A 115,343-nucleotide genomic window follows, 5' to 3' on the forward strand; every position below is an offset into this window, starting at 1 on the left:
GAGACCTGCCCGATGCCAATGCGTCGTGTGGGGGTTAAAGAACGTTACGGTCAGGTGGGTACGCAGGAGTATCTGCAAAAAGAGTACGGTCTGACGGCAGACGACATTATATCGGCGGCGCGGGAGCTGCTGTGAATAAAAAGGCGACCCACGGGTCGCCTTTTTAGTGCAGCGAAGAACGATTACTGCTGAGACGCCTGAATCGCGGTCAACGCGATGGTGTAGACGATATCGTCAACCAGTGCGCCACGGGACAGGTCGTTAACCGGTTTGCGCATACCCTGCAGCATCGGCCCGATGGAGATCAGGTCGGCAGAACGCTGTACCGCTTTGTAAGTGGTGTTACCGGTGTTCAGGTCCGGGAAGATGAACACGGTAGCACGACCCGCAACCGGCGAGTTCGGCGCTTTGGATTTTGCCACATCAGCCATAACAGCGGCGTCGTACTGCAGCGGACCGTCGATCACCAGATCAGGACGTTTTTCCTGCGCCAGGCGGGTCGCTTCACGGACTTTCTCGACATCACTACCCGCACCGGAGTTACCGGTAGAGTAGGAGAGCATGGCCACGCGCGGTTCGATGCCAAAAGCGATAGCAGAATCGGCAGACTGAATGGCGATTTCTGCCAGCTGCTCAGCGGTCGGATCCGGGTTAATTGCACAGTCACCGTAAACATAAACCTGTTCCGGCAGCAGCATAAAGAACACAGAAGAAACCAGTGAGCTGCCTGGTGCAGTTTTGATCAACTGCAGCGGCGGACGAATGGTATTCGCGGTGGTATGAACCGCACCGGAAACCAGACCATCGACTTCATCCTGCTCCAGCATCAGCGTACCGAGCACCACGTTATCTTCCAACTGTTCGCGGGCAACGGCTTCGGTCATCCCTTTGCTCTTACGCAGCTCAACCAGGCGAGCAACATAGCTTTCACGTACCACATCCGGATCGACGATTTCGATACCCGTGCCCAGTTCAACGCCCTGCGCAGCGGCAACGCGGTTGATCTCATCCGGGTTACCCAGCAGGATACAGGTCGCGATACCGCGTTCAGCACAGATAGCGGCGGCTTTCACGGTACGCGGTTCGTCGCCTTCCGGCAGCACTACGCGTTTGCCCGCTTTACGCGCCAGCTCAGTCAGCTGGTAACGGAAGGCTGGCGGAGAGAGGCGGCGGCTCAGTTCGGAGGTCGCAGTCAGAGAGTCGATCCACTGTGCATTGATGTAGCTGGCAACGTATTCCTGAACGTTTTCGATACGCTCGTTGTCATCTACCGGCACTTCCAGATTGAAGCTCTGCAGGCTCAGAGAGGTCTGCCAGGTGTTGGTGTTGACCATAAATACCGGCAGGCCGGTAGCGAAAGCACGTTCACACAGTTTGCGAACGCTGGCGTCCATTTCATAGCCACCGGTCAGCAACAGCGCGCCGATTTCAACGCCGTTCATGGCTGCCAGGCAGGCAGCAACCAGCACGTCCGGACGGTCTGCTGAAGTGACCAGCAGAGAACCCGGGCGGAAGTGTTCCAGCATGTGTGGAATGCTGCGAGCGCAGAAAGTGACGGATTTCACACGGCGGGTTTTGATATCGCCTTCGTTGACGATGGTCGCGTTCAGGTGACGTGCCATGTCGATTGCGCGGGTCGCAATCAGATCGAAGCTCCACGGCACTGCACCCAGCAGCGGCAGCGGGCTGGTTTCCTGCAGTTTTGCCGGATCGATATGAACCACTTTCGCCTTAGATGAATCATCGAAAATCTCTGACAGATCCGGACGGGTGCGGCCCTGCTCATCAACCGGGGCGTTCAGTTTGTTAACAATTACACCGGTGATGTTGGTGTTTTTCGCGCCGCCGAAGCTGTTGCGCGTCAGTTCAATACGCTCTCTCAACTGCTCTTGCGTGTCGGTGCCCTGAGACATAACGAACACGATTTCGGCGTTCAGCGTTTTAGCGATTTCAAAGTTCAGCGACTGCGCGAACTGATGTTTGCGGGTCGGCACCAGGCCTTCTACCAGCACCACTTCAGCGTCTTTGCTGCTTTCGTGGTAGCGCGCGATGATCTCTTCCATCAGCACGTCTTTCTGGTTGCTGGACAGCAGCGACTCAACGTGGCTCATTTTCAGCGGTTCAGCCGTCGGCAGGCCGGAATTTGCACGCACGATAGTGGTGGTCTGATCCGGCGCATCGCCGCCAGCGCGAGGTTGAGCGATAGGTTTAAAGACGCTCAGACGAACGCCTTTGCGTTCCATAGCGCGGATCACGCCGAGGCTGACGCTGGTCAGGCCGACGCTGGTTCCGGTAGGGATCAGCATAATAATACGGGACACGGTTAATCCTCTTTCGTTACCATCATTGCAGACGGGTTACAAAACAGCACCGCCAGCGTTGGCTGGCGGTGTGTGTTATCAGGCAGTCAGGCGGCTCGCGTCTTGGGCGATAACCAGCTCTTCGTTTGTCGGAATGACAACAGCAGGGCGGGTGCCTTCTTTGTTGATAAAGCCAGACTTACCGAAACGGGCAGCCAGGTTACGTTCATGGTCTACTTCAAAGCCCAGAACGCCCAGTTTACCCAGAGACAGTTCACGTACCATTGCGGCGTTTTCACCGATACCGCCGGTGAAGACTACAGCGTCCAGACGGCCTTCCATCAGCGCGGTGTAGGAGCCGATGTATTTCGCCAGACGGTGGCAATAAACATCCATTGCGCGTTTTGCGTCTTCTTTAGTCTGGTAATTATCTTCTACATAACGGCAGTCGCTGGTGACTTCGGTCAGGCCCAGCAGACCGGACTCTTTGGTCAGCATTTTGTTGATTGCTTCAACGCTCATGCCCAGGGTGTCATGCAGATGGAAAATAATTGCCGGGTCGATGTCACCAGAACGGGTGCCCATAACCAGGCCTTCCAGCGGGGTCAGACCCATGGACGTATCAACACATTTACCGTTACGGATAGCGGAAACGGAACCACCGTTGCCCAGGTGGCAAGTGATGATGTTCAGTTCATCAACCGGTTTGTTCAGCACTTTTGCCGCTTCCTGTGTGACATAGAAGTGGCTGGTGCCGTGTGCGCCATAGCGACGAACACCGTGCTCTTTGTACAGTTTGTACGGCAGAGCATACAGGTAAGATTCTTCCGGCATGGTGGTATGGAACGCGGTGTCGAACACGGCCACGTTCTTATCTTTCAGGTTCGGGAAGGATTTCAGCGCTTCCGCGATGCCAATCAGGTGAGCCGGGTTGTGCAGCGGCGCAAAAGAGGCTGCATCTTTGATGCCCTGGATAACGGATTCGTCAATTACCACAGAGCGGGTGTATTTTTCGCCACCGTGCACAATACGGTGACCAATTGCGGTCAGCTGTGCAGACAGTTCTGGTTTTTGTGCCAGAATAGTGTTAACGATAAAGTTCAGCGCTTCGCTGTGAGCGGCACCTGCACCTAAAGCCGCTTCTTGTTTGCCACCGTCAATTTTCCACTTGATGCGTGCTTCAGGAAGATGGAAACATTCGGCTAAACCAGAAAGGTACTCGTCACCATTTACAGCATCGATAATTGCGAATTTCAGTGAGGAGCTACCGCAGTTCAGAACCAGTACTAACTTACTCGACATGGAAGTACCTATTTATGATACGTGGCTAAAAAACGTCAGTGAGTCGCACAGCGTAGCGCAGGTTGACGCTGACATTTATGATTAACATCATGCCTCTTTTACTTTCCGGCATGATGGAAGAATACATAAGATTTTAAGCTATTTTGCGCAATTTTCAGACAGTGGCATAATGAGCTTAAATTTGACGAATTACGGATTTTCGTCTAATGCCTGGTCAAGGCTGCCACAGGATACCTGATACCAGGTTGGATTGACAAAAAATTTTAACGTTGTCATTCACAGTTGTTGTTTTGCACAAATTTTTTAATTTTTATATGTGAAGTTGAGGTAACGCCATGTCCACTTCAGAAAATCGCCCCGCCAGTTTCTTTAGTTTATTTCGCCGGGGGCAGCATTATGCGAAGACCTGGCCCATGGAAAAGCGCCTCGCTCCGGTATTTGTTGAAAATCGCGTGATTCGCGCCACGCGTTATGCCATCCGTTTTATGCCGCCGCTGGCGGTCTTTACCCTTAGCTGGCAACTTGCCCTCGGCGGTCAGCTTGGCCCTGCGGTGGCGACTGCGCTGTTTGCGCTGAGCCTGCCGATGCAGGGGCTGTGGTGGCTCGGGAAACGCTCGGTGACACCGTTGCCGCCTTCGATTCTGCACTGGTTTTATGAAGTGCGCGGCAAGCTTGAGCAAGCCGGCCAGGCACTGGCGCCGGTAGAAGGTAAACCGGACTATCAGGCGCTGGCTGACACGCTTAAGCGCGCCTTTAAGCAACTCGATAAAACATTCCTTGATGATCTGTAATGTCATCGTCGGCATTACTATAGAAGAAGGCATCATCGACATGTCTTCTTTTTATTTTTCTTTCTGATCTATGCAACACCCCCGGCAAATCAAGAAAGCTATCGTTTTCAACCTGTAAACTGACTTCATCTTTTTTAATGCGCCGATGTGCCACAGGAGTCGTAAGATGGAAATGACCAATGCCCAACGTCTGATCTTATCTAATCAGTATAAAATGATGACCATGATGGATCCGGCGAATGCGGAACGCTATCGCCGTTTGCAGACCATCATTGAGCGCGGATACGGCCTGCAAATGCGCGAGCTTGATCGTGAGTTCGGTGAGCTGAAAGAAGAAACCTGTCGCATCGTTATCGACATCATGGAGATGTACCACGCGTTGCATGTCTCCTGGACCAACCTGAAAGATACCGCTGCTATTGACGAACGCCGCGTGACCTTCCTCGGTTTTGATGCCGCCACGGAAGCACGTTACCTGGGCTATGTGCGTTTTATGGTGAATGTGGAAGGCCGCTATACCCATTTCGACGCCGGCACCCACGGCTTCAATGCGCAGACCCCAATGTGGGAAAAATATCAGCGCATGCTGAGCGTTTGGCACTCTTGCCCGCGCCAGTACCACCTGAGCAGTAACGAAATTAATCAAATCATTAACGCCTGAGGAGGTGAGTGTGCAGTGCAAAGGATTTTTGTTTGATTTGGATGGCACACTGGTGAATTCACTGCCCGCCGTAGAGCGGGCATGGTGTAGTTGGGCTGACCGATTTGGCATCGCACATGATGAAGTGCTGAATTTTATCCATGGCAAGCAGGCCATTACTTCTCTGCGCCATTTTATGGCGGGAAAATCGGAGGCGGAGATTGCCGCCGAGTTCACCCGCCTTGAAGAGATTGAAGCCTCAGATACCGACGGTATTACTGCCTTACCTGGCGCTATCGCCTTACTGAATCATTTAGACGCTGAAGGCATTCCCTGGGCTATTGTGACTTCCGGATCGGTGCCGGTTGCCCATGCCCGCCATCGCGCAACCGGGCTGCCGATGCCGAAGGTTTTCGTCACCGCCGAACAGGTCAGGCACGGCAAACCCGAACCCGATGCTTATCTGCTGGGAGCGCAATTGTTAGGGTTGCCGCCAGAAGAATGCGTGGTGGTGGAAGATGCCGCGGCGGGGATCCTCTCCGGCCTGGCGGCAGATTGCCACGTTATAGCGGTAAATGTCCCTGCGGATTCACCCCGTCTGGATGAGGTGGATTTTGTGCTCACTACGCTTGAAGCGCTGGCTATCATCAAGCAGCCAGACGGAACGGTGAATGTAACGCTGAAGGCCTGATCTCATGATTTAACCCCGCATTTGTGGGGTTTTTTTATGGCACTATTTTCTGACTATCAACTGACAAGGATATGTTGTGAACGGTGAACTGATCTGGGTGTTGAGTCTGCTGGGTATCGCAGTTGTGCTGTTTGCCACTGGCAGGGTACGGATGGATGCCGTCGCGCTGTTTGTGATTGTAGCGTTTGTTCTTAGCGGCACCCTGACGCTGTCGGAGGCGTTTTCCGGTTTTAGCGATCCTAACGTTATCCTTATCGCCGCGCTGTTTATTATTGGCGATGGCCTTGTACGTACTGGCGTCGCAACGAATATGGGCGCATGGTTGATCACCGTCGCGGGCAACAGCGAAAGTAAGATGTTGGTGTTGCTGATGATCACCGTTGCCGGGCTTGGCGCATTTATGAGTTCAACCGGCGTGGTAGCGATCTTTATCCCGGTGGTGTTGAGTGTCTCAATGCGGATGCACATATCCCCATCCCGCCTGATGATGCCGCTCAGTTTCGCCGGGTTAATCAGCGGCATGATGACGCTGGTCGCCACACCGCCGAACCTGGTGGTCAACAGTGAGTTACTGCGCGAAGGGCTACAAGGTTTTAGCTTTTTCAGCGTTACTCCGCTGGGGCTGGTGATCCTGTTGCTGGGCATCCTTTATATGTTACTGATGCGCTTTATGCTGAAAGGCAGCGATGACGAAATGCTGCGTGATGGCTGGCGGCGGCGTACTTTCCGCGATCTGATCAAAGAGTATCGTCTTACTGGCCGGGCGCGCCGCCTGGCAATCCGCCCCGGATCGCCGATGATTGGCCAGCGTCTTGATGATTTAAAATTGCGTGAACGTTACGGCGCGAACATTATCGGCGTCGAACGCTGGCGGCGCTTCCGGCGGGTCATTGTCAACGTTAACGGGGTGTCTGAGTTTCGTGCCCGGGATGTGCTGCTAATTGATATGTCTGCCGCGGACGTGGATCTTCGCGAGTTCTGTGCCGAACAACTGCTGGAACCGATGATCCTGCGTGGCGAATATTTTTCCGATCAGGCGCTGGATGTGGGCATGGCAGAAGTGACCCTGATCCCGGATTCGGAACTGACGGGCAAAACAGTGCGGGAAATCGGCTTTCGTACCCGTTATGGGCTCAATGTGGTTGGCCTTAAACGCGACGGTGAGGCGCTGGAAGGCGCGGTTACCGATGAAGCACTGCAACTGGGCGACATTATTCTTGTGGTCGGTAACTGGAAACTGATTAGCCAGCTGGCATCCCATGCCCGCGATTTTGTGGTATTGAATTTACCCGTGGAAGAGAGTGCAGCTTCGCCAGCGCACAGCCAGGCGCCTCACGCCCTTTTCTGCCTGGTGCTGATGGTCGCGCTGATGCTGACCGATGAGATCCCCAATCCGGTGGCCGCGATCATAGCCTGTTTGCTGATGGGGAAATTCCGCTGTATAGATGCCGAAAGCGCTTATAAAGCCATTCACTGGCCGAGCATCATTCTCATCGTTGGTATGATGCCGTTTGCACTGGCGCTACAAAAGACGGGGGGAGTAGATCTGGTCGTGAAGGGATTGATGGATGTGGGTGGCGGTTATGGGCCGCATATCATGCTGATCTGTCTTTTTATATTATGCGCCACAATTGGGTTGTTTATCTCCAACACGGCTACAGCAGTGTTGATGGCGCCCATTGCGCTGGCGGCGGCAAAATCCATGGGCGTGTCGCCGTATCCGTTTGCCATGATGGTGGCGATGGCGGCCTCTGCTGCCTTTATGACTCCTGTCTCATCGCCAGTGAATACGCTGGTGCTTGGACCGGGCAATTACCAGTTCAGCGATTTCGTCAAAATCGGTGTGCCCTTTACGTTACTGGTGATGGTGGTATGCGCCGTGCTGATCCCGGAGCTGTTTCCCTTTTGATAAAACGCCGGGAGCATCCCGGCTTTCTGGCACTTACAGCGGTGAATCCTGGCTGATCTCATCCAGCGACAGGTGAAAGCTTGGCACAAAGATCTGCATAAAATAATCCATTTCGGGAGTGCGGCGGGCATCGAGCGTTTTCTCCAGCCGGCTTTTTGCCAGCAGGAACTCGTTATTGCCGGCGGACAACTCCTCCAGACATTTCAGATAAGCGCACAGGGCATCAGCCTGCTTGACGATCGATTTTTCTTCAGCGCTGTAATGCTGTTCATCAATCAGCGGGGCAAAAATGTCCTTTAGCTCTTCCGGTACCATCTCCACCAGTTTCTGCTGGGCAATCTTTTCGATGGCCTTATATTCCTGTGCAATCTGGGAGTTGAAGTATTTCACTGGCGTGGGCAGATCCCCGGTGAGCACTTCGGAGGCATCGTGATACATCGCTAACAGCGCAATGCGTTCGGCATTCACTTGCCCGTTGAATTTTCGATTTTTTATCGCTGCCAGGGCATGCGCGACCATTGCAACCTGCAGACTATGCTCAGATACATTCTCGGTGCGCACGTTGCGCATCAGCGGCCAGCGATTGATCAGTTTTAGACGGGAAAGGTGGGCGAAGAAATGACTCTGACTCATAGTTAACCTTGTCTGTGACGGCGACTGGAGTCATTGTGCGCAGAGAGTGGGGGAAGATGCAAATCCTCCCCCGAGGCAATTATTGATGGTAGCCTGAAAGGAAACGCCCGAAACGGGTGATGGCCATTTCCAGATCGTCCTCGCGCGGTAAAGTCACAATACGCACATGATCCGGCCACGGCCAGTTAAACGCGGAACCTTGCACCAGTAACACTTTTTCCTGCAGCAGGAAGTCGAGCACCATTTTCTGGTCATCGTGAATATTGAAACGTTTCGCGTCGATTTTGGGGAACATATAGAGCGCACCGTTCGGTTTCACGCAGGAAACCCCCGGAATTTCGTTAATCAGTTCCCATGCGCGATTGCGTTGTTCGTATAAACGGCCGCCTGGCACAATAAATTCGCTGATGCTCTGGTAACCGCCCAGCGCTGTCTGAATCGCATGCTGTGCAGGAACGTTGGCGCATAAACGCATCGAGGCCAGCATCTCCAGCCCTTCAATATAGCCTTTGGCATGCTTTTTCGGCCCGCTCAGCACCATCCAGCCCTGACGGAACCCGGCCACGCGATAGGTTTTCGACAGACCATTAAAGGTAATGGTAAAGAGATCTGGCGCCAGAGCCGCAATTGAGTGGTGCTCTGCGTCGTCGTAGAGGATTTTGTCGTAGATTTCGTCAGCGAAAATGATCAGGTTATGCTGGCGTGCTATTTCAACGATCTCCATCAGCAGTTCTTTCGAATAAACCGCGCCGGTGGGGTTGTTCGGGTTAATAATCACAATACCGCGGGTGCGTGGCGTGATTTTAGCGCGGATATCGTCAAGATCCGGGAACCAGTCAGAGGATTCATCGCACAGATAGTGCACGGCTTTGCCGCTGGAGAGCGAAACGGCTGCAGTCCACAAAGGGTAATCTGGCGCGGGAACAAGCATTTCGTCCCCGCTATTAAGCAGGGCTTGCATTGACTGCACAATCAGTTCAGAAACACCGTTGCCAATATAAATATCTTCGACAGTGACTTCGCGCATCCCGCGCGCCTGATAGTGCTGCATGATCGCTTTACGGGCGGAATAGAGCCCTTTCGAATCGCAGTAACCTTGCGCGCCAGGCAGATTACGAATCACATCGACCAGAATTTCATCCGGCGCTTCGAAGCCAAAGGGGGCCGGGTTGCCGATGTTAAGTTTGAGAACCTTATTGCCTTCTTCTTCCAGACGCTTTGCTTCTTTCAGAACCGGGCCGCGGATGTCGTAACAGACGTTATCTAACTTGCTGGATTTTTCGATGGAGGACATGAACCTTTGACCTTTTAGCTGTGTTCGTCACTGCCTGCCGTGGAAGTGAACACCGAACAATGTACTCCCCCACGGGCTGGTTTTGAAGGGTTCGCAGGAGAAGATTTTGCGCTAACTTTTTCTGTGGTAACGCTTTTTAACTATATCTTTAGTGGTTTGTTTTATAATTAAACCACTCGTATTCTATTTTTATGGTTGTTAATGTTGTTGAATTTGGTTTTGATATTATTTTATGCCAATGAGATCGGGTTGCCGGGTATCCTCGCGGTAAATCCGCAAGTGTGAATCCCATGATTCTTTCGAAAAATCTGAATGATGGATACGGTGTTCATCAATTTTGGTAGGGTGAAAAATGGGGGCCGCTGTAAACGCAGTGTTAAGTTTTATTAATCGTTGGACTGTTTCTTAATTAATAGCTATTTAATATTGAGAATAGGAACTATGACTATCATTAATATTAATAAGATTGTGCTGGGTGGCGCGCAATTTTTTGGCTTGAGATTATTCGTAATAATGCTTATAAAAATAAAGGTTTTAGGTTAAAATCGAAAAGTCTGTAATGGCATTCTTGTAAAAAACCCTGCTTCATGTGCGGGATATTTTTTGGTTTTAGATGTTTGTTATTACAGGTTTTTACTCCCAATCAGCCATAAGAACTGATTGTATATGATGCTTGTGCTAAGCATGGTCGCGAATGATGCCTGCGACTGTTTATCTCTTAAAAGGATAAGAATGCTTTAGCATGGTTTATATATCTAAAAGGAATGGGAGTATGCTAAATAAACTCATTGAGTTCAGCTTGCATCAGACGGCGAACTATAAACACCATAACTTACAGTCGGGTTGATACGGACCCTGGTTGGCAGGATGCACCTTATAAATGGAATTACTTAATCTTACGAGCACAGCATAAACCCGGGTAACTCCGCGCGAGCAACCCGTAAGTGAAAAATTATGATAAATGCAAATCGTCCGATACTGAATCTCGACCTCGATCTGCTGAGAACCTTTGTTGCGGTCGCTGATCTTAACACCTTTGCTGCAGCCGCCGCCGCGGTTTGCCGCACCCAGTCTGCTGTGAGTCAGCAAATGCAGCGGCTGGAACAGTTAGTGGGAAAAGAACTGTTTGCCCGTCATGGGCGTAATAAACTTTTGACTGAACATGGCATCCAGTTGCTGGGCTATGCGAGAAAGATCTTACGTTTCAATGACGAAGCATGTACATCGCTGATGTTCAGCAACCTTCAGGGTGTACTGACCATCGGTGCTTCTGATGAATCTGCCGACACCATTCTGCCTTTTCTGCTTAATCGTATTAGCTCGGTTTACCCGAAACTTGCGCTGGATGTTCGGGTGAAGCGCAATCCTCTGTCGGGCGATCGCCTGCAGGATCATGATGTCGATCTGGTGGTGACAACACACCGTTCCGGTCAGTTTGATAACCTGACGTTGCGCACTTCACCCACGCATTGGTATTGCTCTGCAGAGTACGTCTTGCAAAAAGGGGAGGCGGTTCCGCTGGTGTTACTGGATGAGCCAAGTGCATTTCGCGATATGGTAATCAATGCGCTAAATGAGGCCGGGATCCCCTGGCGCATGGCCTACGTTGCGTCGACGCTTTCGGCCGTGAAAGCAGCGGTAAAAGCCGGTTTAGGTGTGACCGCCCGTCCGGTTGAAATGATGAGCCCTGAACTGCGGGTGCTCGGGCGCACTGATGGTCTGCCGCTACTGCCCGATACGGAATACCTGCTTTGCTATAATCCTCACAGTCAGAATGAGCTGGCGCAGGTCATTTTCCAGGCAATGGAGCACTATCAAAATCCGTGGCACTACAGTAGCAGTACTCCCGAAGGGGGAGGCGATTCTCTTATCGCCCAAGGGGATTTTGGGTAACATTTGTTCCAAAAACTGGTAACAAAATGTAAGTGTAAAAATGAACCACTGACGAACAAATTTTTGTCTCTGGTTCATTTTTTGCACAAATTATAAGCATGTCAATTATTCATCATAGAAATCATTATTTTTTTCAAAGCGTTATTCCTGCCTGCAGCAAAATATCCTTTTATAAACTATAGTCTTTCATGCCTTCTGCTCATGTTAAAAATCACACTGGATTGTTGCTGTTTTTAGTGATGAATTAACAAAAGCGTGTCACAGATCAAGAAAATACTCCCGCAGAGGGGGAGGAATCCGAACAAAATCCTGTCAAAATAAGAGGGTAATATTTATGAAAACTCACAACGGACACGATTCAACACCCGTTTACTTTGCGGGTAATCTCGAGGCTGAACCTGAAAACGGCATTAAATGTTAATGGATTGCTGCCGATGTAAACTAATGTGAGGAAACTTTTGTTAAAGTTGACAAAAGGTTATAGAAAGGAGTAAAAACCCACATCGTTTAGCTGTATTTCGCTATTACGCAGTAAATGTGTGGTTTTTTATTCCTCCCCGTGAATCGATGTGGCGTCATCTGCCAGCAAGAGCAGAGGTTTTAACGCTACCTTTTGAGTTAAGCAATGCGTATGTCAACATCCACTGAAATCATCGCTCATCATTGGGCATTCGCTATCTTTCTTATTGTCGCCATTGGGCTGTGCTGCTTCATGCTTATTGGCGGACGGTTTTTAGGCGGTCGCGCACGCGCGAGGCACAAAAACGTTCCTTTCGAATCGGGTATCGATTCTGTCGGTACCGCGCGTTTGCGTCTGTCCGCCAAGTTCTACCTGGTGGCCATGTTCTTCGTGATCTTCGACGTAGAAGCGCTCTACTTATTCGCATGGTCAACCTCCATTCGCGAGAGTGGTTGGGTCGGTTTTGTCGAAGCCGCAATTTTCATTTTAGTGCTGCTGGCTGGTCTCGTTTATCTGGTGCGTATTGGCGCGCTGGACTGGACGCCCGCGCGTTCGCGCCGCGAGCAAATGAACCCAGAGACCAACAGCTACACTGATCGTCAACGCTAACCGCGAGGCAATAAGATGGATTATACGCTCACCCGCATAGATCCTAACGGTGAGAACGACCGTTACCCCCTGCAAAAACAGGAGATCGTAACCGACCCCCTGGAACAAGAAATCAACCGTAGCGTGTATATGGGCAAACTCGAGAATGCTCTGCACGATATGGTGAACTGGGGGCGTAAAAACTCAATTTGGCCTTATAACTTTGGCCTTTCGTGCTGCTATGTAGAGATGGTGACGTCGTTTACCGCTGTACACGACGTTGCGCGTTTCGGCGCAGAAGTACTGCGAGCTTCTCCGCGTCAGGCTGACCTGATGGTGGTTGCCGGCACCTGCTTTACCAAAATGGCACCGGTTATTCAGCGTCTATATGACCAGATGCTGGAGCCAAAATGGGTGATCTCCATGGGTGCCTGCGCAAACTCTGGCGGCATGTACGACATTTACTCTGTGGTGCAGGGCGTTGACAAATTTATCCCGGTGGATGTGTACATCCCTGGTTGTCCGCCGCGTCCTGAAGCGTATATGCAGGCACTGATGCTGTTACAGGAATCGATTGGCAAAGAACGTCGTCCGCTCTCATGGGTGGTTGGCGATCAGGGCGTTTACCGCGCCAATATGCAATCTGAACGCGACCGTAAGCGTGGCGAGCGCATTGCTGTGACCAACCTGCGTACGCCGGACGAGATTTAATTTGCGCCTGTGGGTAATGGAAAAATACTTCGCATTTCAATAATCCAATAACGCGAAGCCATACCCGACAGTCACCACGGACCCTTTGCAATGGTGAACAATATGACCGATTTAACTGCGCAAGAAGCCGCATGGCAGACCCGGGATCATCTGGATGATCCGGTCATTGGCGAATTGCGCAACCGTTTTGGGCCGGATGCCTTTACCGTTCAGGCGACCCGCACCGGGGTACCCGTAGTCTGGGTTAAGCGTGAGCAATTACTGGACGTTTTTGATTTTCTTAAAAAGTTGCCGAAGCCTTATGTCATGCTGTTCGACCTGCACGGCATGGACGAGCGTCTGCGTACTCACCGCGCCGGTTTACCTGCTGCCGATTTTTCCGTTTTCTATCATCTGATCTCGATTGACCGCAACCGCGACATCATGCTGAAGGTGGCGTTGTCGGAAAACGATCTGAATGTGCCGACCATCACCAAAATCTTCCCGAACGCCAACTGGTACGAGCGTGAAACCTGGGAGATGTTTGGCATTACTTTCAATGGCCACCCACATCTGACGCGCATCATGATGCCGCAGACCTGGACGGGGCACCCGCTGCGTAAAGATTATCCGGCGCGCGCCACCGAATTCGATCCGTTTGAGCTGACCAAAGCTAAGCAGGATCTGGAAATGGAGTCGCTGACATTTAAGCCGGAAGATTGGGGTATGACGCGCGGCACCGACAATGAGGACTTCATGTTCCTCAACCTCGGTCCGAACCACCCCTCCGCTCACGGGGCGTTCCGTATCATTCTGCAGCTGGATGGTGAAGAGATCGTCGACTGCGTGCCGGATATCGGTTACCACCATCGTGGCGCCGAGAAAATGGGCGAACGTCAGTCATGGCACAGCTACATTCCTTATACCGACCGTATTGAGTACCTCGGTGGCTGCGTCAACGAAATGCCATACGTGCTGGCGGTAGAAAAACTGGCAGGGATCACGGTACCGGATCGCGTTAACGTCATCCGCGTGATGCTTTCTGAGTTGTTCCGCATTAACAGCCACTTGCTTTACATCTCCACCTTCATTCAGGACGTGGGCGCAATGACGCCGGTGTTCTTTGCCTTTACCGATCGTCAGAAAATCTACGATCTGGTGGAAGCAATCACCGGGTTCCGTATGCACCCGGCCTGGTTCCGCATTGGCGGCGTGGCACACGATCTGCCGCGTGGTTGGGATCGTCTGCTGCGCGAGTTCCTCGACTGGATGCCGAAACGTCTGGCGTCCTACGAGAAAGCGGCGCTGCGTAACACCATTCTGAAAGGCCGCTCTCAGGGTGTAGCCGCTTACGGCGCGAAAGAAGCGCTGGAGTGGGGGACTACTGGTGCTGGCCTGCGTGCGACCGGTATTGATTTCGACGTGCGTAAAGCACGCCCGTATTCCGGTTACGAGAACTTTGACTTTGAAGTCCCGGTGGGCGGTGGCGTCAGCGACTGTTACACCCGCGTGATGCTGAAAGTTGAAGAGTTGCGCCAGAGCCTGCGCATCCTTGAGCAGTGCCTGAATAACATGCCGGAAGGCCCGTTCAAAGCGGATCACCCGCTGACGACGCCACCACCGAAAGAGCGCACGCTGCAACATATCGAAACCCTGATTACTCACTTCCTGCAGGTTTCGTGGGGCCCGGTCATGCCGGCTAACGAATCTTTCCAGATGATTGAGGCAACCAAGGGTATTAACAGTTACTACCTGACCAGTGATGGCAGCACCATGAGCTACCGTACCCGTGTTCGCACTCCGAGCTTTGCGCACTTGCAGCAAATTCCGTCGGCGATCCGCGGCAGCCTGGTCTCTGACCTGATTGTTTATCTGGGTAGTATCGATTTTGTTATGTCAGATGTGGACCGCTAATTATGCACGAGAATCAACAACCACAAACCGAGGCTTTTGAGCTGAGTGCGGCAGAGCGTGAGGCAATTGAGCACGAAAAGCACCACTACGAAGACCCGCGTGCGGCGTCCATTGAAGCGCTGAAGATCGTTCAGAAACAGCGTGGCTGGGTGCCGGATGGCGCAATCTATGCCATTGCGGATGTTCTGGGGATCCCGGCGAGCGACGTTGAAGGCGTGGCGACATTCTATAGCCAAATTTTCCGCCAGCCGGTTGGCCGACACGTTATTCGCTATTGCGACAGTGTGGTATGCCATATCACCGGTTATCAGGGTATTCAGTCGGCCATTGAAAGCCACCTGAAAATCAAGCCAGGCCAGACGACCTTCGACGGCCGTTTCACGCTGCTGCCGACCTGCTGCCTGGGTAACTGCGACAAAGGCCCGAACATGATGATTGACGAAGACACGCACAGTCATCTGACACCGGAAGGCATCCCTGAGCTACTGGAGCGGTATAAATGAAAACTGTTATCCGTACTCCCGAAACCCATCCGCTGACCTGGCGTCTGCGTGATGATAAGCAACCGGTCTGGCTGGATGAATACCAGAGCAAAAATGGCTATGCCGGTGCGCGTAAGGCCCTGACAGGCATGGCTCCGGACGATATCGTTAATGCGGTGAAAGATTCGGGTCTGAAAGGCCGCGGTGGTGCAGGCTTCTCCACGGGGCTGAAGTGGAGCCTGATGCCGAAAGACGAATCCATGAATATCCGTTATCTGCTGTGTAACGCCGATGAAATGGAGCCGGGTACCTACAAAGACCGCCTGTTAATGGAGCAATTGCCGCACCTGCTGGTGGAAGGCATGCTGATCTCCGCGTTCGCACTCAAAGCCTACCGCGGTTATATCTTCCTGCGTGGCGAGTATATCGAAGCTGCCGTCCACCTGCGCCGTGCTATCGCTGAGGCGACCGAAGCTGGCCTGCTGGGGAAAAATATCCTGGGTACCGGTTTTGACTTCGAGCTGTTTGTGCATACCGGTGCCGGGCGTTATATCTGCGGTGAAGAGACCGCCCTTATTAACTCCCTGGAAGGGCGTCGCGCTAACCCGCGTTCCAAGCCACCCTTCCCGGCCAGTTCTGGCGTATGGGGTAAACCGACTTGTGTGAACAACGTCGAAACCCTGTGTAACGTGCCGGCTATCCTTGCCAACGGCGTGGAGTGGTACCAGAACATTTCGACCAGTAAAGATGCTGGCACTAAACTGATGGGCTTCTCCGGCCGTGTGAAAAACCCAGGCCTGTGGGAACTGCCTTTCGGCACCACCGCGCGCGAGATTCTTGAAGACTATGCCGGCGGCATGCGTGATGGCCTGAAGTTTAAAGCCTGGCAGCCGGGCGGCGCAGGCACTGACTTTCTGACCGAAGCGCATCTCGACTTGCCAATGGAGTTCGAAAGCATTGGTAAAGCCGGGAGTCGTCTGGGCACATCACTGGCGATGGCTGTTGATCACGAAATCAATATGGTCTCGCTGGTGCGCAACCTGGAAGAGTTCTTCGCCCGCGAGTCGTGCGGTTGGTGTACGCCATGCCGTGACGGTCTGCCGTGGAGCGTAAAAATCCTGCGAGCGCTGGAGCGTGGTGAAGGCCAGCCTGGAGATATCGAGACACTTGAGCAACTGTGTCGACAACTCGGGCCGGGTAAAACCTTCTGCGCGCATGCGCCAGGTGCGGTTGAACCGTTACAGAGCGCGATTAAATATTTCCGCGAAGAGTTTGAAGCGGGCATTAAACAGCAATTCAGCAATACCCATGCAATTGGCGGTATCCAGCCAAACTTGCTGAAAGCGCGCTGGTAATGGTCCTTCCCTCATCAGCAATGGGTGAGGGGACGCGAACAGAATTTTGATTAACTCTCAGTCGCTGACTGAGACAACTGGAAGCATGCTAATGGCTACTATTCATGTAGACGGCAAAGAATACGAGGTAAATGGAGCAGACAACCTTCTTGAGGCTTGTCTCTCTTTAGGCCTTGATATTCCTTATTTTTGCTGGCATCCGGCGCTGGGGAGCGTGGGTGCGTGCCGCCAGTGTGCGGTGAAGCAATATCAGAACGCGGAAGACACGCGTGGCCGCCTGGTGATGTCCTGTATGACACCGGCGTCCGATGGTACTTTTATCTCTATCGATGACGATGAAGCGAAGCAGTTCCGTGAAAGCGTTGTTGAGTGGTTAATGACTAACCACCCGCACGATTGCCCGGTTTGCGAAGAGGGCGGCAACTGCCATCTGCAGGATATGACCGTCATGACCGGTCACAGCTTCCGTCGCTACCGCTTTACCAAACGTACTCACCGTAATCAGGATCTCGGGCCGTTCATCTCCCATGAAATGAACCGCTGTATCGCCTGTTACCGCTGTGTGCGTTACTACAAAGATTACGCAGACGGCACGGATCTTGGCGTTTACGGTGCCCATGACAATGTCTATTTTGGTCGCCCGGAAGATGGCGTGCTGGAAAGCGAGTTCTCAGGTAACCTGGTCGAAATCTGCCCGACAGGCGTATTTACCGATAAAACCCACTCTGAGCGCTACAACCGTAAGTGGGATATGCAGTTTGCACCAAGCATTTGCCAGCAATGCTCACTGGGTTGTAACACCAGCCCGGGTGAACGTTACGGTGAACTGCGTCGCATTGAAAACCGTTATAACGGTACCGTTAACCACTACTTCCTCTGTGACCGTGGTCGTTTCGGCTATGGTTACGTCAATCTGAAAGATCGCCCGCGTCAGCCGGTTCAACGTCGCGGCGACGATCTGATCACGCTTAACGCTGAGCAAGCGATGCAGGGTGCAGCGGATATTCTGCGCCAGTCGAAGAAAGTGATTGGCATTGGCTCCCCGCGCGCCAGTGTGGAAAGTAACTTCGCGCTGCGTGAACTGGTGGGTGCGGAAAACTTCTATACCGGCATTGCCAAAGGTGAGCAACAACGTCTTGAGCTGGCGCTGAAAGTGCTGCGTGAAGGCGGTATCCGTACCCCGGCGCTGCGTGAAATCGAATCTTATGATGCCGTGCTGATCCTTGGCGAAGATATTACCCAGACCGGCGCCCGCGTTTCGCTGGCGGTGCGTCAGGCCGTGAAAGGTAAAGCACGAGAAATGGCTGCGGCTCAGAAAGTCGCCGACTGGCAGATTGCTGCGATCATGAACATCGGTCAGCGTGCCAAACACCCGCTGTTTGTCACCAACGTCGACAGTACCCGTCTGGATGATATCGCTGCGTGGACATATCGCGCACCGGTAGAAGATCAGGCCCGTTTGGGTTTTGCTATTGCCCATGCGCTGGACGACGCCGCACCGGCGGTTGACGGCCTGAGCAATGACCTGAAGAACAAAGTAGATGTTATCGTTCAGGCGCTGGCCGGGGCGAAAAAACCACTGATTATCTCTGGCACGAACGCGGGCAGCGCGGATGTTATCCACGCGGCGGCAAACGTTGCTAAAGCGCTGAAAGGCCGCGGTTCTGATGTGGGCATCACCATGATTGCCCGTTCGGTCAACAGCATGGGGCTGGGAATGATTGGCGGCGGTAGCCTCGATGAGGCACTGGCTGAGCTGGAAAGCGGTGCGGCCGACGCGGTCGTGGTGCTGGAAAACGATCTGCACCGCCACGCATCCGCAACCCGTGTCGACGCCGCGCTGGCAAAAGCACCGCTGGTGCTGGTCATTGACCATCAGCGCACGGCGATCATGGACAAAGCGCACCTGGTGCTCTCTGCCGCAAGTTTTGCGGAAAGCGACGGCACAGTCATCAACAACGAAGGCCGTGCTCAGCGCTTCTTCCAGGTTTACGACCCAGGCTATTACGACAACAAAACCATTATGCTGGAGAGCTGGCGCTGGTTGCACTCCTTGCACAGCACCGTGCAAAACCGTGAAGTGGACTGGACGCAGCTTGACCACGTTATTGATGCTGCTGTTAACGCGTTGCCGCAACTGGCCGGTATTAAAGATGCCGCGCCGGATGCCAGCTTCCGTATTCGCGGGCAGAAACTGGCGCGTGAACCGCATCGCTACAGCGGGCGCACTGCTATGCGCGCCAATATCAGCGTGCACGAGCCGCGTCAGCCGCAGGATAAAGACACCATGTTCGCCTTCTCAATGGAAGGGAACAACCAGCCGTCCGCACCGCGTTCGCAAATTCCGTTCGCATGGGCGCCTGGCTGGAACTCACCGCAGGCATGGAACAAGTTCCAGGATGAAGTGGGCGGTCACCTGCGTCATGGCGATCCGGGCGTACGCCTGATTGAAGCCTCTGATAGAGGGCTGGACTACTTCGTTAGTGTGCCGGGGGCATTTGAAGCTCAGGACGGCAAATGGCGGATTGCCCCGTACTATCATCTGTTTGGCAGTGACGAAATGTCGCAGCGTTCGCCTGTGTTCCAGAGTCGCATGCCACAGCCGTACATCAAGCTTAACCCGGCCGATGCCGCGAAGCTTGGCGTCAATGCGGGTGCGCATATTTCCTTCACCTATGAAGGGCAGACCATCAGTTTGCCGTTGCAGGTATCGGAAGGGCTGGCAGCAGGGCAGGTAGGTCTGCCGATGGGCATGCCTGGCATTGCGCCGGTGCTGGCCGGAGCACGTCTTGAAAATCTGCAGGAGGCGCAAGCATGAGCTGGTTAACACCGGATGTTATCGACATTTTGTTAAGCATCCTGAAAGCGGTAGTGATCCTGCTGGTGGTGGTTACCTGTGGCGCATTTATGAGCTTTGGTGAACGTCGTCTGCTGGGTCTGTTCCAGAACCGCTACGGGCCGAACCGTGTAGGCTGGGGTGGTTCACTTCAGCTGGTTGCGGACATGATCAAGATGTTCTTTAAAGAGGACTGGGTCCCACAATTTTCTGACCGTGTGATCTTTACTCTGGCGCCCATGATTGCGTTTACCTCGTTGCTGTTGGCATTTGCTATCGTGCCGGTCAGCCCGACCTGGGTTGTCGCTGACCTGAACATTGGGATCCTGTTCTTCCTGATGATGGCAGGGCTTGCTGTTTATGCGGTGCTGTTTGCGGGCTGGTCAAGTAACAACAAATATTCTCTGCTCGGTGCAATGCGTGCCTCGGCGCAGACGCTGAGTTATGAAGTGTTCCTTGGGCTTTCCCTGATGGGCGTTGTGGCGCAGGCCGGTTCATTCAATATGACCGACATTGTTAACAACCAGGCGGGTTTGTGGAACGTAATCCCGCAGTTCTTTGGCTTTGTGACGTTTGCAATCGCGGGCGTGGCGGTATGTCACCGTCACCCGTTTGACCAGCCGGAAGCAGAGCAGGAACTGGCGGATGGTTATCACATCGAATATTCCGGGATGAAGTTTGGTCTGTTCTTCGTCGGTGAATATATCGGTATCGTCACCATTTCCGCACTGATGGTTACGCTGTTCTTCGGTGGCTGGCATGGACCGTTCTTACCGCCTTTCATCTGGTTCGCGCTGAAAACTGCGTTCTTTATGATGATGTTCATTTTGATCCGCGCAGCATTACCGCGTCCTCGTTATGACCAGGTGATGTCGTTCGGCTGGAAAGTCTGCCTGCCGCTGACGCTGATTAACTTGCTGGGAACGGCAGCTGTCATTCTCTGGCAAGCGCAATAAGGGGTGAAAAGACCATGACTTTAAAAGAATTACTCGTGGGCTTCGGCACCCAGGTCCGTAGTATCTGGATGATTGGCCTGCACGCGTTTGCAAAGCGCGAAACCCGGATGTATCCGGAAGAGCCGGTTTACCTGCCGCCGCGTTACCGTGGTCGAATTGTGCTGACGCGCGATCCGGACGGGTCTGAACGTTGTGTTGCCTGTAACCTGTGCGCGGTAGCTTGTCCGGTAGGCTGTATCTCGCTGCAAAAAGCCGAGATGCAGGATGGTCGCTGGTATCCGGAATTTTTCCGAATCAACTTCTCGCGCTGCATCTTCTGCGGTTTGTGTGAAGAAGCGTGCCCAACCACGGCGATTCAGCTCACCCCCGATTTCGAGATGGGCGAATTCAAGCGTCAGGATCTGGTGTACGAAAAAGAGGATCTGCTGATCTCCGGTCCGGGCAAATACCCGGAATATAACTTCTACCGGATGGCAGGTATGGCAATCGACGGCAAAGATAAAGGTGAAGCGGAAAACGAAGCCAAACCTATCGACGTCAAGAGCCTGTTACCGTAAGGAGAGGGGCAATGGAGTTCGCTTTTTATATCTGTGGCCTGGTCGCCATCCTGACGACGGTTCGCGTGATTACGCATACCAACCCGGTGCACGCCTTGCTGTATCTGATTGTCTCCCTGCTGGCTATTGCCGGGGTCTTCTTCTCGCTTGGCGCGTATTTTGCCGGGGCGCTGGAGATCATCGTCTATGCCGGGGCCATCATGGTGCTGTTCGTTTTCGTTGTGATGATGCTCAACCTGGGTAATAGCGTGGTTGAACAGGAGCGTAACTGGCTCTCGCCACAAATCTGGGTTGGCCCGGCGCTGCTCTCTGCAGTTCTGCTGGTGGTGATGATTTACGCCATTCTTGGCGTCAATGATCAGGGTATCGACGGTACGGCGATCAATGCTAAAGAGGTCGGTATCACCTTGTTTGGGCCGTATGTACTGGCGGTTGAACTGGCTTCTATGCTCCTGCTTGCGGGGCTGGTTGTTGCCTTCCACGTAGGGCGTGAAGACCGCATGGGCGAAGTGCTGAGCAACCGCTCCGACGACCGTGCGAAAAGAAAAACGGAGGAGCGCGCATGATCCCCTTACAACATGGACTGATCCTCGCGGCGATTTTGTTTGTTTTAGGTTTAACCGGGTTGGTTATCCGTCGTAATTTGCTGTTTATGCTGATTGGGCTGGAAATCATGATTAACGCCGCCGCGCTGGCCTTTGTGGTCGCAGGCAGCTATTGGGGCCAGACCGACGGTCAGGTGATGTATATCCTCGCGATTAGCCTTGCGGCTGCGGAAGCGAGCATTGGCCTGGCGTTGCTGCTGCAACTCCATCGTCGCCGCCAGAATCTGAATATCGATTCAGTAAGTGAGATGCGTGGATGAACATGCTCGCCTTAACCATTATTTTCCCTTTAATTGGCTATGTCTTACTGGCCTTCTCTCGTGGTCGCTGGTCAGAGAACCTCTCTGCCACAGTGGGCGTCGGTTCCATTGGCCTGGCGGCGCTGGTAACGGCAATCGCAGGCGTAGATTTCTTCAACCAGGGCCAGCAACCGTTTGTTAAGCCGCTGTGGACCTGGATGGCGGTCGGCGATTTCAATATTGGTTTCAATCTGGTGCTGGATGGTCTGTCGCTGACCATGCTGTCGGTGGTGACGGGTGTTGGCTTCCTGATCCACATGTTCGCCTCCTGGTATATGCGCGGCGAAGAGGGGTACTCCCGTTTCTTTGCGTATACCAACCTGTTTATCGCGAGCATGGTGGTGCTGGTGCTGGGCGATAACCTGTTGCTGATGTACCTCGGTTGGGAAGGCGTGGGTCTGTGCTCTTATCTGCTGATTGGTTTTTATTACACCGATCCGAAGAATGGCGCTGCAGCAATGAAAGCCTTTGTCGTAACCCGTGTGGGTGACGTCTTTTTGGCTTTCGCGCTGTTCATTCTTTATAGCGAGCTGGGTACGCTGAACTTCCGCGAAATGGTTGAACTCGCGCCGCAGCACTTTGCCAACGGCAACACGATGCTCACCTGGGCAACGCTGATGCTGCTGGGTGGTGCGGTTGGTAAGTCCGCGCAACTGCCGTTGCAAACATGGCTTGCAGATGCGATGGCCGGTCCGACGCCGGTTTCTGCACTGATTCACGCGGCAACCATGGTCACTGCGGGCGTTTATCTGATTGCCCGTACTCATGGCCTGTTCCTGATGACGCCGGAAGTCCTGCATCTGGTGGGAATTGTCGGTGCGGTGACGTTGTTGATGGCAGGTTTTGCCGCGCTGGTGCAGACCGATATCAAACGCGTGCTGGCCTACTCAACCATGAGCCAGATTGGTTACATGTTCCTTGCCCTTGGCGTACAGGCCTGGGACGCGGCGATTTTCCACCTGATGACGCATGCGTTCTTTAAAGCATTGCTGTTCCTGTCGTCGGGGTCGGTGATTCTTGCCTGCCACCATGAGCAGAATATTTTCAAAATGGGTGGCCTGCGTAAGTCGATTCCGCTGGTCTACGCTTGCTTCCTGGTGGGTGGCGCGGCGCTGTCCGCACTGCCGATGCTGACTGCAGGCTTCTTCAGTAAGGATGAGATCCTTGCAGGTGCGGTGGCGAACGGGCACATCAATCTGATGATTGCGGGTCTGGTCGGTGCGTTTATGACATCGCTCTATACCTTCCGTTTGATTTTCATTGTCTTCCACGGAAAAGAACAAATTCACGCTCACGCAGGGAAGGGGATCACCCACCATCTGCCGCTGATCGTGCTGCTGGTGCTCTCGACGTTTGTTGGCGCAATGATTGTGCCGCCGCTGAAAGGCGTTCTGCCGGATACCACCGAGCTGGCACACAGCAGTGTGGTAATGCTGGAAGTGGCGTCTGGCGCGGTAGCGATCATCGGTATCCTGCTGGCGGCCTGGCTGTGGCTGGGTAAACGCACGCTGGTCACCGCTGTTGCCAACAGCGCAGCAGGCCGTTTCTTCGGTACCTGGTGGTTCAATGCCTGGGGCTTCGACTGGCTGTACGATCGCGTATTCGTCAAGCCGTACCTCGGTATCGCCTGGCTGCTGAAGAGTGATCCGCTGAACGCATTGATGAACATCCCGGCGATTCTGTCCCGCTTTGCGGGCAAAGGTCTGCTGTTTAGCGAGAACGGATACCTGCGCTGGTATGTGGCCTCAATGAGCATCGGCGCCGTTGTGGTGCTGGCACTGTTGATGGTATTGCGTTGAGTTTGTGTGATTTGTGAGGCGGTGAACGCCGCCTCCGATGAAAACATATTTTAGGTAAGTATTCCTGATAATCAGGCTGGCGAGCACGATAGCCTGAACAGGAATTAATATAAGGGACATACACCGCCATGTTATTACCCTGGCTAATACTCATCCCCTTTATTGGCGGATTCTTGTGCTGGCAGACCGAACGCTTCGGCGTGAAGGTGCCGCGCTGGATCGCGCTGATCACCATGGGACTGACGCTGGCGCTTTCTCTGCAGCTGTGGCTGCAGGGCGGCTATTCTCTGACGCAACCCGCTAACTTCCCGCACTGGCAGGAAACGTACAAACATGAATGGATCCCGCGCTTCGGCATCAGTATCCACCTTGCGCTGGACGGTTTGTCGCTACTGATGGTAGTGCTGACCGGTTTCCTCGGGGTGCTGGCGGTGCTCTGCTCATGGCGAGAAATCGAAAAATACCAGGGGTTCTTCCACCTCAACCTGATGTGGATCCTGGGCGGCGTTATCGGCGTGTTCCTTGCCATCGACATGTTCCTGTTCTTCTTCTTCTGGGAAATGATGCTGGTGCCGATGTACTTCCTGATCGCACTGTGGGGCCATAAAGCCTCTGACGGGAAGACGCGTATTACCGCTGCGACCAAATTCTTCATTTATACCCAAGCCAGCGGTTTGGTGATGTTGATTGCTATCCTGGCGCTGGTGCTGGTGCACTACAACGCCACTGGCGTGTGGACTTTCAACTACGAAGATCTGCTGAAGACACCGATGTCCGACAACGTCGAATATCTGCTGATGCTCGGTTTCTTTATCGCATTTGCGGTGAAAATGCCGGTGGTGCCGCTACACGGTTGGTTGCCGGATGCCCACTCACAGGCACCGACAGCCGGTTCTGTTGACCTGGCGGGGATCTTGTTGAAAACCGCGGCCTACGGTCTGCTGCGCTTTTCGCTGCCGCTGTTCCCGAATGCTTCTGCGGAGTTCGCGCCTATTGCCATGTGGCTTGGTGTGATTGGTATCTTCTACGGCGCGTGGATGGCCTTTACTCAGACTGATATCAAACGTCTGATTGCCTATACCTCCGTTTCCCACATGGGCTTTGTGCTGATTGCCATCTACACAGGCAGCCAGCTGGCTTACCAGGGGGCAGTGATCCAGATGATCGCTCACGGTCTCTCTGCGGCCGGTCTGTTTATCCTCTGTGGTCAGCTGTATGAGCGCCTGCATACCCGCGATATGCGTATGATGGGCGGGTTGTGGAGCAAGATTAAATGGCTACCGGCTCTGTCAATGTTCTTCGCCGTCGCCACACTGGGTATGCCGGGTACCGGTAACTTCGTTGGCGAGTTCATGATCCTTTTCGGTAGCTATCAGGTTGTTCCGATGATCACGGTGATTTCGACCTTCGGCCTGGTCTTCGCTTCTGTCTATTCACTGGCAATGCTGCACCGCGCTTACTTCGGTAAAGCGAAGAGCGCGCTGGCCAGTGAAGAACTGCCGGGACTGTCGCTGCGCGAACTGTCTATGATCCTGATCCTGGTCGTGCTTCTGGTACTGCTCGGTTTCTATCCGCAGCCGATTCTGGATACATCGCACGCTGCGATGGGCAATATCCAGCAGTGGTTTGTTAATTCCGTTACTACTACAAGGCCGTAAATCGCCATGACAATAACTCCACAACACCTGATTGCGCTGCTGCCGCTGCTGATCGTCGGATTGACGGTGGTGGTTGTGATGCTCTCCATTGCGTGGCGACGCAACCATTTTTTGAATGCCACGCTGTCGGTCATCGGTCTCAACGTCGCGCTACTCTCTTTGTGGTTCGTCGGCCAGGCGGGAGCGATGGATGTCACCCCGCTGATGCGGGTTGATGGCTACGCCATGCTCTATACCGGGCTGGTGCTGCTGGCGAGTCTCGCCACCTGCACTTTTGCCTACCCATGGCTGGAAGGCTATAGCGACAACAAAGAAGAGTTCTATTTGCTGGTGCTGATTGCCGCCATGGGCGGTATTCTGCTGGCAAATGCGAACCACATGGCATCGCTGTTCCTTGGCATTGAGCTCATTTCCCTGCCGCTGTTCGGGCTGGTCGGTTATGCCTTCCGCCAGAAACGCTCGCTGGAAGCCAGTATCAAATACACCATTCTCTCTGCGGCAGCGTCTTCCTTCCTGCTGTTCGGTATTGCACTGGTGTATGCACAGACCGGCAACCTGGCCTTTGCTGCGATTGGTAAAAGCCTTGCCGAAAACATGCTGCATGAGCCGTTACTGCTTACCGGTCTGGGCCTGATGATTGTTGGTCTTGGCTTTAAATTGTCGCTGGTGCCGTTCCATTTGTGGACGCCGGACGTTTATCAGGGGGCACCTGCGCCGGTTTCGACCTTCCTGGCCACCGCCAGCAAGATTGCTATCTTTGGTGTGGTAATGCGCCTGTTCCTGTATGCGCCGGTTGGTAACAGTGAAGCTGTTCGCGTCGTATTGGGCCTTATCGCTTTTGCATCGATTATTTTCGGTAACCTGATGGCGTTGAGCCAGACCAATATCAAACGTCTGCTCGGTTACTCCTCGATCTCGCATCTTGGCTACTTGCTGGTGGCGTTGATTGCGCTGCAAAGCGGTCAGATGTCGATGGAAACCGTGGGTGTGTATCTGGCGGGTTATCTGTTCAGCAGCCTTGGCGCATTTGGCGTGGTCAGTCTGATGTCCAGCCCGTACCGCGGACCGGATGCCGAGTCGCTTTACTCCTATCGCGGCCTGTTCTGGCACCGTCCAATCCTGTCGGCTGTCATGACGGTCATGATGCTGTCGCTGGCGGGTATTCCGATGACGCTGGGCTTTATCGGTAAGTTTTACATTCTGGCGCTGGGCGTACAGGCTCACCTGTGGTGGCTGACTGGTGCGGTAGTATTGGGTTCAGCGATTGGTTTGTACTATTACCTGCGTGTAGCGGTGAGCCTTTACCTGTCTGCGCCGCAGCAACTGAACCGCGATGCACCGTCTGACTGGGCTTACAGCGCAGGCGGGATTGTGGTCCTCATCTCTGCTCTGCTGGTGCTGCTGCTGGGTATCTACCCGCAGCCGCTGATTAGCATTGTGCAAATGGCCATGCCGATGATGTAATCGCATTTCGCGCATTGCAAAACCGCCGGTGTTAACACCCGGCGGTTTTTTTTGCCTCAAAAACACCAGCAGGAGAGGGAGAATGATTTACCGTGGCTTGCTGTAAATAACGGCTCTCATCGCAGGAAAAGATGCCGTGACAGGCAAAGAAAAACCCGGCTGCAGAGCCGGGTTTTGGGCGTAACTCGGGTAACAATTACTTGGCCAGTAGCGGTGTGGCGCTTACCTGATGGTGGCTGATCAGCGGGCCGCGAATATTGTTAGCTGCACGATCAAGCACTTCCTGAATAACGGAAGAGAGCTCATTGATCTCGAATTTCGCCACGTAGCCGTCTGCCTGCACTTTACGCACATGATCTTCGTTCGCGCTACCGGAAAGCGACGAGTGGATCACAACCGGAATGTTTTTCAAACGCGGATCGGTTTTGATCAGGCGTGTTAAGGTAAAGCCATCCATTTCCGGCATCTCAAGGTCAGTCAACACCATTGAGATCTTATCGCTAACCGGAACGCCTTCGGCTTCAGCCTGCTGTGCGATAACCTGAATTTTTTCCCAGGCGTCTTTACCGGTAATGTGCATCGCATTCGGGATTTTCATCGCATTGAGGCCTTTTTCCAGCATGGCGCGCGCCACTTTGGAGTCCTCTGCAACGATAGCAACCGAACCTTCCTTAAGGTTGAATTTCTTATCCGGTACATGATCGCCATGTACGTCATGATCCGCAGGCACAATGTCATACAGGATCTGCTCAACATCCAGCACCATCGCGAGGTTGTTGGTATCCTTATCTTCATCCAGGCAGGCAATACTGGTGATATAGCGACCATTAATCGCTTTTTCGGCGGTGTGCACCTGTTTCCAGTCCAGGCGAATAATATTTTCCACCGACTCCACCGCAAATGCCTGCACGCTACGGGCATATTCGGTGATCAGCAAAATATTGAGGCCACTTGCCGGCTTACAACCCGCCACCGCAGCAAGGTCAATCACCGGGATCACCTGATCGCGGATGTTGACCATGCCCATCAATGGCGGCTTCATGCCAGCAGGACGTGTAAAGGTGGGCATTGGAACGATTTCGCGCAATTTAAATACGTTAATGCCAAACAGCTCAGATTTAGTGGCATCTAACGATGTGCCAAGGCGAAACAGTAACAGCTCAAACCGGTTCGACAGAGTAAGATTCGCCCTGTCATCGATGTCTTTCTGGAAATTATCCATCATGCCCTCAATAGGAAATGCCTGCGTGTAAACTGTTATCGGCACCTAAAGAGAAAAATGGAGTGCGCAATATCACATCATACGCGAACAGTCATAAAATCTTCTGCCAGGGTCGTTTGCGCAAATATTGTGCGGCATTCCGCCAGCAATCCCACACAGCTCTCCTCATCATAGCGTGAACTGATATGCGTAATGACCAGACGCTTTGCCCCGGCTTCGGCTGCGAGGCTTGCCGCCTGGCGTGTCGAGCTGTGACCCCGGCTGTTGGCTTTCTCTTCCATCGCTGCTTCAAGCGTGGCTTCATGCACCAGCAGGTCCACTCCCTGGGCCAGAGCCAGTGAGGCCGCACAGGGGGCGGTATCACCAAATATCGCCAGCTTTTTACCGGCTTCTGCTGGCGCAAGGTAATCCACACCGTTGATTGTTCGGCCGTCATCCAGCGTGACGGTTAACCCGGCTTTGAGCTGCTGGAACATCGGCCCAGGGGCAATACCTTGCGCTGCCAGCGCCGCCGCGTTTAACGCACCGGGTTTGTCGTGTTCTTCGATACGGTAACCGTAGCATTCCACCGGATGATTCAGCGGCAAGGCGGTCACTTTGCGCAGACCGTCATCAACGACCAGCCCGGCGGTAACCTCTTCGATGATGAGTGGATAATCAGTCCATGAACCACTCAGGCGTAAAGCAGTTTCCACATATTCGCGGATGCCCTTCGGGCCATAAATCCCCAACGGCTGCACATTGCCCGCCATGGAGCGGCTGCACAGCAGGCCTGGCAGGCCAAACAAATGGTCGCCATGTAAATGGGTAATAAAAATCTTATCCAGCTTGCCGGGGTGAAAGGGGCTGCGCAGCATTTGATGCTGTGTTCCTTCGCCACAGTCAAACATCCACAGACCGGCACGGGTGGGGTGCTGTAAATTAAGCAGCAGCGATGTGACATTACGTGCACGCGTCGGTACGCCAGCAGATGTTCCCAGAAAAATCAGTTCCACAATCGACCCGGTCCTTTGCCTGATTATCAAAAAATTTAGTATAACGAGGTCAGGATAAATCAGGAGAAGAAATATGATCCGCTGGCAGGACCTTCACCACAGTGAATTAACCGTTGCCGAACTGTACGCGCTATTGAAACTGCGCTGCGAAGTGTTTGTTGTTGAACAGACCTGCCCCTATCTGGATATTGACGGCGACGACCTGATTGGCGAAAACCGCCACATCCTTGGCTGGAAGGATGACCAACTGGTGGCGTATGCGAGGATTCTGAAAAGTGACGATGATTTGTCACCGGTGGTGATTGGGCGAGTGATTGTCAGTGCGCAGGTACGGGGCGAAAAACTGGGCCATCAGCTGATGGAACGTGCGGTACGCTCTTGTGAAGAAAACTGGCCGCAGCACGCGCTATATCTGGGTGCGCAGGCGCATCTGCAACTGTTTTACCGCCATTTTGGTTTCCTGCCCGTGACCGATGTCTACGACGAGGATGGCATTCCCCATATCGGCATGGCGCGCGAGGCGCATCAGGCGTAACCGGCAGCTATTGTCTATAGTTAGCGGGCAAACAGGTGCATAACATGGAGAAAAGAGATGTCATATCATTCTTATGATTCACACATTGATGACGACCTGACCCTGCTGAGCGAAACGCTGGAAGAAGTGCTCCGCTCCTCAGGCGACCCTGCTGATCAGAAGTATATTGAACTGAAAGCCCGTGCCGAACAGGCGCTACATGAGGTGAAAAACCGTGTAAGCAGTGCTTCCGACACTTACTATTATCGCGCCAAAAAAGCGGTCTACCGTGCCGATGATTATGTGCATGAAAAACCGTGGCAAGGTATTGGCGCGGGTGCTGCGGTAGGCCTGGTTCTTGGTCTGCTGTTAGCCCGCCGCTAACGCCTCACATCCCCTCCCTGGAAAGGGGTACTGTTATTGCGCTAAGTACCTTGTATACTATGTGTTTTTTAACAGGGAGGGGTTCGCATGAATTCCATTTCCTCCGCGCTGGACGCGTTGCGCAGCCAGCTGGCCGACGATCTTCCTGCTTCGCCCGGCTTGCGTTTTTTTGATGTCCCTTTCCCGTTAAATGATGCTTTCGACCCGCTGGCATGGCTTGCCAGTCAGCCGGTGTTCCCTCAATTTTACTGGCAACAGCGTAACGGCGATGATGAAGCCGCCGCTCTTGGCGCGCTATGCCCGTTCTCTTCATTGCCGCTTGCCCAGCAATTTCTTCAGCAACATCCTGGCGCTATCCGCATTTGGGGGCTGAACGCGTTTAACCCGCAGCAAGGCGCACTGTTCTTACCGCGTCTGGAGTGGCGACGCGAGGGCGGGCGTGCGACGCTGCGCCTCTATCTTTTCAGCGACAGTGCCTTATCGGACGATGCCGTCAACGCAAAGGCGTTTCTTGAGACGCTGGTGGCGGCAAAACCGCTGGCGGCAGTGGAGCAAACCTGCCTGCAACAGCAGCATTTTCCCGATCGGCAAGGGTGGCGCGAGCTTATCGCGCAGGCGCTACGCACGCTCAATAGCGCAGAGCTGGACAAAGTCGTGCTTGCCCGAGCCACCGATTATTACTTTGCCGCGCCGGTGCATCCTGCAGCACTGATGGCTGCCAGCCGCCGTCTGAATCACGACTGTTTTCATTTTATGTACGCCTTCAATGCGCAGAATGCGTTTCTCGGCTCCTCGCCGGAGCGGTTGTGGCGTCGCCGTGGCAACGCATTGCGCACTGAAGCGCTGGCGGGCACGGTAGCCAACCATGAAGATGACCAGCAGGCTCAGCGTCTCGCCGAGTGGCTGATGAATGATGATAAAAACCAGCGGGAAAATATGCTGGTCGTGGAGGATATCTGCCAGCGTTTGCAACGGCAAACCGGTGCGCTGGATGTGCTACCTCCGCAGGTTGTCCGGCTCCGTAAGGTGCAACATTTGCGTCGCTGCATCTGGACCGATTTACAGACCCCTGACGATGCGCTTTGCCTGACGCTGCTACAACCTACGGCAGCCGTTGCCGGCTTGCCACGACGCGACGCCTGGGCGTTTATTCAACAGTTCGAACCTTTCACCCGGGAGTGGTATGCCGGCTCAGCGGGATACCTGTCCCGTGAGCAAAGCGAGTTCTGCGTGGCGTTGCGCTCGGCGAGAATCAACGATGCAACGGTACGCCTTTACGCCGGAGCGGGAATTGTGCCGGGCTCTGATGCTGAACAGGAGTGGCAGGAAATCGAAAATAAAGCGGCAGGTTTGCGATCATTATTATTACTTACGCACACATAACCGACCCATATCAAAAACCCGCAGTTTTCGATTATTTATACTGAGTCGCAATATTGATACCGGACAAACTCATGTCGATAAGTTCATTTAACCGACGCTGGGCGACGGTGATCCTCGAAGCCCTCACTCGCCATGGCGTCAGGCATGTGTGCATTGCTCCAGGCTCCCGTTCCACTCCCTTAACCCTGGCTGCGGCGGATAACCGCGCGTTTATTCATCACACCCATTTTGATGAGCGCGGGTTAGGCCATCTGGCGCTGGGGCTGGCAAAAGTCAGCAAGCAGCCAGTGGCGATCATTGTCACTTCCGGTACGGCGGTGGCCAACCTTTATCCGGCTGTGATTGAGGCCGGACTTACCGGCGAAAAACTGATCCTGTTGACTGCCGATCGCCCGCCGGAACTGATCGACTGCGGGGCCAATCAGGCGATTCGCCAACCTGGTATGTTTGCCTCTCACCCTGGCGAATCGCTGTCGCTGCCGCGTCCCTCGCAGGATATTCCGGCACGCTGGCTGGTGTCTGCGATTGATAATGTGTTGGGGTCATTACACAGTGGCGCGGTGCATATCAATTGCCCGTTTGCAGAACCCTTATACGGCGAAATGGATGATACCGGTCTGCAATGGCAGCAGGCGCTGGGAGACTGGTGGCAGGATACGAAACCCTGGTTGTACGCACCACAAGCTCAGGGTTTCGAAACACAGCGCGACTGGTTTTTCTGGCGGCAAAAACGCGGTGTTGTCGTTGCCGGGCGCATGAGCGCGGCGGAAGGTCGGCAACTGGCGGAGTGGGCGAAAACCCTTGGCTGGCCGCTGATTGGCGACGCGCTTTCACAAACCGGGCAACCCTTGCCGTGCGCCGACCTGTGGCTGGGCAACGCCCAGGCCGTCACTGAACTGCAGCAGGCGCAAATTGTCGTGCAGTTTGGCAGCAGTCTCACCGGCAAGCGCCTGTTGCAGTGGCAGGCGACGTGCGAGCCGCAAGAATACTGGCTGATTGACAGCCTGCCGGGCCGGCTCGATCCCGCTCATCATCGTGGCCGCCGCCTGGTTGCCAATGTTTCTGCATGGCTGGAACAGCATCCGGCGGAGCCGCGCGCCCCCTGGTGTAGTGCAATCCCGCAACTTTCCGCTCAGGCATGGGCCCGCGTCAGCGAACTGCGCGATACATTCGGTGAGGCGCAACTGGCCCACCGCATTGCTGATTTTCTGCCGCAGCAGGGGCAGGTTTTCCTCGGTAACAGTCTGGTGGTTCGTCTGGTGGATGCGCTCGGGCAATTGCCTGTAGGCTACCCGGTGTACAGCAACCGTGGCGCGAGCGGCATTGATGGCCTGCTCTCGACGGCTGCTGGGGTGCAGCGTGCCAGTGCCCGCCCAACGCTGGCGATCGTTGGCGATCTCTCTGCGCTGTACGATTTGAACGCGTTATCGCTGCTGCGTCAGGTGTCCGCACCGTTTGTGTTGCTGGTGGTGAATAATAATGGCGGGCAGATTTTTTCGCTGTTGCCCACGCCGCCTGCTGAGCGCGAACACTTTTATCTGATGCCGCAGCATGTGCATTTTGAACACGCAGCGGCGATGTTCGGCCTGAGCTACCACTGCCCGGATAACTGGGAGCAGCTGAATGAGGCGCTGTCTGGTGCCTGGAGTAAGGCCGAAACCACGGTGATCGAACTGGTGGTGAATAGCACTGACGGCGCGCAGACCTTACAGAACCTTTTAGCGCAGGTAAGCAAGCTGTGATTTTAAAGGGTCAACGCTGTGCGGGCCGTCGTCTACAGCCGTGGCTGGTATTTTTGCACGGTTTTTCCGGCGATCTCTGCGAATGGCAAGAGGTGGGGCAGACGCTGGCGGAGTTTCCCCGGTTGTACCTTGATCTCCCCGGCCATGGCGGCTCGGCGGGCATTGCCATTTCTGCATTTGCGGACATGGATGCGTTGCTTCTGGCCACGCTGAAGCACTACGGCATTGCGGAGTACTGGCTGGTGGGTTACTCGCTTGGCGCTCGCGTAGCGATGTTTCACGCCTGCCAGCAGCCGACCGGTTTACAGGGACTGGTGGTGGAGGGGGGGCATCCAGGCCTGGCAGAGTCTGCTGCCCGCAATGCGCGAGAAGCTGCCGACAGAGAGTGGGCGACACGTTTTCGCCAGCAATCGCTGGCTGAGGTTTTTGATGCCTGGTATCGCCAGCCGGTTTTTGCTTCGCTCAGCGAAACACAACGCGCAGCCCTGGTGGCGTTGCGCAGTCAGAATAACGGCGCAACGCTCGCCGCTATGCTGGAAGCCACGTCGCTGGCGCGTCAACCGGATCTTCGTGCCGCACTGCGTGCGGTTTCATTTCCTGTTCATTATTTATACGGTGAATACGACAGTAAATTTGCTGCGCTGGCGACGCAAGTCTCGCGCCACTGTCACGCCATTCCTGCCGCCGGGCACAACGCGCACCGGGAAAACCCCGTCGACGTTGCCACTGCCCTGGCGCGAATTCTGCGTCTTGAGATAAAGGACACACTATGATCTATCCAGAAGAAAGCATGCTTTACGCGCCGGTTGAATGGCGTGACTGTTCCGAAGGCTACACCGATATTCGTTACCATAAATCCGCCGATGGGATCGCCAAAATCACCATTAACCGTCCGCAGGTGCGCAACGCCTTCCGCCCGTTGACCGTGAAAGAGATGATCGATGCGCTCTCTGATGCACGCTACGACGATAACGTCGGGGTGATCATTCTGACCGGCGAAGGGGAAAAAGCCTTCTGCGCGGGCGGCGACCAGAAAGTCCGCGGCGATTACGGCGGTTACCAGGATGATACCGGTGTACATCATCTTAATGTGCTGGATTTCCAGCGTCAGATCCGCACCTGTCCGAAACCGGTGGTCGCCATGGTGGCGGGTTACTCGATTGGCGGTGGTCACGTGCTGCATATGATGTGTGACCTGACCATTGCGGCAGAAAACGCGATTTTCGGCCAAACCGGGCCAAAAGTCGGTTCTTTCGATGGTGGCTGGGGTGCGTCTTATATGGCGCGCATCGTTGGCCAGAAAAAAGCACGGGAAATCTGGTTCCTGTGCCGCCAGTACGATGCGCAACAGGCGCTGGATATGGGGCTGGTCAATACCGTGGTGCCGGTTCAGGAACTGGAGAAAGAGACTGTCCGCTGGTGCCGCGAAATGCTGCAAAACAGCCCGATGGCGCTGCGCTGTCTGAAAGCGGCACTGAATGCCGACTGTGATGGTCAGGCTGGTCTGCAAGAACTGGCGGGCAATGCCACCATGCTGTTCTACATGACGGAAGAGGGTCAGGAAGGCCGTAACGCGTTCAACCAGAAACGCCAGCCTGACTTCAGCAAATTCAAACGGAATCCATAATGCGGCAGGCGCAGGTTTACCGCTGGCAAATCCCCCTCGACGCGGGCGTGGTATTGCGCGATCGGCGGCTGAAAACCCGCGACGGTCTGTTCGTCCATTTGCAGGACGGCGAGCGCCACGGCTGGGGGGAGGTTTCCCCGTTGCCGGGTTTTAGCCCGGAGACGCTGGACGATGTGCAGCCCCTCGTGGTCGCGTGGGCGCGGGCCTGGCGCGAAGGTCAGGAGCTGGCGCTGCCAGCGCCACCCTCGGCTGCGTTTGGCCTGAGTTGTGCGTTGGCTGAGCTGCAGAATGAACTGCCGCAGCAGGCCGACTACCGCGCAGCCATGTTGTGTGCAGGCGATCCGGATGAGCTGTTTGCCGCGCTTGCTGCGCTGCCGGGGGACAAGCTGGCAAAAGTGAAAGTCGGGTTATATGAAGCTGTGCGCGATGGCATGGTGGTTAATCTGCTGCTGGAGTCGATAACGGATTTACAGTTGCGTCTGGATGCCAACCGCGCCTGGACGCCGCTAAAAGCGCAGCAGTTTGCGAAGTACGTTCATCCTCAGCATCGATCGCGCATCGCGTTTATCGAAGAGCCTTGTAGGTCTCGCGAGGACTCGCTGGCCTTTGCCCGAGAAACGGGGATCACCATTGCCTGGGATGAAAGCCTGCGTGATGCGGATTTCCGCTTTGAAGCGCAGGAAGGCGTGGGCGCGGTGGTAATCAAACCGATGCTGACCGGCAGTTTGCAGCACGTGCAGCAGCAGGTCGCCGCAGCTAAAGCGCTGGGGCTGACAGTGGTAATCAGCTCTTCGATTGAGTCGAGCCTGGGGCTCACCCAACTGGCGCGCATCGCCGCCTGGTTAACGCCGGGCACCGTGCCAGGACTCGACACCCTGCATTTAATGAAAGCGCAACTGATTCGCCGCTGGCCGGACAGCGATCTTCCTTGTCTGCAAACCGATGTGCTGGAACCTTTACTATGATGTTTACTGACTGGCCCTGGCGACACTGGCGTACTCTGCGCGGTGACCAGGCAGCAATCCGTCTTGATGAACAAACCCTGAACTGGCGCGAGCTGTGTGAACGGGTGGATGCGCTGGCGGCAGGCTTTGCCCGACAGGGAGTCAGTGAGGGCGATGGCGTCATGCTGCGCGCCCGTAATCATCCGCAAACTTTACTGACGTGGCTGGCATTATTGCAATGTGGCGCGCGCATTTTACCCGTCAATCCGCAACTGCCTGCGGCGTTACTGAACGCACTTTTACCACAGTTGACGCTTCGCTTTGCGCTTGAGCCTGACGGGCAAAACACCGTCAGCACGCTAACGGCACTGCGACAGGAGGGTGTCGCCGGCACCTACGCCGTTACCTGGCAACCGCAGCGGCTGGTATCGATGACGCTCACATCCGGCTCCACCGGCTTACCGAAAGCGGCGGTCCACACTGGCGCTGCGCACCTCGCCAGCGCGCAAGGTGTACTGTCGCTGATCCCGTTTACCGGGGAGGATGACTGGTTGCTCTCGCTGCCGCTGTTTCATGTTTCCGGGCAGGGAATACTGTGGCGCTGGTTACTGGCTGGCGCGCGCATAACCGTGCGTGAGAAACAGCCGCTGGAGCAGGCGCTGGCGGGCTGCACACATGCCTCGCTGGTGCCAACGCAGTTGTGGCGTTTGCTGAACGGTGATGTGCCGATCGCGCTGAAAGCGGTGTTGCTTGGCGGCGCGGCGATTCCGGTAGCGCTGACGCAGCAGGCGCGCCAGCGCGGTATTCGTTGCTGGTGCGGTTATGGCCTGACGGAATTTGCCTCGACAGTGTGTGCCAAAGAAGCCGATGGTGCTGCAGATGTGGGGTATGCCTTGCCCGGTCGGGAGGTGAAAATTGTCAATGAAGAGGTATGGCTGCGTGGTGCCAGCATGGCCGCAGGTTACTGGCGCAATGGCGAACTCGTGCCGCTGGTAAACAGCGAAGGTTGGTTTGCCACACGCGATCGCGGATCGCTGGATGCAGGTCGGCTGGCCGTTCGCGGTCGGCTGGATAACCTCTTCTTTAGCGGTGGCGAAGGTATTCAGCCAGAAGAGGTGGAGCGGGTTATCGCCACGCATTCTCAGGTGCGCCAGGTGTTTGTGGTGCCGGTAGATGATGCCGAGTTCGGGCAGCGACCGGTGGCGGTACTGGAGTGCGAAGAGGGCGCCGATATTTCGCTATTCCCCAGCTGGATCGCCGATAAGCTGGCCCGTTTTCAGCATCCTTTGCACTGGCTCGTGTTACCAGCAGAACTGAAAAACGGCGGCATCAAGATTTCCCGCCGTGCGTTGCAGCAGTGGGTCAATGCCTGGCTGAAGGTGTGATTATTTATCACGGATGATATGACGGCATCGACCCGGTTCGGTGCTGGCGCTTACCAGGACTTCCCGGCAATGTTCAAACAGGCCAGCCGCTGAAACTGGCCTCTGATCCGAGGTTACAGTAAGCCTTTCATTTTCAGCGTCTGGCGGGTGGCTTCGTTCAAATCGTACCGATGCAGGTCGGCCGGCCTGACCCATGCGTACTCGTCAAACTCCTCATTAATCGCGATGTCACGGTTGACGCTGATGCAATCAAATATCAGGTAAATCATATAGATTTGCTCATGTGTACCATCGGCATAAGTCTTCACGCGAATATCGTCACGAAACGTCCACGGGGTAATAGCGCTCAACTGCAATTTATCGCCTAACTCTTCGCGGATTTCGCGTCGCAGTGCCTCTTCAATACGCTCGCCGGGTTCCACGCCGCCGCCGGACAAAGCCCATTGACCAGGAAAAACACCCCGATCGTTGGCCATCTTACAGAGCAGATAAGCCCCGTCGTTCTGAATTAGCGGGCAAACGATGGTCCGTTGTCGCATCTTCTTTTCCTTAAAATAGTGAATAGCCGAACGAATGTTATATCACTCGTGGCGCGTGGATTAATTGATGACAGGTATATTATTCGCGTCTTTTATTCATTCTTCTTGCATAAAAATAAGCGTACAATCAGGGGCTTTTGGGCATTGGCCCGTTATGTGCGGAAAATCAGAAATGAAAAAAATTGCTGTATTGAGTTTAGCCAGCCTGTTGCTGGCCTCAGCCGGAGCGCAGGCCGTCAGTCTGAGCGGTCAGGTGGGGAAAGATTACACCAACCTGGGCTTTGGTTTTGGTACCGAAACCAGTGGGATTGCCGTAAGTGGTAACTGGGCGCATAGCGAAGATGATGGTGATATTGCCGGTCTGGGGCTGGGTTACAACCTGCCGCTGGGGCCATTTCTCGCCACCGTTGGCGGTAAAGCGGTCTACCTGAATCCGGATGTCGGCAGCGAAGGTTATGCTCTCGCAGTCGGTGGCGGTCTGCAGTGGCACATTGCCAGCAGCTTCAGCATCTTTGGCGAATACTACTACTCGCCGGATTCGCTCTCCAGCGGCGTAAAAGATTATCAGGAAGCCAATGCAGGCGCGCGTTACACCATTATGCGCCCGCTGACTGTTGAAGCAGGCTATCGCTATATCGACATGACGGGTAAAGAAGGGCATCGCGATAACGTGGTTGCCGACGGCCCCTATGTTGGCGTGAGCGCAAGCTTCTAATTTCTCCCGGCGCGGCGTTCGACCGCGCCAGTTTCTTTCCTCTTTTCATCTGCGTATGCGTTATAGTGTCTCAACCTCTATTACAGGAGTTGATGATGTTAAACGTAGAGATGTTGTCTACCGGCGATGAAGTGTTGCATGGGCAGATTGTGGACACCAACGCAGCCTGGCTGGCAGATTTTTTCTTTAATCAGGGATTGCCATTAACGCGCCGGAACACGGTGGGTGATAACCTCGACGATTTAGTCCGTATTCTGCGTGAACGCAGCGAGCATGCGGATGTGCTGATTGTGAATGGTGGTCTGGGGCCGACCAGCGATGATCTGAGCGCACTGGCGGCAGCAACTGCGAAGGGCGAAAGTCTGGTGCTGCATGAAGCGTGGCTGGCACAGATGGAGCGCTTTTTCAGCGAGCGTGGCCGGGTGATGGCACCGAGCAATCGCAAACAGGCTGAGATCCCCGCCAGCGCCGAACTGGTTGATAATCCAGTCGGAACTGCCTGCGGTTTTGCGCTACAACTTAACCGCTGTCTGATGTTTTTCACCCCCGGTGTACCATCGGAATTCAAAGTGATGGTTGAGCAGGAGATCCTGCCACGTTTGCGGGCACGTTTTACGCTGCCGCAGCCGCCGGTATGCCTGCGCCTGACCACCTTTGGCCGCTCTGAAAGCGATCTGGCCCAGAGCCTGGCGCACCTGCAGTTGCCTCCGGGCGTGGTGATGGGTTATCGCTCCTCAATGCCAATCATTGAATTGAAGCTGACTGGCCCGGCAGAGCAGCGCGCGGCAATGGAAGCGCTATGGCCGGAAGTGCAGCGCGTCGCCGGTGAAAGCCTGATTTTTGAAGGGACTGTCGGTTTGCCAGCGGTGCTTGCCGCGCGTCTGCGCGAGCGCCAGTTGAGCCTCACGCTGAGCGAGCAATTCACCGGCGGTCTGGTGGCGTTACAGCTTTCGCGCGCCGGTGCGCCGCTGTTGGCGAGTGAAGTGCTGCCCTCACAGTCTGAAGCGCTGGCGCAAAGCGCGCGCTGGACCACCGAGTTGCGTAACCGGCACCTTGCCGGGCTGGCGCTGACGGTGACGGGCCTTGAGGACGATCACCTGAATTTTGCGCTGGCCACGCCGCAAGGTACCCGTGCGTTACGGGTAAAATTCAGCACCAATCGCCATGCGCTGGCGGTGCGCCAGGAAGTCTGCGCGATGATGGCGCTCAATATCCTGCGCCGCTGGCTTGAAGGGAAAGACATTACCAGCGATCACGGCTGGATCAATGTGGTGGAAACCCTGTCAGTTGAGTAGCCCTATTACGCCGGGCGTCCGCCCGGCGGATCTCAGTACGTCAAATTAATGCCTGCGCTAATAGCGTAATCGGGTGTTCGCAACGTTTGCTGGTGGACATCTCAATTTGCCATTTGCAGGTTTCACAATCCGTTACCACCAGATCTGCGCCGCTGGCTTCGATTTGCGCAAATAGCGGCGCGCCAATCGCCTGGGAAGTCGGGTAATTCTCGCTCTTAAAACCGTAAGTTCCGGCAATGCCGCAGCAGCGTGAATCCAGCACGGTCAGCTCCAGACCGGGGATACGGCGTAACAGCTCCAGCGTGTAGTGTGTCCAGCCCATTTTTTCCATATGGCAGGGGGTGTGATAGACCACTTTTAACGGTGTCTCTTTCAGGCTGAGCGTGCGCCCTTCATCCAGCATGCGCCAGATCCAGCGTGTCGCCAGGTCGATATGCGACCGCAGATGGCTGTTATCAACATCCAGCAAATGCGGATACTCATCGCGAAGGGTAAATGCACAGGTTGACGAGGTGGCAATCACTGGCAAACCTTCTGAGCCAATCGCCTGTTCCAGTGACTTGACGTTGAATTGTGCCTGCTTTTTGGCCTTACTAAAAAAGCCGTTGGCGATCAGCGGAACCCCGCAGCATTTTTCCCGCTCCAGCAGTTGTACTCCAATGCCCATATTATTCAGCACTCGTAGTAGATCTTTGCCCAGTTGCGGATGGTTGTAATTCACGTAGCAGCCGTGAAAAAACGCCACCTGCTGGGGAAATGCGCGCTGTTGCCCGGCAACGCTGCGATACCAGCGGCGGAAGGTGCCGTGAGAATATTTCGGCAGAGTGCGGTGGTGATCAATTTTCAGGGCTTTGTCGAGTAACTGCCGCACTGGTTTCAGCGCCGTCGCGGTATTCACCAGTGGCGCCAGCGGCGTAGAAAGTGAGCCCATCAGATCGGTATGGCTGAGGATCGCATTACGCACCGACAGCGGTTTCTCTGCATACTGTGCTCGTGCGCGCTGAATGATATCGCCAATTTTTACCCCGGACGGGCACGCCGTTTCGCAGCGTTTGCAGTTGGTACAATATTTAAGCGCCTCGTCATATAACGCTGCGTCTTTCAGGCGTAGCCGCTCGCCATCCGGACCGGCCTGTTTCGGGCCAGGATAAGCCGGATTCACCCGGCTGACCGGGCAGACGGTTGTGCAGACGGTACATTTGATGCAGCTTTCAAACTGAGTCGAGCTCATTGTTCGCCTCCCTGATCGGTAATCTGCTGTGCCGCATGCAGCGCGGTTACCGCGCAAACGCCGCCGCCACACCCCTGGGTGATGGGATCGAACCCACCTAATACCGATCCAATGACGTATAAATTGCTTAACGCACGGCCATGACGTAACCCATTAAGCCGGGCGTTGGTCTGAACACCAAACTGATGCCACGGCTGGCAGGCAAATACATCATCGCCATACCAGTCGCTGCGGTTGTCACTTTGCAAAACGTCCAGATCAAACACCGATTCGCGTACCCGGTCACGGCTGGCAATCAGGCCATTACTGAAGAAACTGCCGCTGGCGAGCACGATATGGCGTGCGCGCAGCGGGATATCTTCGTGCTTGCGCGTCCACAGTTGCGTTACCTGATCCCCGCTGATATCGGCACGGATCACCTCATCACCGGGCATCCAGCTGCCACCGCTCTGGACAAAACGTTGTTGTAACAGGTGCTGCATACGCAGGCCGGGTACCGACGGCGGCAGGGTGGGCAGTAGACGCAGGGGGCAAGCCAGTTGCTGATTCAGTCGATCAAATACGATGCTATCCATCAGGCCAAAACAGGCGGGCAGCCAGAGCGCCTGATACTGCTCGCTGAGCGGGCGTAACGCCTGGTATAGCGGGGTGTAGTGCTCTGCTGTGTCCAGTTGACGGGCAATGTTCGCGGCCCGAAACTCGCTGGGGTTATCACGCAGGGTGTCGAGCGCAGGCAGTTCAATCTCTTCAGCATGGGCATCAATACCCCGTTTGCGCAGCGTCGCGGCAGCCAGTTGCGGCTGGAAATCAAGAAAACCGCTAATGCCGACCACACCTGTGCGCAGTGTCGTTTCGGGTTTTAACGGCACCTCTTGTGGGCTGAGCCAGGCCCGGCGAAACGTCCCCAGCGGCGTCACGCGCTGATGGGGCGTCTCCGCATCGCCCTGCAGTCGCAGGCCACAGTCTGCCAGCAGTGTTTGCGCCTGGCGGGCATAATTCAGCACGCGATTTGCCCCCAGCAGCGCATAGGGGTGTGCGGTGAAGTGCTGCTCCAGCTGTGTGATGGCGGCAGCGACATCGCTCACCGGTTGACCGTCTGGCAGGTGCGAGAGCAGATCGAGAGAACCTGAGGAGAAGCCCAGCGCGCTTTGGCCGCGGCTGACAATCGCGCAGCGTTGCCCACTTTCGCTCAGACGGATCCCGCACAGTAGCCCGGCAAGCCCGCCGCCGATAATGACCGTATCAAATCTCATCTTCTGTTTCCTTCTCCAGACCGCACAATCCCTGATAAACCCAACGGGTAAATTCGCTTTCGCGCAGTGCATCGCCCCAGGCGACAGGTTTGACACCTTTCCAGCGCTCGTTAAGAAAATCGGCCAGTTGTGTCAGGGATTCGCGCTCCGTGGTCACATGCAGGCGGTTCAACAGCCCGGCGGCACGGCAGGCACACAGTTCCCCCTGACAGGTGCCCATGCCGACGCGGGTGCGGCGACGTAAGTCGAGCAGGGAATGTACATTGAGGTTTTCTACCGCGTATTGCACTTCGCCCGCAGTGACCGCCTCGCACTCGCAGACCAGGCTGCGGTTATGCCGGGTCGTACCGAGCCAGACCGGGGTGCGATCGCCGTGGCGGTACACGGCAGAACCGCGCAACGGCGTAGGCAGAGAGATAATTTTGCGCAGTGCCTGTTCGGCGGGGTCTTTGGAGCCAGGCAGCGGAGCACTGGCGGTGGTGCAGGCGCGAGTATGATTTAGTTTGCGGCAGACCGCGTCGGTTGCCCATTCTGCCATCAAGCGGTAGGTCATCAGTTTGCCGCCAGTGATAGTGATAAAGCCTTCCAGCCCGTCGCGGGCGGCATGATCCAGCAGCACAATTCCCCGGCTGACATTGCGTCCGCTCGGGTCGTCATCGCTGGCCACCAGCGGGCGTACCCCGGCATAGGCGCGCAAAATTCGCGTCTGTCCCATCACTGGTGCCAGTTTTTCGCCTTCGCGCAACAGAATGTCGACCTCTTCTGGCGTAACGCGAACGTTATCAATATCGTTGTAATCAATATGGGTCGATGTGGTACCAATCAGCGATATGGTATCGCCAGGCACCAGAATGTCAGCATCGGCGGGTTTGCGGCAGCGGTTGATTACATGTTGGTTAATGCGGTGATCGAGAATTAATAGCGCGCCTTTTGCCGGGAACATGCGAATACGCAAATCGGCGTATTCGGCAATGCGCTGGCCCCAGATCCCGGCGGCATTTACCACCACTGGCGCATGCAGTGTTTGTGTCTCGCCGCTGGCGGCATGACGAATGTGTACGCCGCTCACCGTGTCACCATGGCGTAGCAACCCGCAGACTTCGTGGCCGGTCAGGATAGTTGCGCCATGTTCGCGTGCATCCAGCATATTGCTTGCTGTCAGGCGGAACGGATCGACAGTGCCATCCGGAACGCGCACTGCGCCTGTCAGTGCCGGATTGACGCTCGGTTCTATGCGCCGGGCCTCCTGCGGTGAAATGGCCTGTGCCGGAATGCCGGCCAGCTGACAGGCATCAATAAACTGGCGCTGCCACGCTAAGTCATCTTCAGGCAGGGTAATAAACAAGCCGTCGGTCGGCTCGATACAATGGCGGGCGATGCGTTTGAGGATGTGGTTCTCGGCGATACATTCGCGCGCCGACTCGTTGTCGGTCACGGCGTAACGCGCGCCGCTGTGCAGCAGACCGTGGTTACGGCCCGTTGCGCCGGTCGCAATGTCATGGCGTTCAAGCAGCACGGCACGCAGGCCACGCAGGGCACAGTCACGAGCGATACCGGCCCCCGTCGCGCCGCCACCAATTATGATCACATCGTAGTCACTGGAATTGCGCATGGTCGCGTCCTTTTGTTCGACGTTCTTTAACGACCATTTAGCCACACTCTTGCTGTGGTTTGTTTGATATCGCGCATATTCGAACAAAAAACGAAAGTGAAACGCGCTTTCATGCGTGTTTTTAGACTTTTGTCATATTTCTGTAACATTATGTGCGACAACTCACCCTCTCTGAATAAAACTTTCAATACAATTCGCGACGACTAACTCCTGTTATGTTCGTTTTCACTCATTGATGACAGGCATCATGAGTTCATTGCGCCATGGAGGCCGCTATGTTGAGTATTTTTAAACCCGCCCCCCATCAGTCGCGTCTGCCGGCAGAGCAGATCGATACGACCTACCGTCGTTTACGCTGGCAGATATTTCTGGGGATTTTCTTCGGCTACGCAGCCTATTACCTGGTGCGTAAAAACTTTGCGCTGGCCATGCCGTATCTGGTTGAGCAGGGGTTTTCACGCGGGGATTTAGGCTTTGCCTTGTCCGGTATTTCCATTGCTTATGGTTTTTCCAAATTTATTATGGGTTCTGTTTCTGACCGCTCGAACCCACGCGTGTTTCTGCCTGCCGGGCTGATTCTGGCGGCCGCGGTGATGTTGTTTATGGGGTTTGTGCCCTGGGCGACATCGAGCATTATGGTGATGTTTGTGCTGCTTTTCTTGTGCGGCTGGTTCCAGGGGATGGGCTGGCCGCCGTGTGGGCGCACCATGGTGCACTGGTGGTCGCAGAAAGAGCGCGGTGGGATTGTGTCGGTATGGAACTGCGCGCATAACGTCGGCGGCGGTGTGCCGCCCCTGTTGTTCCTGCTGGGTATGGCATGGTTCAACGACTGGCATGCCGCGCTGTATATGCCTGCCTTTGCCGCGATTGTGGTTGCGATTTTTGCCTTCGCATTAATGCGCGATACGCCGCAGTCTTGCGGTTTGCCGGCGATTGAAGAATACAAGAATGACTACCCGGATGATTATACCGAAACGCACGAACAGGAACTGACAGCAAAGCAGATCTTCATGCAGTACATCCTGCCTAACAAGCTGCTGTGGTATATCGCGGTAGCCAATGTGTTTGTCTATCTGCTGCGTTACGGCATCCTCGACTGGTCGCCAACCTACCTGAAAGAAGTGAAGCATTTCGCGCTGGATAAATCCTCCTGGGCGTACTTCTTTTATGAATATGCGGGTATTCCCGGCACGCTGATCTGTGGCTGGATGTCAGATAAGGTCTTCCGGGGGAATCGAGGTGCCACCGGGGTGTTCTTTATGACCCTGGTGACCATTGCGACAATCGTTTACTGGCTTAACCCGCCGGGAAATCCGACCCTCGATATGATCTGTATGATTGTTATTGGTTTCCTGATTTATGGCCCGGTGATGCTGATCGGTTTGCATGCGCTGGAGCTGGCGCCGAAAAAAGCGGCGGGGACAGCAGCAGGCTTTACGGGTCTGTTTGGTTACCTTGGCGGTTCGGTCGCGGCCAGCGCCATTGTTGGCTATACCGTCGATTACTTCGGCTGGGATGGCGGCTTTATGGTGATGATTGGCGGTAGCATTCTGGCGGTATTGTTGCTGATTGTGGTGATGATCGGCGAGAAGCGCCATCATGCCGAGCTGCTTGCGCGTCGCTCATAACAGGAAGCTGAGATGAAAACGACATTTACCCGTCTTTCCACCGGCCTGCTGCTGGCCGGTCTGTTTGCCAGCCAGGCGCCGGCCGCAGAAAAAATTGTTATCGCGCACCGTGGAGCCAGCGGTTACTTACCGGAACATACGCTACCGGCAAAAGCGATGGCCTATGCGCAGGGTGCGGATTATCTCGAGCAGGATCTGGTGATGACCAAAGACGATCACCTGGTAGTGTTACATGATCACTACCTCGATCGCGTCACCGATGTAGCCACGCGTTTTCCGGTTCGTGCCCGTAAAGATGGCCGTTACTACGCCATTGATTTTACGCTGGACGAGATCCGCTCGCTGAAATTCACCGAGGGGTTTGAACTGGAAAACGGCAAAAAAGTGCAGGTTTTTCCGGGGCGCTTCCCGATGGGCAAATCCGATTTTCGTATTCATACTTTTGAAGAAGAGATCGAATTTGTACAGGGGTTGAATCACTCGACCGGTAAAAACATAGGTATCTATCCGGAAATTAAAGCGCCATGGTTCCATCATCAGGAAGGCAAAGACATTGCGAGGAAAACGCTGGAAGTGCTGAAGAAGTACGGCTACACCCGCAAGGATGACAAGGTCTATCTGCAATGCTTTGACGCAAATGAACTGAAGCGTATTAAGCACACGCTGGAGCCGGAGATGGGGATGGATCTCAATCTGGTGCAGTTAATTGCTTATACCGACTGGAATGAAACGCAGGAACAGCAGCCGGACGGTAAATGGGTAAACTACAGCTACGACTGGATGTTTAAACCCGGTGCGATGAAACAGATTGCGCAATATGCGGATGGCATCGGACCGGACTACCCTATGCTGGTGGCGGAGGGCTCCACGGTCGGGCACGTTAAGCTGACGGCAATGGTCAAAGAGGCGCATGCCAGCCATCTTCAGGTGCATCCGTTTACCGTGCGGGCGGATAAGCTCCCCGATTACACCCAAAATGTGGATCAGCTTTATCAGGTGTTGTACAACCAGGCGGGCGTCGATGGATTGTTTACCGATTTCCCGGATAAAGCCGTGCAGTTTCTTCACCGGCAACCATAAATAAAAAAGGCCTGAAAAGGCCTTTTTACGTTGTCTCTGTGCAGGCCTGCCGCGCAGCATTGACCGGCAGGTTTGTGCTGACCCGATTTACATCTCGATTTCGATGTCGCCTTTTGCCCGGCAGCAGCAGGGCAAAATTTCCCCTTCGTTGATAAAGGCCAGCGGTTCGGCGATCCAGTCTACCTGGCCTGTTACCAGACGGCAGCGACAGGAACCGCAGTAACCTTCGCGGCACTGATATTCAACTTCTACCTGCTGTGACTCCAGCGCCACCAGCAGGGAAGGGTGTTCATCCCGGCACAGCACCTCAGTGCCGGAAAGACGTAGCGTTATGCGGCTCATCAGAGCTGGAAGTTGCTCAGATCGTCGGTATCCACTTCAGAGTCAATCTGACCGACCAGGTAAGAACTGACTTCCACTTCCTGCGGCGCGACCTGCACGTTATCGGACACCAGCCAGGTGTTGATCCACGGGATTGGGTTTGAACGCGTCTGGAAGGGTAAATCCAGGCCGACGGCCTGCATGCGGATATTGGTGATGTACTCCACGTACTGGCAAAGAATATCTTTGTTCAGGCCGATCATCGAACCGCCCTGGAACAGGTATTCCGCCCACTCTTTTTCCTGCAGTGCCGCCTGCACAAACAGGTCATAACACTCCTGTTTACACTCTTCAGCAATCTCTGCCATTTCCGGATCGTCCACGCCAGAGCGCAGCAGGTTGAGCATATGCTGCGTCCCGGTGAGATGCAGGGCCTCATCACGCGCAATCAGGCGAATGATTTTGGCATTTCCCTCCATCAGTTCGCGCTCGGCGAAAGCGAAGGAGCAGGCAAAGCTGACATAGAAGCGAATCGCTTCCAGCGCATTGACACTCATCAGGCACAGGTAGAGTTTCTTCTTCAGCTCGCGCAGGCTTACGGCGATGGTTTTGCCGTTCACGCTGTGGGTGCCTTCGCCCAGCAGATGCCAGTAGCTGGTCATTTCGATCAGATCATCATAGAAGTGCGAAATACCTTCCGCGCGTTTGAGGATCTGCTCGTTGGTCACGATATCGTCAAACACCACCGCCGGATCGTTAACGATATTACGGATGATGTGGGTGTAGGAGCGGGAGTGGATCGTCTCAGAGAAGGCCCACGTCTCAACCCAGGTTTCCAGTTCCGGAATCGAAATCAGCGGCAGCAGCGCGACGTTCGGGCTGCGGCCCTGAATGGAGTCCAGCAGCGTCTGGTACTTCAGGTTGCTGATAAAAATGTGTTTTTCGTGTTCCGGCAGCGCCTGGAAGTCGATGCGATCGCGGGAAACGTCAACTTCTTCCGGACGCCAGAAGAAGGAGAGTTGCTTTTCAATCAGCTTTTCGAAGATGTCATATTTTTGCTGATCGTAGCGCGCCACGTTAACCGGCTGGCCAAAGAACATCGGTTCCAGCAGCTGATTGTTTTTCGTCTGTGAAAAAGTGGTGTATGCCATTGAATGTGAGTCCTGTCTTGCGAAAGAAAAGGGCGGGTTTCCCCGCCCCTTCGTTAGATCTTACATGCGCCGCTTTCGCAGCCATCGTCCTGGATAGAAGGCACCAGGTCATCCTGTGCGTCTTCTGCGCCATCGCGAGTGTTTTGATAATACAGCGTCTTCACACCAAATTTGTAGGCGGTGAGCAAGTCTTTCAGCAATTGTTGCATCGGCACTTTGCCCGACGGGAAACGCGACGGATCGTAGTTGGTGTTGGCCGAAATCGACTGGTCGATAAACTTCTGCATAATCCCAACCAGTTGCAGATAGCCGTCATTGTTCGGCATTTCCCACAGCAGTTCGTAGGCATTGCTCAGTTTTTCGTAATCCGGTACCACCTGACGCAGGATGCCATCTTTCGAGGCTTTAATACTCACGTGGCCGCGCGGCGGTTCGATACCGTTAGTGGCATTGGAGATCTGCGACGAGGTTTCCGACGGCATCAGCGCAGAGAGTGTGGAGTTGCGCAGACCGTGCGTTTTAATGGACTCACGCAGCGTTTCCCAGTCGTAATGCAGCGGTTCGTTGGTAATACCGTCGAGATCCTTTTTATACGTATCGATCGGCAGAATACCCTGCGAGTAAGTGGTTTCGTTGAACCACGGGCAAGCGCCTTGTTCTTTCGCCAGTTCGTTAGAGGCTTTCAGCAGCCAGTACTGAATGGCTTCGAACGTCTGGTGCGTCAGGTTATTCGCGCTACCGTCAGAGTAACGTTTACCGTTTTTCGCCAGCCAGTAAGCAAAGTTGATGACACCAATACCCAGTGTACGGCGGCCCATTGCCCCGCGTTTTGCAGCCAGGATCGGGTAATCCTGGTAATCAAGCAGGGCGTCCAGCGCGCGAACGGCCAACGTTGCCAGCTCTTCCAGTTCGTCGAGATTCTGAATCGCGCCGAGGTTAAAAGCAGACAGCGTACAGAGCGCAATCTCGCCGTTCTCGTCGTTCACATCGTCCAGCGGTTTGGTCGGCAGGGCGATTTCCAGACACAGGTTAGACTGACGCACAGGTGCAACCACCGGATCGAACGGGCTGTGCGTGTTGCAGTGATCCACGTTCTGGATGTAGATACGGCCGGTAGACGCACGTTCCTGCATCATCAGTGAAAACAGCTCAACGGCTTTAATGCGCTGTTTACGGATGCTGTCATCTTTTTCATATTGGGTGTACAGGCGCTCAAACTCATCCTGATCGGCAAAGAAGGCGTCGTACAAACCCGGGACGTCAGACGGGCTAAACAGGGTGATGTCTTCGCCTTTCAGCAAACGGGTGTACATCAGTTTGTTGATCTGCACGCCGTAGTCCATGTGACGCACGCGGTTGCCTTCAACGCCACGGTTGTTTTTCAGTACCAGCAGGCTTTCGACTTCCAGGTGCCACATCGGGTAGAACAGCGTCGCCGCACCGCCACGCACGCCACCCTGAGAGCAGGATTTCACGGCGGTCTGGAAGTGTTTGTAAAACGGAATGCAACCGGTGTGGAAGGCTTCGCCACCCCGGATCGGGCTCCCCAGCGCACGAATGCGACCCGCGTTGATGCCGATACCGGCGCGCTGAGAAACGTATTTCACGATCGCGCTGGAGGTCGCATTAATGGAGTCCAGGCTGTCGCCGCACTCGATCAACACGCAGGAGCTGAACTGACGGGTTGGGGTACGCACGCCGGACATGATCGGCGTCGGCAGTGAAATTTTGAACGTCGAAACCGCATCATAAAAGCGTTTTACATAGTCCAGACGGGTTTCGCGCGGATAGTTGGAGAACAGGCACGCCGCAACCAGAATATACAAGAACTGCGCGCTCTCGTAGATCTCGCCGGTAACGCGGTTCTGAACCAGATATTTACCTTCCAGTTGCTTCACTGCGGCGTAAGAAAAGTTCATGTCGCGCCAGTGGTCGATAAAACCGTCCATCTGCTTGAACTCTTCTTCCGTGTAGTCTTCCAGCAGATGATGATCGTATTTGCCCAGTTCAACCATTTTGGTGACGTGATCGAACAGTGCCGGTGGTTCGAACTGACCGTAGGCTTTTTTACGCAGGTGGAAAATCGCCAGGCGCGCCGCCAGGTACTGGTAATCCGGCGCCTCGCGGGAGATCAGATCTGCCGCTGCTTTGATAATCGTTTCGTGGATATCGGAGGTTTTGATCCCGTCATAGAACTGAATATGTGAACGCAATTCAACCTGCGAGATAGATACGTTATTCAGCCCCTCTGCCGCCCAATCCAGTACTCGATGAATTTTGTCGAGATTGATGCGCTCTGTGCCACCATCACGCTTTGTCACCAGCAGACTCTGATTCATGTGCTTACCTGTCCGTGAAATAAAAGTATCCCCCCATTTATCCACAGTCGGTCGCTGTGACTAACTCTGTGGATAAATACTATATGTAGGGGGTTTGCGATAAGAGAAACGCTATATGGTGAGTATTCTAGTAAGGATTCTTTTCAGTACAAGAGTTGATTTTGAGGTTAAATTGAGGTTGCGAAAGGGTAATAATCGCTAAGTCCACGTATTGTAAGGCCTGGCGGGGATGTCAATATTTCGCAAAAAAAAATGAATTTTTGATCGAGTGCTGATTTCTTCATCGGCGACGAGGATTGCGCAGTTTGATGCTGCGCAATCTTTATAACTTTAACTGATGACCTTAGTCGTTTTTTGCCTTTGTATGTAACATATAATTAACATCAACACCTGGCCCTAAGGTAAATTTATTCAGCAGCGGATTATAATGTAACCCGGTAATATGACGTTCCTGTAACACAGTACCGTCGACCCAGGTTAACAACTCGGCTGGCTTGATAAATTTTTTCACATCATGCGTGCCTTTTGGCACCATCCGTAGCACATATTCCGCACCGACAACCGCCATCAGCCAGGCTTTGCCGTTACGGTTAATGGTCGAAAAGAAGACATGGCCGCCAGGTTTCACGAGCTGCGCGCAGGCTTTGACCACGGATTGCGGATCGGGTACGTGCTCGAGCATTTCCATACAGGTCACCACATCATACTGCTGTGCATGCCTGGCGGCATGTTCTTCGACGGTTTCTTGCACATAGTCAACTTCAATGCCGGATTCCAGCGCATGCAGACGGGCGACCTGCAAAGGTTCAAAGCCCATATCCAGCCCGGTAACGTTGGCACCTTCGCGCGCCATGCTTTCCGCCAGAATGCCGCCGCCACAGCCAACATCCAGCACGGTTTTACCGAACAGACCGCCTGCGTGTTCTGCAATGTAGCCCAGGCGCAGCGGGTTAATGCGGTGCAACGGTTTAAACTCGCCTTCTTTATCCCACCAGCGTGAAGCGACGGCTTCAAATTTGGCGATTTCAGCATGATCGACGTTCTGGCCGGCCGGCGATTTTTCGGCATTCATGTGCGCAATGACTCCTCTCTTAATAAGACTGTGGAGTATATCAGGCCAACGGGATGAATAAACCTTTGACGGGGTGTTATAGGTTTACCTGTCTCAAAGCGGTTGTGTTATAATTTGCGACCTTTGAATCCGGGATACAGTAGAGGGATAGCGGTTAGATGAGCGACCTTGCGAGAGAAATTACACCGGTTAACATCGAGGAAGAGCTGAAAAGCTCCTATCTGGACTATGCGATGTCGGTCATTGTAGGCCGTGCGCTTCCGGACGTCCGAGATGGCTTAAAACCGGTTCACCGTCGCGTACTTTACGCCATGAACGTATTGGGCAATGACTGGAATAAAGCCTACAAAAAATCTGCCCGTGTCGTTGGTGACGTAATCGGTAAATACCATCCCCATGGTGATTCCGCGGTGTATGACACCATTGTGCGCATGGCGCAGCCGTTCTCGCTGCGTTATATGCTGGTTGATGGTCAGGGTAACTTCGGTTCCATTGATGGTGACTCCGCGGCAGCGATGCGTTATACGGAAATCCGCCTGGCGAAGATCGCCCATGAATTAATGGCCGATCTGGAAAAAGAAACGGTGGATTACGTCGATAACTACGACGGCACCGAAAAAATTCCTGATGTGATGCCAACCAAGATCCCGAACCTGCTGGTCAACGGCTCTTCGGGGATTGCGGTCGGTATGGCGACCAACATTCCGCCGCATAACCTGACGGAAGTGATTAACGGTTGCCTGGCCTATATCGACAACGAAGACATCAGCGTCGAAGGGCTGATGGAACACATTCCTGGGCCGGACTTCCCGACTGCCGCCATTATTAATGGCCGCCGTGGTATTGAAGAGGCCTATCGCACCGGTCGCGGCAAAATCTATATTCGCGCGCGCGCGGAAGTGGAAGCCGATGCGAAAACCGGGCGTGAGACAATCATTGTTCACGAGATCCCGTATCAGGTGAACAAAGCGCGTCTGATCGAAAAGATCGCCGAGCTGGTTAAAGACAAGCGTGTTGAAGGCATTAGCGCGCTGCGCGACGAGTCTGACAAAGACGGCATGCGCATTGTGATTGAAGTGAAACGCGACGCGGTGGGTGAAGTGGTTCTCAATAACCTCTATTCCCAGACGCAACTGCAGGTTTCTTTTGGTATCAACATGGTTGCTTTGCACCATGGTCAGCCGAAGATCATGACGCTGAAAGAGATCCTTGCCGCGTTTGTTCGTCACCGTCGTGAAGTGGTGACGCGCCGTACCATTTTTGAACTGCGTAAAGCACGTGATCGTGCGCATATCCTTGAAGCGCTGGCGGTTGCGCTGGCGAATATCGACCCGATCATTGAACTGATTCGTCGTGCACCTACGCCGGCAGAAGCAAAAGCAGGCCTGGTCGCACAGCCATGGGATCTGGGCAATGTGGCGTCAATGCTGGAACGTGCGGGCGATGACGCTGCGCGTCCGGAGTGGCTGGAGCCGGAGTTCGGTATCCGCGAGGGTAAATACTATCTGACCGAACAGCAGGCACAGGCGATCCTGGATCTGCGTTTGCAAAAACTGACCGGTCTTGAGCATGAAAAACTGCTCGAAGAGTACAAAGAGCTGCTGACCCAGATCGCTGAACTGCTGCACATCCTCGGCAGCGCTGAGCGTCTGATGGAAGTGATCCGCGAAGAGCTTGAGCTGGTTCGCGAACAGTTTGGCGATGAGCGTCGCACCGAAATCACCGCCAACAGCGCCGATATTAACATTGAAGACCTGATTAACCAGGAAGACGTAGTAGTAACGCTGTCTCATCAGGGCTATGTGAAATATCAGCCGCTGACCGATTACGAAGCCCAGCGCCGTGGCGGTAAGGGTAAATCGGCTGCGCGTATTAAAGAAGAAGACTTTATTGATCGCCTGCTGGTGGCCAATACCCATGACACCATCCTCTGCTTCTCCAGCCGTGGTCGTCTGTACTGGATGAAGGTGTATCAGCTGCCGGAAGCAAGCCGTGGCGCACGTGGTCGTCCGATTGTGAACCTGCTGCCGCTTGAGCCGAATGAACGTATTACGGCTATTCTGCCGGTTCGTGAATACGAAGAGGGCGTAAACGTCTTTATGGCGACCGCCAGCGGTACCGTGAAGAAAACCGCACTGACCGAATTCAGCCGTCCGCGTTCTGCTGGCATCATTGCCGTGAACCTGAACGAAGGCGATGAGCTGATTGGCGTGGATCTCACCTCGGGTAACGACGAAGTGATGCTGTTCTCTGCCGCCGGTAAAGTGGTGCGCTTTAAAGACAGTGCCGTTCGCGCAATGGGGCGTACTGCCACCGGCGTGCGTGGTATCAGGCTGGCAGAAAACGACAGCGTGGTATCGCTGATTGTTCCGCGTGGCGAAGGCGCAATCCTGACGGTGACGCAGAACGGTTACGGTAAACGTACGGCAGAAACCGAGTATCCGACCAAGTCTCGTGGTACGCAGGGCGTGATTTCCATCAAGGTCACCGAGCGTAACGGCTCTGTGGTCGGGGCGGTGCAGGTTGCCGATAGCGACCAGATCATGATGATCACCGATGCCGGTACGCTGGTGCGTACACGCGTGTCAGAAATCAGCGTAGTGGGGCGTAATACCCAGGGCGTGATTCTGATCCGTACCGCGGAAGACGAAAACGTGGTGGGGCTGCAGCGTGTGGCCGAGCCGGTGGACGACGAAGAGCTTGACTCTATCGACGGGAGTGTCGCAGAAGGGGACGATGATATCGCACCGGAAGCGGAAACCGACGATGACGTGGCCGACGACGCCGACGAATAATGCGTTACAAAGGGCCGGTTTTCGGCCCTTTTTCATTGCCGTTGCGGGCTTTGCGTTTTACCGCTACCTTAACTTCACTCTTTTTTATCTTCCACGTGGCGGAGTTTCCCCAGGTTGAAATACCTTGTCTCTTTTCGCAGTACCCTGAAAGTCTCCCGCTATCTGTTCAGGGCGCTGGCGCTATTGCTTTGGCTACTTATTGCCTTTTTCTCTGTCTTTTACATCGTTAATGCTCTGCATGACAAAGAGTCGGAAATTCGCCAGGAGTTTAATTTAAGCTCCGATCAGGCGCAGCGCTACATTCAGCGCACCTCAGACGTCATGAAAGAACTGAAGTACATTGCTGAAAACCGCCTGACGGCGGAAAACGGCATTCTGACTTCCCGTAACCGCGACGATAAAACGGCCGTGCCGACCTTCTCACCGCTATTCCCGGACTCCGACTGCTCGGCAATGGGCACTTCATGGCGTGGTTCACTGGAGTCGCTGGCGTGGTTTATGCGCTACTGGCGCGATAATTTCTCTGCTGCCTACGATCTCAACCGTGTTTTTCTCATTGGCAGCGATAATCTCTGCATGGCGGACTTCGGCCTGCGCGATCTGCCTGTGGAGCGGGATGATACGCTGAAAAGCCTGCATGAACGGATTGTGAAATACCGTAACGCGCCGCAGGATGAACGCAGCAATAACCTCTACTGGATGACTCAGGGGCCACGTCCGGGGATTGGTTATTTCTACGCCCTGACGCCGGTGTATCTTGGGAATCGTCTGCAGGCACTGTTGGGTACGGAACAATCCATTCGTATGGAAAACTTCTTTACCCCAGGCAGCCTGCCGATGGGCGTAACGATTCTGGATGAAAGCGGGCATTCGCTGATTTCTCTCACCGGTCAGGATAGCGGCATTACCGCCGATCCGCGCTGGCTTCAGGAGCGTACCTGGTTCGGTTATACCTCCGGCTTTCGTGAGCTGATCCTGAAAAAGAGCCTGCCGCCGTCATCGTTGAGTGTGGTCTACTCCGTGCCGGTTGATATGGTGCTGGAACGCATTCGGATGCTGATCCTTAATGCGGTGTTGCTCAATGTGCTGGTCGGGGTCGCGTTGTTTACCCTGGCGCGTATGTATGAACGGCGCATCTTTATTCCGGCGGAAAATGATGCCCAGCGGCTGGAAGAGCATGAGCAATTCAACCGCAAAATTGTCGCCTCTGCGCCGGTCGGTATCTGTATTTTGCGCACCCAGGATGGGACTAACATCCTCAGTAATGAGCTGGCGCATAACTACCTGAATATGTTGACGCACGAGGATCGGCAGCGGCTTACGCAAATCATCTGTGGCCAGCAGGTCAATTTTGTCGATGTTCTGACCAGCAATAATACCAACCTGCAAATCAGCTTTGTGCATTCACGCTATCGTAATGAAAACGTGGCGATTTGCGTGCTTGTGGATGTCTCCGCCCGCGTGAAAATGGAAGAGTCACTGCAGGAGATGGCGCAGGCGGCAGAACAGGCGAGCCAGTCGAAGTCAATGTTCCTCGCGACCGTCAGCCATGAACTCCGCACACCGCTATATGGCATTATCGGTAACCTTGATCTGCTGCAAACCAAAGAGCTGCCGAAAGGCGTTGATCGACTGGTTACGGCAATGAATAACTCGTCGAGCCTGCTGCTGAAAATCATCAGCGATATTCTCGACTTCTCGAAAATTGAATCGGAACAGCTGAAGATTGAACCGCGTGAGTTTTCGCCGCGGGAAGTGATGAGCCATATCACCGCCAACTATCTGCCGCTGGTGGTGCGCAAGCAACTGGGTCTTTACTGTTTTATCGAACCCAACGTCCCCGCGACGCTGAATGGCGATCCGATGCGTTTGCAGCAGGTGATCTCAAACCTGTTGAGTAACGCCATTAAGTTTACGGATATCGGCTGCATTATTTTGCATGTCCAGTGTGATGATAATTACCTGAGCATTCGTGTGCGTGATACCGGCGTCGGGATCCCGGGCAAAGAGGTGGTACGGCTGTTTGATCCGTTCTTTCAGGTGGGGACTGGGGTGCAGCGCAATTTCCAGGGAACCGGGCTGGGGCTGGCCATTTGCGAGAAATTGATCAGCATGATGGACGGGGATATTTCGGTGGACACAGAACCGGGAATGGGCAGCCAGTTTACCATCCGCATTCCACTGTATGGCCGCGTGCCAGCGACGCCAGTCGAGGCTGATGGGCTGGTGGACACCTGTTGCTGGCTGTCCGTGCGTAATGCCTCGTTGTCGGGTTACCTTGAAAGCCTGTTGAAGTGGCAGGGTATCACGGTTAAGCACTATGACGGACGGGCGCTCGGTAACCAGGATACGCTGATCACCGATGATGAACTTTTATCGTCGTGGACCGGGCGCGCCGCCATTATTTTCTGTCGCCGCCATATTGGTATTCCGGTGGAACGGGCGCCGGGAGAGTGGCTGCACAGCGTAGCGTCGCCGCACGATCTGTTGGCGTTGCTGGGGCGCATTTACCGCGTACAGGTGGTCGAGCAGCAAACGGACAGTGCGTTGCCAGAAGCGAGCAGTGAAACGTCGCGCAACGACGACATGATGATCCTGGTCGTAGACGATCATCCAATTAACCGGCGCTTGCTGGCAGATCAGTTGGGATCGCTGGGTTATCAATGTAAAACCGCCAACGATGGCGTGGATGCGCTGAATGTGTTGAGTAAAAACCATATCGACATTGTACTCAGCGATGTCAACATGCCGAATATGGATGGTTATCGCTTAACGCAGCGAATTCGCCAGCTCGGACTGACGCTACCGGTTATTGGTGTGACGGCGAATGCGCTGGCGGAAGAGAAGCAGCGTTGTCTGGAGTCAGGTATGGACAGTTGCCTGTCAAAACCGGTGACGCTGGATGTGCTTAAACAGACCCTCGCTGCCTATGCCGCACGGGTTAGAAACAGTCGGATTTAGCGAAAGCAGATAAAAAGAACCCCGGCGAGTGCCGGGGTTGCGCAGTGATTACTCTTTTTCCGTCTGGGTAAGCGTAACGGAAGAGAGATAGTTCAGCAGCGCGATATCGTTATCAACGCCCAGTTTCATCATTGCTGATTTCTTCTGGCTACTGATGGTTTTAATACTGCGGTTCAGCTTTTTCGCGATTTCCGTGACCAGGAAACCTTCTGCGAACAGACGCAGCACTTCGCTCTCTTTCGGTGACAGACGTTTGTCGCCGTAACCGCCAGCGCTGATTTTCTCCAGCAGACGTGAAACGCTTTCCGGGGTAAATTTCTTGCCCTTCTGCAATGCGGCCAGCGCTTTCGGCAGATCCGTCGGCGCACCCTGTTTCAGCACAATACCTTCAATATCCAGATCCAGTACCGCACTAAGGATTGCCGGGTTATTGTTCATGGTCAGCACAATAATCGACAGGGTCGGGAAATGGCGTTTAATGTATTTGATCAGCGTAATGCCATCGCCATATTTGTCGCCAGGCATGGACAGATCGGTGATCAAGACATTTGCGTCGAGTTTCGGCAGGTTATTAATGAGCGCTGTAGAGTCTTCAAATTCACCGACTACATTGACCCATTCGATTTGTTCGAGTGACTTACGAATACCGAACAGTACAATCGGATGGTCATCGGCAATAATTACGTTCATATTGTTCATGTATTGGGCTACCTTGCTACAGCAAGCTCTTGACGTAAGCGTCAATGTCGCTGATGTAATTTTCTATGCCTGGAGCATCGGATTCACGAATTAATTGCTCCAGCGTTTCGCACAACTGCTTACCAGGTACCAGATTAAGCATGGCAAACACGCCTTTCAAGCGGTGTGCCGTCTGCGCCAGCGCAGCGAAGTCGTTCAGCGCCGACTCAGTATACAACCTCTTAACATCGTCGGGTACTGTGTCAACAAACAGCGCATAATAGCCGCTGGCATGGAGTTCGGCATTTTCATCGCCCCCCAAAGGCGACTCCGGTACTTCTTCCTGCGCCAGTTGCTCCTCAATAAGCTGCAATATTGCTCCCTGCATTGCATTGCTCATATTAAAGTTGACGCGCAATTGACCAGGGCCAATTTTCCGCACGCCAGCCTCATCATCGCTTAAAAGCAATCCTGAGGCAGTAAGATTAGACGGATTATCTGTCAAAAAGAGATCATATTCTTGACTTGATAAGCGCTCATCCGGGGAAATGCAGCTTGCGCCCCAGTTTTCCAACTGGCGCACGACAATATTGCGGATTTCGCTGGAAGTAACATCAATCATCGCCACCACGTCATCCAGCAATTTCTCTTCGCTTTCCGCCTGCTGCGCGCGGGCCGCCATTCTGACATGCAAAGAGTAGCGAGTACCCAGATCATCACGCGCTTTGATATTTAAATGCCCACCCAATTTCCTGGCCAGCTGATCGCAGAGCCAGAAGGTGAGAGCGTTGGCTTTACCGTATTGATCGCCCTGTGTGGCATTGAGGAACGGGAAGTGCAGATTATCGATTTCACTGGAGTTCACCCCAACGCCGGTGTCCAGAATGCGGAACGTCAGACGATCTTCTGCCGACTCGTCCATATTCACTTCGAGGGTGATTTTGCCCATCTGCGTGGTGGTTACCGCATATTGAATTAACAGCAACAAAATACGGCGGAGCGCATCACGATCGCCGTGACGTTCTTCATTAGCTGGCAGATGGTTGTTAATAAGCAACTGAAGTCCTTTGCGCTTAATAACAGGCAACATATCCGGTACCACTTCATCAATCAGATCCTGAATAGAGAACAGCGTCGGCGAACCTTTCCAACTGTCGTTCTCCAGCATATGCGCCAGTTGGATCTCATCAACAAGCTGTACAAGCCTGTCGGCGTGATCGGTGAGCAGATTGCCTTCCTGGCTTTGTAATGCCGCCGCTTCGCTGGCCAGCGCTTTTACGGGCTGTTTCAGCGCTTCGGCCATATTGCTCATAAAGGCGGAACGCCCCTGCTGGTTTTTCTCGTACAGGCGTTGTGCCTGTTTAAGCTTTTTATTCACCAGCACTTCGCGGTCCTGGTCGCGAATAATAAAGATTTGTGTGCGAGAAGCCACCTGGCTGCGAAACTGACGGATCTCGTACAGTTCGTTATTCACTGTCGCCTGGATCACACCCTGGTGTTGATCGGCCATGGCAGTAATATTTTGCAGATTCAGGTGTGGCAACAGATGATCGGCGATTTTATTACTCAGCACCGTGCGGTTTGCTTCCTGGTCGTGCACCAGCAGGCCAAGCGGTAACAGCGAGACAATCTCTTCATTAAAGGCACGCATGACGCGTAATTCATTGTTGGTGCCTGGCGGTGTCAGACTGTCAGTTTTGCGCCCTGGCTGGTGGCGAAAAGTGGCGTAGCCAAACAATGCCAGCGCCAGCAGACCAATGTTTAATAGCAAGGGCAGCAGGATATTTTGCAGCGTATCCAGCAGCAATGTGCCAAAAGGCACCTGCCAAATCAGGCGCAGGCCGGTTCCGCTGAGCGACGAAGAGATTTCGATTTTGGAACTGTTGAAATTCACAGACGCGCTGTCTGCCGCTTCTTTATCTTGTGTGCGGCTGGTGGGTTGTGCCGTGTCTGGATCGAGGCGGAAACTGTCCAGCGTCATTCCGGGCGGGATCAGGTCATTAATCGGTAGATCGAAGGCAACCACTGTCGCCAGGTGGCCCGGCTGATTAAAGGTGGTGCGCAGCGTAAAGTAATGGCCGTTTTGCCAGTCCAGTCGACGCAACGAAGAAAAACTCTCGCGTTCATCCAGCGCATTGGCTTGTTGCAGCATTTCTGCCCGGCGGGAGTCGACGAGGTTGCTGATGGTGTTGTCTTTAAAACCGGATGAGAGGTCTTTGAGCGGCAGTGTCGAAACCAGGATCATGCTGTTATCCTGGCCGTTAAGGTAATACATCGACCATGGCACCGTTTCCGCGCCCCACAGCGTATCCAGATAGGTAGAGATGCGCTGGGTCATTTCCAGCGTTGAGCTATCGTGGGAGCCGAAAATCAGCGCTTCGGTTTTGCGCCGGGGTTTTTCTAGATAGTAAACATCCTGCTTTAAACGCGTCTCTTGCAAACCTTCGCCCGATGCAGAAGAGGGCGCAGCGGCAATGTTGTCGTAAATCTGCCAGGTAGCATAACGCCAGGTGTCGATGCGTTTATGAATAGCGTGCGTCACATCGACAATTTGATAGCTTTTATCCTTCAGCAAGGCGTTAACCGCGCTTTGGATCATGACGCCCATCGTAACGAGCAGGACGATAATTAACAGAAGAAAGAAACGGGTTAAGTTGCCCGGTATAAGGGAAAATTTGCCAGGGATCATTGTGTCAGATTGACTCATTCGTGTGTGTAACCCGTTATGACAACACTGCCAGGACACTCAGCCGTTGCTGAGACAATGTTGCTGCCATGCCGTCAGAACCGCCTGTTGTGATGTGCGGTGTACTGATAGATGTTGTGCTGCTGAGTAGTGTACAGCAGGCAGTATATCGGTTAATCGATGAATTTCCAGATTCTCTTCACAGAGAGAGCCTGAAACATTCAGAGAGAACCTACTTCGCTAAACGTAGCGGTAAAAACGTACAGCACAACAGCTTTGTACAAATATTTACCGTTGCGCTGATAAAAGATCGCACGAAATAACAAGAAATTAATTACCGCTTTCGTGCAATAAGAAAAATCTGGCATGTTTGTTGATTAATTAATAGTCGTTACAAATAGTGATTATATGTAGATTGAAGTTCAGGTCGGGTAAAGAAAGGTAAAAAAAAACCGAATGCAGGGCATCCGGTCATAAGAGGGGTAAACAGACATTCAGATTCGAATGACGGTAATAAATAAAGTTAATGATGATAGCGATGATTATATTAGTTGCGATCGACGAGGCGGGTTTTGCAATCAGTGCTATAAAGTTCTTTCTGGTTAACTTGCTGTTTTATAATATTTTTTATGTATTTTTTGATTATTAGTGCCTTATTTTTTGGCTATTTGTGCTAAAAAAAGTTCCCTCGAATTTACATCATGAAACATCTCTCAAGAAATATGAAACATCTTCAAAGTTTTCGTATCATATTCTTGTTGGATTATTCTGCTTTTTTAGGGAGAATGAATTTGCCAGCTGATTAGAGGGTTGATCAGCAAGCAGTGGCAATAAAAATGCATATAACAGAGGGTTAATAAAATGAAAGTTAAAGTACTGTCCCTCCTGGTACCGGCTCTGCTGGTAGCAGGCGCAGCAAATGCGGCTGAAATTTATAACAAAGATGGCAACAAATTAGATCTGTACGGTAAAGTCGACGGCCTGCACTATTTCTCTGATGATAAAGGCTCTGATGGCGATCAGACTTACGTGCGTTTTGGCTTCAAAGGCGAAACACAGGTAAACGATCAGGTAACTGGTTACGGCCAGTGGGAATACAACGTTCAGGCGAACGACACGGAATCATCCAGCAACCAGGCATGGACCCGTCTGGCATTCGCAGGTATCCGCGTTGCTGATGCCGGTTCTTTCGACTACGGTCGTAACTACGGCGTCATTTACGACGTGACTTCCTGGACTGACGTTCTGCCGGAATTCGGCGGCGACACCTACGGTTCAGACAACTTCCTGCAATCCCGTGCTAACGGCGTTGCAACCTACCGTAACACCGACTTCTTCGGGCTGGTTGATGGCCTGAACTTTGCTCTGCAGTACCAGGGCAAAAACGGTAGCGTAAGCGGTGAAAACAGCTCCGGCCGCAGCACCCTGAAACAAAACGGCGACGGTTACGGCGCAGCACTGACTTACGATCTGGGCGCAGGCTTCAGCGTTGGTGGTGCAATGTCTTCTTCCCGTCGTACTGCTGACCAGAACGCAACCAACAATGCTGCACTGTACGGCGAAGGCGACCGCGCAGAAGTATACAGCGGCGGCCTGAAATACGATGCCAACAATATTTACCTGGCGGCACAGTACTCTCAGACCTATAACGCAACCCGTTTCGGTACGTCTAACGGCTCCAGCCCGTCCACCGCTTATGGTTTTGCTAACAAAGCGCAAAACTTCGAAGTGGTTGCTCAGTACCAGTTCGACTTCGGTCTGCGTCCGTCTATTGCTTACCTGCAGTCCAAAGGTAAAGACATCACCAACAATACCGGCACAGTTAACTTCGGCGATCAGGATATCCTGAAATACATCGATGTTGGCGCGACCTACTACTTCAACAAAAACATGTCCACCTACGTTGATTACAAAATCAACCTGCTGGATGACAATGACTTTACCCGCGCTGCCGGTATCACCACCGACAACGTTGTGGCACTGGGCCTGGTTTACCAGTTCTAAGTTAGCCACGTACACTGCTCAGGGGCCGAAAGGCCCCTTTTTATTACCGCTATCTTTTCAACCCTGCGTTTTGGTGTACCCTTGCCGCCATTAAAAGGAGAGAACACATAATGGCGATGACATTTCTTCGTGCGGGTTTGACCGCGGCACTGTTATTCCTGGTCGGGTGCGACACCGCGCCTCAGGTTAAGCCGACCGTGCTGGAAGGCAAAACCATGGGCACCTCATGGCGTGTCAGTCTGGTCGATATCAACCCGCAGCAGGCTCAGGCCTTAGCACAAAAAATTCAGGCACAACTGGATGCCGACGATCGATTGCTCTCAACCTGGAAAAATGACTCTGCCCTGATGCGTTTTAACCATGCCGCGAGCACGGCGCCCTGGCCGGTTAGCCCGGAAATGGCGGATATTGTCACCACCTCATTGCGGGTTGGGGAAAAAACTGACGGCGCGATGGACATAACGGTCGGGCCGCTGGTCAATTTATGGGGTTTTGGGCCGGATAAGCAGCCGGTTAAAACGCCGGATCAGGCGCAAATAGACGCCGCAAAAGCGCGCACGGGCCTGCAACACCTGAGCGTGATTAATCGCGCCGGCGAGCAATTCCTGCAAAAGGATCTGCCCGATCTGTTTGTCGATTTGTCGACCGTTGGCGAAGGATACGCAGCCGACCATCTGGCGCGCCTGATGGAACAGGAAGGCATTGCCCGTTATCTGGTGTCGGTAGGTGGGGCGCTCGCCAGTCGCGGCATGAACGCGCAGGGGCAGCCATGGCGCGTGGCTATCCAAAAACCGACCGATAAAGAAAATGCCGTCCAGGCGGTGGTAGATATTAACGGTCACGGCATTAGCACTTCAGGCAGTTATCGCAACTATTATGAACTGGATGGCAAACGTATCTCGCACATTATCGACCCACGAACCGGGCAGCCGATCCAACATGCGCTGGTGTCGGTGACGGTGATTGCCCCTACGGCGCTGGAGGCGGATACCTGGGATACCGGCCTGATGGTGCTGGGTACAGAACGGGCAAAAGAGGTGGTACAACGAGAAAAACTGGCGGTGTTTATGATCATGAAGCAGGGCGAAGGCTTTACCACCTGGATGTCACCGCAGTTTGCCTCTTTCCTGGTTAGCGAAAAGAATTAAAGCGCAAGATTGCGGGTGTCGTATGGCAAGCTAACGGGCACAGTAAGGCTAAGCTTAAACGAGGAGCCTGAAATGAACGACACGTTTGTAGCAGATGAACAGCGCTGGCAGGCGGTTCTGGCGCGTAACCCGGAGGCCGATGATCAGTTTGTTTTCGCCGTACTGACCACCGGGATTTTTTGCCGTCCCTCCTGCACGGCGCGCCATGCCCTGCGGCAAAATGTGCGCTTTTACCCGGATGCGGGCCACGCGGCGGCGGCCGGATTCCGTCCGTGCAAGCGTTGCCAGCCGGATAAGGCGCACCCGCAGCAACAGCGGCTGGAGAAAATCGCCCGTGCCTGCCGTCTGCTGGAACAAGAGCAACCGATCACGCTGGCTGCGCTGGCGGAACAGCTAGCCATGAGTCCTTATCATTTTCACCGCCTGTTTAAATCCATTACCGGGATGACGCCAAAAGCCTGGCAACTGGCTTTTCGCGCCCGGCGTCTGCGGGCCCGGCTTGCGGAAAACGAAACCGTGACTGGCGCTGTGCTGGCTGCAGGTTTCCCGGATAGCAGCAGTTATTACCGCCATGCAGACGCCTCGCTGGGAATGACCGCCAGGCAGTTTCGCCGGGGCGGGGAGGCGATCGCGGTTTGCTATACCGTGAGCGAGTGTTCACTGGGGCGATGTCTGGTGGCTGAGAGTGAGCGGGGGATTTGTGCCATTTTGCTGGCCGACAGTGATGAGCAGTTGATGACAGAACTGGCGGGGCTTTTTCCGCATGCCCAGCGTGAACAAGGCAGTGCAGAATTTATACAACGCGTCACCCAGGTTATCCATCGCCTGGAAAATGCCGATAGTCCGTTCAGCTTGCCGCTGGATCTACGTGGCACGGCATTCCAGTTACAGGTTTGGCAGGCGTTGCGTGAGATCCCTGCGGGTGAAACGCTAAGTTATCAGGCGCTGGCGCAGAAGATAGGCAAGCCCGGCGCGGTTCGCGCAGTTGCCAGCGCCTGCGCGGCGAATAAACTGGCGATTATTGTGCCATGCCATCGCGTGGTACGCGGCGATGGCGCGATCTCTGGCTATCGTTGGGGAACAGCGCGTAAAGCACTGTTGCTGAAACGCGAAACGAAGAAAGAGGAGACCTGATGCTCGATCTGTTTGCCGATCATGAACCCTGGCAGGAGCCGCTGGCGAGCGGGGCGGTGGTGTTGCGACGATTTGCCCTGCCGCATGTCGAAGCCCTGATGCGAGGCATTGCAGCCGTAACCAGTCAGTCGCCGTTGCGCCATATGGTGACGCCAGGCGGTTATACCATGTCCGTGGCGATGACCAACTGCGGCTCGCTCGGCTGGACCACCGATCAACGCGGTTATCTGTATGCCCCGATCGATCCGCAAACCCGGCAACCCTGGCCGGCGATGCCTGAAGCATTCCGGCTGCTTTGCCAGCAGGCCAGTAGCGCTGCGGGCTACCCGGATTTCCGCCCGGACGCCTGTTTAATAAATCGCTATGCCCCGGGCGCAAAATTGTCGCTGCATCAGGATAAGGATGAGCCAGACCTGCGTGCACCCATTGTTTCGGTTTCTCTCGGCTTACCGGCCATCTTCCAGTTTGGCGGAATTAAGCGAAACGATCCGCTACAGCGGTTGATGCTTGAACACGGGGATATCGTGGTGTGGGGCGGCGAATCGCGGCTCTTTTATCACGGTATTGCGCCGCTGAAGGGGGGGTATCACCCGGTGACCGGCGAATGTCGTTATAACCTGACGTTTCGCCAGGCCAGTCCCGCTAAACAAAAATAAGAATTATTCTTGATGTAAAACGACAGCCGTTTAAACTGCTGGCTGTTTTTGTTGACCGGGTCGTTTTATGGAACTCCTCCTTCTTGTCTGGCGGCAGTACCGCTGGCCATTTGTGGCTGTGTTGATGCTCTCACTGGCCAGCGCGGCATTTGGCATCGGACTCATTGCCTTTATTAACCAGCGGTTAATCGAAACGGTGGATTTGTCGCTCACCGTGTTGCCGGAATTTTTGGGGCTATTGCTGTTGCTGATGGCGGTCACACTGGGATCGCAGCTGGCGCTGACCACGCTCGGCCACCATTTTGTCTTCCGGTTGCGTAGCGAATTTATCAAGCGCATCCTGGATACGCCGGTTGAACGTATTGAACAACTGGGCAGCGCCTCGCTGCTGGCTGGGCTGACCAGCGATGTCCGTAATATCACCATTGCTTTCGTCCGTTTGCCTGAGTTAGTACAAGGCATCATTCTGACCATCGGATCGTCTCTCTACCTGGCGACCCTCTCCGGCAAAATGTTGCTGATCACCGCGTTGTGGATGGCACTGACCATCTGGGGTGGTTTTATGCTGGTTTCCCGCGTGTATAAGCACATGGCAACGCTACGTGAAACGGAAGATAAGCTGTATAACGATTTCCAGACCGTGCTGGAAGGGCGCAAAGAGCTGAACCTGAACCGCGAACGAGCTCAACATATCTTTGAAAAGATGTACCTGCCGGACGCCCGCGAGTATCGCCACCACATTATCCGTGCCGACACCTTCCACCTGAGCGCGGTCAACTGGTCAAACATCATGATGCTGGGTGCCATTGGCCTGGTCTTCTGGATGGCAAACAGTCTGGGCTGGGCGGACACCAACGTGGCGGCGACCTATTCCTTAACGCTGCTATTCCTGCGCACGCCGTTGCTCTCGGCTGTAGGCGCACTGCCCACATTATTGAGCGCGCAGGTCGCGTTTAATAAGCTGAAACAATTTGCGCTGGCGCCCTGGCAGGCGGAATTCCCGCGCCCGCAGGCGTTCCCGAACTGGCAAACGCTGGAGCTGCGCGATGTGACCTTCAACTATCAGGATAACGACTTTGCCATTGGCCCGGTCAACATGACGCTGCAGCGTGGTGAATTGGTGTTCCTGATCGGCGGTAACGGCAGCGGTAAGTCGACGCTGGCGATGCTACTCACCGGACTTTATCAGCCGGTTTCCGGCCAGATCCTGCTTGATGGCAAACCCATGGCGCACGACCGGCCGGAGGATTACCGCAAACTGTTCTCAGCGGTGTTCACCGATGTCTGGTTGTTTGACACGCTGCTTGGGCCGGAAGGCAATCCGGCCGATCCGGCGCTGGTGGCTAAGTGGCTGGAACAGCTGAAAATGTCACACAAGCTGGAGCTGAACAACGGCAAGATCCTCAACCTGAAGCTGTCAAAAGGGCAGAAAAAGCGCGTTGCGTTGCTGCTGGCGCTTGCTGAAGAGCGCGATATCTTGCTGCTTGACGAATGGGCTGCCGACCAGGATCCGCACTTCCGCCGTGATTTTTACCAGGTATTGCTGCCGCTGATGCAGCAGATGGGAAAAACCATTTTCGCCATCAGCCATGACGACCATTACTTCACTCATGCCGATCGTCTACTGGAAATGCGCGATGGTCAACTGACGGAACTGGTCGGCGAAGAGCGTGAAAAAGCCTCCCGCGATGCGGTAGCCCGCACTGCCTGATGTTTACAGCCCCCTTGTTTTGCGGGGCTTTGCTGATTTTTTGCCCGAACGCCCCCGCGGTTTATTATTTTTTACAAAGCCTGCCGCTATGCTTAATGCTGTCCAGCTTCGCTGTGCCGGAGCGTTTTGCCATTCAGAGATAGCTCAATGTCAGTTACCAAGAAAAACAGCGTCAAACTGCGTGATGAGGAACGAGCTCGTCTGATTTGGCTGCTGACCACGCATAAAGCCCTTACGGCGGCACTGCTGGGGGAAGTTTCCCCCATCGAACAGCTCGACAGTGAAGCGCTTGAGCAGGATCTGGTCGAAGTCCGGGCGCTTGCTGCCCACCTGCCGCCACCGGATCTGGCCGATACGCTTGAGGCGTTGCCGGTTGATGAGCGCCACGCCTTATGGCGGCTGGTGGAGGATGATAAGCGTGGCAAAGTGCTGCTCGAAGCTTCGGAAAACGTCTGGGGCGATCTGATTGACGAGATGAGTGACCGGGCATTACTCGATACGCTGGAAACCCTCGACATTAATGATCAAATCTGGCTGGTGCAGAATCTGCCGCGTAACCTGACCGGCAGGTTAATGGCGACGTTGCCTCCAGCGGAACGTGCGCGTGTCCGGCAGGTGATGCGTTACGGCAAAAACTGCGTTGGTGCGATCATGGAGTTCGAGGTGATCACCGTACGTTCGGAAGTGACGCTGGCGGCAGTGCAACGCTATTTGCGACGGCTGGGCAAGATGCCCGAAAACACCGACAAACTGTTTGTTATTGGGCGGGATAACCGTCTGACAGGCGAACTGGGGCTACAAACAATATTGCTGAATGCTGCGGGCAAGCGGGTCAGCGAAGTGATGGATGCCGACCCGGTGAGTTTCTCGCCGGAAGATGAAGCAGAAAAAGTCGCCCGCACCTTTGAACGTGACAACCTGCTTAGCGCTGCCGTGGTAGACAATGATGGCATGCTGATGGGGCGTCTGACCATCGATGAGATTGTCGATGTGGTGTATGAAGAGACGGATAACGATTTGCGTCAGATGAGCGGCCTCAGCACGGAAGAGGATGTTTTTGCGCCGGTGAGTAAAGCAGTGAAGACCCGTTGGGTCTGGCTGGCGACCAATTTATGCACGGCCTTTATTGCCTCGCGAGTGATTGACGGCTTCGAACATACCATTTCACAACTGGTGGCGCTGGCATCATTAATGCCGATTGTCGCTGGTATCGGGGGGAATACGGGTAATCAGACCATTACCATGATTGTTCGTGCGCTGGCAGTTCAGAACATTCAGCCGGGCAACATTACCTTCCTGATCCTGCGTGAGATGGGGGTGGCGTTAATCAACGGACTGGTGTGGGGCGGGATTATGGGCGGTGTCACCTGGTGGCTGTATGACGATGCAGCGCTCGGCGGCGTCATGACGCTGGCAATGGTGCTGAACCTGCTAATGGCTGCGCTCATGGGGGTCTTGATCCCGATGATGATGACCCGACTGGGACGCGACCCGGCTGTCGGCTCAAGCGTGATGATCACGGCTATCACCGATACCGGGGGCTTCTTTATTTTTCTTGGGCTGGCGACGATTTTTCTGCTGTAGCGCCTGCTGTGCTGCGCCATTTCGCTGGTGTTAACGCCAGCGTTATCAGCCCGGCGGCGACACCAATTGCCAGATTACCGGTGCTGACAGTGGCCGCGACTGTCACCAGCATAACTACCGTTTCAACCAGGGGCGCCCGTTTCAGCGTGGCAGGTTGCAGGCTGCCCCAGTTAAAGGTTTTAAATGCCACAATCACCATAATCCCCGCCAGGACTGCCATTGGGATTTTCGCCATCACTTCACTTAGCGCGGTGACCAGCAGCAGTAAAACCAGACCTGCAGCCACCGTTGACAGACGGGTGCGGCCTTTACCCATCTCCACATTGACAATGGTCTGCCCAATCATCGCGCAGCCGGCAATACCGCCATAACAGCCCGCCAGGATATTCGCAATGCCCAGCCCGGTGCTTTCCCGCCCTTTGGCGGAGGGCGTGTGGGTGAGATCGTCGACCAGTTTGGCGGTCAGCAACGACTCCATTAACCCGACAAAAGCGATGCTTAACGCGCACGGCCAGACGATGCTCAGGGTGTGCAGATCAAACGGTACCAACCATGGCGTCAGGCCTGGCAGGCCACCACGCAGTGATCCTTCATCGCCAACGGTGGGCAATAACTGGCCCGAGAACACGGTGAAGGCGGTTAATAACACAATGGCAATAAGCGGCGAGGGGATGCTTTTAACCCAACGCGGCAGCCACAGCACAATCAGCAGCGTTAGCACGAACAGTGCCAGTATCAGCGGGTCGCGGCGCCAGAAGTGGGGAACCTGGGCGAAGAAAATCAGGATACCGAGCGCGTTCACAAAACCGGTCATCACAGCATGCGGAATAAAGCGCATCAGGCGCGCCATTCCGGTCAGGCCGAACACAATCTGGATGGCACCTGCAAGTAACACCGCAGGTAAAATGTATTCCACCCCGTTCTGATGAACCATCGGTCCGATAACCAGAGCGACTGACCCTGCGGCAGCCGTGACCATTGCCGGACGTCCGCCCAGTAATGACATACCCAGGCACAGCACGACGGAGGCGATCAGACTGACTTTGGGATCAACGCCCGCAATCACCGAGAAGGAGATAACTTCCGGGATCAGTGCTAATGCGGTCAGGACTCCGGCCAGCACTTCGCGGCTGAACAGTTGCGGCGACCGCAGGACGTGGCTGAGTTGATGAGCAGAAAGAGGGGTTTTTTCGGTCATAAGGATCCGCGGGTGAGTCTTGCCATCATGATGCAGGCAAACGGCATCCATGCGATTGGCAAAGCGCAGGATGATAGCAGATTTCACCCGCTAAAGACCAGCAATAAGTGTTAAAACTAATGCAAAAAATCAACTTATTAGTAACATTTATACAATGGAAATTTAATGATTAAACATTATTTAAATCTCAGATTTTAAGTGCTACGTTAAGAGCGCTAACGACTTTACCCTCAATAAATGCGAATAAAGCAGCACTAAAAGTAAGGCAATGACAACATGAAAAAAATGACTGCCAGACTGTTTTCGATGGCTGTCGGGCTAAATGCTGTCTCGAAAGCAGCAAAAGGTTCCGCATCGAAAGAGCAGGAAACAGATGTGCTTTTAATTGGTGGTGGGATCATGAGCGCCACATTGGGAACCTGGCTTGCGGAGCTGGAGCCCGACTGGTCGATTACGATGGTAGAGCGGCTGGATGCCCTTGCGGAGGAGAGCTCCAACGGTTGGAACAATGCCGGTACCGGGCACGCCGCATTAATGGAACTGAACTACACGCCGCAAAGCGCGGATGGATCGATCAGTATCAAAAAAGCGATTGAAATCAACGAAGCGTTTCGTATTTCTCGCCAGTTTTGGGCGCACCAGGTGAAGACCGGTGTGCTGCGCGAACCGCGCTCCTTTATCAATACCGTACCGCATATGAGCCTGGTGTGGGGCGATGACAACGTTAACTTCCTGCGCGCCCGCTACAAAGCATTGCAGCAGAGTTCGCTGTTCCGCGGTATGCGCTATTCCGAAGACCCGCAACAGATAAAAAAATGGGCGCCGCTGGTGATGGAAGGGCGCGATGCAAAACAGAAAATTGCCGCGACACGCACCGAAATTGGCACTGATGTGAACTTCGGTGAACTGACCCGTCAGATGATTGGTTCGTTGCAGAAAAAAGAGAACTTCTCGCTGCAACTGGGCACCGAAGTGCGTGGCCTTAAACGCAATGCTGACAACAGCTGGACAGTGACACTGCATGCGCTAAAAGGCGGCGGTGAACAGGTCATTAAGGCGAAATTTATCTTTATTGGTGCCGGTGGCGCGGCGTTGAAGCTGTTGCAGGAATCCGGTATCCCGGAAGCGGCGGATTATGCCGGTTTCCCGGTGGGGGGGCAATTTCTGGTGTCGGAAAACCCGGAAGTGGTCAATCACCATCTGGCGAAAGTCTATGGCCAGGCTACTGTCGGCGCGCCGCCGATGTCTGTGCCGCATATTGATACGCGTATTATTGATGGCAAACGTGTCCTGCTGTTCGGGCCGTTCGCCACCTTCTCGACCCGCTTCCTGAAGAATGGTTCGCTGTGGGATTTGCTACGGTCGACCAACACCTCGAATCTGCTGCCCATGCTGACGGTGGGGATGACCAACTTCAGTCTGGTGAAATACCTGGTGAGCCAGGTGCTGCAAAATGAAGACGATCGCTTTGATGCGCTGCGCGAATATTACCCGCTGGCGATGAAAGAGGACTGGCGTTTGTGGCAGGCTGGTCAGCGTGTCCAGATCATCAAGCGCGAGCCGGGTAAGGGTGGGGTATTACGTTTAGGCACCGAAGTGGTGAGCGATAAGGAAGGGACGATTGCCGCGCTGCTGGGCGCATCGCCTGGCGCTTCTACCGCCGCGCCCATTATGCTGGAGCTGATGGAGAAAGTGTTCACCGAACGTTTTGCTTCTGAACGCTGGCAGGCAAAACTGAAGGAGATCATCCCTTCTTTTGGTACGGAGCTGAACGGCAATGTTGACGCTGCTGATGAAGAACTGCGTTACACCAGCGAGATCCTCGGGCTGAAATGCGACGAGTCACTGGTTGCCGATGTCACGCCGCCGGTGCAGAAACCGTTGGTGCATCCGCAGAGTGACAGTGAAACGGTGGCCGATATCGCCCTGTGAACTGAGTATCACTGTGATAAAAATCCTGGCTAACCCGCCGGGATTTTTTTTTGCAGCGTATGCACAGCGCCGCGGTGTCACTCATTGCAGGTTTTACCTTTCCCTGATCGCAGGCATAAAAAAACCAGCCGTAAGAGGCTGGTTTTTCGGGGGAATTTTGGTCGGCACGAGAGGATTTGAACCTCCGACCCCTGACACCCCATGACAGTGCGCTACCAGGCTGCGCTACGTGCCGACATGTGGCGCTAATAGTACCCTTTTCGTCGCTGAATGCAAGTGAAGGGCAGACTGAGTGATTTATAATTAATCAATCAGTTAGCGATAAAACGTTTTTCATCCGTCAGAACCTGCAACAGCAAACTGAGTTGCGGTTTCTGCTCGCGCACTTTATTGCCCTGCGCATCCCAGGTCTGGTAATTGCCATTCTGGCCAAGCACCAGGGTCATTTCCGGCGTGGTAATTGCCAGCGTGTCGCCATTGGCAGCGGTGACCCAATTGTTACGCCGTGTGGCATTGAACAGATCCTGCCCCTGCGAATATTCATTCGCCGGTGTGCTGACGTGCAGCAAACGCTGCATCAGCGTGGTCATTATATCTTTATGATCCGTCAGCTTATTGATGTGCTGAGCCGGTGTGCCTGGCCAGTGAACAACCAGCGGCACATGCAGCGTGCTACGTGACCAGTCGAAACGGCTGGCCTCTTTGCTTTCCGGGATACCGCGCCCGGCGGTAATGATCACCACCGTATCATCGAGCTTGCCAGAGGCGCGCAGCGCATCAATGACGCGGGCGATTTGTGCATCCACATCGGATGCCGCACGGCTGTATTTGCGAGCAAAGCCCTGCTGGTTGCTGTCCAGCGAGGCGGTGCCATTAAGCGACACCCAGGAGAACCAGCGGTTGTCATCCTGCGCATAGTGGCTCAGCCAGTTAATCCATTGATCGGCAGTTTGCTCATCGCTTTGCGGTTTTGCGGCCGGCAGTGAGAAGTCAGACAGCAATGCCTGGCGGTAGAGTGGGCTGCTAAAGCCGTCTGAAGAGAACAGGCCTAACTGATAGCCCTGCTGGTTGAACGCGGTGATCAGCGCCGCCGGAATACGCGCTGAGAGTACGCCATCCATATAGCTTGGCGAAATACCGTAGAACAGCCCGAAGTAGCCGCTATCGGCGGTATTGCCGGAGCTCATATGTTGGGTGAAGCTCACATTCTGCTGGGCAAAACTCGCCAGTTGCGGCATCTGTTTTTCATAGCGCGAATAGTTAAGGCCATCAACGGTAATTAACAGGACGTTATGCCCGGCGCCCATATCCTGATAACGCAGCTCACTGAGCGGATACTGCACGGACACGGCTTCCGGATTGCCTTGTTCCACCAGCCGACGCTGATAATCCTGCGCATCCAGCAGGCCGTGTTTTTCCAGAAAACGCCGCGCGGTCATCGGGTAAGAGAGCGGCAAGTTGGCGCGCTGCATGGTGATTGGGCGATAGAAATTGGCATCCGCCCAGATGTACATTACATGAGTGGCAACAAAGGCGACAAAGAAGAAGACGGCCAGCGGTTTGGCATAATGGCGACGGCGGGTGAGGCTGCGCAGCTTTTGCCAGCTCCAGGTCGCGAACAGCATTTCAATCAGCAGGATCACCGGCACGCTGATAAACATTAACTGCCAGTCACGCGCCGTTTCGTTCTGATCCGGGTTAATCACCAGCTCCCAGACGACGGGATTTAAATGCAGGTGGAAACGGGTAAAGACTTCGCTGTCAATCAACAACAGCGTCATGCCCATGGTGGCGAAGATAGCCGACAACACGCGCATCAATCGCTGTGACATGACAATAAACGTCAATGGAAACAGAATCAGCAGATAGGCGGCGAAGACCAGAAAACTGAAGTGCCCTACCACGCTTAAATAAGAGTAGATTCGGCCCGAAAGGGTAGTGGGCCAGTCGGCGACAAACAGATAGCGGCTACCCAGTACGATGGACAACAAAATGTTGAACAACGCAAACCAGTGCCCCCAGCTCACCATCTGGGAGACTTTTTCAAAATAGCGCTGACGATTCGTCACCATAAACTCTTGTTAATTCCCTTAATGCGCTTTGTCGTCGCCAATGGACGATTGTAACGCCTGAGCGAATGACCTGGCGATAGCCTGACGCTGGGCGGGCGCAACGCTGGTGTTAATCAGGTTGGTTACCATATTGCCCAGCACCATCAGGGACAGGTCGGTCGGCGCTTTGTGTTTTTCCAGCACGTTGGCCAGCTTAGTGAGCAGTTCTTCAACGTGTGCATCGCTGTAACGGGAGATTTGTGGCATAAATCGACATCAGTTTATGTTGGTTCATGAAAGGGCAACATATTACCGTAGCAACAGCTTTTTTTCTGCTTTTTTATCTGCTGTTGCACAGTCGCGTTGGTGGTGGTTGAATACCGCGGTCTAAAAGGAGAGTTTATCATGAGTCTGGACATCAACCAGATTGCCCTGCATCAGCTTATCAAACGCGATGAGCAAACCCTTGAGCTGGTGCTGCGCGATTCTTTGCTGGAACCAACACCGCCCGTTGAAGAGATGGTCGAAGAGTTGCACCGGGTCTATAGCGCGAAAAACAAAGCGTATGGCCTGTTCAACGAAGAGAGCGAGCTGGCGCAGGCGCTGCGCTTGCAACGTCAGGGTGAAGAAGAGTTTCTCGCGTTCAGCCGTGCGGCGACCGGACGTTTACGTGATGAGCTGGCGAAATACCCCTTTGCTGATGGCGGTATTGTCCTGTTTTGCCACTACCGTTATCTCGCGGTGGAATACCTGCTGGTGGCGGTGCTGAACAACTTAAGCAGCATGCGCGTGAATGAGAATCTGGATATCAGCTCCACGCATTATCTTGATATAAATCATGCGGATATCGTCGCCCGAATTGACCTGACCGAGTGGGAAACCAACCCGGAATCCAGCCGTTACTTAACCTTCCTGAAAGGTCGCGTTGGGCGTAAGGTCGCCGATTTCTTTATGGATTTTCTTGGCGCCAGCGAAGGGCTGAACGCCAAAGCGCAAAACCGCGGTTTGCTGCAGGCGGTGGATGATTTCACCGCCCAGGCGGAGCTGGATAAATCCGAGCGCCAGACGGTACGCCAGCAGGTTTACACCTACTGCAATGAACAGTTGCAGGCCGGTGAAGAGATTGAACTGGCGTCGTTGTCGAAAGAGCTGGCAGGCGTGAGCGAAGTCAGCTTCGAAGAGTTTACTGCCGGCCAGGGCTACGAGCTGGAAGACAGTTTCCCGGCCGACCGCAGCACGCTGCGCCAGCTGACCAAATACGCGGGCAGCGGTGGCGGGTTGACCATTAATTTCGATGCCTTGTTACTGGGCGAACGTATTTTCTGGGATCCGGCAACCGATACGCTGACCATCAAAGGCACGCCGCCAAACCTCCGCGACCAGCTGCAACGCCGTCTTAACGGCGGAAAATAATCCTCAAAACCTGCTGACTGGCAGGTTTTTTCTTTGCGAGCCACGGGAGCTGTTTTAACGATGACGCATCCGCCAGGTATCGACTTTGTATTGCTGCGCACTGTGTTGCGCAAACATGCGCTGCTGTTTTGTCTGCTTTTGGGCCTGGGCGCTATTTTTCTGACCGCTTCGCTGCTGCTGTATTTCCATGCCTGGTTACCCGATGAAACGCACACTATTGCGGGCATTATTGGGATTGCGGTCTTTTTTCTTTGTGGTCTGTTTCTGGTCGGCTTTGCAGTGACGTCAAACATCAGCAGTGTGCGTTATTACTATGCCAGCGGGCTGTTACGCCAGCACGGTGTTAATACCAGCGGGACAGTGCTGAAGAAAACGCGTCTGGCCCACAACGGTAAAGTCGGCAACAAAGTGGATGATCACGGCGAAAAAGACGATATCGAAATTGATGAGCTGGAGTTACGCGTCCATTTTCATTTTGACTATGCAGGGCAACGCTGGGAAGGGGAGGACCTGCTGAACCAGGAGCCGCTTTTTGATGCGCTAACGGAAGGGCAGACTGTTCCGCTGCGCATGCTGCCCTGGGCGCCGTCTCAGGCGATGATCCGCCAGCGCACACTGCTTAAGCAGGTCATGCACCGGCAGTCAGATGAAGGGGATGAACCGCGTATGGGTCAGCCATTGATGGACGGCGAACAGGCATAAAAAAACCCCGCCGTAGCGGGGTTTCTTCAACTTGTCGGCGATTAAGCGCGAACGAAGTCGATGTGAGACAGTTTCGGTTTGTACGGGTGACGCTGTACAGCCTGAACTTTCACTTTTACTTCTTTGCCATCAACAGCGATGGTCACTACTTCGCTATAGAACTCAGCTTTGGACTGCAGGTTCCACAGTTTGTCGTGGTCCAGTTCGATAGCGATCGGCGCTTCAGTTCCACCGTAAACGATAGCCGGGAACTTGTTAGCTGCGCGCAGGCGGCGGCTCGCACCCTTACCCTGCTCTTTACGTACGTCTGCATTGATAGTAAACATTTAAATCTCTCTTTAATAAATCCTGTTACAGGCGACCCAGCAACAGGCAGATGATCGGCTTTCGCGGATGCAAAAGCGGGCGGTATTCTATCCCCGAATGTTCGATACATCAATCAAAAGCACGTTTATCCACGTAATTCATGCGCCCGACGGAAACGGCCTTCATAATCGAACACTTTTTCACGCACTTGCCAGAACTGGCCTTTCATCCGCGCCACCACAAAGTCGGGATGGCGCAGCAGCGCTTGCTGGGCGACGATATCGCGAGCCACAATCCAACGCAGCGGCATGCCGGGAGTACGGGTATGCGGGCGGATAAATAGCTGTTCGAAGGCGGTACGCTGCGCGGGTGTCTGTAGACGGAAGCGCTCACTGACATCCGCGCCATCTTCATCGTAATAGGTGATTTTCAGCCATTCGCCTTTCTCGTCCGCGCCGTTCTGGAGCGTCATACCACTGCAGCGCAGCACCAGCGCATCTTTCAGTTTCAGCGCTGCTTTCAGCATATCGTCAGGATCGACCAGCACCGTGTCGCAACTGCGGCAGCGACGGGCAGCAATGTCATTTTCTGCATGACACTGCGGGCAGTTTTTAAAGCGAAAGCGGTAATCACACTGTTCGCGATGACCTTCATCATCTTCCAGCCAGCCCTGGCAGCGGCGGCCAAAATGCTCAATGAGCGTGCCATCCGCGGTGGTTTTACCCCAAAAGGTGTTGGCGAAACCACAGGCAGGGCAGAACACCTGTACCGGCACATTGTCGCTTTTGCCTTTTGGCGCACCGATCTCCGGCGCGTAAAGGTCGTGCGGGTTCCCCGCATAATCAAGGATAAGACAGTCGGTTTTGCCCGGCGAAAGCCGAAGACCGCGGCCAACGATTTGCTGATACAGGCTGACGGATTCTGTCGGACGTAATATGGCGATCAGGTCGACATGCGGCGCATCGAAACCGGTGGTCAATACTGCCACGTTGACCAGATAACGGAATTGCTGGTTTTTGAAGGTATCGATTAACGCATCGCGTTGTGGGCCAGGCGTCTCTCCGGTAATCAGTGCAGCCTCGTCCGCGGGGAGTAACCCGGTGATCTCCCGCGCATGCTCAACGGTCGCGGCAAAAATCATTACCCCTTTGCGCGTCTGCGCAAACTCAATAATCTGACTAATGATATGCGGAGTAATTCGCTGCTGTTTTTTCAGTTCCCGGTTCAGATCTGCTTCACTGAACAGACCGTTGCTCTGCGCCTGTAAGCGGCTGAAATCATACTGTACAACGGGCATGTCCAGCCGCTCTGGCGGTGTGAGATAACCGTGCTTGATCATATAGCGCAGCGGCAGCTCATAAATGCAGTCGCGAAACAGCGCCTTTTCGTCGCCGCGCACCATGCCATGGTAATGAAAGCGATAAATCCAGCCTTTGCCCAGCCGGAAAGGGGTAGCGGTTAAACCCAGCAGTCGTAAGTGAGGGTTCACCTTACGCAGATGGGCCAGGATCTGCTGATACTGGCTGTCATCGTCATCGCTGATGCGATGGCACTCATCCACCACCAGCAGTGAAAATTCACCCTGAAATTGCGCCAGATTGCGCGCCACCGATTGCACACTGCCAAACACCACTTTTCCGTTACTTTGTTTGCGTTTTAATCCGGCAGCAAAGATATCTGCTTCCAGCCCAAGGGCAATGTATTTGGCATGGTTTTGTGCGACCAGTTCTTTCACATGCGCCAGCACAAGCACGCGACCGCGTGCCAGACGCGCCAGTTCGGCGATGACCAGGCTTTTTCCGGCCCCGGTCGGTAGCACGATCACCGCCGGTTCAGCATGTTGACGAAAATGGGCGAGGGTGGCATCCACCGCTTCGCGTTGATAGGGGCGCAGCGTAAAAGTCATTGTCTCGATGAGGGTTGCAGGTAGACGGCGCATAGTATGCCACGGATCTTTCCCTTGAGTGGTGTATGATGGCCGCTATACTACTCACGTTTATTACGTCTTTTTTGGGCTCATTGCCCGCATCCAGCACCATACAGGCAAAAAAATTTCATGCGACTTGATAAGTTTATCGCTCAGCAGCTCGGCGTAAGCCGCGCCATTGCCGGGCGTGAAATCCGTGCTCACCGTGTCACTGTTAATGGCGACGTTGTGCGTGATACGGCATTTAAACTGCTGCCCGAACACGATGTCGAATACGATGGCAATACGCTGGTGCAGCAAAATGGCCCGCGCTACTTTATGCTGCACAAACCGGAAGGTTACGTTTGCTCAACCGACGATCCGGATCACCCGACGGTACTCTATTTTCTTGATGAGCCGGTTGCACACAAGCTGCATGCCGCCGGGCGTTTGGATATTGACACTACCGGGCTGGTGCTGATGACCGACGACGGCCAGTGGTCACACCGTATTACCTCGCCGCGCCATCATTGTGAAAAAACCTATCTGGTGACGCTCGAATCCCCGGTAAGCGACGACACGGCAGAACACTTTGCCCGTGGTGTACAGCTGCACAACGAAAAAGATCTCACCAAACCCGCCGTGCTGGAAGTAGTAACACCGAATCAGGTCCGTCTGACCATCAGCGAAGGTCGTTATCATCAGGTTAAGCGCATGTTTGCCGCTGTCGGTAATCATGTGGTGGGTCTGCATCGCGAGCGCATTGGCGCTATTGCGCTGGATGCGGATTTAGCACCCGGTGAGTATCGTCCGCTGACAGAAGAAGAAATTGCCAGTATCGGCATGCCCCCACGCTAATATCAGGAGACTGACGTGACCTCAAGGCCACACTCTTCGCTAAGCATTGTGTTTATTCTTGGGCTGCTGGCAATGCTTATGCCGCTGTCCATCGATATGTATCTTCCTGCGCTTCCGGTGATTGCAGAGCAATTCGGTGTGCCGGCGGGCAGTGCGCAGATGACGCTGAGTACCTATATTCTGGGGTTTGCGGTCGGTCAGTTGCTATATGGCCCGATGGCCGACAGCATCGGGCGTAAGCCAGTCATTCTTGGCGGTACCCTGATCTTTGCTGCTGCGGCGGTGGCCTGTGCGCTGGCGCAGAGTATTGATCAATTGATCACGATGCGTTTTTTCCATGGCCTTGCGGCAGCGGCGGCCAGCGTGGTGATCAACGCTCTGATGCGCGATATCTACCCCCGGGAAGAATTCTCGCGCATGATGTCGTTCGTTATGCTGGTGACGACAATTGCGCCGTTACTGGCACCGATGGTGGGCGGGGCGGTACTGGTCTGGTTTAGCTGGCACGCCATTTTCTGGATCCTTGCGCTGGCCGCGCTCCTGGCATCGGCGATGATCGCCATCTTTATTCGTGAAACACTGCCGGTGGATAAGCGGCATAAATTTCACCTGCGCACCACTATCGGTAACTTTGCTTCGCTGTTTCGTCATAAGCGCGTGCTGAGTTACATGCTGGCAAGCGGGTTCAGCTTTGCCGGAATGTTCTCGTTTCTGAGCGCTGGGCCGTTTGTTTACATTCAGATCAATCACGTCTCGCCGCAGGATTTTGGTTATTACTTCGCGCTGAATATCGTCTTCCTGTTTGTAACCACCATTATTAATGGCCGCATTGTGCGTCGCGTTGGCGCGCTGAACATGTTTCGCTGCGGGCTGTGGGTGCAGTTTGCCATGGCGATATGGATGGTGGTAACCGCGTTGCTGGATGTCGGGTTCTGGTCACTGGTACTTGGTGTGGCGGCGTTTGTCGGCTGTGTCTCGCTGGTAGCGTCTAATGCGATGGCCGTTATTCTTGATGAGTTTCCTCATATGGCGGGGACCGCGTCATCGCTGGCCGGGACGTTCCGTTTTGGCATTGGTGCCATCATCGGCGCGTTGTTGTCGATGGCGACATTTAACTCTGCCTGGCCAATGATTTGGTCGATCACGTTCTGCGCAACCAGCTCCATTCTCTTCTGTCTTTACGCCAGTCGCGGAAAAAAACCGGCGTAACCCTTCAGCAAAGGGAGTGAAAAGGCTCCCTTCTTTGATACATATCAACCAAAATGGTCATACCTTCTGACATGTTTGTTTCTTTTATGTAAAATCAATTAGTGTAAAAAGTCACACCATTGTAGTGAAAAAGGTTGAGTTAGATCGCAGAAACGGGTACATATACCCCAAAACCGACCCGCCGCTTACCCAAAAATAACCTGACAAAAGAGCGGCAAAACCACACGCTGCGCGGGATGTGACCTTTTCTGCGTGCCTGACAGGACGATTTGTCAATAGTGTGTTAATATAAATGTAAAATATTTGTGAAGTAAAGTGCTTCCGGGGAAAGAAAGTGAATACATTACAGCTCTCTATCATCCACCGTTTACCCCAGTGCTATCGCTGGCTCGATGGTTTTGCAGGCGCAAAAGTTGAACCGATTCCGCAAAATGGCCAGTCGGCTGATGACACGCTTGTGGCGTTGAAACTGCTGAGCCCGGACGGTGACAGTGCCTGGCCGGTCATGCATAAACTCAGCCAGGCATTAAGTGACATTGAAGTAGATTGCTCGGTGCTGGAGTGCGAAGGCGAGCCGTGTCTGTTCGTCAATTGCCAGGATGAATTTGCCGCAACCTGTCGCCTGAAAAACTTTGGCGTTGCCATTGCGGAACCCTTTTCCGGGCAGAACCCTTTCTGAACGTCAGCTTAACGAGAGAAGCTGGCGTGTATATTCCTGCTGCGGGTCGTTGAAGACACGCCAGCACTCGCCTTGTTCTACTACTTCGCCTTCCTTCAGCACGATCACCTGATGGCACAACGCGCGCACAACATGCAGATCGTGACTGATAAAGATATACGCCAGTCGGTGCGTCTCCTGTAATGATTTAAGCAAGGCCAGGATCTGCGCCTGCACGGTGCGGTCCAGCGATGACGTCGGCTCATCCAGAATAATCAACTCCGGTTTCAGGATCAGCGCACGGGCAATGGCAATACGCTGGCGCTGGCCGCCTGAGAACTCACCGGGAAAACGCCGCCGGGTTTGCGGATCCAGCCCAACTTCCTGCATAACCTCGATCACTCGCTGCTCGCGGGCGGTGCGCGTCAGCTCTGGCTGATGAACACGTAATCCCTCTTCTATAATTTGCAGCACATTTAAACGCGGATTCAGCGCAGAGTTAGGATCCTGAAAAACGACCTGAATACGGGGGCGGACGGGCAGCATCTGCTTACGGCCCCACTGATGCAACGGGTGACCATCAAAGAGTATCGTCCCGCGTGACGCCACCAGCCGCAAGAGTGCAAGGCCTGTTGTGCTTTTACCGGAGCCGGACTCACCCACCAGTCCGACTGTCTCGCCTGGGCGCAGACTAAAACTGATATTCTTAACTACCTGATTGTGATCAACCACGCGGCGAAAAACCCCTTTACGAATGGGGAAGCTGACACCGAGATTGTTCACCTGCAACAGCGGTGGCGTGCCTGGCGGCAACGCAACGGGATCCCCCGCAGGTTCACTGTTCAGCAGGCGCTGGGTATAAGGATGGGTCGGGGCGCTGAACAGGGCGGGCGCGTTGTTTTGCTCCACACATTGCCCGTTTTGCATCACCGCCACGTTATCGGCCAGTTTACGCACGATGCTCAAATCATGGGTGATGAATAGCAGGCCCATGTTCAGTTCATCACGCAATTCGCGCAGCAGCGCCAGGATCTGCGCCTGGACGCTGACATCCAGTGCGGTGGTCGGTTCATCGGCAATGAGCAGCTCCGGGCGTGTCAGCAGTGCCATGGCGATCATCACACGCTGGCGTTCGCCGCCGGAAAGCTGATGCGGAAAATCACCCAACCGGCTGCGGGCATTGCGGATGCCGACGCGATCGAGGCAGTCGAGGATCTCTGCGCGTGCCGCTTCCCGTCGCATGCCGCGATGCAGCGATAACACTTCATACAGTTGCTTCTCCAGTGTATGCAGCGGGTTAAGTGAAACCATCGGCTCCTGGAAGATCATTGCGATTTTGTTGCCGCGTATACCCCGCATGATGCGTTCGCTGGCATGCAGCAGCGACTCGCCATGAAACAAAATATCTCCGGACGGGTATTCAACCGGCGGGGAGGGCAACAGCCGCAGAACAGACAGCGCGCTGACGCTTTTACCGGAGCCGGATTCACCCACCAGCGCCAGCGTTTCTCCCGCTTCAATCGCTAGCGATAAATTCCTGACAACAGTATGGGATTGGTTTTGCTGGCGAAAAGCAATGGTCAGGGAGTCAATACTCAGCAGAGGAGAGGCCATCTTACACCGCCTTATTGGGATCAAACGCGTCGCGCACCGCTTCGCCAATGAAAATCAGCAACGAAAGCAGCAGGGCGGTGGAAATAAAAGCGGCAATCCCCAGCCAGGGAGCCTGTAAGTTGTTTTTGCCTTGCAGGAGTAACTCACCGAGCGAGGGCGACCCCAACGGCAGACCAAAGCCCAAAAAGTCGAGCGAGGTGAGCGTCGCGACAGAACTACACAGAATAAAGGGCAGCAACGTTAACGTAGCAACCATCGCATTTGGCAGCATATGACGGAGCATTATGCCACGATCGCTGACGCCTAACGCCTGTGCCGCGCGGATGTAGTCAAAGTTGCGAGTGCGCAGAAACTCGGCGCGCACCACGCTAACCAGTGCCATCCAGCCAAACAGCACGGTGATGCCTAACAGCCACCAGAAACCCGGCTGAATCACGCTGGAGAGCAAAATAATCAAAAACAGCGTTGGCATGCCGGACCACACTTCAATAAAGCGTTGCCCCCAGAGATCGATTTTACCGCCGTAATACCCCTGGATCGCGCCTGCAAGCACACCAATCACGCTTGAGCAAAACGTGAGCATCAGGCCGAACAGCAAAGAGATTCGCGTGCCGTAGAGAATACGCGCCAGCACATCTCCGCCATTCGCGTCGGTGCCCAGCCAGTTTTTTGCCGAGGGTGGGGACGGGAAGGGCTCGGTGGTAGCATAGTTGATGCTGCGTGCGCCAAAGCGCACCGGTGCCCACAGAACCCAGCCTCGCTCGTCGAGCTGCTTACGTAACCACGGATCCTGATAATCGGCGGGTGTCGCAAAGGGGCCGCCGTAGTCACTTTCGCTGTAATCTTTGACAATCGGGGCATACCAGCGGCCCTCATAGCGCACCAGCAACGGCTTATCGTTAGCGACCAGTTCCGCACACAGACTGAGAATAAAAATCACTAAAAAGATCCACAGCGACCAGTATCCACGGCGGTTGTGGCGAAAACGTAGCCAGCGCGCCTGATTGACGTAGCTTAATTGAAACATCAGCGTCCCTCGAAATCGATACGCGGATCCACCAGCGTATAGCTGATGTCGCTGAGGATGTTCAGCAGCAATCCAATCAGTGTGAAAATATAAAGTGTGCCGAACATCACCGGATAATCGCGCGACACCGTCGCTTCGTAGCCCAGTAAACCGAGGCCGTTGAGCGAGAAAATCACCTCAATCAGCAGCGATCCGGTAAAAAACATGCTGATAAAGGTGGCAGGAAAACCAGCGATCACCAGCAACATGGCATTGCGGAACACATGCTTGCGCATGATATTGCGTTCGCTGACGCCCTTTGCCCGCGCGGTGACCACATACTGCTTACGGATCTCATCCAGAAAGGAGTTTTTGGTCAGCATCGTCAGGGCAGCGAAACCGCCAATTACCGTCGCCAGCACCGGCAGCGTAATATGCCACAGATAATCAAGTGCCTGTTTATACCAGGGTAATGCGTCGAAATTGCTTGAGGTCAGCCCGCGCAGGGGGAAAAGATCGTAATAACTGCCCCCTGCGAAAAAGACAATCAGCATGATGGCGAACAAAAACGCCGGGATCGCGTAACCGACAATAATCAGCGCACTGCTCCAGATATCAAAACGGCTACCGTTGTGCACCGCTTTGCGGATGCCAAGCGGGATCGACACCAGATAGATGATCAGCGTGCCCCACAAGCCCAGTGTGATGGAGACGGGCATACTTTCTTTAATCAGTTGCAGCACCGACGCGCTACGAAACAGGCTGTCGCCAAAGTCGAAGCGCAGGTAATCCCAGAGCATTTTGAAGTAACGCTCATGCAGCGGTTTATCGAAACCATAACGCTGCTTAATCTCGGCAATGACTTGCGGATCGAGGCCGCGCCCGCCGCGATAATGGCTGTCATTACTCAGGACATCACCTACGCCGGTGCGGGCATGCGTTGCGCCCATTCCACCTCCGCCGCTGCCTGGCAGTGATCCCTGATTACCGAATTCAATGGCGGCAATCGCCTGGTCCACCGGGCCACCGGGGGCTATCTGCACAATAAAGAAGTTAATGGTGATAATTGCCCAAATCGTGGGAATAATCAGTAATAAACGGCGAACGAGATACGCGCCCATCGCTTCTCCTTAACGTCTGGCAGCGGGTAATTTCGCTGCTTTGTTTACGTCATACCACCAGGTATCAAAACCGAGTGAGTAGACAGGGCGAATGCCAGGCATGGAGAACTTATCCCAGTAGGCGATGCGATCCGCTGACATGTACCACATGGGCAGCATGTAATAGTTCCAGGTCAGTACACGATCCAGCGCGCGTCCCAGCGGCAGCAGCTTTTCCTTATTCCCCTGCCAGCGGTTAATCTGCGCAATCAGATCGTCCACAGCCGGGTTTTTCACGCCCGGCGCGTTGTACGAGGAGTCGATATACTGTGAACTCCATGCGATTTGCAAATCGCCACTCGGCCACGGCTGCGCAAGCCACTGGCGCGGCATCATATCGTAGTCGCGGCTACGCATGCGGTTGGTGGCTTGTGAGTTATCCACCTGGCGGATGTCCATAGTGATACCGAGGCGCGAGAGATTGTGCTGAAATGGCAGTACCCACTGCGTGTTACCGCCGGAGGGTAGCAGCAATTCAAAGCGTAAAGGTTTACCGGTTTTCGCTTCCACGCGCTGTTGGTTTTTCAGCACCCAGCCCGCCTGTTTTAACAGCGCATCGGCTTTGAGCAGGTTTTCACGGTCATAACCATCGCCGTTCGATTTTGCCGGGGAGTAAATAGAGGTGAACACTTCCGGCGGGATCTGCGCTTTTAACGGTGCCAGCAGCGTTAGTTCATCGGCATCAGGGTAGTGACGTGCAGCGTATTCTGTGTTCTGGAAATAGCTGTTCGCCCGGCTGTATGCCCCGTAGAACAATGCTTTGTTCATCCATTCAAAATCAAAGGCCAGCGAAATGGCTTCACGCACGTGGCGATCGCTGAACACCGGGCGGGTGATATTGAACGCCAGCCAGCGCGTATTTTGCGCGGAAGTATTGGGTTGTTCATCTTTGACAATATAACCGCGGCTGAAGTTAGTGCCGATATAGCGTGTGGCCCAGTTTTTCGCATCACCTTCGCTACGTAAGTCAAAGGCGCCTGCTTTAAAGGCTTCAAACGCGACGTTATCGTCAAGATAGTAGTCATAACGAATATTATCGAAATTCCAGCGGCCGCGGTTGACTGGCAAGTCCGCTGCCCAGTAATCCCGTACACGGGTATAAGCAATATACTGGCCCATGCGCCAACTGCTGATACGGTAAGGGCCGCTACTCAGCGGCGGGCGGCTCAGCGGTTCGCTAAGCTTGTGATCTTTCCAGAAAGACTCCGGCATGATCGGCAGGGTCAGCAAGCTGAGCATGTCCTCTTTGCCCGGTTTCGCCAGCACAATGCGCACCGTTAACGGTGAGATGGCCTTCACCGTGGAGCCTTTATAAATCAGGCGGAATTGCGGCACGCCTTCTGTCATAAATTTCTGAAAAGTGAACGCCACGTCGCTGGCGCGAACAGGGGAGCCGTCATGAAAGCGCGCCCGTGGGTTAATGCTGATCTCCATCCATGAATAATCATCGGCATAGCGCGCCATCTCGGCGATAAGCGGGTAGTAGCTACCGGGTTCATCGTCGGAGGTGGTAAAGAGAGCATCGTAAAGCGATTCGGTACGCACGGCGGCATTACCGCGTAAAGCAAAACGGTTAAAGTTATCAAAGGTGCCAATGACAGAGAGTGTGACATTGCCGCCCTTGGGCGCCGCGGGATTCACATAATCAAAATGGGAAAAGTTAATGGCATATTTGGGTTCGCCAATCACGGCGAAAGAATAACTTTCTTTGATGGTTTGCGCCTGACTGACCAGACTGACAAAGGCCAACAATAACGCTGCAATGCGCACAAACTTCATTGTGTGTTCCTATGACCTGTAGCGCGCAGGGCGCACTAACTTCTTATCGCTAAATAATAAGGGAGGCCCGGCCTGATGTGAAATAATTCGCGGCTAGAGCAGAGCCTCAAATGGCGGCGCCTGCCAGTCCACAAACTGGTGTAGCGTCATCGGGCGGCTAAAATAGTAACCTTGCATAAAATGCACACCGTGTTCACGCAGCCATCTCGCTTGTTCTGGTGTTTCAACACCTTCGGCGACGGTCAGCATATTCAGCCGTTTCGCCAGGGTCAGTACGGCGTCCAGCACTGGCGACGTGATGGTTTCCATGCCGATAGCATTGACAAAGCCGCGATCTATTTTCAGGTAGTCGAGGGTAAAACGTTCAAGATAAATCAGCGCGCTGTGACCGGTGCCGAAGTCGTCAATCGCTATCTCATAACCCTCATTGCGGAGCCACTCAAACCGTTTTGTCACCTCGGTGTAACGCAACATATCGCGTTCGGTGATTTCCAGCACAATGCTGAAATGGTGTGGGGGCAGCGATTGCGAAAATTGATGAATGTCGTCGGTAAAACTCTCGGCATGCAAATGGCCGGGCGCAATATTAATGCCGATTTTCGCGCCGGCAGGTAGCAACGTTTGTAGCACCGGGGCATCACGGGCGATCAGCGCAAACAGGTGTAACGTCAGCGGAATAATCAGCTGTTGCGCTTCGGCGAAATGGATAAAAGCATCAGGCGGGATTTCGCCCGCGGTGGGGTGTTTCCAGCGCATCAGTACTTCGACGCCGCTGACTTTGAGGGTTTTTGCGTCAACAACCGGCTGGTAGACCACATAGAACTGTTCGCGCTTGATAGCGGTAAGTATCTCCCGGCCCGGGCGCAGGCGCGTCGATAAGATGTAAGCTGCCAGAAGCCCAATTAGCATTCCTGCCGTTGCTCCCAGCAGTAGCGCAAATTGCACGTCTTCCCGCCGCCATTTTTCTGCATACAGATAAATGGTCAGCGGCGTGCCGTCGATCTGTTCGGTGCTGAATGGCACCTGATCAAAGCTGGCTAAATTAATGAGCCCTGCAGTGAAGGTCGATATTGCCCGACCGTTAACGCCGATGGCGATCCCGGTGAGATCCGGCTGTTCAGAGCTGTACAGCATGTAAGGTGAAAGATTGATATTCAGCGAGACAAAGACACCGCGATCGTCAAACAGAGGACTACGAAACCACAACGCCATGGCCGGTTTATCCGGCATCATTGGCGTTCCGGGCAGGATCACCATATCGGTGGCTTTATTGACGTCGATATCCGGCACCAGTTGTTTCAAGGGGACATTCATCACCCCGGTTGCTGACGAGCAGACAGCGTTCTGATCCTTGACCAAAAGAAAGGCGCGGACGTTCAGGGTGAAGGCGGCCCGCGATGTCAGTTCACTGGCAACATCATGGCACGCATTCAGGGTTAGCGGCTGCAATAGCTCTGCCGTGGTGCGGATATCGCCGAGATAGTTGGTAAACCAGTTTTGAATGCCATTAAGCAACGTTTCATAGCGGGTCAGCCGTTTTTGTTGCTCTAACCAAAACTGGAATCCACCCACCGAGACAGCGGAAAACAGGCCGATGAGGATGCTAATCAGCGCTATTTTTCGGTTCAGGGTGAGAAAGTAGCGGGTGAACATGATGTTGGACCCAATTATCCGCGTTCTGCAGTGAACGATGTGAATTTCTGGACTATAGCCCGAAAAGCGGTTTGAGGATAGCGAGCATAAAAAAACACTGCCGGGGCAGTGTTCTTCTTTCTTAAGCGCCAGCCAAGGGAAAACCGGCGTTAAGTTATTAGCTGCGGGTCAGGATACGTCGCGCTTCGTTGTAGCGCTTCTTCCAGTACGGCTCATCCATGCTGGAAATCATCACACCGCTGCTGGTGGAAGCATGAACAAACTGGTTATTACCAATATAGATGCCGACATGTCGCCCGGTCGAACCTGCTCTGAAGAGAACCAGATCGCCAGTGCGCAGACTGGTGCGCGAAATCGACTTACCGGTTTCCTGCTGTTCCCAGGTGGAACGTGGCAGTTCTAAACCGAACTGTTCACGGAACGTGCGTTGCACAAAACCGGAACAGTCGATGCCTTTTTTGGTGTCGCCGCCGAGACGATAGCGAACGCCTTTCCAGTCGGCATATTGATCCATAATACGGGATTTAACATCCAGGTTACGGACCATATTTTCAAATTCATCCTGAGAGGTTTGCAGTGAAGAAGTGTCTTCAGCCACACCAAGCGTCTCAGAATGCATGTTCTTTGCGGTATTTGTTGATGAGCATGCTGACAGCAGTACCGCTACCGCTATCGCGGGTATCGCCCGCGCGATATATCTCAAAATCGGCTGAGATTTGACCATGTTGCTTATTTTCCCTTGAAGTCCTTAACGATAAATATCGTTATAAATACTGCCAACGCAGCGAGAGTAATTATCTATAAGCAACGAGACAAACACTCATGGTCGGATCTGTGGAACAACGCACAAATTTACGCACAATGAGAATAAAAGCACTCTTTGCGACAAGACGAAAGCGAGATTACCCTAACCCTCCCGGCATTGCGAGCGCTTTTCCCCCTTTTTTTATAAGAAATTATGATACAGAAAGTGAATATTCAGAATTGGTCACAAAATGGACAATTTAGTTTAAATAGCGTGCAAATTGCTCTTTTATAGGCGGATTGCGATGACAGGAAAATGACAAAATTAGGCAATCGCCGGGAATTTTAATTAGGGATCTAAAACGATCCCTAATGAATAGCGAAAATAATTGTTGGGCACTTGTTTAAATTTTGTTATTTCCGGGCAAATAACGATCAAACAGTAGAATAATTTTATCGCTAAGTGGTGTCAGCAGGAACCACGGCAAGCCGATGAGTACCGCCGACAATGAGCCTACGGCAATATCAGTGAACCAGTGCGCCCCAATCATCACCCGCGGGAAAGCAAAAACCACAACAATAACCAGCGCTATCGCAAAGGGGCGTTTGCCGAAATAACGTAGCATTATTGCGGCAAAAATCAGCAGCATCATACCGTGATCACCCGGAAAGCTGTCTTTGGACGCATCTTTGGTTGGGAAGTTAAGCAGATCGCTGACCCGGTAGATATTTTTGAAGAACAACGACGGGCTGGTGCGTTGCACCGGCATCAGCAACTGAGCCAGTTGGTTCAGCACTACCGCAATCAACAGCATCGTCAGGCCAATCATCAACACACGACGGCGGCCATCGCGATCCGCTGGTAACCAGAACGAAAGCATCAGGCAGCCCATGGCAACCAGCGAGCAGGCATCGAAGGCGCGGTTATTGGTCAGCGCCACCAGCCACAGGTAAGCGCGATTCTCGACCAGACCCTGGTTGAAAAAATGGAAGATGGCAGAGTCCAGCGGGAACCAGAAACCGTGGTTGACGGGTAAGTACCAGCTTAAAAATAACGCCAGACCAGCAGCGTTCAGCAACAAAATTAACGGTAAACGAGTTTTCATCTTTAAGGCATTTTCAATTAACACAGGCGCAACGGTAGTGCCATTAACTTAAACGAAGCTTCAACAGGGTGGACTGCAACGCGTTCCAGTCCGCTTCCGACGCGGTAATCAGTTCAATCCGGCTGTCTGGCGGGGCAACATTTTGCGTTTCGATATGAAAATCCTGCCCCTGGCGATTGACCCGCAACAGGCCCTCGGGAATGCGCATCACCCCTTTAACCCGCTCTACGGGCGCCAGACGCGCCCACTCGAGCAGACCAACGGTATCGAAAACCGTGTCGGCATCAAAAATCCAGCCGCAGGCGTGGTGCCCCTGGCCGCTGTTCAGATTACGCCGCCAGCGCTGATGTGCTGGCAAATTCAGGGCCGCCAGCCCTTTATTACTGGCATGCGCATGTTGATGTTCTGCGCTGGCGGGCAGTTCACGCAGATTGCGACGTGGCTGATCAAGCAGTGCGCCGTCAATAGTGCCTTGCGTGGCGTTGACGAGGAAACGATCGCCGCCGAATTCGCGCCACCACGTCTCCAGGGCGTCCTGACTTTCTGGTGTGGCGCGGTCCTGTTTATTGGCGATAATAATGTCCGCCGCCGCCAGTTGGTCACGGAAGTTGTCGTTATTAACCGCTTTCTCATCCAGCAGCTGGCGCGGATCGAGCAGGCATAACGTCGCGCGCAAGTCGATCCAGGGTTCGTACACCGCTGCGTTTAGCATATCGAGGATCTGTTTAGGATGGCCAAGGCCGGTCGGCTCAATCAACAGGCGATCGGGTTTTCCCTGACGCAGCAGCGTATTCAGCCCGACCTGCATGGGCAAGCCATTGACGCAGCACATGCAGCCGCCGGGGATCTCTTTCAACAGTGCGCCGCTGTCTGCCATTAGCGCGCCATCAATGCCAACTTCACCAAACTCGTTTACCAGCACGGCCCATTTTTCCTGCGGATCTTTATGTGCCAGTAAGTGCAATATCGAGGTCGTCTTGCCGCTTCCGAGAAAGCCGGTAATGAGGTTGGTCTTGGTCACTGAAACTCCAGGCGTCAACAAAATGAGGAATGGCAACGATCCTGGCGAAAAAAAGGAGAAAAGAGAAGGGCGCGGGCGAAGGAAAGCACGTATCGCCCGCGGTAATAGCAGAAAATGTTAACGATCGAGTACGGCTTTCACTGCACCGTGTGCGCCAAGAGTGGCAATGTTATGCCAGGCGTGGCTGACAGTGTCGACAAAGACCGGGTTCAGCGGCAAATCATTACCGAAGATTTCCTGCAAGGTCAGCAGGGCTGTCACGCGTTCAGCGTCATCACTGGTATCAACAATTGCGCGGATTTTATCCATCAACGGATCGCGAATATCGATAGTGTTGCCTGCATCATCCACGCCGCTGACGTAACGCATCCAGCCAGCAATGCCCAACGCCAGGAGCGGCCAGTCGCTTTCCCGCTGTAAATGTACGCGCACGCCATCCAGCATTCTCTGCGGCAGCTTCTGGCTACCGTCCATGGCAATTTGCCAGGTGCGGTGTTTGAGCGCAGGGTTGGCGAAGCGCGTGAGTAGACTGTCGGCGTAGGCATTAAGATCGACACCGGTAATACGCAGCGTAGGTGCTTGTTCATTGAGCATCAGCCTGCGCGCCGCCTCGCGAAATGCACTGTCCTGCATACAATCATTGATATGGGCAAAACCGGCGAGATAACCCAGATACGCGAGGAAAGAATGGCTACCATTCAACATGCGTAATTTCATCTGCTCCCAGGGCTGTACATCCTGCACCAGTTGCACGCCCGCAGCTTCCCATTCCGGGCGCCCGGCAACAAAATTATCTTCAATGACCCACTGAATAAAGGGCTCACAGCTGATGGCGCAGGGATCCTCAACGCCCAACAGCTGGCTGATCTCTGCCAGCGACTCCTCGGTAGCCGCCGGGACAATGCGGTCAACCATGGTTGCAGGGAAGCTCACATGGGTGGCGATCCACTCTGCCAGTTCGGGGGAGCGCGTTTGCGCCATGCCCAGCACAGCATTTTTCACGACGTGACCGTTGTCCGGAATGTTATCGCAGGAGAGGACAGTAAAAGGCGGCAGACCGCGTTCACGGCGGCGATGGAGCGCTTCGACCAGGATCCCCGGGGCAGAGTGCGGTTCATGCGGATGCTGCAGATCGTGCTCAATGCGCGGCTGGCGTAGATCCAGTTTACCGCTCGCTGGATCAATGCAATAACCTTTCTCGGTGATCGTCAATGAGACGATCGCCACCTGCGGTTCGCAGAATTTTTCAATAATGGCTGCCAGCGAATCGAGCTTCGCGTTCAGGCACTCGTGCACAGCGCCAATAATAATCGGCTGATTTCCCTCAGCGCCTTTTTCCAGCACGGTATAGAGATGATCCTGTGCGCGAAGCTGCGTCATTAACACATCGCCGCTAAACAGGCTGATTTCACAAATTCCCCAGTCGCCGCCCTGCGCATTCAATACCCGGTCGGTCAACAGCGCCTGATGGGCGCGGTGAAACGCGCCAAAACCAAAATGCACGATCCTTGAACGCAGTTGCGAACGCGCGTACTGCGGCTGCTGCACAATGGCGGGGAGCGTTACGGAGGCGATTGTCTTCATCTATATACACCTGATTAACCAATAATTAACATTATCCAGTGTAAAGTTATATGACAGCAAAAAGAATTGGTATGCCGTAATTATCCGGGGAATGTGAGCTGGATCAATCATTGTTGCCGGAGGGTTTGACCCTCTGATTTAAACATGTATGGTAGTCGTCATTCAGTTGCATGTATTGGTATAACAACTTTAGAGGGTAAGGCGATGGAACAAACCTGGCGTTGGTATGGACCGAACGATCCGGTATCTCTTGATGATGTGCGTCAGGCAGGCGCGACGGGGGTTGTCACCGCGCTGCACCATATTCCGAATGGTCAGGTCTGGCCGGTAGACGAGATTAAAGCGCGTCAGGCGTTGTTGGCCGAAAAAGGCCTGGTCTGGTCGGTGGTAGAAAGTATTCCGGTACATGAAGATATTAAAACCCACAGCGGGCAATATGACCTGTGGATCGCCAACTACCAGCAAAGTATCCGCAACCTGGCTGCATGCGGTATTGATACCGTGTGCTACAACTTTATGCCTATTCTTGACTGGACGCGCACCGATCTGGAATACACCTTACCGGACGGCTCCAAAGCGTTGCGTTTCGATCAAATCGCCTTTGCAGCCTTCGAAATCCATATTCTGAAGCGTAAAGGTGCGGAAGCGGATTACAGCGAAGAAGAGCAGCGCCAGGCGCAGGCTTACTTCAACGCGATGAGCGATGCCGACATCGAAAAGCTGACGCGCAATATCATTGCGGGTCTGCCGGGAGCAGAAGAGGGCTATACGCTGGAGCAGTTCCACGCCCGTCTGGCAGAATATGACGGCATTGATAAAGCGCAGTTGCGCGAAAATATGGCGTATTTCCTGCGTGCCATTGTTCCGGTGGCGCAGGACGTGGGGGTTCGTATGGCGGTGCATCCGGACGATCCGCCGCGCCCGATCCTCGGTCTGCCGCGCATTGTGTCGACAATTGAAGATATGCAGTGGCTGAAAGAGGCGGTAAACAGCATTAACAACGGCTTTACCATGTGTACCGGTTCTTACGGCGTGCGCGCAGATAACGATTTGGTGCAGATGATTGAAACCTTCGGCGATCGCATTCATTTTACGCACCTGCGCTCAACTTGCCGTGAAGCGAACCCGAAAACCTTCCATGAAGCTGCGCATTTACACGGCGATGTGGATATGGTGTCGGTGGTGGCGGCGATCCTGACCGAAGAACAGCGCCGGAAAAAAGCGGGCGATCTCCGTCCTATTCCGTTCCGCCCGGATCATGGTCATCAGATGCTTGACGATCTGCGCAAGAAAACCAACCCGGGTTATTCAGCGATCGGGCGTCTGAAAGGGATGGCGGAAGTGCGTGGTGTTGAGCTGGCGCTGAAGAAAACGTTGTTCCGCGATCTGCTGTAAACAAGCCTGATACGGGAAACAAATAAAAAGCCATTTCAGTGAAGTGGCTTTTTTGTCTTTGCACGACGTTTATCAGTCAGCGCGGCCCATATAGCGGCGCTCTTCGATATGAATACGGATCTTTTCACCCGTCGTCAGATATTCCGGAACCTGAACAACCAGACCGGTGGTCAGTGTTGCAGGTTTGGTACGGGAACTGGCAGACGCCCCTTTGATGCCAGGCGCGGTTTCAACAATTTCCAGATCAACGGTCTGCGGCAATTCCAGCGCCAGCAACTGACCATCCCACAGCAGTACCTGCATATCCGGCATACCGCCTTCAGGAATGAATTGCAGCTCTTCTTCAATCTGATCTTTATTGAAGGTATACGGCGTGTAATCTTCTTTATCCATAAACACGTATTCGTTGCCATCAACATACGAGAAGTCAACAAAACGACGGTTCAGGGTAACAGTATCGAGGATGTCGTCGCCTTTAAAGCGCTCTTCCACTTTCAGCCCGGTGCGGACATCAGAAAACCGCATTTTATACAGCGTTGCTGCGCCGCGGGCGCTGGGTGACTGAATATCAATATCTTTTACAATCAGCAGCTTGCCGTTGTAGTTCAGCACCATACCTTTTTTGATTTCGTTCGCTCTTGGCATTGCAAGGGTCCTGTGAGAAGAAAATAATAAAAATATCGCGACAAAGTACTCGCGAGGGCCATTCCAGGCAAGAGGAATCGGCGAGTTTTGCATTCATGCAGTAAAAGATGATAGCGTGCGGCTGTTCGCGCCAGTCCGGCGCGTAAACCAGCAAGAGAGCCACTATGCAATGCCGTCCGGAATGCGGCGCGTGCTGTACCGCACCGTCCATCAGTAGCCCCATCCCCGGCATGCCGAACGGTAAACCGGCGAATACCCCCTGCGTGCAACTTGATGCTCAGCAGCGCTGCAAAATTTTCGCCTCTCCACTGCGCCCGAAAGTATGTGCGGGCCTGCAGCCAGGCCGCGAAATGTGCGGCGATAATCGTCATGAAGCGATGATCTGGCTGCTGGAACTCGAACGCCAGACGGCACCCTAAACGTCTTTCATTCGCCCAAGGCACAGTTGTGCAAGCAGTGACATGGCCAGCGCAATCCAGAACACCGCGTGATAACTCCATATTTCTGCCACCACGCCCGCCAGGGAACCCGCGATAATCCAGCCCACGCGCGTGGTATTCGTATAAAGCGTTGTGGCAGAACCGGCCTGGCCTGGCATGAGATCCTGAAAATAGAGCATGCCGATACCGGCGAGAATGCCGATGTAGATGGCGTTCAGCAACTGTAAAGCAAGCAGGATCGCCGGGGTATGCACCGTTAGCATCCCTGTATAGAAAAAGACGCCCGCCACGGCGCTGACGCGCATCAGAAAACGCTTACCAAAACGTTTTGCATAGTAGCCAGCAATCAACATGGTAGGAATTTCCAGCCCGGCAGCAGCACCCATCATCATCCCGGCCAGTTTTTCCGGCAGGTGCAGCTCATCAATAATAAACAAGGGCATGTTAATGATATACAGGCTGTTGGTGCCCCACATCAGGGTGCAGATGACAAACAGCAGCAGGGCGTCACGGCGATGTGCGCGCGGCGCTTCCAGTACCGCTGAACGGGCCTGCGGCACTTTGCGCATACTGGGTAAGAACAGCCAGACCATTGCCGCACAGGCGATAAACGCCACGCTCGCGCACAAATACATCACCGTAAACCCAAAACCCATTGCCAGCGCGTAAGCCAGCGGCGGGCCGACCACCCACGCCAGCGAAACCTGCGCACGCAAAATGGAGCTGAACATCACCGCTTCCCGCCCGGTACTGTCTGCATGTTCCCGCGCCAGCGCAAACAACTGCGGGTTAGCGGTAGAGCCGAAGCTGCTCAAAAAGACGCCCACAAACAGCAAAATAAAGTAGTTACGATCCCAGGCAAACAGCACACAGGCCAGTACGCCAAGTAAACAGCAGAACACTATCAATGACTTCCGATCGCCTTTGCGATCGGAACGCCCGGCGAGAAACTGGCTCACCAGAATACCAATCACCGCGCTACCGGTAAAAAAGAAACCGACCATTGCCGGGCGGACATGTACTTCGTTGGTTAAAAACAGGCTTAGCGTCGGGGTTTGTAATGCGCCGGCAATGCCGGTCAGAAACGCGACAATCAAAAACGCCGTCGACGTAACGTCAAAAGCGCCTGGCCTGGCGGCAGCGGGGGAGTTTTGCATTTTTGAAAAGATCCAGTGGGCAGACGCGGAGTGTACGCCGCTGTGTTTCAAAAGCACAGCCTGGCCGGGGCAATCTGCCACAAAAAAACAAAATTCCATCGCGGCCAATGCCGATGAAAGCTGACGCGTGCTGACAGGGGCCCGCTGACGCCAAAAGCAACTTCAGCAAAAAAGACGCATGCGCAGGCGAAATGTGCAGTAGCTCTAAATTCTGCAACGAAAATTCAGAGATTTCTTGCTTGCTGAAGTAAAAAGGTGAAGATTTCATGAAACGTTTCAGCGTCATCGTGTAATTAATGAACCCAAACGATGACGTCTTATTTCTCATTTTAGCTGAAACGATTCAATTTCAGCAGGAGAGGAGTCATATGTTCCAGTTATCCGTTCAGGACATCCATCCGGGCCAGCAGGCCGGGAATAAAGAAGAGGCCATTCGCCAGATTGCCGCTGCACTGGTTGCAGCAGGCAATGTTGCCGACGGTTACGTCAATGGCATGCTGGCGCGCGAGCAGCAGACCTCCACCTTCCTCGGAAATGGCATTGCCATTCCTCATGGCACTACCGACACGCGCGACCAGGTGCTGAAAACGGGCGTTAAAGTTTTCCAGTTCCCTCAGGGCATCCTGTGGAGTGAAGGCCAGGTCGCGTATGTCGCGATCGGTATCGCAGCCAGTTCTGATGAACACCTTGGCCTGCTGCGTCAGTTGACGCATGTGCTGAGCGATGATGCCGTCGCAGCGCAGTTGCAGTCTGCAACCACCGCAGAAGAGCTGCGTGCGTTGCTAATGGGTGAAAAACAGAGCGCCTCGTTGAAGCTGGATAACGACACACTGAGCCTCGATGTTGCCGCGACCGATCTGGTAACGCTGCAAGCGTTGAATGCTGCGCGTCTGAAAGAAGCGGGTGCGGTAGACGCAGCGTATGTCACTCGTGCCATCAATGAGCAACCGTTAAATCTGGGCCAGGGAATCTGGCTGAATGACAGCGCTGAAGGCAACCTGCTGAGCGCGGTAGCAGTAAGTCGCGCGGCCACACCCTTCACCGTAGAAGGCGAGCAAGCTGCGCTGCTGGTCAGCGTCGCGATGGCGGATGAGCAACCTGTTGCGGTTCTGAAACGCCTGAGTGACCTGCTGTTAGCCAACAAAGCTGATCGTTTGCTGAATGCCGATGCAGCAACGCTGCTGGCACTGCTGACCAGCGATGATGCGATCGCAGAAGATGTGCTGAACGCAGAATTCGTGGTGCGTAACGAACATGGTTTGCATGCCCGTCCGGGTACCATGCTGGTGAACACCATCAAACAATTCAACAGCGAGATCACCGTTGCTAACCTTGATGGTACCGGCAAACCCGCTAACGGCCGCAGTCTGATGAAGGTCGTAGCGCTCGGCGTGAAGAAAGGCCATCGTCTGCGTTTTACCGCCCAGGGTGACGATGCTGAACAGGCGCTGAAGGCGATTGGCGAAGCCATCGCCGCAGGTCTGGGAGAGGGTGCATAAATGAGCAGACGTGTCGCAACTATTACCCTCAATCCTGCCTATGATTTGGTGGGGTACACCCCGGAAATTGAACGTGGTGAAGTGAATCTGGTGCGTACTACCGGTTTACACGCTGCGGGTAAGGGCATCAACGTTGCCAAAGTACTGAAAGACCTTGGCATCGACGTGACCGTGGGCGGTTTCCTGGGGAAAGACAACCAGGACGGATTCCAGCAGCTGTTCAGTGAACTGGGCATTGCCAACCGTTTTCAGGTGGTGCAGGGGCGTACCCGCATCAACGTGAAACTGACCGAAAAAGACGGTGAAGTCACTGACCTCAACTTCTCTGGTTTTGAAGTCACGCCGACCGACTGGGAGCGTTTTGTTGCCGACTCCCTCACCTGGCTGGGTCAGTTCGATATGGTCTGCGTCAGCGGCAGTTTGCCGTCTGGTGTCAGCCCGGAAGCCTTTACCGACTGGATGACGCGCCTGCGCAGTCAGTGCCCGTGCATTATTTTCGACAGCAGCCGCGAAGCGCTGGTCGCCGGCCTGAAAGCCGCGCCGTGGCTGGTTAAACCGAACCGCCGCGAGCTGGAAATCTGGGCGGGTCGTAAGTTGCCTGAATTGAAGGACGTTATTGAAGCTGCTCACGGCCTTCGCGAACAAGGGATTGCCCATGTGGTGATCTCGCTGGGCGCAGAAGGGGCACTGTGGGTTAACGCTTCGGGTGAATGGATCGCCAAACCGCCGTCAATGGAAGTGGTAAGCACCGTTGGCGCAGGGGATTCAATGGTTGGTGGGCTGATTTATGGCCTGCTGATGCGTGAGTCCAGTGAACATACATTACGCCTGGCCACCGCTGTTGCTGCATTGGCGGTCAGTCAGAGTAACGTAGGTATTACCGACCGTACCCAGTTAGCCGCGATGATGGCGCGAGTTGACTTAAAACCCTTTAACTAACAGCAGGAGAGGCATAATGAAAACGCTGCTGATTATTGACTCCGAACTCGGGCAGGCCCGTGCCTATATGGCAAAGACCTTGCTGGGCGCGGCGGCGCAGAAGGCGAATCTGCAATTCATTGATAACCCTGGCGAAGCGGAACTGGCTATCGTTCTGGGCAGTAAGGTGCCGAACGACGGCGCCCTGAGCGGGAAAAAAGTGTGGCTGGGCGACATCAATCGCGCAGTTGCTCACCCGGAACTGTTCCTGAGCGAAGCGAAAAACCACGCTGCACCTTACACTGCTCCGGCTGCGACAGCGGCAGTGGCGGCCAGCGGCCCGAAACGCATTGTAGCGGTAACAGCATGCCCGACCGGTGTGGCACACACCTTTATGGCGGCTGAAGCCATCGAAACCGAAGCGAAAAAACGCGGCTGGTGGGTGAAAGTCGAAACCCGCGGTTCTGTGGGTGCTGGCAATGCGATCACTGCAGAAGAAGTAGCACAGGCGGACCTGGTTATTGTTGCTGCCGATATTGAAGTTGACCTGGCGAAATTCGCCGGTAAGCCGATGTACCGCACTACGACCGGTCTGGCGCTGAAGAAAACCGCGCAGGAGCTGGACAAAGCCGTAGCGGAAGCCAAAACGTACCAGCCGACCGGCAAAGCGCAAGCGGACGCGGGCGAAGGGCAGAAAGAGAGCGCGGGTGCCTATCGTCACCTGCTGACGGGCGTGTCGTATATGCTGCCGATGGTGGTGGCGGGTGGCTTGCTGATTGCACTCTCCTTTGCTTTTGGTATCACTGCCTTTAAAGAAGAAGGGACGCTGGCTGCTGCGTTGATGAAAATCGGCGGCGGTTCCGCATTCGCCCTGATGGTGCCGGTACTGGCGGGTTACATTGCGTTCTCTATCGCTGACCGTCCGGGTCTGACGCCAGGTCTGATTGGCGGTATGCTGGCGGTGAGCACCGGTTCTGGTTTTATCGGCGGTATCATTGCTGGCTTCCTGGCCGGTTACCTTGCCAAAGCCATCAGTAAAAACGTGAAGCTGCCGCCAAGTATGGAAGCGCTGAAACCGATTTTGATCATCCCGCTGTTTTCCAGCCTGATCGTCGGTCTGGCGATGATCTACCTGATCGGTACGCCAGTGGCGAAAATCCTTGCCGGCCTGACCTCCTGGCTGCAAACCATGGGCACCGCGAACGCGGTTCTGCTGGGTGCAATCCTTGGTGGCATGATGTGTACCGATATGGGTGGCCCGGTGAACAAAGCGGCATACGCCTTTGGCGTGGGTCTGCTGAGTACCCAGACTTACGCACCGATGGCAGCGATTATGGCAGCCGGTATGGTGCCGCCGCTGGCAATGGGTCTGGCGACACTGGTTGCACGCAACAAGTTTGATAAAGGTCAGCGTGAAGGGGGCAAAGCAGCACTGGTTCTTGGTCTGTGCTTTATCTCTGAAGGGGCGATCCCGTTCGCTGCACGTGATCCGATGCGTGTTATCCCTTGCTGTATCGCCGGTGGTGCGCTGACGGGTGCCATCTCTATGGCGATTGGTGCCAAACTGATGGCGCCGCACGGCGGTCTGTTCGTCCTGCTGATCCCCGGTGCAATCACGCCGGTGGTCGGTTACCTGCTCGCTATTATTGCCGGTACACTGCTTTCAGGCCTGGTATATGCCTGGCTGAAACGTCCGGAAGTGCAAGCGGTAGCGAAAGCTGCATAATCCGTAAGGACCGAAAAGGGCCGCTTATGCGGCCCTTTTTTTTGCACGGATGAGGCGCAGACTGTTTACCTTCTCAGACTGTTGCGTCGATGTTTTGCTGTGCTTTCAGCCACGCAATCTCTTCTGCCCAGATATCCGGGTTAATGGTTTCAAGGATCATCGGGATGCCGTCGAAACGCTCGTCGCGCATGATCCAGCGAAACGCATCATGGCCGATATTGCCTTCGCCCAGGCTGTGATGGCGGTCGACACGGCTACCGAAAGCGCTTTTAGCGTCATTCAGATGCATCCCGCGCAAGTATTTAAAGCCGACCACACGATCAAACTCTGCAAACGTCTCTGCCGTGGCAGCCTCGGTACGTAAATCGTAACCCGCGGCGAAAGCATGGCAGGTGTCAATGCACACGCCCACGCGGGATTTGTCTTCCACGCCGTCAATGATCGCGGCCAGATGCTCAAAGCGGAACCCCAGGTTGCTCCCCTGACCAGCGGTATTTTCGATTACCGCGGTGACGCCTTCCGTTTGCGCCAGCGCGATGTTAATCGACTCCGCAATACGCGCCAGGCACTGCTCTTCCGGGATTTGCATCAGGTGGCTGCCCGGATGAAAATTGAGCAATGTCAGCCCGAGTTGCTGGCAGCGCGTCAATTCATCAACGAAGGCCTCGCGAGATTTTTCCAGCGCCTCCGCGACCGGGTGCCCGAGGTTAATCAGATAACTGTCGTGCGGCAGGATCTGGCCCGGGGTGAAATGGTATTTTTCGCAGGCGGCTTTAAACGCGTCGATCGTTTCCGCATTCAGTGGCGCAGCGCGCCACTGGCGCTGGTTTTTGGTAAACAGCGCAAACGCGGTCGCCGCAATCTCGGCGGCGCGGATGGCAGCATTTGCCACGCCGCCTGAGGCGCTAACATGCGCACCAATGTATTTCATAAAAACTCCTGTTAAAACCCGCCGGGGGAAAGTGGCAATGATAGCGGGTCTGCAGGGGAGAGATGTAATGGTTTATGCCATCAGGTGATGAATACCGAGGTTAATTGCGCCGCCGCCTACAATCAACCAAACAAACAGGAGCAGACCCATTACCAGGGGTTTCGCCCCGGCATTTTTCAGCGCGCTAACATGTGTGGTCAGTCCCAGCGCCGCCATTGCCATGGCTAACAACAGCGTGTCCAGCGCGTTGAGCGCATTGACCAATGATGTCGGCAGCAGATGAAACGAGTTAAAAATAGCCACAGCGATAAAACCCAGCGCAAACCACGGAACAGTAAGTTTACTTTTCTCGTTATCGTTCTGCGGGCTTAACTGCTTAACGCGCGCTGCCAGCAGCAGTAAAAAGGGTGCCAGCATCATCACACGCAGCATTTTTGCGATCACGGCCGCGTTTTCCGCATCCGGGCTGATGGCATGCCCGGCGGCCACTACCTGGGCGACTTCATGTACGGTAGAGCCAATCCAGATGCCATACGTTTCCGGGCTGAACAGCGAACCCAGCAAGGGATAGAGCGCAGGATAGATGAAAATGGCCAGCGTACCGAAGATCACTACGGTCGCCACCGCAACTGTCACTTTACTGGCTTCGGCTTTCACCACCGGCTCGGTCGCCAGCACCGCCGCAGCGCCGCATATGCTGCTGCCCGCGCCAATCAGCCAGCTGGTTTTTTTATCCAGACCGAAGACTTTTTGCCCAAGGAAACAGGCCAGGGCAAAGGTGCTGGAAAGCGTCAGAACATCAATAAGGATACCGCTGACGCCAACATCGGCAATTTGCGAAAACGTCAGGCGGAAGCCATAAAGAATAATCCCCAGCCGCAAAAGATGTTGCTTCGCGAACAGCACACCGCTGTCGCAGTGCCGGTGCAGTTTAAGGTACAGCGTGTTGCCAATGATCATGCCCATCAGAATCGCCAGTGTTAACGCGCTTAACCCTAAACCGGCAATACGCGGGATTGCGCCAAGCCACAGTGCAACGAACGTAATGGCTGCGCTAAGCAGCAGCCCCGGCGCGAAGCGCCATATTGGGTAACGGTGGGGGTGGAACGTGATATCTGTCATAACCTTCTCCTCTTCATGGAGAAAAGGTTACGGTGAGCTGGTTTAAAGGTAAAATTGATTATATATTTATAATCAATCTTTATAAGTGGTAAGTGGAATCTATGCATATTACGTTGCGTCAGCTTGAAGTCTTTGCTGAAGTGCTGAAAAGCGGCTCCACCACCCAGGCTTCACAGCGGCTTTCTCTTTCCCAGTCTGCGGTAAGTGCAGCGCTCACCGATCTGGAAGGCCAACTGGGGGTGCAACTGTTCGACAGGGTCGGTAAGCGTCTGGTGGTGAATGAACATGGGCGGTTGCTCTATCCGCGTGCGCTGGCCGCTCTGGAGCAGGCTACGGAAATTGAGCAATTGTTTCGTGAAGACAACGGTGCAATACGGGTATTTGCCAGTAGCACCATCGGCAACTACATCCTGCCGGAAGTGATCGCCCGCTACCGCCGCGACTTCCCTGTGCTACCGCTGGAGCTAAGCGTCGGCAACAGTCTCGATGTGATCAATGCCGTGGCCGATTTTCGCGTGGATATCGGTTTAATCGAAGGGCCGTGCCACACCGCAGAAATCATTGCTGAACCCTGGCTTGAAGATGAACTGGTGGTGTTTGCTCCGCCTTCCGCGTCCCTGCTACGGGGTGAGATAACGCTGGAGCGGCTCGCGGCGGCACCGTGGATCCTGCGTGAGCGGGGCTCAGGCACGCGTGAGATTGTCGACTATTTGCTGCTGTCGCATTTACCTCAGTTTCATCTCGGCATGGAGTTGGGTAATTCTGAAGCCATAAAACACGCGGTACGCCACGGTCTTGGCATCAGTTGCCTGTCGCGTCGGGTGATCGCCGAACAACTGGAAACCGGTTCATTAGTTGAAGTGCCGATCCCGCTGCCGCGTCTGGTTCGCACATTATGGCGCATACACCATCGGCAAAAACACCTCTCCAGCGCCCTCGAACGCTTTATTCGTTACTGCGCCATTTAATTGCACCATCAGCATGCGTCTGCACCGTTTCGGTGAGCAGACGCAGCGCTATTTCCTCCCACCCATTGCTGCGTTGTGCTTGTATTGCACGTTATGACGGATATATCGCGTTGGCACATTAGTTGCAGAATGTGACTCAAAGAATCTTTTGTTTCATGAGCGATGAGGTGTTAACGATGAAGAAATGGATGATGGCGGCAGCAGGTGCAGCATTAATGATGACATGCGCCGGGCAGGCGCTGGCGGATCAGTTGCAGGATATTCAGAAACGCGGCGTACTTCGCGTTGCAGTGCCGCAGGACTTCCCGCCTTTTGGTTCCGTGGGCACCGATCTCAAACCGCAAGGTTACGATATTGATATGGCGGAATACCTGGCGAAAAGCATGAAAGTAACGTTGCAACTGGTGCCGGTCACCAGCGCCAACCGCGTACCGTACCTGCAAACCCACAAAGTCGACCTGGTCATTTCCAGCCTGGGTAAGAACGCGGAGCGCGAAAAAGTGATCGATTTTAGTCGCGCGTATGCACCGTTCTTCCTGGGAGTGTTTGGCCCGAAAGCGGCAACGTTGAGTGATGCAAAAGCGTTGAGCGGCAAATCCATTGGCGTCACCCGCGGTGCGGTGGAGGATATGGTTTTGAGCGATATCGCGCCGAAAGATGCTGATGTTAAACGCTACGAAGACAACAACACAACGCTCTCTGCCTATATGTCCGGGCAGGTTCAGTACCTTGCCACTGGCAACGTGGTGGTAGCCGCTATTGCCCGCCAGAACCCGCAAAAAGCGCCGGTCAGTCAGTTTATGCTGAAAGACTCGCCGTGCTACATCGGGCTGATGAAAAACGAACCGGCACTGAAAAGCGAAGTCGACAAGCTGGTGGAGCAGGCGCTGAAAGATGGCACGCTGAACAACCTGTCGCAAAAATGGATGCAGGCACCGTTGCCGGCCAACTTCGGCGCGTAACCGCATGACAACGTCGCTGGATTTCGTTGCGCTGTGGCCATTCTGGCCGCAGCTGCTTGCGGGCTTGTGGACAACCCTGACGCTCACCGTGCTGGCGACGGTGGGGGGCTTGTCGCTGGGCATTGTCGGTGCCGCGCTACGAAGCGGAAAGCCCAGCCTGCTGAGCACGGTGTGGGGCGTGTATGTGGAGCTGATCCGAAACACGCCATTTGTGGTGCAACTTTTCTTTATTGTGTTTGGCTTGCCAGGGCTGGGCCTCAAGCTGACCGCGGGAGAGGCTGCCTTGATTGCCATGGTGGTGAATCTGGGTGCCTACAGTACCGAAATTATCCGTGCCGGGATTCAGGTCACGCCGAAGGGACAGTGGGAAGCTGCGCGGGTGCTCGGGCTGACCCGTGGGCAGGCTTTTATCCGCGTGATCCTGCCGCCTGCGCTAAAGCGTATTTATCCAGCCCTGGTCAGCCAGTGCATTATCGTGATGCTGGGGTCGTCTGTGGTGTCGCAGGTCTCCTATGAAGAGCTGACATTTATGGCCAACCTGATCCAGTCGCGCACCTTTTTAAGTTTTGAAGCCTATTTCGTCACCACGCTGTTGTATCTGGCCTTGTCGCTGCTGATGCGTCAGGCGTTGCTGGCGATTGGCCGTAAATGGTTAGGGAGCGAGAGCTGATGAGTACCTTTACCGACTGGGACATTCTACGCAATCTGCTGCTGGCAGCGCGCTGGACGGTACTGCTGTCGCTGATTGCGTTTTTTTGCGGGACGCTGGTCACGCTGCCACTGCTGGTGTTGCGCATTAGCCGCTGGCAGTGGCCAAAAAGGGCGATAGCCGGTTACGCGGCGCTGTTTCAGGGAACGCCGCTGCTAATGCAACTGTTTCTGGCATTTTTTGGTCTGGCGCTGTTTGGTATTGATGTGAGCGCCTGGACAGCGGCCACACTTGCGCTCACGCTGTTTACCAGCGCGTTTCTGCTGGATATTTGGTACGGCAGCATTAAAGCCCTGCCAAAGGGGCAGTGGGAGGCTTGCCGTTGCCTGGGGTTGAGTTTTGGGCAGACGCTGTTTCGGGTGGTGGCACCGCAGGCCATTCGTATTGCTATTGCGCCGACGGTCGGTTTTTCGGTACAGGTGATCAAAGGCACGGCGTTGGCGTCAATCATTGGCTTTGTGGAACTCACTAAAGCCGGAACCATGCTCAATAATGTCACATTCGCTCCGTTTAAAGTGTTCGGCCTGGTTGCGCTGGGCTACTTCCTGCTGTGTTATCCGCTGTCGCGCTACAGCCGTTATCTGGAGAAAAAATTCCATGCCGCTCATCACCATTAATGATGTTCAAAAATACTATGGCGACAATCACGTGCTGAAGGGTGTTAGTCTCGACATTGAGATGGGCGAAGTGGTGTCGATCATTGGCCGTAGCGGTTCTGGCAAAAGTACTTTGCTGCGCTGTATGAATGGGCTGGAAGGTTATCAGGACGGCAGTATCAAGCTGGGCGGAATGACCGTGACCGACCGGGAATCTCAAGCGCGGGAAATAAGCCGCTCCGTGGGTATGGTGTTCCAGAGCTTTAATTTGTTCCCGCATATGACCGCGCTGGAAAACGTGATGCTGGCCCCGCATCGGGTACTGAAGCTCCCGGCGCAGGCATGCCGGGAGCTGGCGATCCAGATGCTGGAAAAGGTTGGTCTTGGCGAACGTATTGACTCCTATCCGGCGAATCTCTCCGGCGGGCAGCAGCAGCGTGTCGCCATTGCCCGCGCATTGGCAATGAAACCTAAAGTGCTGTTGTGCGATGAGATTACCTCGGCGCTGGATCCAGAACTGGTGGGTGAAGTGCTGCGCGTGCTGGAGCAACTTGCCGCAGAGGGGATGACGTTGATCCTCGTTACCCATGAAATGAATTTTGCCCGTGAAGTGGGCAATCGCGTGGTGTTTATGCATCAGGGTAAAGTCTGGGAGCAGGGGGAGAGTAAATCCTTTTTCACCCAGCCGCGCACGCCAGAACTGCAACAGTTTATCGCCTCTGTACGTGGGTTAAATTAATCGCCGTCGCTCCCGCTGCGCTGCGGGAGCGCTTTACCGCCTCGCAACATTCCCCAATCACTGCTTTACTTATAATTCGCTGCCTATCATGAAGCTCTCTAATAACAGACGTTTTATGCCGGAATGGCTGCGTTTCGTTTGCTACAATCGCGCCTCATTTTTTGGATGGATAGCTTTTTCTTATGGTTTCCGAATCAAAAACCACACAAGCGCCCACGCTACGTCGTGAACTGAAGGCGCGTCACCTGACGATGATTGCCATTGGCGGATCCATCGGCACAGGGTTGTTTGTCGCATCAGGGGCGACCATTTCTTCAGCGGGCCCGGGCGGCGCGCTGTTCTCCTATATTCTCATTGGTCTGATGGTTTACTTCCTGATGACCAGCCTCGGCGAACTCGCCGCATTTATGCCCGTTTCAGGTTCATTTTCCACTTACGGTCAGAAATATGTTGAAGAGGGCTTTGGCTTCGCCCTGGGCTGGAACTACTGGTACAACTGGGCGGTAACCATTGCTGTTGACCTTGTGGCTTCGCAGCTGGTGATGACCTGGTGGTTCCCGGACACGCCAGGCTGGATCTGGAGCGCGCTGTTCCTGGTTGTGATTTTCCTGCTCAACTACATTTCGGTAAAAGGCTTTGGCGAAGCGGAATACTGGTTCTCGCTGATCAAAGTGGCAACGGTAATCATCTTTATCGTGGTCGGCGTGATGATGATCGTCGGTATTTTCCAGGGCGAAAAACCGGCAGGCTGGAGCAACTGGGCGATTGGCGATGCGCCATTTGCCGGCGGTTTTTCGGCGATGATTGGTGTGGCGATGATCGTGGGCTTTTCCTTCCAGGGGACGGAGCTTATCGGCATTGCGGCGGGTGAATCTGAAGATCCGGAAAAGAATATTCCGCGTGCGGTGCGGCAGGTGTTCTGGCGTATCCTGCTGTTTTACGTCTTCGCGATCCTGATTATCAGCCTGATCATTCCGTATACCGACCCGAGCCTGTTGCGTAACGATGTGAAAGATATCAGCGTCAGCCCGTTCACACTGGTGTTCGAGCATGCGGGGCTGTTGTCTGCAGCGGCGGTGATGAATGCCGTGATCCTGACGGCAGTGCTGTCGGCGGGTAACTCCGGCATGTATGCCTCCACGCGTATGCTTTATACCCTGGCCTGTGACGGTAAAGCGCCGCGTGTTTTCGCCAAACTGTCGAAAGGTGGCGTACCGCGTAATGCGTTATATGCCACTACCGTCATTGCGGCGCTCTGTTTTCTGACCTCCATGTTTGGCAACCAGACCGTGTACCTGTGGCTGCTTAACACCTCAGGGATGACGGGCTTTATTGCCTGGCTGGGCATTGCGATTAGCCACTACCGTTTCCGTCGCGGTTACGTTGCGCAGGGTCACTCGCTGGATAACTTACCGTACCGTTCTGGCTTCTTCCCACTGGGGCCGATCTTCGCCTTCGTACTGTGCCTGATCATTACCCTCGGCCAGAACTATCAGGCTTTCCTCGCCGATAGTATCGACTGGGGCGCGGTAACGGCGACGTATATCGGCATTCCGTTATTCCTGCTGATTTGGTTCGGTTACAAACTGTCGAAAGGTACGCGTTTCGTGCGCTATAGTGAGATGGAGTTCCCGGAGCGTTTCACTCAATAAGTATTCACTCTTTTAGCCCTCTTTCCGGAGGGCTTTTTTTTGCCTGAAAAAGTTCCCTGCGCGTCTGCAAATTTACATAACTTTAAAATAATGAAATTGATAAGCATTATCATTTTCATTAATGTAACTCGCTGAATAACAAGGAGCTGGCTGCGACTTTTTGCGCCCTGATCTCCGGTAATGCTTCCGCCCTTGTCACAGTAATGAGGCGCGGTCTTTGGCTTGTGAGCACCCCTTTTGCCTTTATTTTGACCTCATGGAGTTACGGAATGTTTACCTTGAATCCCATCGTGCGGGGAGGCCTTTGCGCGTCTGCATTGTGCTGGGCGCTGCCAACCCTGGCGGCCGTAGAGAGCGGTGAAACACTGGTGGTGACGGCCTCTGCCAGCGAACAAAACCTGAAAGATGCCCCAGCCAGTATCAGCGTGATCACCCAGCAGGATCTCCAGCGTAAGCCGGTGCAAAACCTGAAGGATGTGCTGAAAGAGGTACCCGGCGTACAGCTCACCAATGAAGGCGATAACCGTAAAGGCGTGAGTTTGCGCGGTCTCGACAGCAGCTATACGCTGATCCTGATTGACGGTAAGCGCGTCAACTCTCGTAATGCCGTCTTCCGCCATAACGATTTTGATCTCAATTGGATCCCGGTTGATGCTATCGAACGGATTGAAGTAGTGCGCGGGCCGATGTCGTCACTGTATGGATCGGATGCGTTGGGCGGGGTGGTGAACATCATCACCAAAAAGATTGGCCAGCGCTGGAGCGGCAGCATTACCGCCGACAGCACTGTTCAGGAACATCGCGATCGTGGCGACACCTGGAATGGTCAGTTCTATACCAGCGGCCCGTTAATTGACGGTGTGCTCGGGATGAAAGCATTTGGTAGTGTGGCGAAACGCGAAAAAGATCAGCAGCAGTCATCCCAGAGCGACGCCAGTGGCCAGACGCCGCGTATTGAAGGCTTTACCAGCCGTGATGGTAATGTCGAGTTTGCCTGGACACCGACAGAGGATCAGGACATTACCGCCGGTTACGGCTATGACCGCCAGGATCGGGATTCTGATTCGCTGAACAAAAATCGCCTCGACAGGCAGAACTACTCGCTGGCGCATAATGGCCGTTGGGAAATGGGCAACAGCGAACTGCGTTTTTATGGCGAAAAGGTCGACAATAAAAACCCCGGAAATAGCAGCCCCATCACTTCGCAAAGCAATACCCTGGACGGTAAGTACGTGCTGCCGCTGGGCACCCTCAATCAACTACTCACCGTTGGCGGCGAGTGGCGGCACGATAAGCTGACAGATCCGGTGAATCTCACTGGCGGTAACGGCAGCGAAACCTCTGCCAGCCAGTACGCGCTGTTTATCGAAGATGAGTGGCGTATTTTTGAGCCGCTGGCACTGACCACCGGCGTACGTATGGATGACCACGATACCTACGGCGACCACTGGAGCCCGCGTGCGTACCTCGTTTACAGCGCGACGGATACAGTGACGGTGAAAGGCGGCTGGGCAACGGCTTTCAAAGCGCCGTCCCTGCTGCAGCTCAGCCCTGACTGGGCCACTAACTCCTGTCGTGGGAGCTGCCGTATTGTAGGTAGCCCGGAACTGAAGCCAGAAACCAGTGAGAGCTTCGAGCTCGGGCTCTACTACAGTGGCGAAGAGGGCTGGCTGGACGGTGTGCAGGGGAGCGTAACGGCATTTCAAAACAACATTGACGACATGATCAATATCAGTCGCACACCCAGCCTGAGCGAAGCCCCGGGCTATTCCAACTTTGTCGGCTTTGAACGCAATGCGAATGGCAGATCGATCCCGGTATTCCGTTATTACAATGTTGATAAAGCGCGCATTCAGGGGGTGGAAACGGAGCTGAAAGTGCCGTTAGGTGAGGCATGGAAACTGACGCTGAATTACACCTATAACGATGGCCGCAATCTCAGTGGCGGTGGTAATAAGCCGCTGCAGGATTTGCCGTACCACACCGCCAACAGCACGCTGGACTGGCAGACCACCGAAGACTGGTCGTTCTATCTTTCTGCGAACTACACCGGTGAAAAGCGTTCAACCACGCAGGGTACTACACCTGGCGGTTACATTATCTGGAATATGGGCGGCGCCTGGCAGGCCAGTAAAAACGTCAAACTGCGTGCGGGTGTGCTGAACCTTGGCGACAAAGATCTGAGCCGTGATGACTACAGCTATAACGAAGATGGCCGTCGTTACTTTATGGCAGTGGATTACCGTTTCTGATGAAGAAAACCGGTGGCAGGACGCCACCGGTAGCGGGATTACTTCAGCAAATGCTGCGCATGGAAGCGCAGATGATCTTCAATAAACGAGGCGATAAAGAAATAGCTGTGATCATAGCCAGGCTGAATGCGTAGCGTCAGCGGCCAGGATTTTTGCCTGGCCACTTCCGCCAGTCGCGCAGGTTGCAGCTGATCGGCGAGGAACTGATCGTTATCACCCTGATCGATAAGCATCGGTATTGCGCGACTTTCATCGCTCTCCAGCATCAAGGCACAGCTATCCCATTCGCGCCATTGTTGCGCATTGTCACCCAAATAGGTGCTAAAGGCTTTTTGCCCCCACGGAACTTGCAGCGGGTTAACGATCGGCGCGAATGCGGAAACGCTCGTATAGCGCCCCGGGTTTTTCAACGCCAGCAGCAGGGCACCGTGGCCGCCCATTGAATGGCCGCTGATGGCACAGTGAGGGCTAACATTAAATTCGTTATTGATAAGCGCCGGTAACTCATCGCGCAGATAATCATACATCCGGTAGTGCGCTGCCCACGGTTGCACAGTGGCATTAAGATAAAAACCGGCACCCTTGCCGAGATCGTAACTGTCTGCATCGGCAACCTCATCGCCGCGCGGGCTGGTATCCGGCATCACCAGTACAATACCCAGTTCTGCCGCGACGCGTTGTGCACCCGCTTTGGTGGTGAAATTCTCATCATTGCAGGTCAGGCCGGAGAGCCAGTACAGCACCGGCGGTGGCGTGGCGCTGTGCTGCGGCGGTAAAAAAATGCTAAAGGTCATCGTACAGTTGAGTACGGCGGAGTCGTGGCGCCAGCGCTGTTGCCAGCCTTCAAAACAGCGGTGCTCTTCGAGCAGTTCCATGCGGGGCTCCTCAGTTAATGGTGCGTCGTAAGTAAAAGCGATCTTTGCATAATACAGATTATTCATCCCGCTGTGAGTAACTTTCACTTCCGCATAAATGCGACATACTGCATCATAAACATAACTTTACGTTAACAAATGAGGTGTGCATGGTACGCGCGGTCGCGCTCTGCGGGTTTATTGTGCTGGTGGTAGCGATGGGAATAGGGCGCTTTGCTTTTACGCCTCAGGTGCCGCTGATGATCCGCGATGGGCAACTCACCCTGACCAGCGCCGGGCTGGTGGCGGCGATCAATTATCTGGGGTATCTGCTCGGCGCCTGGGATGCGATGCGTGCGCAGCGACATATCGAACTCCGTCTCTGGTCAGGTATTGGCGGCGCGGTGGCGCTGACGTTTTTATCGTCAATAGCCGACAACGCACTGCTGCATGGTGCAATACGTCTGGTGATCGGCGCGATGAGCGGCTGGGCGATGGTGCTGATTGCCGCCTGGACAAATGATCGACTGGCCCAGGCCGGGCGGCCGGGTTTGAGCGCCGCCGTGTTTGCCGGACCAGGCGCTGGTATTGCCTTAAGCGGCCTGCTGGCAGTGGCTATCCAGGCGAAAGGCTTGTCGGCGGCGTCGGCCTGGCAAGTGTATGGCGTGCTGGCCTTATTGCTGGTGGTAATGATTGCCCGTTACCTGCCGCGCCCCGGCGAATGGCACCGGCCGGGGCAAATCGTGCAAGCACTGCCCATGACCGCGAACGTGAAACGCCTGGTCTGGAGCTACAGCCTCGCCGGGTTTGGCTATATTCTGCCTGCAACTTTCCTCTCTCAAATGGCGGCGCTGCGCTTTCCTGGCAGTCTGTTTGCTCAGTTTGTCTGGCCGGTTTTTGGCGTGGCCTCGGTGGTAGGCATTGCGTTAAGCATCTTGCTGCGTCATGCGGGCCACACGCATCAGCGCTTAGCCATCGTACTGTGGTTACAGGGAGCAGGGGTGTTGGCAGCATGGCTGCTTCCAGGCATTGGCGGGTTGATTACCGGAGCGCTACTGGTCGGCGGCGGTTTCCTTTGCGCAGTCCAGCTGTCGTTGCTGTATGGACGTGAACTTGCTCCTGCCCATGCGCGCTACATGGCGGGGTTACTGACCACGGGTTATGCGTTGGGGCAACTGGTCGGGCCGATGACCTCAGCGCTTTCGACCTGGCTCACACAGCGTCTTGAACCGGCGCTCGGGGTGGCTGCCATCGCTCTGCTGATCGGTGGCATTCTGGTCTGGAAACGCTCACCCTGAAAGAGAGCCGGATTTCAATAATTATCGATACCAGGGCTGGATTATGTGCGCGACCTCACGCACAATGATTGCTCACTTCGCCCGTTGTCATGGCGAAGCACGCCACACCTGCAGGAGAATAAAAAGATGTCATCACTCACTAAAGAAGCGGCTCTCGTTCATGAGGCACTGGTTGCCCGTGGTCTGGAAACGCCATTGCGTCCACCGGTCCGCGAGATGGATAACGAAACCCGTAAGCGCCTGATCGCTGGCCACATGACCGAGGTGATGCAGCTGCTGAATCTCGATCTGAATGATGACAGCCTGATGGAAACGCCACATCGCATCGCCAAAATGTATGTCGATGAGATATTTTCTGGCCTCGATTATGCCAATTTCCCGAAGATCACCGTCATTGAAAACAAAATGAAAGTGGATGAAATGGTCACGGTACGCGATATCACCCTGACCAGTACCTGTGAACACCATTTTGTTACTATCGACGGCAAAGCGACGGTAGCGTACATCCCGAAAGAGTCGGTGATAGGCTTATCGAAAATCAACCGCATTGTGCAGTTTTTTGCCCAGCGTCCGCAGGTGCAGGAGCGTTTAACGCAGCAGATCCTGACCGCACTGCAAACCCTGCTCGGCACCAACAATGTGGCCGTATCGATTGATGCGGTGCATTATTGCGTTAAAGCACGTGGTATCCGAGATGCGACCAGCGCCACTACCACCACCTCGCTGGGAGGCTTGTTTAAATCAAGCCAGAATACCCGCCAGGAGTTCCTGCGCGCTGTGCGCCACACTAACTGATTGTCGGAGAGCCGGAGACATGGAACGCAATGTCACGCTGGATTTTGTTCGTGGCGTTGCCATTCTGGGTATTCTGCTTCTGAATATTTCTGCCTTTGGTTTGCCAAAGGCAGCCTACCTGAACCCTGCCTGGTATGGCGAAGTCACGCAACGGGATGCCTGGACATGGGCCTTTCTCGATCTTTTTGCCCAGGTTAAATTTCTCTCGCTGTTTGCCATTTTGTTTGGCGCGGGCCTGCAAATGCTGCTGCCGCGGGGTAAACGCTGGATACAGTCACGTCTGACCCTGCTGGTGCTGTTAGGGTTTATTCATGCGCTCTTTTTCTGGGATGGCGACATTCTGCTGGCTTATGGCCTGGTCGGGTTGATTGCCTGGCGGATGATCCGTGATGCACAGAGCGTAAAATCCCTCTTTAATACCGGGATCGTGCTTTATCTGATTGGCATTGCTGTACTGCTGTTACTTGGCGGCATCTCGGGAGGGCAGGCAAATCGTGCCTGGCTGCCGGATGCTGCAAATCTGCAATACGAAGCCTGGTGGAAAACCAGCGGTAGCGCCATCGAAGCGGTCAGCAACCGGGCGGATATGCTCTCTAATATGCTGCTGGCGCTGGGCGCGCAGTATGGCTGGCAACTGGCTGGGTTAATGCTACTGGGGGCGGCATTAATGCGTAGCGGCTGGTTAAAAGGCCAGTTCAGCCTGCGTCATTACCGGCAAGTGGGCGCGCTGTTGATTGTGCTCGGTATGTTGATTAATCTGCCCGCGATTATTGCTCAATGGCAGTTGGGCTGGTCTTATCGCTGGTGTGCCTTTATCCTGCAGGCGCCGCGAGAACTCGGCGCACCGCTGCAGGCGCTGGGTTATGCCGCACTGGCATGGGGGTTCTGGCCGCAGATTTGCGCCAGCAGGCTGGTCAGCGCCATCGCCTGTGTCGGCCGTATGGCGTTGAGCAACTATCTGCTACAGACCCTGATCTGCACAACGCTGTTCAATCACCTCGGTTTATTTATGAAATTTGACCGCCTCCAGTTGCTGGCTTTTGTGCCAGCGGTGTGGGGCATCAATATTCTCTTCTCCCTCTTCTGGCTTAAACGCTTCCGTCAGGGGCCACTGGAATGGCTATGGCGGCAGTTAACCGCACGTGCTGCAGGGACATCATTATCGCGCACATCCAGATAACGATCTGGATCACAATCGTTAACAAAACGGATGTAACCGTTTCCATTGATGTGATGCCACTCACGTAGCAATCACCAGCCTACTGACAAAATAGCCTCCTTACTTAACCCAGGGGGTGACTGTGAACTGCCGCAATCCAGAAAAGGTGGGGAAAAATGATCACCATTCGTGACGTTGCCCGTCAGGCGGGCGTTTCTGTCGCGACGGTTTCCCGCGTACTTAACAACAGTGCACTGGTTAGCCAGGAGACGCGTGAAGCGGTGATGAAAGCGGTCGCACAGCTTGGTTATCGCCCGAATGCCAATGCCCAGGCGCTGGCGACGCAGGTGAGCGACACCATCGGCGTGGTCGTGATGGACGTGTCGGACGCCTTCTTTGGCGCGCTGGTGAAAGCGGTCGATACCGTCGCGCAGCAGCACCAGAAATATGTGCTGATTGGAAACAGTTACCACGAAGCCGAGAAAGAGCGCCACTCCATCGAAGTCCTGATACGCCAACGCTGTAACGCCTTGATTGTCCATTCAAAAGCCTTAAGCGATGAAGAGCTGGCCGGTTTCATGGAGCAGATTCCAGGCATGGTGTTAATTAACCGGCTGGTACCGGGTTATGCCCATCGTTGTGTCTGCCTGGACAACGTCAGCGGCGCGATGATGGCAACACGCATGCTGCTCAATCATGGTCATCAGCGCATTGGTTATCT

Annotated in this window: 96 protein-coding genes and 1 tRNA gene (2 of these 97 cut by a window edge); 61 read left to right on the forward strand and 36 right to left on the reverse strand. The window is 54.2% G+C overall.

Annotation, left to right across the window (positions count from 1 at the left end):
- Nucleotides 1-135: the 3' end of a transketolase family protein gene (locus ACUY4S_RS07485; protein WP_458022910.1), read on the forward strand. 819 nt of this gene lie to the left of the window's left edge; 135 of the gene's 954 nt are visible here — the last part of the coding sequence; its start codon lies beyond the left edge, outside the window; it ends in the stop codon at nucleotides 133-135.
- A 47-nt stretch (nucleotides 136-182) separates the two neighbouring features.
- Here ACUY4S_RS07485 and pta read toward each other — a convergent pair whose 3' ends face one another.
- Nucleotides 183-2,321 carry a phosphate acetyltransferase gene (gene pta / locus ACUY4S_RS07490; protein ID WP_458022909.1) on the reverse strand — a complete coding sequence of 713 codons (2,139 nt, stop codon included), beginning with the start codon at nucleotides 2,319-2,321 and terminating at the stop codon, nucleotides 183-185.
- A gap of 78 nt (nucleotides 2,322-2,399) precedes the next feature.
- On the reverse strand, nucleotides 2,400-3,602 hold the full coding sequence (gene ackA / locus ACUY4S_RS07495) for an acetate kinase (RefSeq protein ID WP_312688117.1): 1,203 nt from the start codon (nucleotides 3,600-3,602) through the stop codon (nucleotides 2,400-2,402).
- Nucleotides 3,603-3,937: 335 nt separating this feature from the next.
- Here ackA and yfbV point away from each other — a divergent pair, with 335 nt between their 5' ends.
- The 4 genes from yfbV to ACUY4S_RS07515 all read left to right on the forward strand — a co-directional run bounded on the left by yfbV (nucleotide 3,938) and on the right by ACUY4S_RS07515 (nucleotide 7,633).
- Nucleotides 3,938-4,393, forward strand: a complete 456-nt coding sequence (gene yfbV / locus ACUY4S_RS07500; protein WP_312688114.1) for a terminus macrodomain insulation protein YfbV — start codon at nucleotides 3,938-3,940, stop codon at nucleotides 4,391-4,393.
- A 166-nt stretch (nucleotides 4,394-4,559) separates the two neighbouring features.
- On the forward strand, nucleotides 4,560-5,054 hold the full coding sequence (locus ACUY4S_RS07505; protein ID WP_312688111.1) for a YfbU family protein: 495 nt from the start codon (nucleotides 4,560-4,562) through the stop codon (nucleotides 5,052-5,054).
- Nucleotides 5,035-5,724 carry a sugar phosphatase gene (locus ACUY4S_RS07510; RefSeq protein ID WP_505311343.1) on the forward strand — a complete coding sequence of 230 codons (690 nt, stop codon included), beginning with the start codon at nucleotides 5,035-5,037 and terminating at the stop codon, nucleotides 5,722-5,724. Before ACUY4S_RS07505 ends, ACUY4S_RS07510 begins: the two co-directional genes overlap by 20 nt.
- A gap of 76 nt (nucleotides 5,725-5,800) precedes the next feature.
- Nucleotides 5,801-7,633 carry an SLC13 family permease gene (locus ACUY4S_RS07515; RefSeq protein ID WP_458022907.1) on the forward strand — a complete coding sequence of 611 codons (1,833 nt, stop codon included), beginning with the start codon at nucleotides 5,801-5,803 and terminating at the stop codon, nucleotides 7,631-7,633.
- Between the two features lie 33 nt (nucleotides 7,634-7,666).
- Here ACUY4S_RS07515 and yfbR read toward each other — a convergent pair whose 3' ends face one another.
- Together yfbR and alaA are read right to left on the reverse strand one after the other, a co-directional pair.
- Nucleotides 7,667-8,266, reverse strand: coding sequence for a 5'-deoxynucleotidase (gene yfbR, locus ACUY4S_RS07520; RefSeq protein WP_312688102.1), 600 nt, complete (start codon nucleotides 8,264-8,266; stop codon nucleotides 7,667-7,669).
- Between the two features lie 79 nt (nucleotides 8,267-8,345).
- Complete coding sequence (gene alaA, locus ACUY4S_RS07525; RefSeq protein ID WP_312688100.1) at nucleotides 8,346-9,560, reverse strand: alanine transaminase AlaA; 1,215 nt, start codon at nucleotides 9,558-9,560, stop codon at nucleotides 8,346-8,348.
- A 954-nt stretch (nucleotides 9,561-10,514) separates the two neighbouring features.
- Between alaA and lrhA the strand changes: the two genes are divergently transcribed.
- From lrhA to nuoN, 14 genes are all read left to right on the forward strand, one after another.
- Nucleotides 10,515-11,453, forward strand: coding sequence for a transcriptional regulator LrhA (gene lrhA, locus ACUY4S_RS07530; RefSeq protein ID WP_458022906.1), 939 nt, complete (start codon nucleotides 10,515-10,517; stop codon nucleotides 11,451-11,453).
- Between the two features lie 625 nt (nucleotides 11,454-12,078).
- Nucleotides 12,079-12,522 (forward strand): NADH-quinone oxidoreductase subunit NuoA, encoded by a 444-nt coding sequence (gene nuoA, locus ACUY4S_RS07535; protein WP_312688096.1) that lies wholly within the window; start codon nucleotides 12,079-12,081, stop codon nucleotides 12,520-12,522.
- 15 nt (nucleotides 12,523-12,537) lie between these two features.
- A complete protein-coding gene (gene nuoB / locus ACUY4S_RS07540; protein ID WP_007371088.1) occupies nucleotides 12,538-13,212 on the forward strand; it encodes an NADH-quinone oxidoreductase subunit NuoB in 675 nt (224 codons plus the stop codon).
- A gap of 90 nt (nucleotides 13,213-13,302) precedes the next feature.
- Nucleotides 13,303-15,105 (forward strand): NADH-quinone oxidoreductase subunit C/D, encoded by a 1,803-nt coding sequence (gene nuoC, locus ACUY4S_RS07545; RefSeq protein WP_312688092.1) that lies wholly within the window; start codon nucleotides 13,303-13,305, stop codon nucleotides 15,103-15,105.
- 2 nt (nucleotides 15,106-15,107) lie between these two features.
- Nucleotides 15,108-15,608 (forward strand): NADH-quinone oxidoreductase subunit NuoE, encoded by a 501-nt coding sequence (nuoE, locus tag ACUY4S_RS07550; RefSeq protein WP_086868054.1) that lies wholly within the window; start codon nucleotides 15,108-15,110, stop codon nucleotides 15,606-15,608.
- On the forward strand, nucleotides 15,605-16,942 hold the full coding sequence (gene nuoF / locus ACUY4S_RS07555) for an NADH-quinone oxidoreductase subunit NuoF (protein WP_312688081.1): 1,338 nt from the start codon (nucleotides 15,605-15,607) through the stop codon (nucleotides 16,940-16,942). Before nuoE ends, nuoF begins: the two co-directional genes overlap by 4 nt.
- A 91-nt stretch (nucleotides 16,943-17,033) precedes the next feature.
- Nucleotides 17,034-19,760 carry an NADH-quinone oxidoreductase subunit NuoG gene (gene nuoG / locus ACUY4S_RS07560; protein ID WP_458022905.1) on the forward strand — a complete coding sequence of 909 codons (2,727 nt, stop codon included), beginning with the start codon at nucleotides 17,034-17,036 and terminating at the stop codon, nucleotides 19,758-19,760.
- Nucleotides 19,757-20,734 carry an NADH-quinone oxidoreductase subunit NuoH gene (nuoH, locus tag ACUY4S_RS07565; protein WP_312688078.1) on the forward strand — a complete coding sequence of 326 codons (978 nt, stop codon included), beginning with the start codon at nucleotides 19,757-19,759 and terminating at the stop codon, nucleotides 20,732-20,734. The genes nuoG and nuoH overlap by 4 nt, the downstream gene beginning before the upstream one ends.
- 14 nt (nucleotides 20,735-20,748) lie before the next feature.
- The gene (gene nuoI / locus ACUY4S_RS07570) at nucleotides 20,749-21,291 is read left to right on the forward strand and encodes an NADH-quinone oxidoreductase subunit NuoI (RefSeq protein ID WP_312688076.1); all 543 of its coding nucleotides are present in this window, start codon (nucleotides 20,749-20,751) and stop codon (nucleotides 21,289-21,291) included.
- 11 nt (nucleotides 21,292-21,302) lie between these two features.
- A complete protein-coding gene (gene nuoJ / locus ACUY4S_RS07575) occupies nucleotides 21,303-21,857 on the forward strand; it encodes an NADH-quinone oxidoreductase subunit J (RefSeq protein WP_312688073.1) in 555 nt (184 codons plus the stop codon).
- Nucleotides 21,854-22,156: an NADH-quinone oxidoreductase subunit NuoK gene (gene nuoK, locus ACUY4S_RS07580; protein WP_002463445.1), complete on the forward strand. Its 303-nt coding sequence runs from the start codon at nucleotides 21,854-21,856 to the stop codon at nucleotides 22,154-22,156. The genes nuoJ and nuoK overlap by 4 nt, the downstream gene beginning before the upstream one ends.
- Complete coding sequence (nuoL, locus tag ACUY4S_RS07585) at nucleotides 22,153-23,994, forward strand: NADH-quinone oxidoreductase subunit L (RefSeq protein ID WP_312688070.1); 1,842 nt, start codon at nucleotides 22,153-22,155, stop codon at nucleotides 23,992-23,994. The genes nuoK and nuoL overlap by 4 nt, the downstream gene beginning before the upstream one ends.
- A 128-nt stretch (nucleotides 23,995-24,122) precedes the next feature.
- Complete coding sequence (nuoM, locus tag ACUY4S_RS07590; RefSeq protein ID WP_312688067.1) at nucleotides 24,123-25,652, forward strand: NADH-quinone oxidoreductase subunit M; 1,530 nt, start codon at nucleotides 24,123-24,125, stop codon at nucleotides 25,650-25,652.
- Nucleotides 25,653-25,658: 6 nt separating this feature from the next.
- Nucleotides 25,659-27,116 (forward strand): NADH-quinone oxidoreductase subunit NuoN, encoded by a 1,458-nt coding sequence (nuoN, locus tag ACUY4S_RS07595; RefSeq protein ID WP_312688064.1) that lies wholly within the window; start codon nucleotides 25,659-25,661, stop codon nucleotides 27,114-27,116.
- A 196-nt stretch (nucleotides 27,117-27,312) separates the two neighbouring features.
- Here the strand turns inward: nuoN and ACUY4S_RS07600 are convergent, their stop codons facing one another.
- Both ACUY4S_RS07600 and rnz read right to left on the reverse strand, forming a co-directional pair.
- Nucleotides 27,313-28,338, reverse strand: a complete 1,026-nt coding sequence (locus ACUY4S_RS07600; protein ID WP_312688231.1) for a chemotaxis protein — start codon at nucleotides 28,336-28,338, stop codon at nucleotides 27,313-27,315.
- A gap of 77 nt (nucleotides 28,339-28,415) precedes the next feature.
- Nucleotides 28,416-29,333, reverse strand: a complete 918-nt coding sequence (rnz, locus tag ACUY4S_RS07605) for a ribonuclease Z (RefSeq protein WP_458022904.1) — start codon at nucleotides 29,331-29,333, stop codon at nucleotides 28,416-28,418.
- A 73-nt stretch (nucleotides 29,334-29,406) separates the two neighbouring features.
- Between rnz and ACUY4S_RS07610 the strand changes: the two genes are divergently transcribed.
- The 8 genes from ACUY4S_RS07610 to menE all read left to right on the forward strand — a co-directional run bounded on the left by ACUY4S_RS07610 (nucleotide 29,407) and on the right by menE (nucleotide 37,312).
- Nucleotides 29,407-29,868, forward strand: coding sequence for a GNAT family N-acetyltransferase (locus ACUY4S_RS07610; protein ID WP_458022903.1), 462 nt, complete (start codon nucleotides 29,407-29,409; stop codon nucleotides 29,866-29,868).
- A gap of 57 nt (nucleotides 29,869-29,925) precedes the next feature.
- Complete coding sequence (gene elaB / locus ACUY4S_RS07615; RefSeq protein WP_312688057.1) at nucleotides 29,926-30,231, forward strand: stress response protein ElaB; 306 nt, start codon at nucleotides 29,926-29,928, stop codon at nucleotides 30,229-30,231.
- A gap of 87 nt (nucleotides 30,232-30,318) precedes the next feature.
- Nucleotides 30,319-31,614 (forward strand): isochorismate synthase MenF, encoded by a 1,296-nt coding sequence (gene menF / locus ACUY4S_RS07620; RefSeq protein WP_312688054.1) that lies wholly within the window; start codon nucleotides 30,319-30,321, stop codon nucleotides 31,612-31,614.
- 71 nt (nucleotides 31,615-31,685) lie between these two features.
- Nucleotides 31,686-33,356, forward strand: coding sequence for a 2-succinyl-5-enolpyruvyl-6-hydroxy-3-cyclohexene-1-carboxylic-acid synthase (gene menD, locus ACUY4S_RS07625; RefSeq protein WP_458022902.1), 1,671 nt, complete (start codon nucleotides 31,686-31,688; stop codon nucleotides 33,354-33,356).
- On the forward strand, nucleotides 33,353-34,129 hold the full coding sequence (menH, locus tag ACUY4S_RS07630) for a 2-succinyl-6-hydroxy-2,4-cyclohexadiene-1-carboxylate synthase (RefSeq protein WP_458022901.1): 777 nt from the start codon (nucleotides 33,353-33,355) through the stop codon (nucleotides 34,127-34,129). The genes menD and menH overlap by 4 nt, the downstream gene beginning before the upstream one ends.
- Complete coding sequence (menB, locus tag ACUY4S_RS07635; protein WP_312688046.1) at nucleotides 34,126-34,983, forward strand: 1,4-dihydroxy-2-naphthoyl-CoA synthase; 858 nt, start codon at nucleotides 34,126-34,128, stop codon at nucleotides 34,981-34,983. Before menH ends, menB begins: the two co-directional genes overlap by 4 nt.
- The gene (gene menC, locus ACUY4S_RS07640; RefSeq protein ID WP_312688044.1) at nucleotides 34,983-35,948 is read left to right on the forward strand and encodes an o-succinylbenzoate synthase; all 966 of its coding nucleotides are present in this window, start codon (nucleotides 34,983-34,985) and stop codon (nucleotides 35,946-35,948) included. Before menB ends, menC begins: the two co-directional genes overlap by 1 nt.
- The gene (gene menE / locus ACUY4S_RS07645) at nucleotides 35,945-37,312 is read left to right on the forward strand and encodes an o-succinylbenzoate--CoA ligase (RefSeq protein ID WP_312688041.1); all 1,368 of its coding nucleotides are present in this window, start codon (nucleotides 35,945-35,947) and stop codon (nucleotides 37,310-37,312) included. Before menC ends, menE begins: the two co-directional genes overlap by 4 nt.
- A 113-nt stretch (nucleotides 37,313-37,425) precedes the next feature.
- Here the strand turns inward: menE and nudI are convergent, their stop codons facing one another.
- A complete protein-coding gene (nudI, locus tag ACUY4S_RS07650; protein ID WP_312688038.1) occupies nucleotides 37,426-37,851 on the reverse strand; it encodes a nucleoside triphosphatase NudI in 426 nt (141 codons plus the stop codon).
- 172 nt (nucleotides 37,852-38,023) lie between these two features.
- On the opposite strand from nudI, the gene ACUY4S_RS07655 reads away from it, so the two are divergent.
- Both ACUY4S_RS07655 and ACUY4S_RS07660 read left to right on the forward strand, forming a co-directional pair.
- Entirely contained in the window at nucleotides 38,024-38,566 is a 543-nt protein-coding gene (locus ACUY4S_RS07655; RefSeq protein WP_312688035.1) for a YfaZ family outer membrane protein, read from the forward strand.
- A 95-nt stretch (nucleotides 38,567-38,661) separates the two neighbouring features.
- Nucleotides 38,662-39,861, forward strand: coding sequence for a nicotinamide mononucleotide deamidase-related protein YfaY (locus ACUY4S_RS07660; protein WP_312688228.1), 1,200 nt, complete (start codon nucleotides 38,662-38,664; stop codon nucleotides 39,859-39,861).
- A gap of 40 nt (nucleotides 39,862-39,901) precedes the next feature.
- On the opposite strand, the gene glpC is transcribed toward ACUY4S_RS07660, so the two are convergent.
- Genes glpC through glpA form a run of 3 tightly spaced genes read right to left on the reverse strand, consistent with a single transcriptional unit; the run spans nucleotide 39,902 to nucleotide 43,957 of the window.
- Entirely contained in the window at nucleotides 39,902-41,092 is a 1,191-nt protein-coding gene (gene glpC / locus ACUY4S_RS07665; protein ID WP_312688034.1) for an anaerobic glycerol-3-phosphate dehydrogenase subunit GlpC, read from the reverse strand.
- Nucleotides 41,089-42,345 (reverse strand): glycerol-3-phosphate dehydrogenase subunit GlpB, encoded by a 1,257-nt coding sequence (gene glpB, locus ACUY4S_RS07670; RefSeq protein WP_458022900.1) that lies wholly within the window; start codon nucleotides 42,343-42,345, stop codon nucleotides 41,089-41,091. Before glpB ends, glpC begins: the two co-directional genes overlap by 4 nt.
- Nucleotides 42,335-43,957, reverse strand: a complete 1,623-nt coding sequence (gene glpA / locus ACUY4S_RS07675; RefSeq protein WP_312688028.1) for an anaerobic glycerol-3-phosphate dehydrogenase subunit A — start codon at nucleotides 43,955-43,957, stop codon at nucleotides 42,335-42,337. Before glpA ends, glpB begins: the two co-directional genes overlap by 11 nt.
- Nucleotides 43,958-44,232: 275 nt before the next feature.
- Between glpA and glpT the strand changes: the two genes are divergently transcribed.
- Both glpT and glpQ read left to right on the forward strand, forming a co-directional pair.
- Complete coding sequence (glpT, locus tag ACUY4S_RS07680) at nucleotides 44,233-45,585, forward strand: glycerol-3-phosphate transporter (protein WP_458022899.1); 1,353 nt, start codon at nucleotides 44,233-44,235, stop codon at nucleotides 45,583-45,585.
- A 12-nt stretch (nucleotides 45,586-45,597) separates the two neighbouring features.
- Nucleotides 45,598-46,665 (forward strand): glycerophosphodiester phosphodiesterase, encoded by a 1,068-nt coding sequence (glpQ, locus tag ACUY4S_RS07685; RefSeq protein ID WP_458022898.1) that lies wholly within the window; start codon nucleotides 45,598-45,600, stop codon nucleotides 46,663-46,665.
- An 87-nt stretch (nucleotides 46,666-46,752) separates the two neighbouring features.
- On the opposite strand, the gene yfaE is transcribed toward glpQ, so the two are convergent.
- The 4 genes from yfaE to ubiG form a co-directional block, all read right to left on the reverse strand.
- Entirely contained in the window at nucleotides 46,753-47,007 is a 255-nt protein-coding gene (gene yfaE, locus ACUY4S_RS07690) for a class I ribonucleotide reductase maintenance protein YfaE (RefSeq protein ID WP_312688021.1), read from the reverse strand.
- Nucleotides 47,007-48,137 (reverse strand): class Ia ribonucleoside-diphosphate reductase subunit beta, encoded by a 1,131-nt coding sequence (gene nrdB, locus ACUY4S_RS07695; protein ID WP_458022897.1) that lies wholly within the window; start codon nucleotides 48,135-48,137, stop codon nucleotides 47,007-47,009. The genes yfaE and nrdB overlap by 1 nt, the downstream gene beginning before the upstream one ends.
- A 53-nt stretch (nucleotides 48,138-48,190) precedes the next feature.
- Nucleotides 48,191-50,476, reverse strand: a complete 2,286-nt coding sequence (nrdA, locus tag ACUY4S_RS07700) for a class 1a ribonucleoside-diphosphate reductase subunit alpha (RefSeq protein WP_458022896.1) — start codon at nucleotides 50,474-50,476, stop codon at nucleotides 48,191-48,193.
- A 343-nt stretch (nucleotides 50,477-50,819) separates the two neighbouring features.
- On the reverse strand, nucleotides 50,820-51,548 hold the full coding sequence (ubiG, locus tag ACUY4S_RS07705; protein WP_458022895.1) for a bifunctional 2-polyprenyl-6-hydroxyphenol methylase/3-demethylubiquinol 3-O-methyltransferase UbiG: 729 nt from the start codon (nucleotides 51,546-51,548) through the stop codon (nucleotides 50,820-50,822).
- 158 nt (nucleotides 51,549-51,706) lie between these two features.
- Between ubiG and gyrA the strand changes: the two genes are divergently transcribed.
- Nucleotides 51,707-54,343 (forward strand): DNA topoisomerase (ATP-hydrolyzing) subunit A, encoded by a 2,637-nt coding sequence (gene gyrA, locus ACUY4S_RS07710; protein ID WP_312688010.1) that lies wholly within the window; start codon nucleotides 51,707-51,709, stop codon nucleotides 54,341-54,343.
- Between the two features lie 114 nt (nucleotides 54,344-54,457).
- Entirely contained in the window at nucleotides 54,458-57,304 is a 2,847-nt protein-coding gene (rcsC, locus tag ACUY4S_RS07715; RefSeq protein WP_312688008.1) for a two-component system sensor histidine kinase RcsC, read from the forward strand.
- 48 nt (nucleotides 57,305-57,352) lie between these two features.
- Here the strand turns inward: rcsC and rcsB are convergent, their stop codons facing one another.
- Nucleotides 57,353-58,003 carry a response regulator transcription factor RcsB gene (rcsB, locus tag ACUY4S_RS07720; protein WP_312688005.1) on the reverse strand — a complete coding sequence of 217 codons (651 nt, stop codon included), beginning with the start codon at nucleotides 58,001-58,003 and terminating at the stop codon, nucleotides 57,353-57,355.
- 16 nt (nucleotides 58,004-58,019) lie between these two features.
- Nucleotides 58,020-60,689 (reverse strand): phosphotransferase RcsD, encoded by a 2,670-nt coding sequence (rcsD, locus tag ACUY4S_RS07725; protein ID WP_458024255.1) that lies wholly within the window; start codon nucleotides 60,687-60,689, stop codon nucleotides 58,020-58,022.
- Nucleotides 60,690-61,529: 840 nt separating this feature from the next.
- Here rcsD and ACUY4S_RS07730 point away from each other — a divergent pair.
- The 6 genes from ACUY4S_RS07730 (at nucleotide 61,530) to mgtE (ending at nucleotide 68,905) form a co-directional block, all read left to right on the forward strand.
- On the forward strand, nucleotides 61,530-62,672 hold the full coding sequence (locus ACUY4S_RS07730) for a porin OmpC (protein WP_312687999.1): 1,143 nt from the start codon (nucleotides 61,530-61,532) through the stop codon (nucleotides 62,670-62,672).
- 110 nt (nucleotides 62,673-62,782) lie between these two features.
- On the forward strand, nucleotides 62,783-63,820 hold the full coding sequence (apbE, locus tag ACUY4S_RS07735; protein WP_312687996.1) for an FAD:protein FMN transferase ApbE: 1,038 nt from the start codon (nucleotides 62,783-62,785) through the stop codon (nucleotides 63,818-63,820).
- Between the two features lie 72 nt (nucleotides 63,821-63,892).
- Nucleotides 63,893-64,954, forward strand: coding sequence for a bifunctional DNA-binding transcriptional regulator/O6-methylguanine-DNA methyltransferase Ada (gene ada, locus ACUY4S_RS07740; protein ID WP_312687994.1), 1,062 nt, complete (start codon nucleotides 63,893-63,895; stop codon nucleotides 64,952-64,954).
- Entirely contained in the window at nucleotides 64,954-65,610 is a 657-nt protein-coding gene (alkB, locus tag ACUY4S_RS07745; protein WP_312687992.1) for a DNA oxidative demethylase AlkB, read from the forward strand. Before ada ends, alkB begins: the two co-directional genes overlap by 1 nt.
- 67 nt (nucleotides 65,611-65,677) lie before the next feature.
- Nucleotides 65,678-67,321, forward strand: coding sequence for a multidrug ABC transporter permease/ATP-binding protein (locus ACUY4S_RS07750; protein WP_458022694.1), 1,644 nt, complete (start codon nucleotides 65,678-65,680; stop codon nucleotides 67,319-67,321).
- 147 nt (nucleotides 67,322-67,468) lie between these two features.
- On the forward strand, nucleotides 67,469-68,905 hold the full coding sequence (gene mgtE / locus ACUY4S_RS07755; RefSeq protein ID WP_312687988.1) for a magnesium transporter: 1,437 nt from the start codon (nucleotides 67,469-67,471) through the stop codon (nucleotides 68,903-68,905).
- Here mgtE and ACUY4S_RS07760 read toward each other — a convergent pair.
- Nucleotides 68,868-70,103, reverse strand: a complete 1,236-nt coding sequence (locus ACUY4S_RS07760) for a SulP family inorganic anion transporter (RefSeq protein WP_458022698.1) — start codon at nucleotides 70,101-70,103, stop codon at nucleotides 68,868-68,870. The two genes, mgtE and ACUY4S_RS07760, sit on opposite strands and share 38 nt — an antisense overlap.
- 276 nt (nucleotides 70,104-70,379) lie before the next feature.
- Between ACUY4S_RS07760 and mqo the strand changes: the two genes are divergently transcribed.
- Complete coding sequence (gene mqo, locus ACUY4S_RS07765) at nucleotides 70,380-72,035, forward strand: malate dehydrogenase (quinone) (protein WP_312687986.1); 1,656 nt, start codon at nucleotides 70,380-70,382, stop codon at nucleotides 72,033-72,035.
- A 158-nt stretch (nucleotides 72,036-72,193) separates the two neighbouring features.
- Here mqo and ACUY4S_RS07770 read toward each other — a convergent pair.
- From ACUY4S_RS07770 to ACUY4S_RS07780, 3 genes are all read right to left on the reverse strand, one after another.
- Nucleotides 72,194-72,270 (reverse strand) — tRNA-Pro (locus ACUY4S_RS07770).
- A gap of 76 nt (nucleotides 72,271-72,346) precedes the next feature.
- Entirely contained in the window at nucleotides 72,347-74,107 is a 1,761-nt protein-coding gene (gene yejM / locus ACUY4S_RS07775; protein ID WP_312687984.1) for an LPS biosynthesis-modulating metalloenzyme YejM, read from the reverse strand.
- A gap of 18 nt (nucleotides 74,108-74,125) precedes the next feature.
- Nucleotides 74,126-74,353 carry a YejL family protein gene (locus ACUY4S_RS07780; RefSeq protein WP_458022693.1) on the reverse strand — a complete coding sequence of 76 codons (228 nt, stop codon included), beginning with the start codon at nucleotides 74,351-74,353 and terminating at the stop codon, nucleotides 74,126-74,128.
- Between the two features lie 138 nt (nucleotides 74,354-74,491).
- Between ACUY4S_RS07780 and yejK the strand changes: the two genes are divergently transcribed.
- Both yejK and ACUY4S_RS07790 read left to right on the forward strand, forming a co-directional pair.
- Nucleotides 74,492-75,499 (forward strand): nucleoid-associated protein YejK, encoded by a 1,008-nt coding sequence (yejK, locus tag ACUY4S_RS07785; protein ID WP_312687978.1) that lies wholly within the window; start codon nucleotides 74,492-74,494, stop codon nucleotides 75,497-75,499.
- Nucleotides 75,500-75,559: 60 nt separating this feature from the next.
- Entirely contained in the window at nucleotides 75,560-76,201 is a 642-nt protein-coding gene (locus ACUY4S_RS07790; RefSeq protein ID WP_458022692.1) for a hypothetical protein, read from the forward strand.
- Nucleotides 76,202-76,242: 41 nt separating this feature from the next.
- Here the strand turns inward: ACUY4S_RS07790 and rplY are convergent, their stop codons facing one another.
- Complete coding sequence (rplY, locus tag ACUY4S_RS07795) at nucleotides 76,243-76,527, reverse strand: 50S ribosomal protein L25 (RefSeq protein ID WP_312687974.1); 285 nt, start codon at nucleotides 76,525-76,527, stop codon at nucleotides 76,243-76,245.
- 125 nt (nucleotides 76,528-76,652) lie between these two features.
- On the reverse strand, nucleotides 76,653-78,413 hold the full coding sequence (radD, locus tag ACUY4S_RS07800; protein ID WP_458022697.1) for a DNA repair helicase RadD: 1,761 nt from the start codon (nucleotides 78,411-78,413) through the stop codon (nucleotides 76,653-76,655).
- A 150-nt stretch (nucleotides 78,414-78,563) separates the two neighbouring features.
- Here radD and rsuA point away from each other — a divergent pair, with 150 nt between their 5' ends.
- From rsuA to ACUY4S_RS07815, 3 genes are all read left to right on the forward strand, one after another.
- A complete protein-coding gene (rsuA, locus tag ACUY4S_RS07805) occupies nucleotides 78,564-79,271 on the forward strand; it encodes a 16S rRNA pseudouridine(516) synthase RsuA (protein WP_458022691.1) in 708 nt (235 codons plus the stop codon).
- A 15-nt stretch (nucleotides 79,272-79,286) separates the two neighbouring features.
- Nucleotides 79,287-80,480, forward strand: coding sequence for a Bcr/CflA family multidrug efflux MFS transporter (locus ACUY4S_RS07810; RefSeq protein ID WP_312687968.1), 1,194 nt, complete (start codon nucleotides 79,287-79,289; stop codon nucleotides 80,478-80,480).
- 334 nt (nucleotides 80,481-80,814) lie between these two features.
- Nucleotides 80,815-81,159: a YejG family protein gene (locus ACUY4S_RS07815; RefSeq protein ID WP_312687965.1), complete on the forward strand. Its 345-nt coding sequence runs from the start codon at nucleotides 80,815-80,817 to the stop codon at nucleotides 81,157-81,159.
- A 3-nt stretch (nucleotides 81,160-81,162) separates the two neighbouring features.
- Here the strand turns inward: ACUY4S_RS07815 and yejF are convergent, their stop codons facing one another.
- From yejF to ACUY4S_RS07860, 9 genes are all read right to left on the reverse strand, one after another.
- The gene (gene yejF, locus ACUY4S_RS07820; protein WP_458022690.1) at nucleotides 81,163-82,752 is read right to left on the reverse strand and encodes a microcin C ABC transporter ATP-binding protein YejF; all 1,590 of its coding nucleotides are present in this window, start codon (nucleotides 82,750-82,752) and stop codon (nucleotides 81,163-81,165) included.
- A gap of 1 nt (nucleotide 82,753) precedes the next feature.
- Nucleotides 82,754-83,779, reverse strand: coding sequence for an ABC transporter permease (locus ACUY4S_RS07825; protein ID WP_312687959.1), 1,026 nt, complete (start codon nucleotides 83,777-83,779; stop codon nucleotides 82,754-82,756).
- A complete protein-coding gene (locus tag ACUY4S_RS07830; protein ID WP_458022689.1) occupies nucleotides 83,779-84,879 on the reverse strand; it encodes a microcin C ABC transporter permease YejB in 1,101 nt (366 codons plus the stop codon). The genes ACUY4S_RS07825 and ACUY4S_RS07830 overlap by 1 nt, the downstream gene beginning before the upstream one ends.
- Nucleotides 84,880-84,888: 9 nt before the next feature.
- Entirely contained in the window at nucleotides 84,889-86,697 is a 1,809-nt protein-coding gene (locus tag ACUY4S_RS07835; protein ID WP_312687955.1) for an extracellular solute-binding protein, read from the reverse strand.
- Between the two features lie 93 nt (nucleotides 86,698-86,790).
- Nucleotides 86,791-88,350, reverse strand: coding sequence for a cyclic di-3',5'-guanosine monophosphate phosphodiesterase PdeN (pdeN, locus tag ACUY4S_RS07840; protein WP_458022688.1), 1,560 nt, complete (start codon nucleotides 88,348-88,350; stop codon nucleotides 86,791-86,793).
- Nucleotides 88,351-88,507: 157 nt separating this feature from the next.
- The gene (mepS, locus tag ACUY4S_RS07845; protein ID WP_312687951.1) at nucleotides 88,508-89,074 is read right to left on the reverse strand and encodes a bifunctional murein DD-endopeptidase/murein LD-carboxypeptidase; all 567 of its coding nucleotides are present in this window, start codon (nucleotides 89,072-89,074) and stop codon (nucleotides 88,508-88,510) included.
- 424 nt (nucleotides 89,075-89,498) lie between these two features.
- Nucleotides 89,499-90,200: a phosphatase PAP2 family protein gene (locus ACUY4S_RS07850; RefSeq protein WP_458022687.1), complete on the reverse strand. Its 702-nt coding sequence runs from the start codon at nucleotides 90,198-90,200 to the stop codon at nucleotides 89,499-89,501.
- Between the two features lie 43 nt (nucleotides 90,201-90,243).
- Nucleotides 90,244-91,221, reverse strand: a complete 978-nt coding sequence (locus ACUY4S_RS07855) for a CobW family GTP-binding protein (RefSeq protein WP_458022686.1) — start codon at nucleotides 91,219-91,221, stop codon at nucleotides 90,244-90,246.
- A gap of 117 nt (nucleotides 91,222-91,338) precedes the next feature.
- The gene (locus ACUY4S_RS07860) at nucleotides 91,339-92,805 is read right to left on the reverse strand and encodes a mannitol dehydrogenase family protein (protein WP_458022685.1); all 1,467 of its coding nucleotides are present in this window, start codon (nucleotides 92,803-92,805) and stop codon (nucleotides 91,339-91,341) included.
- Nucleotides 92,806-93,009: 204 nt separating this feature from the next.
- Here ACUY4S_RS07860 and uxuA point away from each other — a divergent pair, with 204 nt between their 5' ends.
- Complete coding sequence (gene uxuA, locus ACUY4S_RS07865; RefSeq protein WP_458022684.1) at nucleotides 93,010-94,200, forward strand: mannonate dehydratase; 1,191 nt, start codon at nucleotides 93,010-93,012, stop codon at nucleotides 94,198-94,200.
- Nucleotides 94,201-94,272: 72 nt separating this feature from the next.
- On the opposite strand, the gene yeiP is transcribed toward uxuA, so the two are convergent.
- On the reverse strand, nucleotides 94,273-94,845 hold the full coding sequence (yeiP, locus tag ACUY4S_RS07870) for an elongation factor P-like protein YeiP (RefSeq protein ID WP_312687939.1): 573 nt from the start codon (nucleotides 94,843-94,845) through the stop codon (nucleotides 94,273-94,275).
- 164 nt (nucleotides 94,846-95,009) lie between these two features.
- Between yeiP and ACUY4S_RS07875 the strand changes: the two genes are divergently transcribed.
- Nucleotides 95,010-95,264 (forward strand): YkgJ family cysteine cluster protein, encoded by a 255-nt coding sequence (locus tag ACUY4S_RS07875; protein WP_458022683.1) that lies wholly within the window; start codon nucleotides 95,010-95,012, stop codon nucleotides 95,262-95,264.
- On the opposite strand, the gene setB is transcribed toward ACUY4S_RS07875, so the two are convergent.
- Nucleotides 95,261-96,442, reverse strand: a complete 1,182-nt coding sequence (gene setB, locus ACUY4S_RS07880; protein ID WP_458022682.1) for a sugar efflux transporter SetB — start codon at nucleotides 96,440-96,442, stop codon at nucleotides 95,261-95,263. The two genes, ACUY4S_RS07875 and setB, sit on opposite strands and share 4 nt — an antisense overlap.
- Nucleotides 96,443-96,810: 368 nt before the next feature.
- Here setB and fruB point away from each other — a divergent pair, with 368 nt between their 5' ends.
- From fruB to fruA, 3 genes are read left to right on the forward strand one after another with little or no spacing between them, the layout of a single operon-like run.
- The gene (gene fruB / locus ACUY4S_RS07885; protein WP_312687933.1) at nucleotides 96,811-97,941 is read left to right on the forward strand and encodes a fused PTS fructose transporter subunit IIA/HPr protein; all 1,131 of its coding nucleotides are present in this window, start codon (nucleotides 96,811-96,813) and stop codon (nucleotides 97,939-97,941) included.
- On the forward strand, nucleotides 97,942-98,880 hold the full coding sequence (gene fruK / locus ACUY4S_RS07890; protein ID WP_061493985.1) for a 1-phosphofructokinase: 939 nt from the start codon (nucleotides 97,942-97,944) through the stop codon (nucleotides 98,878-98,880). It abuts the gene before it with no gap.
- A 16-nt stretch (nucleotides 98,881-98,896) separates the two neighbouring features.
- Nucleotides 98,897-100,585 (forward strand): PTS fructose transporter subunit IIBC, encoded by a 1,689-nt coding sequence (gene fruA, locus ACUY4S_RS07895; RefSeq protein WP_312687928.1) that lies wholly within the window; start codon nucleotides 98,897-98,899, stop codon nucleotides 100,583-100,585.
- Nucleotides 100,586-100,658: 73 nt separating this feature from the next.
- On the opposite strand, the gene nfo is transcribed toward fruA, so the two are convergent.
- Both nfo and ACUY4S_RS07905 read right to left on the reverse strand, forming a co-directional pair.
- Nucleotides 100,659-101,516 carry a deoxyribonuclease IV gene (gene nfo / locus ACUY4S_RS07900; RefSeq protein WP_312687927.1) on the reverse strand — a complete coding sequence of 286 codons (858 nt, stop codon included), beginning with the start codon at nucleotides 101,514-101,516 and terminating at the stop codon, nucleotides 100,659-100,661.
- 72 nt (nucleotides 101,517-101,588) lie between these two features.
- Nucleotides 101,589-102,638 carry a YeiH family putative sulfate export transporter gene (locus ACUY4S_RS07905; protein ID WP_458022681.1) on the reverse strand — a complete coding sequence of 350 codons (1,050 nt, stop codon included), beginning with the start codon at nucleotides 102,636-102,638 and terminating at the stop codon, nucleotides 101,589-101,591.
- A 101-nt stretch (nucleotides 102,639-102,739) separates the two neighbouring features.
- Between ACUY4S_RS07905 and yieE the strand changes: the two genes are divergently transcribed.
- From yieE to cirA, 7 genes are all read left to right on the forward strand, one after another.
- The gene (yieE, locus tag ACUY4S_RS07910) at nucleotides 102,740-103,606 is read left to right on the forward strand and encodes a DNA-binding transcriptional regulator YeiE (protein ID WP_312687922.1); all 867 of its coding nucleotides are present in this window, start codon (nucleotides 102,740-102,742) and stop codon (nucleotides 103,604-103,606) included.
- Nucleotides 103,607-103,782: 176 nt separating this feature from the next.
- Nucleotides 103,783-104,568, forward strand: a complete 786-nt coding sequence (locus ACUY4S_RS07915; RefSeq protein WP_312687920.1) for a transporter substrate-binding domain-containing protein — start codon at nucleotides 103,783-103,785, stop codon at nucleotides 104,566-104,568.
- Between the two features lie 4 nt (nucleotides 104,569-104,572).
- Nucleotides 104,573-105,238: an amino acid ABC transporter permease gene (locus tag ACUY4S_RS07920; protein ID WP_458022680.1), complete on the forward strand. Its 666-nt coding sequence runs from the start codon at nucleotides 104,573-104,575 to the stop codon at nucleotides 105,236-105,238.
- On the forward strand, nucleotides 105,238-105,894 hold the full coding sequence (locus tag ACUY4S_RS07925) for an amino acid ABC transporter permease (protein ID WP_312687916.1): 657 nt from the start codon (nucleotides 105,238-105,240) through the stop codon (nucleotides 105,892-105,894). Before ACUY4S_RS07920 ends, ACUY4S_RS07925 begins: the two co-directional genes overlap by 1 nt.
- Nucleotides 105,875-106,612, forward strand: a complete 738-nt coding sequence (locus tag ACUY4S_RS07930; protein ID WP_458022679.1) for an amino acid ABC transporter ATP-binding protein — start codon at nucleotides 105,875-105,877, stop codon at nucleotides 106,610-106,612. Before ACUY4S_RS07925 ends, ACUY4S_RS07930 begins: the two co-directional genes overlap by 20 nt.
- A 182-nt stretch (nucleotides 106,613-106,794) precedes the next feature.
- On the forward strand, nucleotides 106,795-108,264 hold the full coding sequence (locus tag ACUY4S_RS07935; protein ID WP_312687911.1) for an amino acid permease: 1,470 nt from the start codon (nucleotides 106,795-106,797) through the stop codon (nucleotides 108,262-108,264).
- 269 nt (nucleotides 108,265-108,533) lie between these two features.
- Nucleotides 108,534-110,516 (forward strand): catecholate siderophore receptor CirA, encoded by a 1,983-nt coding sequence (gene cirA, locus ACUY4S_RS07940; protein WP_458022678.1) that lies wholly within the window; start codon nucleotides 108,534-108,536, stop codon nucleotides 110,514-110,516.
- A 38-nt stretch (nucleotides 110,517-110,554) separates the two neighbouring features.
- On the opposite strand, the gene fghA is transcribed toward cirA, so the two are convergent.
- Nucleotides 110,555-111,391 (reverse strand): S-formylglutathione hydrolase, encoded by an 837-nt coding sequence (gene fghA / locus ACUY4S_RS07945; RefSeq protein ID WP_458022677.1) that lies wholly within the window; start codon nucleotides 111,389-111,391, stop codon nucleotides 110,555-110,557.
- Between the two features lie 149 nt (nucleotides 111,392-111,540).
- On the opposite strand from fghA, the gene ACUY4S_RS07950 reads away from it, so the two are divergent.
- The 4 genes from ACUY4S_RS07950 to galS all read left to right on the forward strand — a co-directional run.
- Nucleotides 111,541-112,668 carry a YbfB/YjiJ family MFS transporter gene (locus tag ACUY4S_RS07950; RefSeq protein ID WP_312687902.1) on the forward strand — a complete coding sequence of 376 codons (1,128 nt, stop codon included), beginning with the start codon at nucleotides 111,541-111,543 and terminating at the stop codon, nucleotides 112,666-112,668.
- A gap of 126 nt (nucleotides 112,669-112,794) precedes the next feature.
- Nucleotides 112,795-113,463 carry a GTP cyclohydrolase I FolE gene (gene folE / locus ACUY4S_RS07955; RefSeq protein ID WP_312687899.1) on the forward strand — a complete coding sequence of 223 codons (669 nt, stop codon included), beginning with the start codon at nucleotides 112,795-112,797 and terminating at the stop codon, nucleotides 113,461-113,463.
- A 19-nt stretch (nucleotides 113,464-113,482) separates the two neighbouring features.
- Nucleotides 113,483-114,643, forward strand: coding sequence for a DUF418 domain-containing protein YeiB (yeiB, locus tag ACUY4S_RS07960; RefSeq protein WP_312687896.1), 1,161 nt, complete (start codon nucleotides 113,483-113,485; stop codon nucleotides 114,641-114,643).
- 155 nt (nucleotides 114,644-114,798) lie between these two features.
- On the forward strand, nucleotides 114,799-115,343 hold the 5' portion of the coding sequence (galS, locus tag ACUY4S_RS07965; RefSeq protein WP_458022676.1) for an HTH-type transcriptional regulator GalS. 481 nt of this gene lie beyond the right edge of the window; 545 of the gene's 1,026 nt are visible here — the first part of the coding sequence; it begins with the start codon at nucleotides 114,799-114,801; the stop codon falls past the right edge of the window.

Source organism: Kosakonia beeri (genome assembly GCF_054165705.1).

What these genes read in the sequence shown, in the direction of transcription:
- ackA (WP_312688117.1), bottom strand. Translation starts at nt 3,602, where the DNA reads ATGTCGAGTAAGTTAGTACTGGTTCTGAACTGCGGTAGCTCCTCACTG.
- yfbV (WP_312688114.1), top strand. Translation starts at nt 3,938, where the DNA reads ATGTCCACTTCAGAAAATCGCCCCGCCAGTTTCTTTAGTTTATTTCGC.
- ACUY4S_RS07505 (WP_312688111.1), top strand. Translation starts at nt 4,560, where the DNA reads ATGGAAATGACCAATGCCCAACGTCTGATCTTATCTAATCAGTATAAA.
- yfbR (WP_312688102.1), bottom strand. Translation starts at nt 8,266, where the DNA reads ATGAGTCAGAGTCATTTCTTCGCCCACCTTTCCCGTCTAAAACTGATC.
- alaA (WP_312688100.1), bottom strand. Translation starts at nt 9,560, where the DNA reads ATGTCCTCCATCGAAAAATCCAGCAAGTTAGATAACGTCTGTTACGAC.
- lrhA (WP_458022906.1), top strand. Translation starts at nt 10,515, where the DNA reads ATGATAAATGCAAATCGTCCGATACTGAATCTCGACCTCGATCTGCTG.
- nuoA (WP_312688096.1), top strand. Translation starts at nt 12,079, where the DNA reads ATGCGTATGTCAACATCCACTGAAATCATCGCTCATCATTGGGCATTC.
- nuoB (WP_007371088.1), top strand. Translation starts at nt 12,538, where the DNA reads ATGGATTATACGCTCACCCGCATAGATCCTAACGGTGAGAACGACCGT.
- nuoC (WP_312688092.1), top strand. Translation starts at nt 13,303, where the DNA reads ATGGTGAACAATATGACCGATTTAACTGCGCAAGAAGCCGCATGGCAG.
- nuoE (WP_086868054.1), top strand. Translation starts at nt 15,108, where the DNA reads ATGCACGAGAATCAACAACCACAAACCGAGGCTTTTGAGCTGAGTGCG.
- nuoF (WP_312688081.1), top strand. Translation starts at nt 15,605, where the DNA reads ATGAAAACTGTTATCCGTACTCCCGAAACCCATCCGCTGACCTGGCGT.
- nuoG (WP_458022905.1), top strand. Translation starts at nt 17,034, where the DNA reads ATGGCTACTATTCATGTAGACGGCAAAGAATACGAGGTAAATGGAGCA.
- nuoH (WP_312688078.1), top strand. Translation starts at nt 19,757, where the DNA reads ATGAGCTGGTTAACACCGGATGTTATCGACATTTTGTTAAGCATCCTG.
- nuoI (WP_312688076.1), top strand. Translation starts at nt 20,749, where the DNA reads ATGACTTTAAAAGAATTACTCGTGGGCTTCGGCACCCAGGTCCGTAGT.
- nuoJ (WP_312688073.1), top strand. Translation starts at nt 21,303, where the DNA reads ATGGAGTTCGCTTTTTATATCTGTGGCCTGGTCGCCATCCTGACGACG.
- nuoK (WP_002463445.1), top strand. Translation starts at nt 21,854, where the DNA reads ATGATCCCCTTACAACATGGACTGATCCTCGCGGCGATTTTGTTTGTT.
- nuoL (WP_312688070.1), top strand. Translation starts at nt 22,153, where the DNA reads ATGAACATGCTCGCCTTAACCATTATTTTCCCTTTAATTGGCTATGTC.
- nuoM (WP_312688067.1), top strand. Translation starts at nt 24,123, where the DNA reads ATGTTATTACCCTGGCTAATACTCATCCCCTTTATTGGCGGATTCTTG.
- nuoN (WP_312688064.1), top strand. Translation starts at nt 25,659, where the DNA reads ATGACAATAACTCCACAACACCTGATTGCGCTGCTGCCGCTGCTGATC.
- ACUY4S_RS07600 (WP_312688231.1), bottom strand. Translation starts at nt 28,338, where the DNA reads ATGGATAATTTCCAGAAAGACATCGATGACAGGGCGAATCTTACTCTG.
- ACUY4S_RS07610 (WP_458022903.1), top strand. Translation starts at nt 29,407, where the DNA reads ATGATCCGCTGGCAGGACCTTCACCACAGTGAATTAACCGTTGCCGAA.
- elaB (WP_312688057.1), top strand. Translation starts at nt 29,926, where the DNA reads ATGTCATATCATTCTTATGATTCACACATTGATGACGACCTGACCCTG.
- menF (WP_312688054.1), top strand. Translation starts at nt 30,319, where the DNA reads ATGAATTCCATTTCCTCCGCGCTGGACGCGTTGCGCAGCCAGCTGGCC.
- menD (WP_458022902.1), top strand. Translation starts at nt 31,686, where the DNA reads ATGTCGATAAGTTCATTTAACCGACGCTGGGCGACGGTGATCCTCGAA.
- menB (WP_312688046.1), top strand. Translation starts at nt 34,126, where the DNA reads ATGATCTATCCAGAAGAAAGCATGCTTTACGCGCCGGTTGAATGGCGT.
- menC (WP_312688044.1), top strand. Translation starts at nt 34,983, where the DNA reads ATGCGGCAGGCGCAGGTTTACCGCTGGCAAATCCCCCTCGACGCGGGC.
- menE (WP_312688041.1), top strand. Translation starts at nt 35,945, where the DNA reads ATGATGTTTACTGACTGGCCCTGGCGACACTGGCGTACTCTGCGCGGT.
- nudI (WP_312688038.1), bottom strand. Translation starts at nt 37,851, where the DNA reads ATGCGACAACGGACCATCGTTTGCCCGCTAATTCAGAACGACGGGGCT.
- ACUY4S_RS07655 (WP_312688035.1), top strand. Translation starts at nt 38,024, where the DNA reads ATGAAAAAAATTGCTGTATTGAGTTTAGCCAGCCTGTTGCTGGCCTCA.
- ACUY4S_RS07660 (WP_312688228.1), top strand. Translation starts at nt 38,662, where the DNA reads ATGTTAAACGTAGAGATGTTGTCTACCGGCGATGAAGTGTTGCATGGG.
- glpC (WP_312688034.1), bottom strand. Translation starts at nt 41,092, where the DNA reads ATGAGCTCGACTCAGTTTGAAAGCTGCATCAAATGTACCGTCTGCACA.
- glpB (WP_458022900.1), bottom strand. Translation starts at nt 42,345, where the DNA reads ATGAGATTTGATACGGTCATTATCGGCGGCGGGCTTGCCGGGCTACTG.
- glpA (WP_312688028.1), bottom strand. Translation starts at nt 43,957, where the DNA reads ATGCGCAATTCCAGTGACTACGATGTGATCATAATTGGTGGCGGCGCG.
- glpT (WP_458022899.1), top strand. Translation starts at nt 44,233, where the DNA reads ATGTTGAGTATTTTTAAACCCGCCCCCCATCAGTCGCGTCTGCCGGCA.
- glpQ (WP_458022898.1), top strand. Translation starts at nt 45,598, where the DNA reads ATGAAAACGACATTTACCCGTCTTTCCACCGGCCTGCTGCTGGCCGGT.
- yfaE (WP_312688021.1), bottom strand. Translation starts at nt 47,007, where the DNA reads ATGAGCCGCATAACGCTACGTCTTTCCGGCACTGAGGTGCTGTGCCGG.
- nrdB (WP_458022897.1), bottom strand. Translation starts at nt 48,137, where the DNA reads ATGGCATACACCACTTTTTCACAGACGAAAAACAATCAGCTGCTGGAA.
- nrdA (WP_458022896.1), bottom strand. Translation starts at nt 50,476, where the DNA reads ATGAATCAGAGTCTGCTGGTGACAAAGCGTGATGGTGGCACAGAGCGC.
- ubiG (WP_458022895.1), bottom strand. Translation starts at nt 51,548, where the DNA reads ATGAATGCCGAAAAATCGCCGGCCGGCCAGAACGTCGATCATGCTGAA.
- gyrA (WP_312688010.1), top strand. Translation starts at nt 51,707, where the DNA reads ATGAGCGACCTTGCGAGAGAAATTACACCGGTTAACATCGAGGAAGAG.
- rcsB (WP_312688005.1), bottom strand. Translation starts at nt 58,003, where the DNA reads ATGAACAATATGAACGTAATTATTGCCGATGACCATCCGATTGTACTG.
- rcsD (WP_458024255.1), bottom strand. Translation starts at nt 60,689, where the DNA reads ATGAGTCAATCTGACACAATGATCCCTGGCAAATTTTCCCTTATACCG.
- ACUY4S_RS07730 (WP_312687999.1), top strand. Translation starts at nt 61,530, where the DNA reads ATGAAAGTTAAAGTACTGTCCCTCCTGGTACCGGCTCTGCTGGTAGCA.
- apbE (WP_312687996.1), top strand. Translation starts at nt 62,783, where the DNA reads ATGGCGATGACATTTCTTCGTGCGGGTTTGACCGCGGCACTGTTATTC.
- ada (WP_312687994.1), top strand. Translation starts at nt 63,893, where the DNA reads ATGAACGACACGTTTGTAGCAGATGAACAGCGCTGGCAGGCGGTTCTG.
- alkB (WP_312687992.1), top strand. Translation starts at nt 64,954, where the DNA reads ATGCTCGATCTGTTTGCCGATCATGAACCCTGGCAGGAGCCGCTGGCG.
- ACUY4S_RS07750 (WP_458022694.1), top strand. Translation starts at nt 65,678, where the DNA reads ATGGAACTCCTCCTTCTTGTCTGGCGGCAGTACCGCTGGCCATTTGTG.
- mgtE (WP_312687988.1), top strand. Translation starts at nt 67,469, where the DNA reads ATGTCAGTTACCAAGAAAAACAGCGTCAAACTGCGTGATGAGGAACGA.
- ACUY4S_RS07760 (WP_458022698.1), bottom strand. Translation starts at nt 70,103, where the DNA reads ATGACCGAAAAAACCCCTCTTTCTGCTCATCAACTCAGCCACGTCCTG.
- mqo (WP_312687986.1), top strand. Translation starts at nt 70,380, where the DNA reads ATGAAAAAAATGACTGCCAGACTGTTTTCGATGGCTGTCGGGCTAAAT.
- yejM (WP_312687984.1), bottom strand. Translation starts at nt 74,107, where the DNA reads ATGGTGACGAATCGTCAGCGCTATTTTGAAAAAGTCTCCCAGATGGTG.
- ACUY4S_RS07780 (WP_458022693.1), bottom strand. Translation starts at nt 74,353, where the DNA reads ATGCCACAAATCTCCCGTTACAGCGATGCACACGTTGAAGAACTGCTC.
- yejK (WP_312687978.1), top strand. Translation starts at nt 74,492, where the DNA reads ATGAGTCTGGACATCAACCAGATTGCCCTGCATCAGCTTATCAAACGC.
- ACUY4S_RS07790 (WP_458022692.1), top strand. Translation starts at nt 75,560, where the DNA reads ATGACGCATCCGCCAGGTATCGACTTTGTATTGCTGCGCACTGTGTTG.
- rplY (WP_312687974.1), bottom strand. Translation starts at nt 76,527, where the DNA reads ATGTTTACTATCAATGCAGACGTACGTAAAGAGCAGGGTAAGGGTGCG.
- radD (WP_458022697.1), bottom strand. Translation starts at nt 78,413, where the DNA reads ATGACTTTTACGCTGCGCCCCTATCAACGCGAAGCGGTGGATGCCACC.
- rsuA (WP_458022691.1), top strand. Translation starts at nt 78,564, where the DNA reads ATGCGACTTGATAAGTTTATCGCTCAGCAGCTCGGCGTAAGCCGCGCC.
- yejF (WP_458022690.1), bottom strand. Translation starts at nt 82,752, where the DNA reads ATGGCCTCTCCTCTGCTGAGTATTGACTCCCTGACCATTGCTTTTCGC.
- ACUY4S_RS07825 (WP_312687959.1), bottom strand. Translation starts at nt 83,779, where the DNA reads ATGTTTCAATTAAGCTACGTCAATCAGGCGCGCTGGCTACGTTTTCGC.
- ACUY4S_RS07830 (WP_458022689.1), bottom strand. Translation starts at nt 84,879, where the DNA reads ATGGGCGCGTATCTCGTTCGCCGTTTATTACTGATTATTCCCACGATT.
- ACUY4S_RS07835 (WP_312687955.1), bottom strand. Translation starts at nt 86,697, where the DNA reads ATGAAGTTTGTGCGCATTGCAGCGTTATTGTTGGCCTTTGTCAGTCTG.
- pdeN (WP_458022688.1), bottom strand. Translation starts at nt 88,350, where the DNA reads ATGTTCACCCGCTACTTTCTCACCCTGAACCGAAAAATAGCGCTGATT.
- mepS (WP_312687951.1), bottom strand. Translation starts at nt 89,074, where the DNA reads ATGGTCAAATCTCAGCCGATTTTGAGATATATCGCGCGGGCGATACCC.
- ACUY4S_RS07850 (WP_458022687.1), bottom strand. Translation starts at nt 90,200, where the DNA reads ATGAAAACTCGTTTACCGTTAATTTTGTTGCTGAACGCTGCTGGTCTG.
- ACUY4S_RS07860 (WP_458022685.1), bottom strand. Translation starts at nt 92,805, where the DNA reads ATGAAGACAATCGCCTCCGTAACGCTCCCCGCCATTGTGCAGCAGCCG.
- uxuA (WP_458022684.1), top strand. Translation starts at nt 93,010, where the DNA reads ATGGAACAAACCTGGCGTTGGTATGGACCGAACGATCCGGTATCTCTT.
- yeiP (WP_312687939.1), bottom strand. Translation starts at nt 94,845, where the DNA reads ATGCCAAGAGCGAACGAAATCAAAAAAGGTATGGTGCTGAACTACAAC.
- ACUY4S_RS07875 (WP_458022683.1), top strand. Translation starts at nt 95,010, where the DNA reads ATGCAATGCCGTCCGGAATGCGGCGCGTGCTGTACCGCACCGTCCATC.
- setB (WP_458022682.1), bottom strand. Translation starts at nt 96,442, where the DNA reads ATGCAAAACTCCCCCGCTGCCGCCAGGCCAGGCGCTTTTGACGTTACG.
- fruB (WP_312687933.1), top strand. Translation starts at nt 96,811, where the DNA reads ATGTTCCAGTTATCCGTTCAGGACATCCATCCGGGCCAGCAGGCCGGG.
- fruK (WP_061493985.1), top strand. Translation starts at nt 97,942, where the DNA reads ATGAGCAGACGTGTCGCAACTATTACCCTCAATCCTGCCTATGATTTG.
- fruA (WP_312687928.1), top strand. Translation starts at nt 98,897, where the DNA reads ATGAAAACGCTGCTGATTATTGACTCCGAACTCGGGCAGGCCCGTGCC.
- nfo (WP_312687927.1), bottom strand. Translation starts at nt 101,516, where the DNA reads ATGAAATACATTGGTGCGCATGTTAGCGCCTCAGGCGGCGTGGCAAAT.
- ACUY4S_RS07905 (WP_458022681.1), bottom strand. Translation starts at nt 102,638, where the DNA reads ATGACAGATATCACGTTCCACCCCCACCGTTACCCAATATGGCGCTTC.
- yieE (WP_312687922.1), top strand. Translation starts at nt 102,740, where the DNA reads ATGCATATTACGTTGCGTCAGCTTGAAGTCTTTGCTGAAGTGCTGAAA.
- ACUY4S_RS07915 (WP_312687920.1), top strand. Translation starts at nt 103,783, where the DNA reads ATGAAGAAATGGATGATGGCGGCAGCAGGTGCAGCATTAATGATGACA.
- ACUY4S_RS07920 (WP_458022680.1), top strand. Translation starts at nt 104,573, where the DNA reads ATGACAACGTCGCTGGATTTCGTTGCGCTGTGGCCATTCTGGCCGCAG.
- ACUY4S_RS07925 (WP_312687916.1), top strand. Translation starts at nt 105,238, where the DNA reads ATGAGTACCTTTACCGACTGGGACATTCTACGCAATCTGCTGCTGGCA.
- ACUY4S_RS07930 (WP_458022679.1), top strand. Translation starts at nt 105,875, where the DNA reads ATGCCGCTCATCACCATTAATGATGTTCAAAAATACTATGGCGACAAT.
- ACUY4S_RS07935 (WP_312687911.1), top strand. Translation starts at nt 106,795, where the DNA reads ATGGTTTCCGAATCAAAAACCACACAAGCGCCCACGCTACGTCGTGAA.
- cirA (WP_458022678.1), top strand. Translation starts at nt 108,534, where the DNA reads ATGTTTACCTTGAATCCCATCGTGCGGGGAGGCCTTTGCGCGTCTGCA.
- fghA (WP_458022677.1), bottom strand. Translation starts at nt 111,391, where the DNA reads ATGGAACTGCTCGAAGAGCACCGCTGTTTTGAAGGCTGGCAACAGCGC.
- ACUY4S_RS07950 (WP_312687902.1), top strand. Translation starts at nt 111,541, where the DNA reads ATGGTACGCGCGGTCGCGCTCTGCGGGTTTATTGTGCTGGTGGTAGCG.
- folE (WP_312687899.1), top strand. Translation starts at nt 112,795, where the DNA reads ATGTCATCACTCACTAAAGAAGCGGCTCTCGTTCATGAGGCACTGGTT.
- yeiB (WP_312687896.1), top strand. Translation starts at nt 113,483, where the DNA reads ATGGAACGCAATGTCACGCTGGATTTTGTTCGTGGCGTTGCCATTCTG.